The organism is Enterovirga rhinocerotis (assembly GCF_004363955.1).
Classification (GTDB): Bacteria; Pseudomonadota; Alphaproteobacteria; order Rhizobiales; family Beijerinckiaceae; genus Enterovirga; species Enterovirga rhinocerotis.
The window spans coordinates 115,344-229,188 of record NZ_SNZR01000018.1; the positions used below are offsets into that span (position 1 = coordinate 115,344).

The following is a 113,845-nucleotide window of genomic DNA, read 5'->3' on the forward strand; positions in this document are numbered from 1 at the left end:
TGCCAGTCCGGCCCGCGCGAGCCCCGCGGCGAGGCGTTCGGCCCGCTCGGCCATGTCGCGATGCGCGATGCGTCGCCCCTCGAAGATCAGGGCGGTGTCGTCCGGCCTCTCCTGCGCGTTCCGGCGGAGGACGTCGAACCAGGTCAGATCCCGCAAGCCCATCGCGCGCGTCCCTCCCACGAGCACAACGGCCGGCCGCCCGGCGCAGTCGCTCGTCCTGTCAAAGACATGAACGCCCGGATGGTCCCGTGCAAGAAGCCCGCGCAACAACCGGATGACCGGCGGCCGCGTTTCCGCTATCGATCCGAACCCGCCCCGTCGGCGCGGGCCTGTAGCTCAATGGTTAGAGCCGGCCGCTCATAACGGTCTGGTTGCAGGTTCGAGTCCTGCCGGGCCCACCACGCGATCTCTCGATGTTACGCCGTCTGCCAGCGCGCCCAGGCATGCGGACTTCGCCAGTGCGTGCCCGTGATGGCGAGGCGACTTCCGAGAGGCCGCGATAAGTCTCGCCGCTCCAGGCGAGCCGTCTTCACTGCCATCACGTGCCGATGAGCAGGACCGCGCACGGGCACGTGATGCGATCGAAGCCGTATCCGACCTGATCGATCGAGGTGTCTAGCTCCGGTATTCGGGCTCCTCGCGATCGAGCGTGCGGCGCAGGCTCGCGAGATGGAGGCGAGCCGATTCCGCGTCGCCCTCCCGCATCTGCCGGGCCGTCGCCTCGGCGATCTCCTGCGAGACCGGGATGATCGGGCGCCCCGTCGCGAGGGCGAGGCACTGCACCTCGCAGGCGCGCTCCAGGTAATAGAGATCGTCCCAGGCCTCGGCGATCGTGCCGCCGAGCACCATGACGCCGTGGTGCTTCATGAAGACGATGTCAGCATCGCCGACCGAGGCCGCGATGCGGTCGCCTTCGCGCTCGTCGAGGGCGAGACCGTTATAGTCGCGGTCGACGACGGTCCGGCCGTAGAACTTCAGCGCCGTCTGGCCGGCATAGACGAGCGGCTCGCCCTCCACCATCGTCAGCGCCGTCGCGTAGGGCATGTGCGTGTGGAACGCGACGCGCGCACGCGGCACGTTCCTGTGCACGCGCGCATGGATGTAGAAGGCCGTCGCCTCGGGTTCGCCCTCGCCGTCGACGACGTTGCCGTGGAAATCGCAGACGAGGAGCGACGACGCCGTGACCTCCCGGAAGGCGTAGCCATAGGGGTTCACGAGGAAGAGCTCGTCATGGCCGGGCACCATGGCCGAGAAATGGTTGCAGATGCCCTCGTGCATGCCGAGCCGATCGGCGAAGCGGAAGCAGGCGGCGAGGTCGGCCCGCGCCTGCATCACCTCCTCGCTGTCGAGCGCCGGTCGGTTGGGCCGCTCGGTCGCGGCCGGAGGCTGGGGATCGCGGTTCAGGGAATGGGCCATGACGCTCAGGGGGCTGGAGGGGGAGACGGCGCGATGACGCCCATGGGCGAGCCGTTGGTGAGGTACGAGAGCACCATATCGACGATATGCGCCCGGCGCCGCGCCAGGTTCTCCGGCGCCTTGAGGTCGCGCTCGAACAGCATCGACAGCGTGAAGCGGTTCGACAGGTAGAAATAGCCGAGGCCCGACATCGAGATGTAGAGTTCCGCGGGATCGATCCCCGACCGGAAGACGCCCGTCTTCTCGCCTTCGTCGAGGATCGTCCGGAGCGTGTCCGAGAGCCGGTTGTAGAGGGCGCGGATGATCGGCGACTTCGCCAGATGCCGGCCGCGATGCAGGTTCTCGGTGTTCAGCATCACGATGACGTCGGGCTCGTCGATGAAGACCTGGAAGGTGCTCTCGCAGAGCCGCCGCATCGCCTCGACGGGATCGAGCCCGGCCAGGGGCACGTCGCCCTGACGCCGGCGCAAGGTCTCGTATGTGCGCTCGAGGACCCGGATGTAGAGGTCCTCCTTCGAGCCGAAGTGATGGTAGAGCAGGTTCTTGCTGACCTTGGCCCGGGCCGTGATGGCATCGACCCGCGCACCGTCGTAGCCGCGGCGGGCGAACTCGGCCTGGGCGGCGGCGAGGATGCGGTCCTGGGTGCCGATCGAATCGCGCTTGCGCGGCGTTGTGGCCACGAGATCCTTCTGAGTGTCGACGACGGCGTGCACCGCCAGCCTCAGGCCGCTTTAGCGCGAGCACGGGCTCCGACGAAAGGCGCGCAGCGCTCCACTGCGATCCGCGTCGTCTCGTGCCCGTCGCGCAACCACCAATCGAGCTTCGAGAAGATCTCGATCTCGAAGGGCCCATCGTAGCCGATCCGGTCCAGAACCGCCCGATACCCGGCGATGTCGATGATGCCGTCCCCCACCATGCCGCGGTCCTGATAGAGGTCGCGTGTCGGGACCAGCCAGTCGCAGAGATGGAAGGTCAGGATGCGGTCCGGACCGGCGCGTTCGAGGCCGCTCACGAAGTCGGGATCCCACCAGGAATGGTAGACATCCGCGACGATGCCGGTGCCCTCGCCGAGCGTCTCGCAGAGCGAGAGGCAATGCGCGAAGGTCGAGAGGCAGGAGCGGTCGGCCGCGTACATCGGGTGGAGCGGCTCGAGGCCGAGGGCGATTCCGGCGGAACGAGCATGAGGCAGAAGCTCGCCGAGCGCGTCCGCCACGCGTGCGCGTGCCGATGCGAGGTCGCGCTCGCCGGCCGCGAGGCCGCCCGGCACGACGACGAGCGTCCGAGCGCCGAGTTCCGCCGCCATGTCGAGGCGACGCCGGTTCTCGTCCAGAGCCGCACGGTAGACGACCGGGTCGGTCAGGTTCACCCACGCCGTGGTGCACAGGCAGGGCACGAACAGGCCGGCATCGCGGATCATCCGCGAGGCCGCGGCGATCCCGGCATCGTCGACATACTGCACCCACGCGCCGATGCCGGCGACGCCTGCGCGCGCATAGCCGTCGACGGCCTGGGCCAGGGTCCAGTCGCGCGTCGTGATCTGGTTGACCGCGAAGCGCGAGAGATCCGGCGCCGCGGCGCTCATGCCGCGCCCCTCGCCTCGCCCCGCAGGCCGGCCGTCGCGGAGGCATCGACCGCCCCGTCCCGGATGACGACCCCGAAGCACTCGCGGGCGAATTCGACCGATACCTTGCCGTCGAGCACGTCCTCGAACACGCGGGCGGGATCGCGCTCGAAGGGCTGACCGTAGCCGCCGCTGCCGGCCTGCTCGTGGCGGATCACGTCGCCCTTGCGGACCGTCCGCGTGACCTTGCTCGCCAGCACCTCGTCGGCACCCGTCGCCGCCGTGGTCAGGACGTTGCGCGAGGGCAGTCCGGCCTCGCCGCCGAAGAGGCCGTAGGGCCTCGTCGCGTATCGGTCCGTGCGCAGTTGCATGACCGCCTCGTCGGCGAGCAGCCGATATTGGCGCACGACCCCGATCCCGCCCCGGTTGCGGCCCGCGCCGCCGGAATCCGGCCGCAGCGCGTATTCGTCGATCATGAGGGGATAGGTCGCCTCCATGATCTCGACCGGCATGTTCGACATGTTCTGCGACGGGTTGGTGATCGCGTCGATGCCGTCCTTCGTCGCCCGGGCGCCGAGGGCGCCGTTGATCATGTCCACGACGATGAAGGGCTCGCGCGTTTCCTTGTCGTAGCCGCCGAGGCAGACGACGGAGTTCCCGCCCTCCCCTGCCGCCGAGACGCGCTCGGGCACGATCTGCGCGAGGGCTCCGAGCACGGTGTCCACGATGCGGTAGCCGGTCAGCGCGCGGGCCGCGACGGGCGCGGGGAAGTTCGGATTGAGGAGGGTGCCCTTCGGCGCCTCGATCGCGATGCAGCGATAGAGGCCGGCATTGTTCGGCACGTCCGCGTCGAGCGTGCAGCGCACGGCGAGGTAGGTCGCCGATTTCACGAAGGAGAGCGTCGAGTTGATGGCGCCCCGCACCTGCGGCGAGGACCCGGCGAAATCGACGATCAGGCCGTCGCCCTTCACCGTCACCGCGACCTGGATGGGGATGGGGGCCTCGTCGAACCCGTCGCCGTCGATATAGTCCGTGAAGTGCCAGGTGCCGTCCGGCCACGCGGCGAAGGCCTTGCGGCTCAGGCGCTCGCCGTAATCGAGGAACTCTTCGAGGAAGGCTTCCAACTGCTCGATGCCGTATTTCTCGACGAGGCGAAGCAATTCGCGCTCCCCCAGCGCGCAGGTCGCGAGCTGGGCGTCGAGATCGCCGACGACGAGGTCGGGCAGGCGCACGTTCTTCGTGATGATGTCGAAGAGCGTCTTGTTGCGCACGCCCTTGTCGAAGAGCTTCAGCGGCGGGATGCGCAGGCCTTCCTGGAAGATCTCCGTCGAGTCGCTCGCATTCGAGCCCGGCACACGCCCACCGACGTCGCAATGGTGGCAGATCACCACCGAGAAGCCGACATGCCGGCTTCCGGCGAAGATCGGCTTGAACATGAAGATGTCCGGCAGATGCATGCCGCCGTCATAGGGGTCGTTGAAGATGATGACGTCGTCGGGATGGAGATCGTCGCCGTAATGGCGCAGGAGCGATTCCATCGCATCCGGCACGGCACCGAGATGCAGGGCCACGGTCTTGGCCTGAGCCAGGATGCGGCCCTTCGCGTCGCACATGGTCGTCGAGTAATCGAGCACGTCGCGCACGATCGGCGAGCGCGCCGTCCGCATGACCGTGTAGGCCATGTCGTCGACGATGGATTCGAGGGCGCTCTTCAGCACCGCGAAGGTGATCGGATCGATCGGCTTCGTCATCACAGGCTCCCCTCGGCCAGCGTGATCAGGAGATTGCCGCGCGGGTCGGTCGTCGCGGCCGCATCGGGCGGAACGAGGACCGTCGAGTCCGCGCCCTGGAGAATGGCGGGACCCTCGATCCGGCCGCGCACGGACGCGCGATCGAGGATCGGCGTCTCGATCCAGCCGCGCTCCGTCCCGAAATAGACCGCCCGGCGCTCGGCCGCGGCAGCCGTCGGGGCCGTCTCGTCCTGCTCGTGCCGGAAATCGAGCTTGCCCGGCCTGAGGCCCCGCCCCACGAGCCGCAGGCTGACGGTCTCGATGACGTCGTCGGAGGCGTAGGAGTAGATGGCGCCGTAGGCGGCAAGGAAGGCCGCGCGCAGGCTGGCCGCGTCGTCCGCGTCGCCGAAGGGCACCGCGAGCGACATTTCCTGACCGCGGAAGCGCATGTCGAGTTCGGGCTGGAGGCTGATCGCCTCGGGCGCGACGCCCTCCCCGAGCAACCGCTCGCGCGCTTCGGCCGCGAGCTCTGCGACGATCGCCTTCGCCGCAGCGAGGTCGATCCCGTCGAGCCGGCCGGCGAGCGGGCGGATGAGGTAGTGCTCGACATCGCCGGCGAGCATTCCCATCGCGGTGAAGACGCCGGGCGAGGCCGGCACCAGCACCCGTGGCATCGACAGGAGCCGCGCGATGTCGACGGCATGGACGGGCCCCGACCCTCCGATCGCGACCAGCGTGAAGTCGCGCGGATCGACCCCCCGCTCGACGGTCACGGCCCGGATGGCGCGGGCCATGTTGGAATTGACCACCTCGCGCACGCCGTAGGCCGCCGTCGCGACATCGAGGCCGAAGGGCTCGGCGAGGTCGCGCGCGATGACCGCCTCCGCCTTCTCGCGAGACAGCGTCCGCGAGCCGCCTGCCAGCGTGTCGGGCAGGTAGCCGAGAAAGAGATTGGCGTCGGTCACGGTCGGCCGGTCGCCGCCGATGCCGTAGCAGGCGGGGCCGGGATCGGCGCCGGCCGAGACCGGGCCGACCTTCATCAGGCCGCCCTCGTCGACATGGGCGATCGAGCCCGCGCCGCTGCCGACCTCGGCGACGTCGACGGTCGGCACGCTCATCATGTAGCCGCCCGCCTTGATGAAGCGACTCGGCGTCGAGATGCCCGCGCGGAATTCGTATTCCGAGACGCGCATCAGGTTGCCGCCCTGGATCAGGGAGGCGGAGGCGGTGGTGCCGCCCATGTCGAAGACGACGAGATCGCCCTCCCCCAGCGCCTCGCCGAGGCGCCCTCCCCCGACGACGCCGGCGGCGCGGCCCGAGGAGATGAAGAAGACCGGCTTCGCGCGGGCGGTCTCGGACGATGCCAGAGCGCCGTTGGAATTGCAGACGAGGAGCGGCGCCGAGATCCCGATCGAGGCGAGCCCTTCCTCGAGCCGCGTGAGATAGGCCTCCAGCACCGGCCGCACATAGGCATTCACGACGGTCGTCGAGCTGCGCTCGTATTCCTTCGCCTCCGGCAGGACCGACACCGACGTCGTGACCTGAAGCTCGGGCACATGCCGGGCCAGAAGTTCCTCGGCACGCAGTTCGTGCACCGGATTGCGATAGGAGTTGAGGAAGCAGATCGCGACCGACCGGATGCCGGCCGCCGACAGCGTGCGCCCCGCCTCGACGACCTCGGCCTCGTCGAGCGGCGCATGGATGTCGCCGGCCGCGGTGACGCGCTCCGTGACCTCCAGACGGTGACGGCGCGGCACGAGCGGAAGCGGCTTCTCCCATTGCAGATCGAACATGCCGGGAGTCCTCAGGCGCCCGATCTCGAGGACGTCGCGGAAGCCGCGCGTCGTGATCAGGCCCGTGGGGGCGCCGACCTTCTGCAGCAGGGTGTTCGATCCGACGGTCGTGCCGTGGACCACTTCCGCAACCTCGCGAGCCGCAATCCCGGCCTCGGCCAGGATCTCCCGGACCCCCGTCAGCACGGCCTCCTCGGGAGCCGCAGGCGTCGACGACACCTTCCGCTGGAAGGTCCGAGCCGCGGCATCCGTGAGCACGAGATCGGTGAACGTCCCTCCGATATCGACGCCGATCCGGACCGCACCCCTCGCTCCGACCATGAAGCCATCTCCTGCTTATTGAACTGATTGGTTAGTTATAGCCGGAAGCCCCGTCAAGCCGGAGACGCGACGCCATCGTAGGCAGATGCCGACAAAAGATTGGGCTTGCGCGATCAATTGGACCAGTTAGTCTACAGCGAAGAAAAAGGAGGGGATCATGCAGCCAACCCGTCACTGGATTCGAGCCCTGCGCGCGGCAGGCGTCGGGCTCGCCGTCGCCGCCCTATCCGCCATCCCGGCCACCGCTCAGGAGAAGCTGACGGTCAGGCTCGATTTCTCGCCCTGGGGCGTCCATGCGGGAATGCACCTCGCCAAGGAGAAGGGGTGGTTCAAGGAGGCCGGCCTCGACGTCGAGGTGCAGGACGGGCGCGGCTCCGGCAACACCCTCCAGTTGGTCAATGCGGGCCAGGCCGATGTCGGCCAGATCCAGCTCGGCCTCCTGCCGCAGGCCCGCGCGAACGGCGCGCAGTTGAAGGGCTTCGCGGGTTTCGGCCGCCGCACCGATCTCGCCGTGCTGGTGGACAAGGATTCGCCGATCCAGAAGGTCTCGGACTTCGCCGGGAAGACGCTGGTCGTCTTCGCCGCGAGCCCCTGGGCGCCCTATATCGATCACTGGCTCAAGCAGGGCGGCCTCGACCGCACCAAGACGACGATCACGTTCGTCGATCCCGCCGCTCTCTGGGGCACGTACACCGCCAAGCGCGCCGACGGCCTGATGTCGACCGAGCCCTCCGCCGTGCCGGTCGCCGCGGCGACGCGTCCCTCGAAGGCGATCCTCGCCGAGGATGCCGGCATCGCCTATCCGAGCTACGGCCTCGTCGCGACCGAGAAGACGATCGCAGCGAAGAAGGAAGCTCTGTCGAAGCTGGTCGAGATCCAGCAGAAGGCCTGGGCGTATATGCGCGACGGCAAGATCGAGGAGGGGGTGGACGCCATCGTCAAGCAGCGCCCCGACGCCAAGCTGGACCGCAAAGCCCTCGCCGAGCAGATCCGGCTCACGATCGCCTTCTTCGACACGCCCGCGACGAAGGGCAAGCCGATCGGGTGGCAGGCTGAATCCGACTGGGAGGTCGCGCTCAAGGGCCTCGAGGCGGCCGGCGCCGTGAAGCCGGGCTGGAAGGTCTCGGACTACTACACCAACGACCTCGTCAAGTAAGAACGAGCAGGAAGAGCCCCGCATGAGGACGGCCCTCGCCCCGAATCCCGCCATCTCGCCCGCAACCGATCCCGCGATGACGACGACCGAACCGGCAGCCGCCTCTCAGATGCCGGGCCGCGCCACGGCCCCAGCCTATGTCTCCATCGAGGGGGTCGGGAAATCCTATGGTTCGCGCCACGGCGCGGTCCATGCTTTGGCCGGGATCGATCTCGAGGTCCGGGAGGGCGAGTTCCTCTCGATCCTCGGGCCGAGCGGCTGCGGAAAGTCGACGCTGCTCAAGTGCATCGGCGGGCTGGAGCGCGTCACGAAGGGGTCCCTCGCCGTGCGGGGGCAGCCGCTGAGCGGCCCGCCTGCAAAGGCCGGCATGGTCTTCCAGCGCGACGTCCTGCTCGATTGGCGCACCATTCTCGACAACGTGCTGATCACGGCCGAATTCCTCGGCCAGAGCCGGGAGGCCCTGAAGCCGCGCGCGCTACAACTGCTGCAACGCTTCGGTCTGTCCGGCTTCGAGAACCGCCACCCTTGGGAATTGTCGGGCGGCATGCGCCAGCGCGCCTCCATCTGCCGCGCGCTCCTCTGCGATCCGGAATTGCTGCTGATGGACGAGCCCTTCGGGGCGCTCGACGCGATGACGCGCGACGACCTCAATCTCGAACTCGCGCGCATCTGGCAGGATACGCGCAAGACGGTCGTCTTCGTCACCCACGGCATCGCCGAGGCGATCTTCCTCTCCGACCGCGTCGTGATGATGGACCGCAATCCGGGCCGCATCGTCGAGGTGATGGAGATCGACCTGCCGCGTCCGCGCACGCTCGCCATGCGGGAGACGCCTGAATTCGGGCGCTACGTCGCCCATATCCGCCACCTGTTCGCCGGGCTCGGCATCCTGAAGGAAGGCTGAGCGATGCGCTCGACCCTGCACGAGATCGCCTCCGTCCTCGGCGTCATCGCGGCCGCGATGGTGCTGTGGGAGATCGGCGTCTGGATCCTGAAGCCGCCGCCGATCATCCTGCCGGCCCCGAGCGTCATCTTCGCCGAGTTCCTTCAGGCGCCGTCCTATTTCCTGCGCCAGACCGCCTACACGATCTACACGACGCTCGCCGGCTTCGGGCTCGCGGCGGTCCTCGGCCTCGTCCTCGCCATCGGCATCGTGCATTCGCGCCTGCTGGAGAAGACGGTCTATACGCTCCTCGTCGCGCTGAATTCCGTGCCGAAGGTCGCGCTCGCGCCGCTCTTTGTCATCTGGATGGGAACCGGCATCGAGCCGAAGATCGCCATCGCGCTGATGCTCGCCCTCTTCTCTGTGGTCATCGACGCCGTCCTCGGACTGCGCTCCGTCGATCCCGACATGCTGAACCTCGCCCGCATCAGCCGCGCCAGCCAGTTCGCGATCCTGCGCAAGATCAGGCTTCCGAACGCCCTCCCCAGCATCTTCGCGGGGCTCAAGGTCGCGATCTCCTTCGCCCTCGTCGGCGCCATCGTCGGCGAGTTCGTCGCCGGCTCCGAGGGGCTCGGCTTCGCGATCCTGACCGCGCAGGGCCAGTTCGACACCCCGCGCGTCTTCGTCTGCCTGCTGCTGCTCGGCCTTCTCGGCACGGTGCTCTTCTACCTCGTCGAAGGCGCCGAGCGCATCTCGCTTCCCTGGCACGTCTCCCAGCGCGGCCACGCGTCCGGCCACTGAGAACAAGAGGCCCCGGCCGCGAAACAACGCGGCGTCGTGCATGCAGCTGGAGCCTCCGTCTCTGGAGGAGACCGACCGCGCCTTCAGCCAGGATCGATGCCTGAGGTGCTACAGCCGCACGGATATGGCTCGCCTGGAGATCGTTCTATTCCGAATGGGTCGCGTCGACGCGACCCACCAGCGCAACTGAATTCCTCAAAGATGCAGAACGCGATCGTGCAGAGAGGATAGGCGAGCAGACGTCATCAGAGATATGATGCTGCATTCATTGAGCCCGTTGGCCATGGCGCCATACATCTGGCCCTCGGCAAGCTCATCCAGTCCGGTCGTCGCCTCGTCGAGGATCAAAAGATCCGGCTGCACGATGAGCGCTCGCGCGAAGGCCAGGCGTTGGCGTTCGCCGGTCGACAACGTATCCCGCCATTCCAGGCTATCGAGAGCGCTCCGCAAGCGTTCGAGCCCGACCGCTTCAAGCGCCTTGTCCAGAGCACTCTCGGGAACAGCGGCGGTGGCACCTGGATAAGAGAGCACCGATCGGAGGCTGCCGAGAGGCAGGTAAGGCCGCTCCGACAAGATCAGCATGTTCGAGGCGGACGAGCGTATTTCGCCTCGCCAGCGCGGAGCAATGCCGGCCCAGGCTCGAACGAGGCTCGTCTTGCCGCTGCCCGACGGGCCGACGATCAGGATGCGCTCCCCTGGCCCTACCGACACGGATTCGAGACGAGCCAGAACCTGTCCGCGCTCGTCGAAGACCTCGAGATCCTTCGATTGAAGACGCGCATGTCCTTCGGCTCGCCTCGGCAAAGCCGCGGTCCGCATCCCGACGCTCGCGCGTTCGAAGCCCCCAAGCCGCTCCGTCGCCGCGGCAAGCTCCGCAATCCTCGGATACACGGTCACGAAATAGGACAGCGCGTTGCGCACCTCGTTGAAGGCCGAGCCGGCCTGCATGAGCGCTCCGAACGCCATGCCCCCCGCAAAATAGAGCGGGCTCATCACGAGATAGGGAAAGAACAGCGCGTAGTGGCGATACGTGCCGGTGAAAATGCCGAGCAGGGCGCTGCGCGCGATGAGCCGGTACCAGTTGCGCACGAGCTCGGCGAAACGCTCCGACAGGATCCGACGCTCCGCCGCCTCGCCCCGCGCGAGCGCGATGGGTTCTCGGTGGTCGCGCGCATGCACGAGCGCATAGCGAAAGTCCGCCTCTCGCCGCTCCTGCCAGAAATTCAGGGGGATCAGATGGCGGCCAATGGCGTGGGTCAGCCATGTCCCCACGGCTGCATAGAGAATGGCGGCCCAGAGAAGATAGCCAGGCACCTCATAACGGGCACCGAATGCGATGAGCGGCACGCTGGCCGAGAGGCCCCAAAGGATGACGGCGAACGAGGCCAGGGAGGCCAGGCTGCCGACCAGTCCGGTCGTGAGACCGATCACGTGCGTCGCGAAGAGCCTCGTATCCTCCGCGACGCGCTGATCAGGGTTGTCGGTCGCGCCGTCCATTCCGGAGCGAGGGCGGGCGCCCTCGCGAAGCCAGTTGCCGAGCAGCCGTTCGGTGAGAAAGGAACGCCATCGAATGAGCAGCCACTGCGTCAGGTATTGCTGTGCGACGGTCAGCCCGATCAGGGCGACGCCGATGGCGCTGTAGACCCAGAACTGGAGAACGAAGCGGTCCCAGTCGCGATCCTGAAGCGCCTGGAAGAAGTCGTTGCGCCACAGGTTGGTGCGGACCGCGACGGCGACCAGGCCGAGTTGGCAGCCGATCACGGCCGCGGCGAGTGGCACGGCGACCCATGCGGAGGCTCCGCGAAAGAACGGCACCGCAAGCGCGAAGGCATCGGAAAGGTCGCGCCGCAGGGAACTCCTCGATACGGAACTCACTGCGCGGCCCTTCGGGCCATGACCTCGGCGGCGCGCCGCGGCGGCAACGGACAGGCCGCGCATAACCGTCCCTCGGGCACCAGGAAGCGCATGCAGCACACCCGCCGGACACGGCGCCCGTCGATCATCCGGATCGGCTCGAAGAGAGGATTCCGATCCTGGGCGATCGTTCGGCTGGCTAGAAGCAGCCTTGCATCATGGTAGGCGAGACGGGTTTCAGCCCAGGGTGCGCACTTCCTCAGGAAAGCATCGAAGGTGTTGCCGGCGTTGCTCCATACGACCCGGCGCGAGACGCCGCCGCGTCGCGCGACGAGTTCGACGAATGGTGCGATATGATCGCGGATCAGCGGCTCGAAGCGTGCCGGGCCGCGCTCGACCGACAGGTCGCGAAGCCCCCCCTGAACCCTGACGGCTTCCACCCGGTGATCGTCGGCGACGATGAAGCGGAGCGCGTCGAGCCGCAGATCGGGCTCTGCGTCCGCGAAGAGATTGAGGCCGAGGATCCCCGGAAGGACGGCAGTGAAGTACCACGCCGACCAGATTGCGACGACCGCCCGCGGATCGGTCTCGCCATAGCGCTCGTCGAAGCGCTCGGTCATCGCCTTCTTGTGCGCGTCCGAGAGGAGGTCGGACTCCGCCCGATCGGCGCGCGGGTCGTCTGGATCGCAGACCCCGCCCGCGAAAGGCAGGAGCTCGGGCGGCATTGCCGCCCGAGCCAGCTCTGCGGGGGAGCAAGCGTGAGACGCCATGGGCGACCTACCAGCGGACCCGCAACGTGCCCAGAACCGTCCTGCTCTCGCCGTACAGGCAAGTCGAGGAGGAATCGCAATACGAAACGTAGCGCTCATCGGCGATGTTGCGCGCCGTGACCGAGACGTCCCAGCCGCTCAGGGCCGCGTAGGCCTTGGACAGGTCGTAGCGGATCGCGGCATCGTAGAGCGTATAGCTCGGCACCTTGAAGCTGTTGGTCACGTCACCGAACGTGCTGCCGACATGGCGGATGCCGCCGCCGATCGAGAGGCCCGCGAGCGGTCCCGCCGGGATGCGATAGTTGATCCAACCGGAGAACATCTCCTTTGGCACGCCGGGCGGCGCCTTGCGGAGATTGTTGGTCGTCGACTTCGTGTTGATGATGTCGAGATTGGTGTAGGCGAGCGTGAGATCGAAGTCGCGCGCGAAGGTCGCCTTCGCCTCGAGTTCGTAGCCCTGGGATCGGGCTTCGCCCGTCTGGATCGCATAGCCGCGATTGACGGGATCGGACGTCCTGACGTTCTGCTGGGTGATGTCGAAGACCGCTGCCGTCAGCAGGATCCTGTAGCCGGGTGGAGCATACTTGATGCCCCCCTCGAGCTGCTGCGCCGTGATCGGCTTGAAGACATTGCCGTGAAAGTCCGTTCCTGTCAGCGGAAAGAAAGATTCCGAATAGCTGACGTACGGAGCGAAGCCGCTCTCGAAGTTATAAATCGCGCCTATGGAGGGCGATAAGGCGTCGTTGCGCTGACGGGTCTTCAGCCCGGCGAACTGATCGGTCTGGCCCATCCGGGCGCGGTTGTGGTTGATGAGGCTCAACCAGTCCTGACGCGCTCCCACCACGACGGAGAGATTGCCGATCTTCATCTGATCCTGAACGTAGATGCCCGTCTGGATCTGGTCCTGATTGCGCTTCTGCGCGAGCCTCGGCACGCCGGTCGCCGGTGCGCCATAGGACGGCGCGAAAACGTCGAGACTGGTCGCCGGCATGGTCCCGGCGCCCTGGTAATTCGGGATGTAGGCATAATCGAGCCCGACCAGAACCTTGTGGCTGATCGGACCCGTATCGAACTTGACCTCCAGCGAGCTGTCCGACTGGAGCATGTTGATGGAATAGTCGGCGAGGAAGGCTTGGCGCTGCAGATTGCGCCCGCCCACGAGAGGGCGACCGGTCGCCTGAATGTCCTGCGCATGAATGTCGTAGTAGCTGTAGCGCAGATTGTGCCGCAGCTTGATGCTGTCGTTGAAGGCGTGTTCGAACTCGTAACCGATCCGGACCGTGGTCTTGGAGGAGTTCTGGAAGGCGGGATCGCCGAGGAACATATCGCGGCGGATGCGCCCCAGAGCCGTCGGGTTGATGGTGCCATCGGCCGGCAAGGTCTGCGCGAGTGAGAGATTGGGATCGTATTGATAGCTCGCGAGGACCGTGAAGCTCGTCGCTCCGTCCGGCTTCCACGTGAAGGCGGGCGCGATATAGGCGCGCTGATCCTTCGTGAACTCGACCTGCCCATCCGCGAGCCGGCCGAGACCGGTGAGGCGATAGAAGAACGTGCCGTCGTTGCCGGCCGGGCCTCCGAAATCGAAACCGGCCTGGATGCGGTTGCGGTTGCCGGTCTGGATGAAGACCTCGTTGAAGGGCGTCTCCGTCGGGCGCTTGCTGATGTAGTTGAACAGACCGCCGGGGCTTCCCTGGCCGAAGAGCAACGAGGACGGTCCTTTGATCACCTCGATCCGCTCGAGTCCATAAACCTCCGTCCCCCAGTTGCTGTCATGCAGCTTGAGGCCGTCGAGATACTGATACGCCAGGAAACCACGGATGTGAGGATATTGGCGCGTCAGGCTCGAGCGCTCCTGGAACGTGCTGCTGACGCCGGCCGTGTAGCCGACCGCTTCCTGGGTCGTCTGGTCGCCGCGAGCCTCAATCTCGTCGGCCGTGATCACCGACACCGAGCGAGGCGTCTCCAGGATCGGCGTATCGGTCTTGGTCGCGCCGATCGCCGTCCGGGCCACGAAACCGTCGACACGGGAGGTTGCCGTTTCGGGGCGTGTCCCTTCCCCGCCCGGTCTGGCGGGCGGCTGAATGCCGATGTCGGCGCGGCCGGAACGGCTCTGTTGAACGGGGCCTGAGCGCTGAGCACCTCGTGCCGGGCGCAGCGCCGGGGCGCTTGCGGTCGGCACCGCCGTGCGACGAGGAGCCTGGGCCGGCGGCGATTGGACGACGATCGGTGGCAAGGAGCCATCGGGCACGGTCGCCGGCTGTGCGTTGCCGGCGGAGGTGCTGGCGAACAGGGCGATGACGGACAAGGACCCAAGGGCCGACAGACGGCCATCATGACGGGACAAAGGAGACCTCGGAGACGCGAGTGGCACGTCACCGCGAACGCAGCCTCCCCGTCGCCTGATCGGCGTGCAGGTCGCCTACCATCGGAATCCCCCGTCCGACGTTATCGCGCGTGACCACGGCCGACGGCAGGTCTCCTGGCTTGCGGGTCGCTATATCTCGTCGCCTTCCCAGGTCGAGGACCCAGTGGCATTTTGACGAGAGACTCGCCGCTTACAGTTGCGGGGGCAGCCGCGGAATCGGGCGAGCCCTCACCGCATTCCCTTTTGATTCCCTCTCAGGAACCGTCCGCCGCTAAAGCTCCGGGATTCCCGGCACGGTCAATCACGAAATTGCCAGACGATTGCCACAATCAATGGCCGTTGCATTCGGGACACGCGCAGGTCTCCGGATGACGAGGCGACCTCACCCTGTGCCTTCGACCTGCTGCTGGGTCAGCCCATCCGGTGATGGATCGGTCACTCTGACGTCGTGTGTTCCAACCCGTCAGTGGCGTGATGGAACAATGCTTCCAGACCGCGGTCCCAGTATGGGTCCGGTCCTATTCGCTCGACCATCCAGTCGATGAACGCCCGCACCTTCGGCGCGAGCTCTCGCGAACTGGGGTAGAGCGCCCATAGTGTTTGCGTGGAGACGAGCGGAAATTCGGGAAGCGCCGGCACAAGCGCGCCGCTTCGAAGCTCGTCGGCTGCGCACCAGGTCGCCATCCACGCGATGCCGAGCCCGGCGCAGGCCGCATCCCGCACCGCCGCTCCGTCATTGATGCGCAACGCGGGCACGATTTTCCGGACGATCGGCTTCCGCTCCGCGTCCAGAAACGTCCAGAGGTCGAGAGTCCCGACGACCAGACAGGTGTGCCGGGTCAGATCGTCGGGCGTCTTCGGCCGTCCGTGCTGCCTGAGGTATTCGGGCGACGCGACCAGAACGCGCCGATCCGGGGCGAGGCGCCGCGCGATGAAGGAGGAGTCGCCGAGTTCGGTGTAGCGGACGGCCACGTCGAACGCGCCCTCGACGAGGTCGACCACGCTGTCGGAGATGCGAAAATCGAGCGCGAGGTCAGGGTAGCGACCGCAGAAATCCGGCAGGCCCGGCACGATGTGCATGCGCGCGAACGAGGCCGGGGCGGCCACCCGGAGCGTGCCGCGCGGCGCAGCCCGCTCGTGCCCCAGCGCCGCCTGGGCCGCATCGGCCGCGGCGAGGACGTTCTCCGCATGCGGAAAGAAGGCGAGGCCATCGACCGTCAACGTCGCCTGGCGCGTCGTTCGATGGAGAAGCCGGGCGCCCAACCGGCTCTCGAACGCCGCGAGCCGCGCACTCGCGCCAGCCGGGGTCAAGTTCAGATCACGGGCCGCCGCACTGATGCTTCCCAGCTGAGCGATCCGTGTGAACAGCTTCAGGTCGTTGATGTCCACGGATCGTCTTCAATATTTCATTGAAGCTGATCCTAATTTCTAGCTGCTACCGGGTGCAATCCCGAAATGTCAGATGGACGACATCACGGCGGTGCCGCGAGGTTGCCGATCCGAGCAGGAGATGCTCATGCGCGCTCAGATCATCGAGGCCTTCGGCGAGACCGACGTTTTCCGGCTCACGTCGCGACCGGAGCCCCTCCCCGGGCCCGGCGAGGTCGTCGTGGCGCTCGCCGCCACGAGCATCAACCCAGTCGATTACAAGCTCCGCCGCTACGGCCCGTCGATCGCACCGGCGCTGCCTGCCATCCTCGGCTGCGACGTGGCCGGAACCGTGGTCGCCGTCGGTGCCGGCGTCGCTGACTTCAAAGCCGGCGACGAGGTCTATGGCTGCGCAGGGGGCGTTGCCGGCGTGAGCGGTGGGTCATATGCCGAGTTCATCGCGGCCGACGCACGCCTGCTGGCGCACAAGCCCTCAAGCCTCACGATGCGCGAGGCCGCTGCGCTGCCGCTCGTCACGATCACGGCCTGGGAGGCCCTCGACCGAGCCGGTGTCGGCGCGGGTACGAGCGTCGTCATCCATGGCGGTGCTGGAGGCGTCGGACATATCGCCATCCAACTCGCCAAGGCGCGGGGCGCCACGGTCTTCGCGACCGTCTCCTCCGACGAAAAGGCTGCGATCGCCGAGCGCCTCGGCGCCGATCACGTGATCAACTACCGGGTGGAGGGTGTCGCAGACTACGTCGCGCGCCTCACCGGCGGCCGAGGCTTCGACGTCGTGTTCGACGCGACGGGCGGCGACGACATCGCGACGTCCTTCGCCGCGGCCCGGCTGAACGGCCACGTGGTGACGATCGTCTCGCAATACGACGCGGATCTCTCGCCCATGCACACCAAGGGCCTGAGCCTCCACGTGGTGTTCATGCTGATCCCGATGCTCCACGACATCGGCCGCGAGGCGCATGGCCGCCTGCTGCGCAGGGCGGCAGCGCTCGCGGAGACGGGCAAGCTCCGGCCGCTCATCGACCCCGAGACCTTCGCGCTCGAAGACCTGCCCCGTGCACACCAGAAGGCCGAGGCCGGGCGGGCACTGGGCAAGATCGTCGTCACCATCGCGACCGGCTGATCCTCTCGGAGATGCCGCGCGTGCCCCCCGCGGGCAAGCTGCCGCCGCACCTATCCCGGCGAAGCCCAGACCTGCCGCCCGGTCGGCACGCTTCGCCCGCTTTCGGAGACCGCCGAGCCGAACGGCTCGCCTGCCTACAGAAGGAGAAACAGATGCCCGGGACCATGAAGGCCATCGTCATCCCCCGCTTCGGGGGACCCGACGTGTTCGAACTGCGCGAGGTGCCGGTCGAGGCCGTTGGCCCTCGCCAGGTGCGGGTGCGGGTGCACGCCACGGCGGTCAACCCGCTCGATTACCAGATCCGCCGCGGTGACTATGTCGACTATGTCCCGCTCCCCGCCATCATCGGTCACGATATCTCGGGCGTCGTCGAGGAGATCGGTTCGGACGTTGACGAATTCGCGGTCGGCGACGAGGTCTATTATACGCCAAAGATCTTCGGCGGCCCGGGCTCCTATGCCGAGCAGCATGTCGCCGACGTCGAGTATGTCGGGCGCAAGCCGCAGAACATCAGCCATCTCGAAGCGGCGAGCCTGACGCTCGTCGGCGGTACGGTTTGGGAAGCGTTCGTCGAGCGCGCCCAGCTGAAGGTTGGCGAGACCATCCTCATTCACGGCGGGGCGGGCGGTGTCGGCACGATCGCCATGCAGATCGCCAAGGCGATCGGCGCGCGGGTGATCACCACGGCACGCGCCCGCGACCACGAATTCGTGCGTTCGCTTGGCGCCGACGAGGCGATCGACTTCACCACTGAAGACTACGTCGAGGCGGTCGCCCGCCTGACCGACGGAGAGGGCGTGAATGTCGTCTTCGACACGATCGGCGGCGACGCACTTACACGAAGCCCGCTGGCGCTGGCCGCCTTCGGGCGGGTCGTCAGTCTCGTCGACCTCGCGCAGCCGCAGAACCTCATCGAGGCGTGGGGCAAGAACGCCGCCTACCACTTCGTGTTCACCCGTCAGAACCGGGGCAAGCTGGACTCGCTCACGCGCCTCGTCGAGCGCGGCCTGGTCAAGCCCGTCATCGGCGCGACGCTGCCGCTTGCCCGCATGGCCGAGGCACATGAATTGCTTGAGAACGGCACCGCGCGGGGATTGCGCGGCAAGGTCGTGATCGACGTTCGGGGCGAGACGGTGGACTTGCCGACCACGCGGTGAGACAGTTGACACCCCTGCGCCTTTGCTTGGCCTCCCCTCCCCCTCGCGGGGGCGGGATGGCTCGCGGCGCGGGTCCAGTGCTTCAAGCCAGTTCCTCAGTTCATTCGCGCCACGGCGCGCTCGCATCGTGAGAGAGGAAACATCATGTCGAAGCTCGCAGTTGTGGTGGCGCTCGCGACCGGTCTTCTCTCCGGCGCGGCAATGGCGCAGGCAGCCAAGCCCACGATCGTCCTCGTCCATGGCGCCTTCGCCGACTCGTCGAGCTGGAACGGCGTCATCGCCAACCTCCAGCGGGACGGATACAGAACGGTCGCGATCGCCAATCCGCTGCGGAGCGTGTCGGCTGACGCGCAGCTCGTGTCCGACGTCGTCGGCAGCATCGCGGGGCCGGTGGTTCTCGTCGGCCATTCCTATGGCGGTCAGGTCATCTCGAATGCCGTGAAGGGGCGAGACAACGTCAAGTCTCTCGTTTATGTCGCGGCCTTCGCGCCCGATACCGGCGAGGCCGCTGCCGATCTCGCCGGCAAGTTCCCCGGCGGAACGCTCGGCCAGGCACTGGCGCCGCCGGTCAAGCTGACCGGAGGCGGCGTCGACCTCTACATCGACCAGGCGAAGTTCCGTGAGCAGTTCGCTCACGATGTTCCGGCCGAAGCGGCCGCGCTGATGGCGGTTGGACAGCGCCCCATCACCGAGGCGGCTTTGACCGAAAAGTCCGGCGAGCCGGCCTGGAAGTCGCGGCCCTCCTATTTCGTGTATGGCGAGAGCGACAGGAACATCCCGGCGCAGGCGCTCGGCTTCATGGCCGAGCGCGCCGGCTCCCGGCGGACGGTTGTCGTCAAGGGCGGGTCGCATGTCGTCATGGTCTCGCAACCGAAGACCGTCGCCGATGTGATCGAGGAAGCCGCGCGCTAGGCTTCACCCGATCATCCCGGAACGCGGCCGAAGGAAAGGCGCCAGCCTTCGGCCCCGATGACGGGGACCGCCGCAACGTGCCTGACTGGCAGTTGCCGGACCGCTCGGAAGAGAACGGTGATCGCCATGCAGCAGAACCCCGACCTGCCCGAGAACGTGGTGAGCGTGTCCGCCCTCGAGGGCGAATACAACGGCGTTCGCATCGACGTGACGGGCTTCCACTGCATCGGGCAGGTCTCGCACCAGTTCAAGCACACGGAAGAGACCCGACTGAGCGTCGTGCTCGAGGAGATCGGCGGCCGTTGCGAGCCGCGACTTCGCCCGAACCGGCCCAATCCCATCGATCACATGCCCCGCCACATGCATTTCGCACCGGCCGGGCTGGAGATGTGGGGCCATACCGACGAAGTCAGGTTCGTCAGGGATGCCACGCTCAGTTTCGATGTCGAGAGGCTCAGCGCGACCCTGGCGACGGTCTTCTCCCAGGACCTGATCAGCGCCCCGAGACTGCGATTTGCGGACGAGCGGCTCTGGACGCTCGTCCGGCTCCTGTCCGAGGCCGTAGGCAATACGGATCCTTCGACGCAGCTCTATTGCGACGGTCTCACGACCGCGATCGCGGCCAGGCTCTTCTCGCTATCGCCGCCATTGCGGGAGCCGGACAGCACAGGTCTGGCGCCCTGGCGGCTGCGCCGGGTCATCGATTACCTCGACGCCCGCCTGCCGGAGCGGGTGGAACTCGGCCAGCTCGCCGAGCTCGTGGGTCTGTCGCCCTCGCATTTCAGTCGAGCCTTCAAGGCGTCCACCGGCATGGCGCCGTATCAGTGGCAGCTGGATGCACGGATCCGGCGAGCACAGGCTCAGTTGCTGGATACAGACGCGTCGCTCGACGCGGTCGCGCAGGCGGCCGGCTTCGCGGACGCCGTTCATTTCGGACGGGCATTCCGGAAACTGACCGGCGCCACCCCCGCGGCCTGGCGGCTAGACCGAAAAAGCTGACGCGGCCATCCGCAGCATGATCGAACTGCCGATCGCAGGATCGGACAGGGCCATCCGTACAGCACCACGATAACTAACCGGCGCCCGGAACAGCATGTCTCGTGCGGAACCGGCTTTCACGGTGGGCTATGACTTCTCATACGGGTGATGACGACCGCATCCTGCAAGCCAATCTCAAGCGTGTCTTCGGCGAGCGCGACGCGAGCCTGCGGGCCGCGGCGATCCGTGACCTCTATTCCCCGGACGCGGTTCTCTACGAGCCCGACAGCATCAAGACCGGCCACGACGCGATCGGGCAGGCGGTCGAGGACCTGCTGGCGAGCCTGCCGACCGCTTTCGTCTTCTCGCCCATAGGCCCGGCCGTCGGCCACCACGGGCTCGCCCGCCTGCGCTGGCGGGCGGGGCCTCCGGACGGACCGGCCGCCGTCACCGGAACGGATGTCGCCCGCATCGAGGCCGGACGCATCGCGACCCTCCACGTCTTCATCGATCCGCCCGGCGCCTGAGGCGCCACATCATCGAAAGGATACAACATGGCCGCCAAGACCGGACTCGACGCTCTTTTGCGTCCCGAGGATAGCTTCCTGGTCCTGATCGACCATCAGCCCTACCAGGTCGCGAACCTGAACAGCCACGAGCCGATGATGATCGTGAACAACGTCGTCGGCCTCGCCAAGGCGGCGAAGGTGTTCGACGTGCCCACGATCCTGACAACTGTCATCGAGGAGCGCGGCGGCTACCTGATCAAGGGGCTGCAGGACGTCTTTCCGGACCAGAAGCCGATCAACCGCACCTTCATCAATACCTGGGAAGACCCCGCTGTCACGGAGATCGTGAAGAAGAGCGGCCGCAAGCAGCTCGTCTTCGCCGCTCTCTGGACGGAGGTCTGCCTGGCGATGCCGACCATCCAGGCCCTGGGTGAAGGCTACGACGTCTTCATCGTCACGGACGCGTCCGGCGGCGTATCGGCGGAGGCCCATGACATGGCCGTGCGCCGCATGGTGGCCGCGGGCGCCGTGCCGATCACCTGGATGGCCGTGGCGTCCGAATGGCAGCGCGACTGGGCGCGCGAGAAGACGGCGACCAGCCTGTCCAGCGTCGTTCTCGAGCATGGCGGGGCCAGCGGCGTCGCCCTCGCCTGGGAGCTCCAGCTCCTCGCGACCACCCCGCCCGCGCGAGGCTGAGGCAGGTCATGGCCGATGCGGCGCGGTCCGCATCGGCTCTTGCCTGTCGCTGTCGGGCGTGCTCGCTGGAAGCGTCGGCGGCCGCCGCCGAGTTCCGAACGAGCCATTCGAGGAGGAGGCACTTGGTCTTGTGGGGAGCGCATGACGATCGATGAGGCGGCCCTCGCGACGGCGCGCGCGTGGATCGTGCGCGTCGGACTGACGAGCGACGATCCCGCGTCGCTTCTCACCGGAGCTTCCGAGCGCCTCCTGGAAGCCGGCATCCCTCTCGTGAGGACCCACATCTCGTTCGCGACGCTGGATCCGTGCAAACGCGCCGAGAATATCGTCTGGAGCCGCGGGCATGCCACGAGACGCGAGTTCCACGATCATGAACAATTCGAGCAGTTCTTCCCGCAATCTCCATTTCCGGAGATGCTGAAAACGGGACAGTTGCAGCGGCGCTGGCAGCTCGAGACGCCGGATGACGGGCAAGGTTTCCCGGTCATCCAGGCGATACGTGACGAGGGGGCGACCGATCTTGTCGTGCAGATCGTGCCGTTCCGCGGAACGTCCGAAATCTTCGAAGGGTTCGCGTTCTCGGCCGCAACCGACAGGCCGGGCGGCTTCGCCGATCCCGAAGTGGCGCTCCTGAACGAGCTGGCTCCGACGATGGCGTTGTCCTCCTACCGGATCGCGACATCGGACGCGCTCGGCTCGGTGCTGCGCGCCTATCTCGGAGCGGGGCCCGGTGATCAGATCCTGCGCGGACGGATCAGACCCGGCGAGGGCCATCGCATCATGGCGGCGATCCTTCTTGCCGACCTGCGCGGTTTCACGAGCGCCACCGAGCGGGAAGGCCCCGGCGTGATCGGACGGCTCGGCCAGCATCTCGGCGCGATCGCAGAGCCTGTCGAAGCGGCCGGTGGAGAGGTGTTCAAATTCATCGGGGACGGGCTTTTGGCCGCCTTCCCCGTTTCGGGCGAAACCGCCGCAGCCGCTTGCGACGCAGCGATCGCGGCGGCGCGCGAGGCCATGGCGCGGAACGACGCCGTCAACACCGCGCATCCGGGTACGCCGCGGCTCGACCTCGACATCGCTCTCCACCTCGGGGAGGTCTTCTACGGCAATATCGGAGCGGCCTCCCGGCTCGAATTCACGGCGATCGGCCCGGCGGTCAACGAGGCGGCGCGCCTCGAAGGACTATGCGGCCAACTCGACCGCGCGATCCTCATGTCGGAGAGCTTCGCTCGCGCATGCTCGGCGCCCGCGACAAGCGTCGGCCGCTTCGAGCTGCGAGGCGTTTCGGGGATTCGCGAGGTCTTCGCGCCGGAAGCGTCGGAGCCGGCATAGCCGGCGTGATGCCGAGCACGACGCCTTCGACGTCTCGCGATGCCCGGCGACGCAGGGCCGAACCTCTGCTTGTTCTGAAGCCGCCCGCCGGACTTGTATTCCGCTCCCTGTCTCAGAACCGGAGTTGCATATCGGTGCCGACGAAATGGACGGTCTTCGACGGGCCGGTTTCGACGATGAAGCGGCCGGGTTCGAGCACGGCGTAGGCGGCGCTGACCGAGAGGTTCCTGGTCGGCTGCCAGCCCAGGACAGCCTCGGCCTGCGTGCCGATGTAGCGGGCACGGCTCGTCCCAGCGGAGCGCAGGAGGTTGCCTGGATTGCCGTAGATGCCGTCACCGAGCGACTCGCGCCAGTAGAACACGGCGGCGGCGGACAGCGACCAGCCCGATCCCAGATCGATCCCGATGGCCGGGTGCAGGTTCAGGAGGTTGGATGGGCCGATGAGGCCGATCTCGCCGAAGTACTTTCCGCGCGGGAACATGGCGTTGAAGGTACCGAGCCGGCGGTCGTCCGGGTTGCGATCGCCGCTGATCGCGTTCGCCTTGAGTTCGAGGAACGGCGCGAGCGGCAGGTCGGCGAAGGTGTAGCGGGTGGAGGTCGCGACCGACCAGGCCAGGATCTCCGAGCGCCCGAACGTGCCGAACTGGAGGAAGGCCTCGTGATCCCACGACCAGCCGCCGGAGCGACCAAAGAACCGCGTCCCGAGCGTGTGCCGATCCTCGGTGCCGGCCCCCTGATCGAAGCGGGCGAGCGCCCGGTGATAGCCGATGTAATACAGGTCGAGGCCGGAGCGCGGCCCGATCGTCGGCAGCGCCAGCGTGGCATAGAGACCGGCCGCCCTGCGGCCGCCGTCGGTGCGGTCGTCGAAGCCGTGCAGGTTGTTCTCGACCGGGCGGAGGAAGAAGCCGTCGACGCGCCAGTCTCCGGCCTCGAGGCGCGCGATTCCGCCGTCGAAGGCTTGGGGCACGTTCGGCCCGAAGCGCAGGCCGATCAGCCGCTCCGACCCATAGGCGACGAGCTGACGCCCGCCCTGGAGGGTCCAGGTCGCGCCGTCGCCGGGCAGGCGCAGTTGCGCGAAGCCCTGCAGCAGATCGACGCCCGTCTCGTCGACCGGCCCATTGGTGAGGCGGCTCCGGTCGGCGAAGGCGCCGATCAATTGCCCGAACAGCCGGACGTTCGGCCCAAGATGCAGGTCGGCATAGGGCATGATGCGGGACCAGACGTAGCGATCGTCCGGCTTCGGCCCCCTCCCCCAGGAATTGTCGCGGTAGCCCTCGTAGCGGAGGCGGAGATCGGCGCCGAAGCTCGCGTAGATCGTCCCCGTGCCGTCGAGCGGCACGAACTTCAAAGCCTCCCAGGGATCGCCGGTGCGATGGGCCGGATCGCGCAGGTAGCCGTAATCCTCGCCGTAGCGCCAGTTGGTGAAGGCCGGCGGGCGAGCAGGCGCCGCCGGTTCGGCGCGGGCGTGCCACGCTGCCGGGATGACAAGCATGGCCGTCACGAGGATGCGCGCCGCGACCTGCTTCATGGCGGCATCGGCGGTCGGCGCGGATCGATGCCGATCAGGTGCGTCACCGCGGGCGGGGCCTCGCCGACGTGGAAGCGCCGCAGTTCCGCCTGCACGTCCGCATCTGTTTTCGAGACGCGGCGATGCTGCCGCAGATGCTCCGCCCAGGACTCGACGAAGAACCATTCGACGAGGAGAGCGGGATCCGCCGCATCCTCCGCGACGCCCCAGGCATAGGCCCCGTCGCGACGGCGCGCGTCCGAGAGCCGGTGGAGGGCCGTGAGGAAAGCGGGGCGATCCGGCTCCCCGACCCGGTAGGCGATGGTGATGATCACCGGGCCACGGTCCCCGCCGGGCGCCGTCGCCACGTCCGGCTCCGCCCAGTGCAAGGCGGGGTCAAGATCGTCCTCGCCCTCCGGCAGCCTGATGCGCAGGACGGCCTTGATCACAGCCATCAGTGCGAGACCCGCGGCGGAGACGAGAAGGGCGGCGGAGGTGCCGATCCCATCGGCCACCAAACCCCAGCCGAGGCTCCCGGCCGCCAGCCCCCCGCCCTGGACGGTGAGGTAGATCGACAGCCCCCGGCCCCGGACCCAGTTCGGCAGGATGGCCTGCACGATCCCGTTCAGGGTCGCGAGGACCGCGATCCAGGCGATCCCGAGCAGGCCGGCCGCCGCGACGGCGACCCAGACCTGGCCGGCGACCGCGACGGCGGCGATCGTACCGGCCGCGAGCAGCATCGCGGCGACGATCAGGCCGTCCTGCCCCAGGCGGGCCTTGAGCCTCGGCAGGACGATTGCGCCCGCGATGGCGCCCGCTCCGACGCAGCCGAGGAGAAGACCGTAGAGCCCCGGCCCGCCCCCAAGCTCGCGTCGCGCCACGATCGGGAGCAGCGCCCAGACCGCGCTCGCCAGCGCGAAGAACAGGAAGGCCTGGAGCAGGACCTGATGCAGCGGCCGGCTCGCGCGGGCGTAGCGAAGGCCCGCCCGGAGCGCGCCGCCGAAATGCTCGCGCAAGACGTCGTCCGAAGCGGCCTTGCGCTTCCACCAGAGCAGGGCCGCGACGACCACGAGGTCGCTGACCACGTCGAAGAGGTATGTCGTGGCAGCACCGACCACCGCGACGAGGAGACCGCCGATGGCCGGCCCGATGGCCCGGGCGATGTTGAAGCCGAGCGAGTTCAGCGCCACCGCGGCCTTCAGGTCCCCGCGCGACACCAATTCCGGCACGATCGCCTGCCAGCTCGGCGCCGCGAGCGCCGCACCGATCCCGCCCGCGAAGGTCAGGGCGACGAGGCTCACGACCGACACATGGCCGGACGCCGCGAGGATCGACAGGCTGCCACTGACCGCCGCGAGAGCGAGGAGGATGCCGATCAGGAGATGGCGCCGGTCGAGGATGTCCGACAGGACGCCCGCCGGAATCGCGAGGAGGAGAACGGGCAGCGTGCCGGCCGCCTGGATCGCCGAGACCGCGAGCGGCGACGACGACAGGTCGGTGACGAGCCAGGCGCTGGCGACGTCGCGCATGAAGCTGCCGACATTGCCGAGCACGGTCGCAATCCAGAGGATCGCGAACAGCTTCTGCCGCAGCGGCGCGAAGGCGCTGGGCGGGCTCGCGGGTGGCGGCAGAGCGCCGCTCTCGGCCGCGCTCATCGGACGGGTCTCCCGTGAACCAGGAGGGCGGCCGCGACGAAGCCTCCGACGATGGCCATGTGCTCGAGGAAGGTCGCCGTCTGACGGACCCGGTCGAGACCCGCGAACTGCCAGAACGGATGCGCGATCAGCGTCGCGACGATCGTGAACCCGGCAAGCAGGCCCGCCCCGAGCCAGCACCAGCGCCGGGTCAGGAACAGCGCCGAGCCGCCGAGCTGGACCAGGATCACGCAAGCGGCGACGAGCATCGCCGGCCGGAGGCCGAGACCCGCCGCCTCGGCCGTCGCGCCAGGAAAGTCGAGGAGCTTGCCGAAGCCGCTGCCGAGGAACGGCGAGGCGAGCAGCAAGCGGGCGAGACGGCCGAGGCCGGGAAGGCCCAGGAGGCCCTCGATCAGACGCGGAGCGGGCGTGGTGGCGGAAGCGTCCATCGTCAGACCGCCCAGCAGGAGCAGCCGAACGCCCCCCAGAACGAGCGGTCGTCCGCCGCCGGAGCCCTCCCGGCGAGCGCGCGGGCGTGATCGTGGCCATGGACGCCGCAGGCGCTCGCGCAACCGCAGGCGGAGGCGAGCTTCATGCCGTTGCCGGCATCCGCGCGCCGCTGGTAGCCGCCGAAGGTCCGCACCGGCGACCAGTCGGGCATCGGCGGCGGCAGGGTCGGCGCGAGCGGCGCGTAGTCGCCCGATCCGTGCACGACCTTGCCGCCGAGCAGCGTCAGGACGCTCACCGTGTCCTGGATCTCGTCCTCCGGCACATTCATGACATCCCGGTCGAGGACCGCGAGGTCGGCGAGCTGGCCGACCTTGATCTGGCCCTTCTTGCCCTCCTCGGTCGAGAACCAGGTGTTGCTCACCGTCCAGAGCCGCAGCGCCTCCTCGCGCGAGAGGCGGTTGCGGGCCGGGTACATCTGGAGCCCGCCCAGGGTCCTGCCGGTCACGAGCCAGGCGAAGGAGACCCAGGGATTGTAGGAGGCGACCCGGGTCGCGTCCGTGCCGGCGCCGACCGGAACGCCGGCCTCCAGCATGCGCCGGACCGGAGGGGTCCGCTCCAGCGCGGCCTGCCCGTAGCGGGCCGCGAAGTCCTCGCCCTGGAAGACCATGCGGTGCTGCACGGCGATGCCGCCGCCGAGCGCGGCGACGCGGTCGATGTTGCGCTCGCTGATGGTCTCGCAATGGTCGAGCATCCAGTGCAGCCCGTCGATCGGCATCTCGCGATTCACCTGCTCGAAGGCGTCGAGAGCCTTGGTGATCGTCTCGTCGTAGGTCGCATGCATCCGCCAGGGCCAGCGGTTGCGGACCAGGACCCGGACCACATCGGCGAGTTCGGTGGTCATCTCGCCGCCCATTTCAGGGCGCGGCTCGCGGAAATCCTCGAAATCGGCCGCGGAGAAGACCAGCATCTCGCCGGCGCCGTTATGGCGGAGCGTGTCGTCGCCCTGTCCCGGCCGGACCATCTTTCCCCAGCGGGTGAAGTCGGCGAGTTCCTCGCCTTTCTTCTGCGTGAAGAGGTTGTAGGCGATGCGCACCGTCAGCTCGCCGTCGGCGTGCAGCTTCCGGATGATTTCGTAATCCTCGGGGTAGTTCTGGAACCCGCCCCCGGCATCGATCGCCCCCGTGATGCCGAGCCGGTTCAGTTCGCGCATGAAGTGGCGCGTGGAGTTGAGCTGGTATTCGGGCGGCAGCGACGGCCCCTTGGCCAGCGTCGCGTAGAGGATCTGCGCATTCGGCTTCGCCAGGAGCAGGCCCGTCGGCTCGCCCGAGGCGTCGCGCTGGATCTCGCCGCCGGGCGGGTTCGGGGTGGTCTTCGTATAGCCGACCACCCGCAACGCGGCGCGGTTCAGCAGGGCCCGGTCGTAGAGGTGGAGGATGAAGACGGGCGTGTCGGGCGCCACGGCATTGAGTTCGTCCAGGGTCGGCAGCCGCTTCTCGGCGAATTGGTGCTCCGAGAACCCGCCGACGACCCGCACCCATTGCGGCGGCGGCGTCACGGCGACCTGGCGCCGGAGCATGCTCATGGCGTCCGAGAGCGAGCGCACGCCGTCCCAGCGCAGCTCCATATTGTAGTTCAGCCCTCCCCGGATCAGGTGGAGGTGGCTGTCGATGAGACCCGGAACCGCGCGCCCGCCGGCCAGGTCCAGAACCCTGGTCGACGCCCCCGCGGTCGGCATGATCTCGCGCGACGCACCGACGGCCGAGAAGCGCCCATCCTTGATCGCCACGGCCTCCGGGTTCGGGGTGGCCTGATCCATCGTGCTGAACCGCCCGTTGACCAGGATGACGTCGGGGGCGGCGGATTGGCTCATCGCAGGGCGTCCATAGGTCGTCGAGAGGCCAAAGGCGGCAGCGCCCGCGCTGAAGGTGCGACGAGAGAATCGAGTCATGTCATGCCATCCGGTGTCTGATCGGCGGCGGACGAGGGCGGTCCTCGTCCGGCACCAGTCCGTCACGCCAAGGCGCGCCGCTCAGCCTGCGGCGACCGCAGCCGGCCGCTGGCCCGGCGGGACAGGCTCGGCAGGCACCGCCTCGAGCCTCGGCCCGTGCTGCGTCCGCTCGGCCGCGCCGTGGACCATCGTGTAGGCGTAGTCGGCGCCCATGCCGTAGGCGCCCGAATGCTCGCGCACGATCGCCATGACCGCGTCGTAGGTCGCCTTGTGCGACCAGTCGCGCTGCCATTCGAGCATGACCTGCTGCCAGGTGACGGGCACGACCCCGACCTGGATCATGCGCTGCATGGAGTAGTCGTGGGCGGCCTTGCTGGTCCCACCGGAGGCGTCCTCGACCATGTAGATCTCGTAGCCGCCCTCCAGCATCGCCGAGAGCGCGAAGGAGTTGTTGCAGACCTCGGTCCAGAGCCCGGACACGACCACCTTCTTCCGGCCCGCCTTCGCGAGGGCGTCGCGGACCTTCTGGTCGTCCCATGAATTCATCGACGTCCGCTCGAGTAGCGGGTGCTCGGGGAAGACCGCGAGCAGTTCGGGATAGGTGTGTCCCGAGAAGCTGAGCGTCTCGACCGTCGTGATCGTGGTCGGGATGTCGAATGCCTTCGCGGCCTTGGCGAGCGCGACGACGTTGTTCTTCAACACCTGACGGTCGATCGACTGCACGCCGAAGGCCATCTGCGGCTGCTGATCGATGAAGATGACCTGGCAATTGGCCGGCGTCAGCAGATCGAGCTTGGGATTGGACATCGGAGACCTCTGCGGTTGGTGGGGATGCGCCCGCGCCGGACTGCGCCGAGGCTCGGGAATGCGTCCGGCCGGAAGCCGGACGCCGGGACGGCTCGGCTCAGGAGCGGATGAAGGCGAGCAGATCGGGATTGATCACCTCGGCATGCGTGGTGAGCATCCCGTGGGGATAGCCTTCATAGATCTTGAGCGTGCCGTTCCGCAGCAGCTTCACCGACTTCAGCGCGGAATCGGCGATAGGCACGATCTGATCGTCGTCGCCGTGCATCACCAGCGTCGGCACCGTGATCGCCCGAAGATCCTCTGTCTGGTCGGTCTCGGAGAAAGCCTTGATGCCGTCGTAATGGGCCTTGGCGCCTCCCGTCATGCCCTGGCGCCACCAATTCTGGACGACGCCCTGATCGACTTTCGCGCCGGCCCGGTTGAAGCCGTAGAACGGGCCGGCCGGCACATCGAGGAACATCTGGGCCCGGTTGCCGGCCACGCCCTCGCGAAAGCCGTCGAACACCTCGATGGGCAGGCCTTCGGGGTTGTTCGCGGTCTTCAGCATCAGCGGCGGGACCGCGCTGACCAGCACCGCCTTGGCGACGCGGCCGCTCGGCTCGCCGTGCCTCGCGACATAGCGGGCGACCTCGCCGCCTCCGGTCGAATGGCCGATATGGACGGCGTTCCGCAGGTCGAGGTGCTCGACGACCGCGAAGGCGTCGGCGGCGTAATGATCCATGTCGTGGCCGTCCGCGACCTGGGCGGAGCGGCCATGGCCGCGACGATCGTGGGCGACGACGCGAAACCCCTTCTCAAGGAAGAAGAGCATCTGCGTGTCCCAGTCGTCGGAGGAGAGGGGCCAGCCATGGTGGAACATGATCGGCTGGGCATCCTTCGGACCCCAATCCTTGAAGTAGATCTCGACGCCGTCGCTTTTGATGAAGGGCAAGGCCGTGGTCTCCTGCGCAAAAGACGAAGCCGGGAGATCGACGGGACGCGGAACACCTCGTGCCGGCTGTCGCCGGCCCCACCGCCAGTCCCTCCCCGCTCTAGACCGAACAGGTATCGGGCTCGCGGGGGTCGGCGCAGCTATACTGTTGGGTTGCCGTCCTGAACTGGCGGATGCTCGCCCTACTCCGGGCCGCCGGTCCGGTTTCGGCTCACCGAACCGAGGCAAGCGAGAAGCAAGTCCGGATCGAGCGGCTTCTGGAGATAGCAGCGCACGCCTGCCCGCAGGGCCCGGTGGCGCGTGAGTTCCTCCGGATGGGCCGTCACGAGAATGGTGGGGATCGCCGGAGCGCATTCTGCCAGATGCGCGCACAGGGCGAGGCCGCTCATTCCGGGCAGCCGGAAATCGGCGATGACGCACGATGTCCGCCGCAGATCGGCCGAGGCGAGAAGCGCCGCGGCATCGCGAAAGCCGGCCGATGCGAAGCCGAGCGCCCCCAGGAGACCCATGATGGACTCGCGAGCCGCTTCATCGTCGTCGACGACGGAAATGACGCCGTCCGCGACCATGCTCCTCTCCCAGCTCCCGCGACGCGGATGTCCAGGCGCCCCAATGGGTTCCGGAAAGCCGCGACGTCCCAGGATCGGGACCGCTGGCGGCGGAAAGCAACTATGCCTTGGTGTCGGCCGCCTTGTGCCGACGTGTAGCCCCGGCCAGCCGATCTGCGATCCGCACAAGATCGGCCAGCGAATTCGCCTGCAGCTTCTGCATGACCTGGGCGCGGTGGACCTTCACCGTCACCTCGCTCAGCTTCAGGTCTCCGGCGATCTGCTTGTTCATCCGGCCGTCCGTGACGAGCGCCAGGATCTCCCGCTCGCGCGGGGTCAGCATCGCGAAGCGATCCCGCAGGCCGGCGGTGACGGCCGCCTCCGCGCGCGCGTCGCGATCGAGCCTGACGGCTCTCTGGACGGCGTCGAGGAGATCCTGGTCGCGGAATGGCTTGGTCAGGAACTCGACGGCTCCCGCCTTCATCGCCGCAACCGACATGGGCACGTCGCCATGGGCCGTGATGAAGACGATCGGGGGCGCCAGCTCCGAGGAGGCGAGCTGGCGCTGGAACTCCAATCCGCTCGATCCCGGCAGCCTCACGTCGAGGATCAGGCAGCTCGGGACGTCTGCCCGCTCCGCATCGAGGAAGGCCTGACCCGTTTCGAACACAAGCACCGCCAGGCCGACCGAGCGAAGCAGGCTGTCGAGCGATTCTCGCACCGACGGATCGTCGTCGACGATGTAGACGAGGGGCGTCTCGGAACCCATCAACCCTCCTCTCCGGCTTCGGGCAATGAGAAGGTCAACACTGCCCCGTGCGGGATATTGGCCGAAGCCCATAGACGACCGCCATGGGCCTCGACGACTGAGCGGCAGAACATCAGGCCCATCCCCATTCCATCGGGCTTCGTGGTGAAGAAGGGCTCGAAGATGTCCTCTCCGTGCGCCGGGTCGAGTCCCGTCCCCGTATCCTCGATCGAGACCACCACCTCGCCATCGCTCCGCCGCCGCGAGGTCGCGCGAAGCAGCCGTCGACGGCCGGCGACCGGCCTCATGGCCTCGACCGCGTTGTCGATCAGGTTGCAGGCGACCTGGTGCAGTTGCGCAGGATTGCCGAGGACGAGCGGCAACATCGGCTCGAGATCCGTCTCGACCGAAATGCCCGAGAGCCTGAACTCGCTCTCATAGGCCTCGACGACCTCCTCGATGCGGGCATTCAGGTCCACCGCAACGCGCTCCTGCGAGCCTTTGGTGTACATGGCCCGGACGCTTTCGATCACCCGGCTCGCTCGGTGGCCGTCTCGCACGATGCGTCCGAGGGCCGCCTTCGCCTCGTCGGACCGGGGAGGCTCTTTGGCCAGCCAGCGAAGTCCCGCATCGGCGTTCGTGACCATGCTGGCGAGCGGCTGCTTCACCTCGTGCGCGATCGAGGCCGACAGGACTTCCATGGTGGTGATGCGGTTGTTGCGCCCCCTCCGTTCGGCCGCGACGGAACGGGCGAGCCTGGCGTAGAGTGACGTCGTCTCGAGCAGGAGCACGAGAAGCATGATCGTGGCCGAGAGGAGCCCGCACGCTCGTCCGACCCACCAGCCGACGCCGAGGCGCAGCCCGGCGCTGACATAGGACAGAAGAACCAGCTCGATCAGCAGCGTGCACAGGACGACGACCAGCCACAGATCGAGGACCGAGAGAGGCCGCCGGAGCAGAAGGCCCAGCCCGCACGCGTAGAGGACGATCGTCGCAGGCGGGACGACGAACCAGACGGCAGCGACGTTGCGCTTGTCCGTCATGAACCTCGGCAGCACGTCGTCCCCGACGATGATGAGCCCCGTCGCTCCGAGAGCCACGCCGGTGACGCCGGCGATCACGCCCGCGATGGGCCAGCTCGCACTGCCGTGCACGGGCGGGCGGTCCCTCAGCAGGGCGTAGGCGAGCACGAAGAGCGGGAAGCCGAGGCGGCGGAACGCCGCGATGCTGGCGGTGGTCTGGAGCCCGTCTCCGACGGCCCAGCCGGGAAACACGTCCGGAAACGTGAAAGCCCAGGGGATCACCGTGAGTCCCGAGAAGAGGTATCCGCCTGCGAGGGCGAGCAGGGCCCACGACCGCTGCACGCCGAAAAGCGCCAGAAGAAGCGCGACGGTGACCATCTCGCTGACGAAGATCGCTGCCGCGTAGGCCGGCAGGAGCGGCTCGGTTCCCGAGAGCGGCTGGCGCGCGATCGGCGCGACCATCAGGAGCACGACGAGCAGGCCCGCCAGCAGAAGGACGGCGCGCCGAACCTGGCTCCGATCCGCAGTCTCCGTGGAGACGCGCTCCGCGCGATCGACCTTGACGGTATGCCCTAGCCACATGGAGTTGGTTCTTAAGCCGATCTTCTACACCACGCGCTCGATCACCTGCACGGTTGACTTGCTGTTGTGCTGGACAGGAGACGCCTTGGCGAGTCCCCGATGGTGTCTCGGGCGTCGGTCACTCTATCGTGGGACTGTGCCATGCGCCTGGCTGACGGAGCGCTTCGCGCGTCCTCACGGTGCCGATCCGGTTCATTCGGTATCGCCCGGCGCCCAAGCCGCCGCGGGCGCTGCAGCCCGTTCCGGTCGCCGCAGGCAGGGCTCCTCGGACCACAATCACATGATTGCGACGGGTGTTGTCCCGCAGCAACAACAGGCCCGGCACCCGGAGCGAACCGATAGGTCGTTGATTTCGTTCGTCGTCGGCCGCGACGATCAAATCGTTCCAGACTTCAATTTGGAATGTCTTTAACCTATTGATCTTGCACGTACAATCTTGCGCATTGTAACCCAGGCCCATCCTTGGACCTGAGTTCGACCGTTGTGTCCCATTCGATCAGCCTTGACGACGACGATCTGCTGAACCGAGCGATCGAGGCGCATTATGCGGACATCAAGACCGCGGTGCGAAGCCGCGGCCATTCCCACAATGCCGCGGCGGATATCGTTCACGACCTTTACCTCAAGCTCGCGGAACAGCCCGAGGTCCTGAGGGGCAAGCGCTCGCTGCGGGGCTTCCTCTGCCGGGCGGCGATCAATCTCGGCATCGACCGCCTGCGCCGGACCCGCTTCGAGGAGCGGCTGTTCTCGGGCACCGAGGCCGAAGCCCTCGCGGTGCCGGCGGAGACGGCCGCTCCCGACCACCGGCTCGCGGTGGAGGCTCGGCTCGTCGTTCTGCGCAAAGCGATCGGGGACCTGCCCGTCCGTCGGCGCGCGGTCTTCATCCTGCATCGGCTCCACGGGCTCGGGCCGGACGAGATCGCCGCCCGGCTGAGGATCTCGCGGAACATGGTGGACCGCCATCTGCGCCGCGCCCTGGCGCATTGCCTCGATCGTCTGCACCAGATGGACTGAGTGCGCGCGCCTCTCCCGTAAATCTCGCCCCCCGGATCGAGCGCATTATCGGCACGAGCCGTGTTCGCGTCCCTCGACAATACAGCGACGATCCCGGAATGAAGGGCTCATTCGTCTTCTCAGCAGAGACACGGGACGGTCGGGAGCCCGCAATGACGGCCAAGCAGTCAGCGCGGATCAGGCGGCGGCGTCATGAGGAAGCCGCCGACTGGCTGTTCCGCAACAGGGACGCCCGCCACACGGCGCGGGACGCGGACGGGTTCCGAGAGTGGCTGAACCTCCATCCGGACAACCTCTCGGCCTATCAGGCGGCCGAGCGGCTGATGGGCGAGGCCCGCGGCGTCATCATGAAGGATCCGGCACTCCGCGACCTCAAGGTCGCGCCGCGCCCGTCCGCGGCCAAATCGGTCGTCTCCTCCCTCGCGGCCCTTTGCGTCGCGGGAGGCCTGTTCCTGGCGCTGGACGGCCCCATGCGGCTCCAGGCGGACGTCATCACGGGAGCGGGCGAGATGCCTGTCGTCACGCTCGCGGACGGCTCGACGATGCAACTGAACGCCTCCTCGGCCGTGGCCTACGACTTCACGCCCGCGCGGCGCACCGTCCGGCTGCTGCGCGGCCAGGCCTTCTTCCAGGTGGCGAGGGACCCGCGGCGCCCGTTCACGGTCGAAGGACGCGGCGGAAGCACCACGGCCCTCGGCACGGCCTTCGACATCCGCCTGGGCGACGGGCAGACGGATGTCACCGTGACCGAGCACGCGGTGTCGGTGGCACCGACCGGCTCGTCACGGCCGCCGATCCGGGTCGAGCAGGGACAGCAGGCCGCCTACGGTCAGGATGGCTCGGTGACGGAGATCCGGCCTGCCGACCCTCTGACGGCGCTCGCCTGGCGCCGGGGTCTTCTCGTCGTCGACGGCGCCAGCCTCGCCGAGGTGGTGGCCGAGATCGGCCGTCACTTCGCGGGCCGGATCGTGATCGCCGGGGGCGCGCTCGCCGAGCGCCGCGTCAGCGGTACGGTCTCGATCGTCGATACCGATGCGGCGCTCGCGTTCCTCGAACAGAGCCTCGGCGTGACCGCGACGCGCTTCGGCCCCCTCATCGTCATCCGAGGGTGACGATCCCGCCCCCGGCGCCGCCCGGATTTTTCTGACGCCCCGAGTCCCAACGCGCGGAGCCCGTTCGTCTTCTGGGTGAGCGGCCAATCAACGCCGCCGCGCGACGACGGACGCGACGCCTTGATCGTCGCGCATCGGGGGCTTTTTCCATGACGACGAACGGGCGACACGGCCGCAACCGGGCGGAGAGCAGCAAGCGGCTTCGCGTCGCCCTTCTCACGGGGACCATGCTCGCCGTCGGCGGGATGGGGCCGGCCACGGCCCAGAACGCCCCGGCAGCTCAAGCGGCGGCGCGCGCCATCTCCGTGCCGGCTGGCGCGCTGACGCCGGCCCTCAACCGCCTCGCCGCTCAATCGGGGCTGCAGCTTCTGTTCGACGCCAGCCTCGCTAGCGGCAAGACGACACGCGGCGCGTCGGGCAACCTGACGTCGCAGCAGGCCCTCTCCTCCCTGCTGAGCGGCACCGGCCTCTCGGCGCGGTTCACCGGACCGAACTCCGCGACCATCGTCGCGCCGTCGCCGGGCGCAGGATCCGTCGGGGCGGCGCCGGAAGGCGCGATCGCGCTCGACACGATCAATGTCAGCGGGACCAGCGGATCGGGCCTGTTCGGGGGCGGCACGCCCGAGACGCCCTATTCGACGCCCGCGCCGACGGCCTTCATCTCGCAGGAGAGCATCGAGCGCTTCCGCGGCTCGAGCCCGGCCGACATCTTCCGCGGCACGCCCGGCGTGATGTCGGGCGAGGCGCGCAACGGCGCCGGCGGCATCGATCCGAACATCCGCGGCATGCAGGGCATGGGCCGCGTCGCGGTCACGATCGACGGCGCCGAGAACGGGCTGACGCTCCATCAGGGCTACCAGGGCATCTCGAACCGCACCTTCATCGATCCCGACCTGATCGGCGGCGTCGACATCCTCAAGGGGTCGAGTTCCTCGACGCGCGGCATTGCGGGAACGGTCGCGATCCGAACCCTGAACGCCGACGACGTCGTCAAGCCGGGCGAGCGCTTCGGCATCCTCGTCAAGAGCGGGTTCGGGACCAATACCGGGACCCCGCGAGAGGGCCTGCTCGGCGGCTATCGCTGGGACCAGGCGACGGTCCGGGCGCCGAATGCCTCGCCCTACGCGCTGCTCGACGGCATGAGCCGGCCAGGATTGCTCGATCCGACCAGCGGCTCCGGCAGCGTCGTCGCGGCCTGGAAGGACGACAACTACGACCTTCTCGCCGGCTATGCACGCCGCAAGCAGGGGAACTACTTCGCCGGATCGAACGGGGGCGCCGCGCAACCGATCGGCACCGGCCCCCGGCCGACTTGCAACCAGTGGAGCGGCTGCCAGCCCTGGTGGACCAATTACTACATCAACGGAGACCTCACCACGTATCGGAAGGGCGAGGAGGTGCTGAACACGCATCTCGACACGGAATCGTACCTCGCGAAGGGAACCTTCCGGTTCGGCGACGGCCATACGATCCAGTTCGGCTATAATGGGTTCCGCAGCGAAGCCGGCGACATGTTCGCTGCGCGCTTCAGCTCACCGACGGGTCAGGCCGTCGAGGCGCGGCAGAAGGGGCGAACGGAGGTCGACAGCTGGACCTCCCGCTATCGCTGGAAGCCCGAGGATAACGATCTCATCGACGTGAAGGCGAATCTGTGGCTCACGGATCTCAGGATCCGCGGCCCGATCCGCTCGGGAGGCGGATCATGGCCGGAGGATTTCGGTCTGCCGGTCGAGCATCGGACGGGTGCCGACACCCGCATGTGGGGTGGGGATGTCAGCAACACGTCACGCTGGTCGTGGGGCCGCATCGGCTCCTTCGAGCTCGATTACGGCGCCTCGTATCTGTGGGAATCCACGCATCCCACCCGCTTCACGGACAACATTCACAACATCCCCTCACGCCACGGCAAGAGAGACGAATCAGCGGTCTTCGCCAAGCTGTCCTACAAGCCGGTCGATTGGCTGACCCTCCATGGCGGAATGAGATACTCGTATTATCTCAGTCACGATCTCAATCAGAACGCCGCATTGAACCGCCCCGATGCCAACAACGCGTTCCCGAAAAGGGACGGTGAAGGCTCGAGCCCATCCGTCGGCGTCCTGATCGAGCCGTGGCAGGGGGCGCAAGTCTATGCCAATTACTCGAGCACGCTTCGCATGCCGAGCCTGTTCGAAACCGTATCCGCCTTCTACTCGGGAGCCGCCGCCAGCACCGTCAAGCCCGAGCGCGCGAACAACTGGGAAATCGGCACCAACCTGACCAGAGACAGCCTCTTCGCCGAAGGCGACAAGGCCATGATCAAGTTCGGATACTTCAACTGGAATATCAGCAATTACGTCTCGAGATACTCAGTCAACTATAACCTCTATGTAGAAAACATTCCTAACGCGAAGTTCGAAGGCGTCGAGCTGTCCGGACGCTACGAGAACAAGGGGTTCACGGCGGATCTATCCGCGAACTACTATACGAAGGTCGAGTTCTGCCAGACGGCCGGAAACTGCCAGGCCCGGACGATCTCGGCCGATTACGCGACAAACCAGATCCCGCCTCAATATCAGATCAGTCTCACCGCGTCGCAAAAGCTGCTGGACGACAAGCTGACCATCGGCGGTCGCGTGAGCCATGTCGGCCCGCGCCACATCAAGCACGGCGAGCCTATCGCCGGCCTCGCGACCATCGTCGCGCTCGTCAAGTGGAACCCGTATTACACGGTCGACGCCTTCGCCGAGTACAAGCTGAGCAAGGACCTGACCGGCTGGGTGAACGTCGAGAATCTCACCGACACGTATTACGTCGATCCGCTCAGCCTCGTGCCGAACCCCGCGCCTGGGCGGATCGTCAGGATCGGCCTGACGGGCAAGTTCGGCGGGAACGAGCCGCTGTCAGGCATCTCCCTGGCCAACCTCTTCTCGACGAATGCCGGCAAGACCGACTGGACCGGGTTCTATCTCGGCGGTCATGGGGGCTTCGGTCAGAGCCGGCTCGACGGAACCATGACGGCCGCTGACGGCTCGGTCGCCGGCTATCCGATCGCCGAGACGCCGAAGCTGAAGGGGAGCGGCTTCGTCTTCGGGCTGAATGCCGGCTACAATCATCAGTTCGGGAACGGCCTCGTCGTGGGCATCGAGGGCGATATCGTGAAGCCCCAGACCGGGCATTCGGAATACGCCTACGCGACCGAAAGCGAGCGATCGGGCGGCTTCACCGATCTCCTCCGCCTGCGCAACATCGAGGCTACGAGGTCCAGCGACATCGAGTGGCTGACCACGATCCGCGGCCGGCTCGGCTATGCCCTTACCGACAACCTCATGGTCTACGGCACGGGCGGCGTCGCCTTCGCGAGGCAGCACGATCGGCGGACGCAGTTCGTGACGATGGTCAACGGCACCAGCACCCTGCCGGTGGCGCAGTTCGTGACCGTGCCGAGCTTCACCGAAGGTGCCTCGCTGTCGCGTATCGGCTTCGCGATCGGCGGCGGCGCGGAATACGCGATCGGCGAGGGCTGGTCGGTGAAGGGCGAATACTTGCTGGCCTCGTTCCAGGACAAGAAGACCATGTCGTTTCCCGGGGCGCGGCTCGGCGTCGTCGCCGACAATTACCACGGCATCCCGGTCACGGCCGACACGGTCACGGGGCGCAAGCTGACGACGAAGCTCGACGTCCCGATGGTGAAGTTCGGCGTGAACTACCGCTTCTGAGCGCGTCGGATCGGGGCCGCGCGATGCCATCCCCGATCCGGACGCGGACGCGTGGACCGGCGCGGCTTCTCGGCGCGCGGGGCGATCACGGTCGCGGTCGCGGTCACGAGCACGAGGCGGGCGCCCTTGTGGTCGCTCATCTTCCCTGGGCGCGTCCGTCCACCGGAGCCCATGCCTGATCGCGTAGACGATCCCGCTCACCACCCGCCGGTCGTCGACCCCGCAGAACCCCGTGCGCCGGCGACTGGCCAACCGATCCTTCTGTCGAACACGACCGAATGGCGCGCGTCTCGCCATGGCCTCTCTTTGTCGTGGCAATCAAGCGGAAGGCCGATTGCGACGCCGACGCATCCAAGGACCAGATTATTCTCCTGCGAATGGGCTTAAATCATAAAACGTTTTGTTCTGGGCGCAATCTTTAGAACACGTCGTTATTGACCGTAATCGTATTTATAAAGAACATTGTTCCGTATTATTTGAACTGACTTCTCTTTCGTCTTTGCGGCGAGAGATTGGAATCAGTTCCGGTGCGAACCTGAAGAATGGCCGGTTCGATACGGAGGCATGTCGTGGCTGATGTCGTCGTCCAATCGTCACCTCTGGAGGTGGCGGCCCAGCCGCTGCTGGAGGCGCTCGTCCTCGAATACGATGGTCGCTACGGCGCTCTGAGCCGGCCCGGCGGCGCTCGCTCGGAGATCCTGCGTTACCCGGCCGAGGCCTATCGGCCGCCGCTCGGCGATTTTCTGCTTCTGCTGCGCGACGGAGAGACCGTCGGGGGCGGCGCGTTCATGAGCCATGACGACGACACCGTGGAGCTCAAGCGCATCTGGACCCGAGCCGACCTGCGCCGCCAGGGGCTGGCCCGGCGCATCGTCCAGGCGCTCGAGGACAGCGCGGCCCGGCTCGGCTACACGCGCGCCTATCTGACGACAGGCTTTCGGCAACCGGAAGCAACGGCGCTCTATGTCTCGCTGGGCTATCGGCGTCTCTTCGACGCGTCGGTCGACCCCGCGCTCTACCGCTCCCTGCCGTTCGAAAAGCTCATCGGAACGCGCGAAGGGGAGGAAGGGGACTCGCACGTCCATGCGCCCGCCGCCTCGTTCGAGGAGGCCACCGCCCGCGTGACGGCTCTCAAGGCGGAGCAGGAGCGCCGCGTGATTGCGCGTCTCTCGGGCCACAGCGCGACGGCGGCCTGAGCCGCATGACCTTTGCCCTGAGCTTCCTCGACAAGAGCCCGCTCGACGGAGCGGAGATCGCCGAAGCCGCGCTCCGGCGCACGCTCGACCTCGCGAGGAAGGCGGAGGAACTCGGCTTCGTTCGGTTCTGGGTCGCCGAGCATCACAATGCGGCGAGGCTGGCCGGCTCCTCGCCGGAGGTGCTGATCGCCTTTCTGCTGGCGCGCACCCGGCGCATCCGGATCGGCTCCGGCGGAGTGATGCTGCAGCATTACAGCGCCTACAAGGTCGCGGAGAATTTCAATCTGCTCGCCAGCCTTGCCCCCGGGCGGGTCGATCTCGGCGTCGGCAAGGCCCCAGGCGGCCTGCCGTTCTCGACACGGGCCTTGCAGAGCTTCCACGACCCGGACCGAAAGCCGAGTTTTGAGGCTCAGCTCGCCGAACTGGATGGATACCTGCAGCCCCACGGCGACGACGGTGCTCCCGAGCGGGAACTCGCCGCGTTCCCCTCGCCCCCCGAGCCCGCCGACCGGTTTCTCCTGGGGGCGAGCGTCGAGAGTGCACGGCTCGCGGCTCGTCTCGGCTGGTACTACGTCCATGCGGCGCATATCAACGGCGACGAGACCGCCATCGCGCAGGCGCTGTCGACTTACCGGGCCTATGGAGGCGTGCGGCCGCTCCTCGCCGTGAACGTCGTCGTCGCGGAGACCGACCAGCTCGCCGAAGACCTCGCCGCCGATCCCCGACGCTTCCGCGTCGAACTCGAGAACGGCGAGGGCGTCAACGTGACGACGCGCCAGCAGGCGCTCGAATACGTCCGCCAGATCGGCACGGACCGCTACCGGATCGAGGAACGCGGCGCGCTGTTCGTCCGCGGCTCTCCCGCACGGGTCCATGCGGAACTCTCGCGGCTGCACCGGATCTTCGGCGTCGACGAATTCGTCGTGGAATGCCCCGTCACCGAAGCCGCGCCGCGCCTCGACACGATCGAACTGCTGGCGGCGGCCGCCGGCCTCCGGCTCGCAGCCTGAACCCCACAGGAGAGGACGACGCATGTCCCGGACCCGTCTGACGTTCGGCCTGATGCTGCAGGGCGCCGGCAGCCACATGAATGCGTGGCGTCATCCGAGCAATCCGCCCGATGCGAGCGTCAATCTCGACTTCTTCATCCGCAACGCCCGCAAGGCCGAGGAGAACGGGATCGCCTTCGCGTTCGTCGCGGACGGGCTCTACATCAACGAGAAGTCGATCCCGCACTTCCTCAATCGCTTCGAGCCCCTGACGATCCTCTCGGCCCTGGCGGCGAGCACGACGAGGCTCGGCCTCGTGGGGACGGTCTCGACCTCCTACAGCGACCCGTTCACCATCGCCCGGCAATTCGCCTCTCTCGACCTGATCAGCAGCGGCCGGGCGGGCTGGAATGCCGTCACGTCGCCGTTGGAGGGATCGGGACGGAACTACAGCCGCCCCCACCCCGAGCATGCCCGTCGCTACGAGATCGCGCAGGAATATCTCGACGTCGTGAAGGGCCTCTGGGATTCCTGGGACGACGATGCCTTCGTCCGGGATCGCGAGACCGGGCAGTTCTTCGCGCGGGACAAGCTGCATGCGCTGAACCACCGGGGCCGCTTCTTCCAGGTCGACGGCCCGCTCAACATCCAGCGCTCGCCGCAGGGACAGCCCGTGATCTTCCAGGCCGGGGCGTCCGAAGCCGGGATCGGCCTCGCGGGCCGGCATGCGGACGCGGTCTTCGCCACGCATGTCCCGATCGAAGACGCGCAGGCCCTCTACCGCAACATCAAGACGAGTGCCGTCGCCCATGGCCGGCGGGCCGACGACGTGAAGCTTTTCCCCGGCGCCGGCCCGATCGTCGGGCGCACGAGCGCCGAGGCCGAGGACAAGTATCGGGCGATCCAGGCGCTCGTCTCGATCGACGACGCCATCGCCTATCTCGGACGCTACTTCGATCACCACGATTTCTCGGTCTATCCGCTCGACGCGCCCTTTCCCGATCTCGGAGAGATCGGGCAGAACAGCTTCCGGTCGACGACCGATCGCATCAAGCGCAACGCTGCGCTGAAGCGCCAGACGCTGCGCGAGGCGGCGCTGGAGGCCGTCACTCCGCGCACCGACCTCGTCGGAACGGCGGAGGAGGTTGCCGGCATCCTGATCGAAAGGGTCGAGAAACAGGCGGCCGACGGCTTCGTGCTCGGCTTTCCGGTGATCGGCGAGGGCCTCGACGACTTCGTCGACCTCGTCGTTCCCGTCCTCGAGGCGCGCGGCGTGTACGATCGCGCGCTGCCCGGCCAGACCCTGAGGGACCATCTCGGGCTGCCGCGCCGGGAAAGCCGCTACGCCCCGCGGGACGAAGCCGAACCGTCGCGCAGGGCCGGCTGACATGAATGTGGAGACGATTGTCCCCGATCAGGGCACCGATCCGGGGATCGCCGCGTCGCTCGACGACTTCGTCGCCCTTCGGCGGGATTTCCACATGCATCCGGAGCTCGCCTTTCGCGAGGCCCGCACGAGCGCGATCGTGGCCGAACGGCTCCGGAGCTACGGCTACGAGGTGACGACAGGGCTCGCGGGCACGGGGATCATCGGCGAACTGAGCAGGGGGGCGGGCCGGCGCCGGCTCGGCCTGCGGGCCGACATGGACGCCCTGCCGATCCGGGAGCAGACGGGCCTGCCCTATGCCAGCACCATCGAAGGCGTGATGCATGCCTGCGGGCATGACGGGCATACGGCGATCCTCCTTGCGGCCGCCAGGCGTCTTGAGCCTCGAACCATCGCATCAGCGCGGCTGCGCTCGCCTCGTGGCGCGCGAGTCGCGCCTCCAGCGTGTCGAGGCGATGGAACAGCCGCGTGCAGGTCTGCGGTGACACTGCGCCGTTGCCACTGATCCTCAGCTGGCGCCGCAAGGCGGCCAGATCGGGCTCCGTCCGGGCCAGAACCACGCCGCCCGGCGTGTCTCCGTAGCCGCCCTCGTATTTGGTCGTGGCCTGGATGGCGATGTCGATGCCGTTCTCGATCGGCTTGAAGCGCGCGTGGCTCGCCCAGGTATTGTCCATGGCGGTTCTCACGCCGGAACGCCGAGCCAGCGCGACGATCCCGCCGAGATCGGGAATCTCGAATGTTCCGCTTCCGGGAGCCTCGACATAGAGCAGCACGTGCTGCGTGCCGTGCCGTTCGGCCGTGGCCTCGAGAAGCGCGCCGATATCCGCCACCGAGGCGCCGGCCGCATAGGTGACGAGGTCGGCCCGGCTGCGCTCCCGCATATAGCGGTAGGCCGGATAATAGACATTCTCGGGAAGGAGGATCGCCGTCGGTGCGAACGCATCGATGGTCGTCGAGACGGCGGACAGGCCCGACGGGCAGATGATTGCGCCCGGCGCACCGTGCAAGGCCGCGAGCTTCCGACACACCGCGTCCGCCTCCGGAGACTGGACGATGCCGTATTCGGCGCCCCCGTAGGGTGCTTCGCCGCTCTCGTCCGCCGCGGCATAGGCGGACAGCGACTCGAAACTCACGCTGCTCTGCCCGAACGACCCCGCCTTGGAGGCAAGGCGTGCCTGGCCCAGTCCCGCCGGATTGAGGTGGCCTTTCACCCGGGCCGGATCGACGATCGGCTGGTGGATGCGACGGGTCGCGGGCTTGCAGGTCGCCAGGAATGCGCCGCGCAAGAGGGTCTTGCGGGCGGGTGGGGACGGTTCGGTTTCCGCATTCGCGGGGCGGTGCTGCCCTATCGGCATGATCAGCGTGGTCCTGGCGGTTCGGAAGAGCCATCGAGCCGCGGGCGGAGGCGGAGAACCACTCCGCTTCGTCGACAATCCGATGCGAGCCTCGCCACGCGATACCACGCCCGAGGCCCGCAGGCTTCGATCCCGGCCGTCGCTACGCGGCCGGGCCCGCGAAAGGCGGAGACAGATAGCGCTCTCCGCTGTCGGCGATGATCGCGACGATCAGCTTGCCGGCGTTCTCGGGACGGCTCGCGAGGACCGAGGCGGCGAAGAGCACCGCACCCGACGAGGTGCCGGCCAGGATGCCCTGATCGCGCGCGAGCGCTTGGGCATAGTCGCGCGCCTGGGCGGTGTCGGTGACGATGACCTCGTCCACGACCTCGGGATCGAAATTCTCCGGAAGGAGCTCGCGGTCGATGTCGGTCACCTTGTGGACGCCTTCGATGGCGTCGGCATACGGGTCGTTCGCGGACGGCACGGAACGCGGCGCCGGTTCGACGACCACGACCTTCACGCCGGGTTTGCGCGATTTCAGGTACCGCCCGGTTCCGGAGATCGTCCCGCCCGTGCCCACCGCAGCGACGAAGATGTCCACTTCGCCCTTCGTATCCCGCCAGATTTCGGGGCCTGTCGTTTCGAAATGAACCTGGGGATTGGCCGGATTGCCGCGCTGGTTCGTATAGAACGCGCCGGGGTTCTCCTCCTTCAGGCGGTTGATGATCGTCTTGATGGCGTCGGGTTCGAGGAATTCCTTGTTGTCGATGAGGACGACCTCGGCTCCGTACTGCCGAAGAAGGTTCACCTTGTCCTGGCTGATCGTGTTGCGGAGGTAGAATTTCGAGCGGTACCCGCGGGCGGCTGCAAGCGCGGCGAGGCCGATCCCGGTATTGCCGCTGGTGAGGTCGACGATGAGCTGGCCCGGCTTCAGCTGGCCGCTCGCCTCGGCGTCCCGGATGAGGCCCAAGGCGGTGCGGTCCTTGATGCTACCGGCGGGGTTCAGATACTCGATCTTCCCGACGATGCGCGCGCCGAGATGGCGCGCCGCACCGAAGCGATCGAGCTCGAGCAGCGGTGTATTGCCCACCAGAGCATCGAACGTGTCGCGTTTGCTCGCCATTCACTCGTTCCTCGGTTTCCCGTCCATGCGGCCGCCCGGCAGCTGCGCGGCAGGTTTTGGCGACGCGGGACATGCGCCGCCTGATGCGTCATCGGATCGGACACGGCTGCGGTCGCCGCTTGCAGGTCAGACGAGGTAGGCACGCGCCAGGCGCAGCCAGAAGGTCGCCGCCGGCCCGATCAGCGCGTCGTCGAAGTCGTAGCGGTCGCTGTGCAGGGCTGCGCTGTCGCCGTTGCCGACAAAGAAGAAGCTGCCGGGCGCTGCCTGCAGGAGATAGCCGAAATCCTCGCTCGGCATGCGCGGCTTGAAGCCGTTCTCGACGCGGTCAGGACCGAAGGTGGCGAGGGCGACCTCGCGTGCGAACAGCGTCTCCGGCTCGTGGTTGAGCAGCGCCGGCAGGCCGCGACGATATCGAACATCGGCGCGCGCGCCATACGTCTCGGCCTGGGTCCGAGCGATGGCGGTGATGCGTTCCTCCAGCCGGTCGCGGACATCGGCGTCGAAACTGCGGATCGTGAGCTTGAGGTCGACCGCTTCGGGGATGACGTTGGACGCCTCCCCGCCATGGATCGAGGCGACCGTGACGACGGCGGCGTCGCGCGGATCGACGTTGCGCGACACGACGCTTTGCAGCGCCAGCACGATGGCGGAGGCAGCGAGGACGGGATCGACCGTTTCGTGCGGAGTGGCGCCGTGTCCGCCTTTGCCCGTCACCCGGATCTCGGCCTTGTCGACGGCGGCCATCGCCGGCCCCGGCACGAAGCCGAATTGTCCGCGTCCGACACCGGGCCAGTTGTGCAGGCCGAACACCGCGTCGACGGGAAACCGCTCCAGCAATCCGTCGGACAGGAGGCGCTGCGCGCCCGCACCGATTTCCTCTGCCGGCTGAAAGACGAGGGTCAGGATGCCGGAGAAGTCCTCGTCGGCAATCCTTCGTGGCGGATATTCTCAGCCCCGCGCGGGCGGCGAGCCCTTACCACGACCGCTTCCTGCGCTATTTCGGGAAGGGAAACAGTCTTTTCTCCGTGCTGTTCGACGAGGCGGTCCCGCCCGATCGGCTCGATGCGTTCGTCGACAGCCTCCTCCTGTTCCGGATCGCGGAGAGCTGGGGCGGCCATGTCTCGCTCGTGCTTCCCGTGCATCCACCGCACCGCAAGCCCGAGTCGCTGCCCAAGGGCCGGCTGCTTCGATTCCATGCCGGACTGGAAGAGGTCGGAGACCTCATCGAGGATCTCCGGCAGGCCTCGCGCGGGGCCGCGCTGGTCGACCCGTAGCGGCATCGCTCCGCCGGCATGCCGGCGATCTTCGCCGGCTCATCGCTGCGGGTCGAGGATATCGTTCAAGCCGTCGCCGAGGAGGTTGAGGCCGAGGACGGCGGCGACGATCGCGAGACCCGGCAAGGTCGCGACGTACCAGTCCGTGCGCAGCACCTCGCGGCCGGCTCCCACCATTCCGCCCCAACTCGCGACGTTGGGATCACCGAGCCCCAGAAAGGCGAGGCTGGATTCGGTCAGGATCGCGCTCGCCACCAGAATCGAAGCGGAGACGATCACCGGTGCGAGCGTGTTCGGCAGGATGTCGAGTACGATGATGCGCCAGTGCGGCACGCCGAGCGAGATCGAGGCCTGGACGAAATCGCGATGGCGGATCTTCAGGACCTCCGCGCGGACGAGACGGGCAAGGCTCGGCCAAGCCGTCAGGCCGATCGCGACCACGATGCTCGGGATGGAGGGCTGCAGGATCGCGACGATGGCAAGGGCGAACAGGAAGGGCGGAATGGTCTGAACGAGTTCGGTGATCCGCATCAGAACGGCGTCGACCCTGCCGCCGTAGAAGCCGGACAGCGCCCCGAGCGTCACGCCGATCACGATGGAGACGAGCGTCGCCACCAGGCCGATGACCAGCGACACCCGGGCACCGTGCAGGATCCCGGCCGCGATGTCGCGGCCCAGCATGTCCGTTCCGAGCACGTGAGCCCGATCCGTTCCGGGCCAGATGAAGGGTGCGGCGACCATGTCGAGCGGATCGCCGGGATAGAGAACCGGCGCCGCCAGCGCTCCCGCCAGGACGAGAAGCAGGATTACGCCACCCGTGATCGCCGAGGTGTTGGCCCGGATCCGCTGCGCAAGCCGGGCACGCCGCCGGCCTCCCTCTTGTCGTGCGATTGCGATCGTCGCCATCTCAGCCGATCTCCACGCGCGGATCGAGCAGCCGATAGGCGAGATCGACCGCGATGTTCACGAGAACGACCAGGACCGAACTGGACAGCAGGATGCCGAGGAGGAGGTTGAGGTCGCGCTGGAAAAGCGACTCGAAGGCCAGCCGCCCGAGGCCGGGCCAGGAAAACACGGTTTCGACGAGGATCGCTCCGCCGAGGATGGAGCCGATCTGCATCCCGAGCATCGTGACGACCGGAAGGAGGGCGTTCCGCAGCACATGACGGGCCGCGACGTTGCGGGGCGATACCCCCTTCGCGACGGCCGTGCGGATGAAATCCTCTCCGTAGACCTGGAGCATCGAGGCCCGCATCAGCCGCGTATAGATCGCGAGGTAGAACAACCCGAGCGTCAGCGCCGGAAGAACGAGGTGTCGAGCAACGTCGACCGCATAGGCGATTCCCGTATATCCCGCCTCGATCGTCGCCATGCCGCCGACCGGCAGCCAGTCCAGCCAGACGGAGAAGACGACGATCAGCACGACACCGATCCAGAAGACGGGCGTTGCGTAGAACAGCAATGCCACCACCGAGACGACCGTGTCCGTGAGCCGGCCCGCGTGGCGCGCCGCGAGGAAGCCGAGCGCCGACCCCAGGATGGACGCGAAGCCGATGCTCGCTCCCATCAGCAGCATCGTCGCCGGAAGCCGGTCGAGGATCAGCCACGAAACGGGCATGCCCTGACGGAACGAATAGCCGAGATTGAGGGTCAGGATGTTGCCGATATACTTGGCAAACTGGACGTGAACGGGCTGATCCAGGCCGAATTGCTGGCGCAAGGCCGCCATGAATTCGGGAGTGGCCGCCCCCGCCTCCCCCGCCAGGACCTCCGCCGCGTCTCCGGGTGCGAGGCGCAGCAGGAAGAAATTGACGACGGCGATCCCGAGCACGACGAACACGATCTGGCCGAAACGGCGCGCCGCATGCAGCGCGCCGTCCCGAAGGACATCGCGAGTCAATTCTTCTTCTCCGGCTCGTCCAGCCAGGCTTCCGTCAGGGCGCCGAAGATCTGATCGCCCCGCGTGACCGCGTTCCGGAGACGCGACGAATAGACGTTGAAGAATCTGAGCTCGACAAGCGGCAGCGTCGGCAGCTCGGTCTGGGCGAGAACCTGGAAGCGCTTCCAGGCCTGGATGCGCTTCGTCGGATCGGGCTCGCTCTCGACGGCCTTGAAGATGGAATCGGCTTCGGCGCTCCGAAAGCCGGATCCGTTTGACCAGGGGATGTTCTTGCCCGCGAAGGCCGAGGAATAGAGCCGCGCCACGCCCAGCTGCGGGTCGGGGAAGGAGCCCGACCACGAGCTCGACAAATCGAAGTCCCGGTCGCCGTAGACGCGGCGGGTGAACGCAGCCGTATCCTGCCCCCGCAGCGTCACCTCGATGCCGACGCGCTTGAGCGACTGCTTCACGAACTCGCCCGTCCGCCGGTAATCCTCTCCGTAGGGCAGGAAGTCGTGCGTGATGGTGAGGCGCGTTCCATCCGGCCCGCGCTTCAGCCCCGCCTCGTCGAGCAACGCCTCCGCCTTCTTCGGATCGAACGGATATTTCGGCACTTCGAGGTCGTGGAAGGCGGCAAGCGTCGAGGGGACCGGCGAGATCGCGGCCTTTCCGAAGCCGAACCAGACGAGCTTGATCAGGGCCTCGCGATCGATCGCATGGGCCACGGCGCGCCGGACGCGCGCGTCCTTGAAGTGCCGCGAGTCGACGTTGAAATCGAGGTAAAGCCAGGGTGAGAGCCAGTCGTAGCCCTGCGTGCCGACCTTGACGGTCGGAAGCTTCGCCAGCCTCTCCGCGTCTCGGAGGGGGATCGGGCTGAGCGGCGCGTAATGGATGTCGCCCTTCTCGAGCCCGGCCGCGCGGGCGGCACCGTCCGGCACGACCCGGAACACGATCCGGTCGAGATAGGGCTTGCCGGCATCCCAGTAGTTCGGATTGCGCTCAAGCAGGATGTGGCTTCCCTTGACCCATTCCTTGAACACGAAGGGCCCCGTGCCGACCGGCTTCGCGTTATGCGGGTTCGTCAGGACGTTCGTGCCTTCGTACAGGTGCTTCGGCAGGATCTGCGCACCGTTGCCGTTCAGCATGCTGAACAGCGCGACCGAGGGTTCGGCGAGCTTGAACACGACCGTATGCGGATCTGGCGTCTCGGCGCTCGTGATGTTGCGGAACAGCGCCGGGTTGCGGGGGTTCAGCGGCTTCCAGACATGTTCGAGGGACCATTGAACGTCGGCGGAGGTGAAGGGCTTGCCGTCGTGCCAGGTCACGCCGCGCCGCAGATGGAAGGTGATGGTCCGGCCGTCGGGGCTGGTCTCCCACCGCTCGGCGAGTTCAGGCTGCGGCTTCAGGGCGAGGTCGTATTTCACCAGTCCGTCGAAAATGTTCCCGCCGACGATGCCGGTCGGGGCAGCGGCCAGGACCGCCGCCGTCAGCGAGACGGGCTCGGGCTGGATGATCGCATTCAGCGTGCCGCCGCGGCGCGGTTCCCCGGCGGCGTGGGCGGACGGCGCGAGAGAGAACGCGGGCAGAAGCGCGAGGAGCGCGACCCCTTGAGCGAAGGCGCGGCGGGACATCATGGCAGGGCTCCGGAAGTTCGGGATCAGTTCGAGCGGGGACGCGCGTCGATGGTGAAGTCGCGGAAGGAGCCGTAGACCTGATCGCCCGTGATGGGGTGCCGGAGGTTCGCCGCTTCGACGGTGAAGAACTTGAGCTCGAGCAGCGGCAGCGTCGGAAGATCCCCGAGCACGATCCGCTGAAACTGCTTGAACAGCGCGATGCGCTTCGCGGGGTCGGGCTCGCCCTGCACGTCGGCGATGATCTTGTCGACGGTCGGATTGCGGTAGCCGGAGGCGTTGGTCCAGGGGACATTCTTGCCGATCGAATCCGACCAGTAGGCGCGGGTGACGCCGACCTGCGGGTCGGAGAAGGCGGCGAACCAGGTGATGGCGATGTCGAAGTCGCGGTCGCCGTAGACCCTCCGCGTATAGGCGGCGGTATCCTGGCCGCGCACGTTGACGTCGATGCCGACCCTCTTCAGCGACGCCTTGATGAACTCGCCCGTGCGCTTGTAGTCGTCGCCGTAGGGAATGTAGTCGAGACTGAGCGCGAACCGGGTGCCGTCGGCCTTTCGCTTGAGGCCGGCCTCGTCGAGCAGGGCTTCCGCGCGCTTGAGGTCGAGCGGGTATTTCGGCGCCTCGCGATCATGGAAATCGGGCAGCGTCGAGGGGACGGGGCTCGTCGCTGGGACGGCGAAGCCGTACCAGACGACCTTGGCGAGAGCCGACAGGTCGATCGCATGCGCCAGTGCGCGCCGCACCCGGACGTCCTTGAGAAAAGGCCGGTCGACGTTGAAATCGGCGAAGAGCCAAGGCGACAGCCACTCGTATCCGCGCGTTTCCACCCGCAGGTTCGGGGATTTCGACAGCCGCTCCGCGTCGCGCAGGGGCACGGGGCTGAAGACCGCGTATTGCACCTCGCCTTTCTCGAGCGCCGCCGAGCGGGCGGCCGCGTCCGGAATCACCTTGAAGATCACGCGGTCGAGATAGGGCTTCGTCTTGTCCCAATAGTTCGGGTTCCTCTCCAGGACGATATGGCTGCCGCGGCTCCATTCCTTGAACACGAAAGGCCCGGTTCCGATCGGCTTGTTGTTGTGCGGATTGTTGAGGATGTCCGTTCCCTCGTAGAGATGCTTGGGAAGGACCTGGGCGCCGTTACTGTTCACGGAGCTGAGGATCGCCACCGATGGCTGGCTGAGCCGCAGGATCGCCGTCCAGTCGTCGGGCGTATCCACGCGCGTGACCTTGGCGAAGGTCACTTGGTTGCGGGGATGGATCTTCTGCCAGACGTTCTCGAGCGTCCACTTCACGTCGGCCGAGGTGAAGGGCTTGCCGTCATGCCAGGTCACGCCGCGACGCAGGTGGAAGGTGATGGAGAGGCCGTCCGGCGCAACCTCCCAGCGCTCGGCGAGAGCCGGGATGGGTTTCAGATCGGTGCCGTAATCGACGAGCCCGTCGAAGATCGAGCCGCTGACGACCCCGGTCGGCGCCGCCGTAGTCAGCGCCGCGGTCAGGCTGACCGGCTCCGGCTGGACGATCGCCGTGAGCGATTTCGATGCCTCGACCTGAGCAAACGCCGCACCGGTTGTGCACACGGCCGCTGCGAGCGCCCCGAACCTCAGCCAGATAGCCTTCATAGAAACCCTAGCCCCGCTTTGCCCGAGAAACATGATCATTTGATTGTTGTATCGTGAAGGTATCTTCGACGAAATAATTTGGTCAACCGCAAATTATGGATGCACCTTTGCTTAATCAATAATTGGTTCATTTGACTTTGATTGCCGACTACATGGGCGGTTTCATTTCATGAACATGGGCGCCGTGGAGGAGTTTTTTCTCTGACCCCAACGAACCGTCCCGGGTCAACGGGCGCTGGCTGGCTCGGAGGCCCCGACGGCCAGCGCGTTCTGATGCTTCAGCGCGCGGTTCGCCGACCGCGCCGCGCCGACACGGAGGCTCGAAAGCGAAGACCGAATGAAGGTTGTCTTGAACCTTTCTGCCTTTTCCTTCTCCGAAGCACCAAAAGGAAAATATCTCCTCAGCCATCACACAAAAATAGATTTATAATATATAGACACGTTCCTTCTGGTGAGAGACTGTATTCTCTCAGTCGCGCACCTGAGAGGGTTGCTAGGCACCCTCGCCTTTATGAGGCTTGGAACGACAACCAGCCTGTAGCGCGGCGATCACGCCTCCAGCGCTGACCGTGGTCACGCCGCAGCGGCCGGAGACCGCGCGGCCTTGAAAGGAAAACGATGAGCGCGGTGGCGAGTGCCCGGAGTTTGGACCCGCTCGATCCCGATTGGACCATCGACGTCCCGAGGACGCATGACGAGGCGATCGTCGTCGCCCGGGCTCTGGCCGCCGATTTCGCACCCGGCGCATCCGACCGAGATCGCGATCGCGTCCTTCCCTGGGCGGAGGTCGAACGGTTCTCGCGGAGCGGGCTCTGGGCGATCCAGGTGCCATCGGCCTATGGAGGGCCGGACCTTCCCACCGCGACCCTGACGAGCATCATCCGGATCATCGCCGAGGCGGATCCGTCCATCGCCCAGATCCCGCAAAATCATTACTGCTTCGTCGAGCATATCGCTCGGATCGGCTCGCCCGAGCAGAAGGATTACTACCTCGATCGGGTCCTGAAGGGCGACCGTTTCGGCAACGGCTTCTCTGAAAAGACCGGCAAGACGATCAGGGATATCCAGACCCGCTTCGAGGATCGCGGCGACCACTACATTCTCAACGGAGAAAAATTCTATTCCACTGGCGCGCTCTTCGCCCATTGGGTTCCGGTCGTCGGGCTCGACCCGGACGGCAAGCCCCTGGTCGCGATCCTTCCCCATGATGCGAGCGGGCTCGATATCGTGGACGACTGGTCGGGCTTCGGCCAGCGCACGACGGCCAGCGGCACACTGCGCGCCCGGGACGTGCGCGTCGAGCCGGCGCAGCTTCTCTATACGCGGCGAGCATACGAGGTCCCGACGGCCGCCGGCCCCTATGCACAGATCAACCACGCCGCGATCGATACCGGCATCGCCTCGGCGGCGCTGGCGGACCTCGTGCGCTTCGTGCGGGAGCGGTCGCGCCCCTGGATCGATTCCGGTCTCGACCGGGCGTCCGACGATCCGCACGTCATCCGGGATGTCGGGCGACTGACGACGGCGCTCCACGCCTCGGAGGCGTTGCTGGAGCGCGCCTCCCATCTCTTGGATGCCGCACGCGCCGCCCCGAGCGAGGACACGGTCGCGTCCGCCTCGCTCGCGACGGCCGAAGCGCGCATCGCGAGCACCGAGATCGCCATCGAGGCGACCACAAAGCTGTTCGAACTCGCCGGCACGCGCTCCGCGCTCGAGGCCGACAATCTCGATCGACACTGGCGCAACGCCCGCGTGCACACGCTGCACGATCCGGTGCGCTGGAAGCATCACGCGGTCGGCGACTTCGTCCTCAACGGGCGCAAGCCGCCCCGGCACGCCTGGCTCTAGCCCCTCCCCTCGCTCAACCGACAAGGAATACGACTGTGCCGACTGCTTTATCGAGGCGCCTGCTGATCGGGGCCGCCGCGTTCATCCTGGCTGCGACACAGGCTGCGGCCGCGGAGCCGTTGAAAATCGGCGTCAGCGCCGGTCCGCTTGCCGACGTGCTCAAGCTCACCAACGAGATCGCGAAGAAAAAGGGCATCGAAGTCAGGCTCGTCGAGTTCACCGACTGGATCACGCCGAACGAGGCCGTGAACAGCGGCGATCTCGACGCCAACTTCTTCCAGCACGCCGCCTTCCTCGCGACCCAGAGCGCCCATCGCGGATTCAGGCTCGTCCAGGTCGACAAGGCCGGCGTGATCGTGCCGGTCGGCCTGTTCTCGCGGAAGATCAAGTCCCTCGACGAGATCAAGGAGGGCGATCGCGTCGCGATCTCGAACGACACGATCAATGGCGGCCGGGCCCTTCTGCTCCTGGAAAGAGCCGGGCTGATCAAGCTGAAACCCGGCATCGGGCTGCGGGCCACGCCGCTCGACGTCGTCGACAATCCGAAACGGCTGCGGTTCGTCGAACTCGACGCCGCCCAGATTTACCGCTCCCTGGACGATGTGACGGTCGGGATGGTCAACCTGACCTTCCTCATCCCGGCCGGCGGAGACCCGCGCTCCGCCCTGATCGTGGACCGGACAGTGGAGGACCAACTCGTCCTGCGCTTCGTCAGCCGGCCGGAGAACAAGGACGATCCTCGCCTGCGCTCCTATGTCGACGTGTTCAAGTCGCCCGAGGTGAAGAGCTACATCGAAGCGAAACTGCCCGCCTTCATCGCGGCCTTCTGAGGCGACCATGACCAAGCACAACGACTGGACGGCGACCCCGTCCTCGAAGCGGCTCTCGGCGCTCGGTCCCGAGCCGTTCCAGCGCTTCGTGGATTTCGAGCGGGCGGCCTTCAAAGCCGGCGCCCTTGATCGGAAGACCAAGGAATTGATCGCGATCGCCGTGACGCTGACGACGCAATGCGACAGCTGCATCACCCACCACACCCATGCGGCCAAGGCCGAAGGTGCCACGGACGAAGAGATCGCGGAGGCCGTCTTCGTCGCGATGGAGCTCCGGGCCGGCGCGGCACTCAGCCATTTCCGCTCCGTCCACGCAGCTCTCACGGAGATCGCTGCCGCCGAGCGGCGGGAGGCGGCAGAGTGAGCCGGGCGACGACAACGATGAGCCTCGAACCCCGCCTCTCTGTCGAAGGCATCTTCGATCACGCGCCGGGCGCGCTGGACGCGCTCAGGTCCATCCGGAAAGCTGTCGAGGAGACCGGCCTCGCCCCCAGGCTTCTGGAACTGGCCTTCCTGCGCGCCTCGCAGATCAACGGCTGCGCGTTCTGCGTCGGCCACCATCTGAAGGATGCGCGCCGGCTCGGGGTCCCGGACCGGCTGCTCCATCTCCTGCCGGTCTGGCGGGAGGCTCCCGACTTCAGCTCCGAGGAGCGGGTCGTTCTGGGCTGGACCGAGACCGTGACGCTCCTGCCGACCGGGCACGGCATCGACGATGCCGCATACCGGGAGGCGGCGGAGGCTCTCGGCGAAGCCGGAGTGGCCCGGCTCACGATCGCGCTCGGCTACATCAATGCCTGGAACCGCATCGGGGCCGTCTTCCGCCTGCCCATCCCGTCCTTCTGATCCCTACGCCGTTCAAGGTTTCCCGATGGCTTCGCTCATTAGTCTTCGCTCCATCCGCACCGAGCCTTACAGCGTCGATGAGGTCGAGGAGATCTTCCGACCGGTCTTCGTGCGGATTGCGGGAGGCGCGCTCGCGCGCGAGCAAGCCCGGACGCTGCCGTTCGACGAGGTCGGCTGGCTCAAGGAGCGGCGCTTCGGAGCGTTGCGGGTCCCGGTCGCGCATGGCGGCTATGGGCTCGACCATGCCGGAACGTTTCGACTTCTCATCGAACTCGCGGCCGCGGACCCCAACGTCTGCCACCTCTTCCGCGGCCATTTCGCCGTCGTCGAGGAGACGCTCGGCGACCCCGACCCCTCCATCCGGGCGGCCTGGCTCGACCGGTTCGGGCGGGGCGATATCGTCGGCAATGCCTCGACCGAGCCCGGCGAGGCCTCCGTCAAGCAGAAGTCGACCCGTCTCTCCCGGCGCGAGGGCCGGTGGCTGCTGAACGGCACGAAATTCTACACGACGGGCAGCATCTTCGCCGATTGGATCGACATCTCAGCGTCGCGGGAGGTCGACGACGCCTATGTCGCGGCTCTGGCCCCGAGGAATCATCCGGGCGTCGTGATCCACGACGACTGGGACGGTTTCGGGCAGAAGCTGACAGGGACCGGCACCGGCACCTTCACCGACGTGCCGGTCGAACCGAACAGCATCAGGGAGAGAGATGGGCGCCTGCCGTATCTCGCCGCGGCGCTCCAATCGGTCCTGCTCGCAACGCTCGCGGGCATCGCGCGATCGATCCTCGCCGATGGCACGGAGCAACTGCGCAGGCGGACGCGGGTCTTCAGCCACGGGAACAGCGACCTCGCCCGGAACGACCCGCAGCTGCAGCAAGTCATCGGCGAACTGGCAGCCGCCGCCTTTGCCGCGGAGGCACTCGTCTTCGCGACTGCCGATGCGTTCGGGGCCGCGGCGCGCGCGGCTCAGGATCCCGACCGCGCGGTCGCGATCGCCGCAGCGAGCCGGGTGGAGATCGCGGTCAACAAGGCCCAGGTCGCGATCGCCGACATCGTCCCGCGCGCCGCGACGCGCCTGTTCGATGCGCTCGGCGCCTCCGCTGTCCGATCCGATGCCGCGCTCGACCGCCACTGGCGGAACGCGCGCGTGGTCCTCTCCCACAACCCGGTCCTCTACCGGGCGAGGACGATCGGCGATCATCTTGTGAATGACGGGGCGCCGGATCTCGCCTGGAGCGTCGGCGTGAGCACGCAGGCGGGCTGACGACGCTGCGAGGACCCACGCTCGGCGGGCATCATTCGCAATGGCCGCCCCTCGGCGTTCAGATCACGCGAGGCAAGGCCGCCGGCTCGCCAACGAAGCGTCAGATGACATAGCCCGATGCCGTATAGGCGGCTTCGTTCAGTTGCTGGTCCATGACGCGTGAGGGCTCCGAACTGCCGCCGGAGCCGACCACGCGGGCCGGAACGCCGGCGACGGTGGCGCAGGGCGGCACGTCGTGCACGACGAGAGAGCCCGCCGCCACCCTCGAACAGGCTCCAACCTCGATCGCCCCGAAGATCTGGGCGCCGGCGCCGAGCATGGAGCCGTGTCGAATCTTCGGATGGCGATCGCCGCGGCCTGTTCCCGTTCCCCCCAGCACGACGCCGTGGAGGATCGATACATCGTCCTCGATCACCACCGTCTCGCCGGCGATGAACCCGGTCGCGTGATCGAGCATGACCCCGCTGCCGATACGGGCGCCCGGATGGATGTCCACCTGGAACACCTCCGAGGCCCGGCTCTGGAGCGAGAGCGCGAAGTCACGCCGCCCGACGGACCAGAGCCAATGGGCCAACCGATGGGCCTGCAAGGCATGGAACCCCTTGAAATAGAGGACAGGGTCCAGAAGCCGCTCGACAGCCGGATCGCGCTCGATGACGGCATTCGCATCCCGGCGCAGCCCCGCGCCGATCGCCGGATCGGCCGCGAGGGCCTCCGCGAAACCGTCCCGGATCGTATCCCCGGACAGGAACGGGCAGTCGAGCCGACTCGACACACGATAGGCGACCGCGTCCTCGAACCCCGTCCGCGCCAGGACGACCGGCCAGATCAGCGCCGTCAATTCCGGTTCGGCGCGCAGAGCCGCGCCGGCCTCCCGGCGCAGGGCGGCCCAGAGTCGATCGGCGGGAGCGTGATCGGAGCCGCCGGCCGGCCGGCGCGACGAGGCGTCAAAGGTGGCTGCCATGGTCTGCTCCCGATCGCGCCTCAGCTCTCCCCGAGGCCGAGAAGGGTCAGCACCTCGCGGCGAAGCTCGACGATGCGCGGGTGGTCGCGGTGGCGCGGATAGGGAAGGTCGTTGCGGATCTCGGCCTGGATCCGAGCGGGCCGGTCGCTGAAGACGATCACCCGCTGCGCCAGGATCAGGGCCTCTTCGACGTCATGGGTCACGAGGAGGGCGGTGAAGCCGGATTCCTGCCACAGCTTCACGAGTTCCGCCTGCATCGCGATCCGGGTCAGGGAATCGAGCTTGCCCAGCGGCTCGTCGAGGAGGAGCAGGTCCGGATCGTTGACGAGCGCCCGAGCGAGGGAGACGCGCTGCGCCATTCCGCCCGACAGCTGGTGCGGGTAGGCGCCCGCGAACTCTCCCAGCCCGACGAGAGCGAGCGCCTCGTCCACCTGCCCGCGATCCCGGCGCAGCCGACCCTGGGCCTCGAGGCCCAGCGCGACATTGTCGAAGACGGTCCGCCACGGGAACAGGGTCGGATCCTGGAAGACGAGAATGCGCGACGGATCGGGACCTGTCACAGCCTTGCCGCGGACGAGCACGTCGCCCGCGACGGGAAGGTCGAGACCGGCGACCAGCCGGAGAAGCGTGGACTTCCCGCAGCCGCTCGGTCCGAGCAGCGCCACGAACTCTCCGGGCGCAGCCGACAGGCTGACATCCTCCAGGACCGGAAGCGGGCGACCATCGAGCGCGAAGGCCTGACTGACGCCGCTGAGGTCGAGCGCCGGTGAAGCCGCTCCGCCGAGGGGCGGTGCCTCGGCGCGCGAAGCGGACCCATGCGTTGCCACGACGCTCACCATTGGACCAATCCCTTCTGCCAGGAGAGCAGCCAGTCGCGGATCCGGAACAGGAGCGTGATCAGGCCCGAGCAGGCGATCGCCATGACCAGCAGCGCCGCATACATGTTGGCATAGGCCGCCCAGCCCTGAGCCCATTGCAGGTACCAGCCGAGCCCGGACTTCACCCCGAGCATCTCGGCCACCACCAGCACGGCGAACGAGCCGCCGAGCCCCATGAACAAGCCGACGAAGACATGCGGCAGCGCCGCGGGAATGGCGACCTTGAGGATCAGGAAGCGGTTGCTGGCGCCGAGGGTGCGGGCGACATCGTAATAGGCCTTGTTCACCCCCGCGATCCCCGACCAGGTCAGCACCGTCACCGGAAAGCCCGTCGCCAGCGCGACCAGGAAGGTCGAGGCGGACCAGCTCGTCGGGAAGATGAAGAAGGCGAGCGGCAGCCACGCCGTCGCGGGAAGCGGCCCGATGAAGCGCAGGATCGGATGCGCCCAGTATCCGACCGCCTTCGACCAGCCGATGGCGACCCCGGACACGAACCCGACGGCCGCCCCGATCAGATAGCCGCCGGCCAGCAGGAAGGCCGAATGCCAGACGGAATCGAACAGACGCGCGTAATCGTCGACGAAGACCTCGGCGATCGCCTGAGGGGGCGGAAAGAACGGCATCGGCAGCCACAGGCGCTTGGCCGTGGCGAGCTCCCAGACGAAGAGGAAGCTGCCGAGCAGGATCAGCCACGGCGACCACGATCGGAGGCGGGCCGCGAGAGGCCCCGTCCGATCGCCCCCGATCGAGCCGATCGCCAGAGCGACGCCGATCAGCCCGGCGACGATGGCGAACTCGTTCGTGTAGCCGAACTCGGCCGCATCCGGCAGCCGGGCGGCAAGGGCGGACAGGGCCAGCCAGATGCCCCCCGCGAGAAGGGCAGCGTAGATCGGCCTCCACCGGATCCGATCCTCGGCCGGCGCGGTCGTCTCGTTTTGCAGCGCGATCGTGCTCATGGCGACCTCAGCTCAGGACGTCGGCATAGACCCGGTCCGCGAACTTCGCCGGATCGGTGCTCTTGCGGATGACGTTCACGACCTTGAGTTCGTCGATGTAGAGCGCGATTTCCTTCTTGAGGTCAGGCCCGACCGGATGGTGATGATGGGTCTGGCTCCCCAGCATGGCGGCGAGATCCTCGATCGAGCCCTTGCCTCCGTAGCCGGAAAAGATCTGAGCGGCCGTCCTCGGCTCGGTCGCCACGATGTGCCCGCCTTCCAGCACGGCCTTCGTCAAGGCCGCCGCGACCGCCCTGTCGTCCCGCACGAGAGCGCCGCGAAGAGCGAGCACGCAGCACGAGCGGTTGGCGAATTCACCGGTGAGATTGGTCGCGATCTCGACGAGCTTGGGGTCCTTGAGAAAGATGTAGGTCCGCGGATCGGCATCGGCGAGCGCCTGTGCCTCGCCCTTCTCGACCGCGAGCGGCAGGAGATCGGCCGGGTAGTTCCGCCAGGTGACGTCCCGCTCGGGATCGATGCCCTGCTTGGCGAGCAGCAGCCCGAAGAAGTTCTTCGCGGGCGAGGCCTGGTCGCTGATCGCGATGGTCTTTCCCTTGAGCGACGCGAGCGTCGTCGTTCCGATCGCCTTCGAGCCGACCAGCCTGAGGCAGCCGCCATGGACGCCGGTGGTGATCTTGACGTCGAAGCCCTGTTCGAGCGGCTTCAGCCAGCGCAGCGCCATGCCGATGCCGCCATCGGCCTTGCCCGTCGCGATGGCCTCCAGGAGTTGCTCCGTCGAGCCGCCGAAATTCACGAACTCGACGTCCAGTCCGTACTTGGCGAAGATGCCCTTCTCCTTCGCGACCGGCGCCGCGGCCGTGCAGATCGCCGTCGCGTTCCAGGCGAGCGAGATCTTTCGGAGCTGGCCCGCCGGCGTCCCGTCTGCCGCAACCCGGCAGATCGGCGGGAAGAGGAGCTCCGGCGGAAGCGGCGCGATGCCGGCCGAGGTCGGCGAGGCGAAGACGCCGAGCGGAGCCGCCATCCCGAACAGGCCCGCACGGCGCAGGAAGGCGCGGCGGGAGCTCGACGGAAACGGGTCAGAGGTGGTCATGATCGCTGTCCTGGTCGGAGGAAAAGAGGGCGACGGCGAGTTGTCGTAAGATCAGGGATCGGGCTTCGGTCACGTCGCGATGCGGCCGGGCGCGTATGCCAGGGAAGGAGCGAAAGACACCCGAGGCCGTCTGATGAATGTCTTCGATCGATCCGGACATCTGCAATCCGATAGTCGGCCGACTACTCCTATCGAGCGCATCGACGACTATGATCCTAGGCCCAGAACTCCGAGATAAAATCGCTTATTTGGCGACGGAATGGGAAGGCCGTTCCCGATGATGCCGCCCTGCGAGACGGCTTCACCCCGCCGGCACAAACCGCACCCCACCGTCGGCGCCGATGGAATCTTCTCGCACCGGCGAATCCGTGCGGTCGCGCGCAGCCTGTCCCGCATCCGTGATTCCGGCCGTGCACATGGCCGTGACGGGGTGCAGATGGCAGCGTCGTCACCCGCTCGGAACGAACCGCTCCCGACGACGCGACAAGGCGATGGATCTTCTCGCACCCATCGTTCTTTAAAACGAACAAACTCTTGACCTCCGCAAGGTCTCGCGGCGATCATCGAGCCGACTTCACACAGGCCTCGAAGTCTCCGGCGAAAGATTTGGCTGAGACGATCGAGCGTTTTCAGGCATCCGCCACCATCAAAGATGCCGGCCGGAAAATCTTGCGAGGAACAATATCGATATGGGGACCTTCGTCGACATCACGGCTAAGGACGGCAGGTCGTTCAAGGCCTTTCTGGCTGAGCCCGAGACGCCCAACGGGGCCGGGCTGATCGTCCTGCCGGAAGTCTACAATGTGAACGAGTGGGTGAAGAGCGTCGCGGAGCGCTATGCCTCGCGGGGCTTCACCGTGCTTGCCCCCGATCTGTTCTGGCGCCAGGAGCCGGGCGTTCATCTCGGCTACGACCAGCCGGAGCGGGCGCGGGCGCAGGGCGAGGAGGTCGATGTCGATGGCGTCGTCAGCGATCTCGGCCCTCTGGCGGCCGAACTGCGACGGCGCCTCGGCAGCGCAGCGAAGGTGGGCGTCATCGGCTTCTGCCTCGGCGGGCGGATCGCGCTCCTCGGCGGCATCCGCGAACCGGTGGACGCGGTCGTCGCCTATTACGGCGTCAAGCTCGACCGTCATCTCGACGAGTTGCCGAAGCTCTCGGTTCCCGCGCTGATCTATTTCGGCGCCGACGATCCCTGGATCCCGGGGGAGACCGTCGACGCGGTGCAGGCGATCTATTCCGACCACCCGAACGTCGAATTCTTCCGATACCCCGAGACCGGGCACGCCTTTGCTCGCGAAGGCTACGAGCCCTACCGGCCGGACGCCGCAAAACTGGCCGAGCAGCGAGCGCTCGAACTGTTCGGCAAAGCGATCGTCGGCGGCGCCTGACGGCAGCCATCCTTCGCGCGGATCCGGCCGCGGGCCCTCGCGCAGACATCAGCAACTGGAGACCTCCATGACCACCCGGACCGCGCGAGGCAGCGCCTTTCATCCGCCGGCGCCTTTGACGCGACGTGCCATCCTGGCCGGCACGGCAGCCGCCGCCGTGGCCGGCCACGCGGGCAGCGCCCTGGCGCAGGAGACGCTCAAGATCGGCGTCCTGGGGACCATCACCGGGCCCGGCGCGACCTGGGGTCTCGGCATCGACGGCGGGGCGCGGATCGCGGCCGACGAGGTCAATGCCCGCGGCGGCCTCAAGGTCGGCGGCAAGGCCTACAAGGTCGAGATCGTCTCGTATGACGACCAGTATCGCGCCGCCGCCGCCGTGACCGCGATCAACCGTCTGATCGGCCCGGACGGCGTGCGCTTCGTGCTCGGGCCCATCGGCTCGGCCTCTCTGCTCGCGATCAAGCCCATCACCGAGCGCGAGAAGGTCCTGCTGTTCACCGCGAGCTGGTCGGCGGAGGTGCTGAAGGACAGCCGCTACATCTTCCGCGTCGGTCCGACGACGCAGGAATTCGCGCCCGCGACGGTCGCCTGGCTGAAGCAGAACCGGCCGCAGGTCAAACGGGTCGCCACGCTGTCTGCCAATGACGAGACGGGCTGGAACAGCCAGCGGATCCAGAAGGCGGCCTATGCGGCGGGTGGCCTCGAGATCGTCGCGGCCGAGCATTTCGAACGCCAGCAGAACGATTTCCGGGCCCTGCTGACGAAGCTGCTCGCCGCCCGCCCCGACAGCATCGAACTCGACACGACACCGCCCCCGACCGCCGGTCTCGTCGTCCGTCAGGCCCGCGAGCAGGGCTTCAAGGGTGGGTTCACCAAGTTCGGCGGGTTCGACGTGGCCGAACTCGTGCGCACCGCGGGCGCCGACAACGCCGAGGGCGTCATCGGCATCCTGCTCGGCGATCCGGCGAGCGCCGAATGGGCGAAGCTGCAGCAAGCCTATGCGCGCCACCACAGCAACGCGATGGGCGACTTCGTCGTCCCCTTCTACGATTCCGCGCGTCTCCTCTTCCACGCCATCGAGGCATCCGGCACGGTGACCGATTCCGACAAGGTCGTCGCGGCGCTGGAGAAAAGCGCACCGTTCCGGGGCGCGGTCGGCGAGCTGACCTGGGGCGGCAAGGCGGCCTATGGCGTCGACCACCAGATCTACGGGCCGGTCTTCCTCACCGAGATCGTCAAGGGCAAGGGCAACGTGATCGGCAAGGTCGCCCTCGTCTGAGCCGGCGCCGCGTCTAGAGCGCGCTTCTGTTTCAGGGAAACAGAAGCGTGCTCTCAGTTTCTGTTGTTGCACGCTGCTTTCTGGAAGCCGGATTCCCCTTCCACGCAGCATGCTCAAGGCAGGGGCAGCGAGGAGCCGCCCCGTTTCGGGTCCCTGAATGTTTCAGCAATTCCTCGTCGTCCTCGGCCTGACCGCGGCGATCTATATGCTGCTGGCGCTCGGCTTCACGCTGATCTTCGGCATCATGCGCGTGGTGAACTTCGCCCACGGCGAGTTCGTCATGCTCGGCGCCTACGCCGTCTATGTCCTCCAGGACGTCGTCGGCCTCGACTACTTCGTGGCGCTGCCGCTGGCCGCTCTCCTGGTGGGACTCGCCGGGGTGCTGGCCGAGATCCTGATCTTCCGCCGTTTCACCGGCGACGAGCTCGGCAGCATGATCGTGGCGCTGGCGCTGGCCGTCAGCCTCAAGGGCGCCGTCACCGTCATCTTCGGCGTCGAGGGACCGCCGATCAGCCGTGCCATCACCGGCGCGGTCGAGATCGGCGGCACGCTGCTGCCGAAGGACCAGCTCTTCGCCGCCGCCGTGGCGGTTCTGGCCGTGGCCGCGACGCATCTCCTCATGACGCGCTCGCGGCTCGGGCTCGCCATGCGGGCGGTCGCCCAAGCGCCGGACGTGGCGCGGCTCCAGGGCATCTCTCCGTGGCGGACTTATCCGGCCGCCTTCGCCATCGGCTGCTTCCTGGCCGGCCTTGCGGGGGCTCTCACCGCGCCGCTCTACAGCATCGAGCCGCATATGGGCGATGCCGCGCTGATGCGCGCCTTCGTCGTTGTCGTCCTCGGCGGGCTCGGCAGTATTCCCGGCGCCCTGATCGCAGCCTTCGTGCTCGGCGCGGTCGATGCAGGCATGTCGATCCTGTTCAACCCGACCATCGCCGCGCTCACGTCCTTCGGCATCGTCATCGCCGTGCTCATCGCCCGCCCGGCCGGCATCCTCGGGAGGGCATGACGATGCTGCAGGTTCTCATCGGCGCCGCCGCGGCCGCGCTCGCCGCGCTTCCCTTCCTCGCGTCCGACGCCTTCCTCTACCATGTCGCGATCCTCATCGGCATCGAGGCGCTGCTGGCGCTCAGCCTTCATCTGACGCTGCGCATCGGCCAGCTCTCGCTGGCGCAGGCTGCCTTCATGGGCATGGGCGCCTATGCCTCGGCGCTCCTGACGCGCGACCTCTCGCTGCCCTTCCCCGCGGCCTTCCTGGCCGCGGTGCTGATCCCGGCGGCCATCGCCGCAGTGCTCGGCACCGTGATCCTGAAGGTGCGAGGCGTCCATTTCGCGCTGCTCACCTTCGTGCTCGGACAGGCCGTGGTGCTGATCTTCGTGGAGTTCGTCGTCCCGTTCGGCGGCAATAACGGGCTGATGCGCATTCCGGGGGCTGAGATCGCCGGCCTGCCGCTCCAGTCGCGCCCGGCCTTCTATGCCCTGACGCTCGTCGTGCTGGGCGCCGCCTTCGCCGTCGTCGCACGCCTGGTCCGCGGCGAAACGGGCCGGATCCTCGACGGCCTCGCCGCGAACGAGGCGCTGACACAGTCCCTCGGCATCGATGCCCTGGCCTGGCGCAGGCTCGTCTTCGCCGTGTCCGGCGGCGTCGCCGGAGCCGCCGGCAGTCTCTACGCTCATTACCTCGGCTACATCTCGCCGGAGGCCTTCGGCATCACGGCTACGATCAACGCACTGATCATGAACGTCGTCGGTGGGGTGGCACTGCTGGCGGGACCGCTGATCGGCGCCGTCATCCTCGTGCCGCTTCCCGAGCTGTTCCGGTCCGCGTTGCTCTACCAGCAGCTCTTCTACGGCCTCTCGCTGCTGGCGCTGATGCTGTTCATGCCGCGCGGCCTCGGCGGCCTCGTCGTCGCAAGACGGCATGCCCGATGAGCGCGCTCCTGAGCGTCAACGAGCTGTCGCGCAGCTTCGGCGGCATCAAGGCCGTCGCGGGTGTCGGCCTTTCGGTCGACCAGGGTGAGATCGTCGGCCTTGTCGGCCCGAACGGTGCCGGCAAGACGACTCTGTTCAACCTGATCACCGGCACGCTGAAACCGGATGCGGGACAGGTGGTCTTCGGTGGCCGCCGGCTCGTCGCCGGCGAGCCGGGCGCCAATGCCCGCCTCGGACTCGCCCGCAGCTTCCAGCAGGCGACCACCATCGCGGACCTTTCCGTCCGCGCGCATCTGGAGCGCGCAGCCGTGTTCCCCGCGCTCGGGCGGCCTTCCTTCCTGCTCCGCCGCTCGGCCGTCATGGCCGTCCGCGAACGCGCCGCGGCGACCGTGCAGGAGATCCTGGTCTTCGCGGGCCTCGATCGCGTCGCGGAGGAATCCGCGGACGCCCTCCCCTACGGCCTGCAGAAGATCCTCGGGGTCGCCATGGCGCTGGCGACCGGCCCGAAAATGCTTCTCGCCGACGAGCCGGCGGCGGGCCTCAACGGCGCCGAGACGCTCGTCATGGAGGCGCTTCTGAGGCGGATCCGCGACACTCGCGGCATCGCCTTGATGGTGATCGAACACGATGTACCGCTGGTGATGCGCCTCAGCGACCGGATCGTGGCGCTCGCTCACGGTACCGTCATTGCGGAAGGCAAGCCGGCCGAGGTCCGGGCGGACCGTGCCTTCATCGAGGCTTATCTCGGCGGCGAGGCCGATTTCGGCGCCGCCTCGGGGCCGGAAGGGGAGGCCCATGCGGCTTGAGCTTCAGGACGTCTCGGCGCGCTACGGCGCGGTTGTGGCTCTCGACCGGATCAGCGTCGTGGTGCCTTCGGGCACGACGGCGGCGATCATCGGCGCCAACGGTGCCGGCAAGTCGACGCTGCTCGGAACGATCACGGGGCTCGTCCCTCTCGCGGGCGGACGCATCCTCGTCGACGGAGCCGATCTCGCCGGCCTGCCGACCGAGCAGCGGGTGCGCGGCGGCATCGCGCTCTCGCCCGAGGGCCGACGCCTCTTTCCCGAGATGACGGTCGGCGAGAACCTCCTGTCCGGAGCCTATGCACGGCGCGACCGGCGCGCCGTCGCGGCCGATCTCGAGCGGGTCTTCGCGCTGTTTCCGAGGCTCCTCGAGCGGCGCGGCAATCTCGGCCGCAACCTGTCGGGCGGCGAGCAGCAGATGTGCGCCATCGGCCGCGCGCTCATGGCCGCGCCCCGGCTTCTCCTGCTCGACGAGCCCTCCCTCGGGCTCGCTCCCGCCGTCGTCGTCGACATGGCGCGAGCCATCCGGGCGATCGCCGCGACAGGCGTGACGGTGGTGCTGGTCGAGCAGAACGCTCGGCTCGCGCTCGCGCTGGCCGAGACGGGCCACGTCCTCGAGGCCGGCCGCCTCGTGCGCTCGGCGCCTGCGCGCGACCTCGCCGACGACCCGGAGGTCCAGCGCGCCTATCTGGGCGAATTGCTGCCCGCAGACCGTAGGGCCAGCACGAACGGCGCGGCGATCTGCGCCCCGGTCGTTCGATGAAAACGTGTGCCCGGTTCGAAGGGTCTTGCCTGGCCTTCGCCGCTCGCAGTTCCACCGAATTGCACCAACCCGCTACGAATCCCATGCGCGGCGCCCAGAAAAGCGCAAAACATTCTGCTTCCGGCGACGTATTTGGAACATATCTCTAGTTGACGTATAATATTCGCACCGTCAAACATGCTTTGAAATAACATTCATGCCACGCCGACGCGGTCGGCGGCGTCGACACATTCATGGAGCCGCGAAGGTCAGCGGATGACGATCTCGTCTTTCCACAATCGGTCTCCGATCTCCTTGCCTGAACGAGGCGTGCCGCGCTCGACGCCGGACCTGTTCCGTCAGGCGATGCGGCAACTTGCGGGGGGCATCAGCGTCATCACGGTCGGCGAGGCGGATGACCGGACCGGCCTCACCGCCACCTCGGTCAGCTCCCTTTCGGTCGACCCTCCGACGCTCATCGTCTGCGTCAACCTCTCCTCGTCGAGCTGGCCCCTGATCGAGCGATACGGGCGCTTCGGCGTCAATCTCCTCGGCGAGGGTCACCGCGCGATCGCGGACAGGTTCGCGGGCCGCGGGGGCGAGACGGGAGCCCGCCGCTACGACGGAGCGTTCTGGGAGACCTTCGTCACGGGCGCCCCGATCCTCAAGGGCGCGCTCGCGGCGCTCGACTGCGAGGTGGACGAGGTGATCGTCAGGCATTCCCACGCCATCGTGATCGGCGGCGTCGCCGCCGCCCGGATCGGCGAAGCCTCCGCGCCGCTCGTCTACTGGCAGGGCCGTTACGTCGAGTTCACGCACGACTGAGGTCAGCCCTCCTCCACCTCCTTGCGCAGGCGCGGCGGTCCCGCGGAACCGAACCTCGGCAGCCGGCGCGAAACGCATGACGAAGCACGGGATCGATCGTGACCAAGAAGCAGATCAGGATGAACGCGTTCGACATGAACTGTGTCGGACACATCTCCCACGGCATGTGGACGCATCCGCGCGATCGCTCCGCCCATTACACCGACATCGCGTACTGGCAGAATCTGGCCGTCACGCTCGAGAAGGGGCTGTTCGACGGCCTCTTCATCGCGGACATCATCGGTCTCTACGACGTCTATAAGGGCGGGCCGGAGACGGCCCTGCTCGCCGGCGCGCAGACGCCGCTCAACGATCCGATCGTGCTGGCGCCCATCATGGCCGCCGTCACGAAGCACCTCGCCTTCGGCATCACCGTCAACCTGACCTACGAGCAGCCCTACCTCCTGGCGCGCCGGTTCTCGACGCTCGACCACCTCACCCGGGGCCGCATCGGCTGGAACATCGTCACGGGCTATCTCGACAGCGCCGCGCGGGGGCTCGGAGGCGACAAGCTCCCGAACCACGACGCGCGCTACGACGTCGCCGACGACTTCATGGAGGTGGTCTACAAGCTCTGGGAGGGCAGCTGGGACGACGATGCGGTCCTGCGCGATCGCGAGCGCGGCGTCTTCGCCGACCCCGCCAAGGTGCGGCGCGTGACCCATCGCGGCCCGCATTACGCGGTGGATGCCATCCATCTGAGCGAGCCCTCGCCGCAGCGCACCCCGCTTCTCTATCAGGCAGGTTCGTCGGATCGCGGCCGGCGCTTCGCCGCCGACCATGCCGAGTGCATCTTCGTGAACGGGTGGAACCCGAAGGCGATGGGGGTCATCGTCCGCGACGTCCGCCGGCGGGCCATGGAATCCGGGCGCCGGCACGACGACATCAAGGCCTTCGCCGGCATCTCGGTCGTCACCGCGCCGACTGAAGCCGAGGCGCGGGACAAACATGCCGAGTACCGCCGCCACGCCAGCGTCGAGGGCGCGCTCGCGCATTTCTCGGCCTCGATCGGGCTCGACCTCTCGCGCTACGGCTTGGATGAGCCGATCGGCTTCGTGAAGAACGATGCCAACAACTCCGCTCTCGAAGCGATCACGAAGCGCAGCCCGGACAAGGTCTGGACGGTCAGGGGACTGCGCGAGCAGATGGCGGCCGGCCTCGGCAGCCGCCATCCGCCCATCGTCGGCAGTCCATCTCAGGTCGCGGATCAACTCGTCGACTGGATCGAGGAGGCCGATGTCGACGGCTTCAACCTCATCCGCACGGTGACGCCGGAGAGCGTCGAGGATTTCGTCGCGCTCGTCGTGCCCGAGTTGCAGAACCGGGGACTTTACAAGACGGCCTACGAGGACGGGCCGATCCGGCAGAAGCTGTTCGGCACGCCGCGCCTGCCGGCACGTCATCGCGGCGCGAGCTTCCGGCCCGGCGCGGGGCATCGGGCCGCCGAATAGCGGCGCGCGCCTGGCCGGCATGGTCTCGACCGAGCGCCCCCTCCCCTCTGTCGCCTTCCCCTCGGTCCGCCCGCCATGGCCGACGCCATGCGGAACAGTCATCTCCATCCCAATCCGACGATAGAACGAAGACGATCTTATAAGCCAGAATTTATAATTTCATCTTCTGGACAAGACATTTATCAGATGCAATCCTGCGTATATTCTTACATATAGTGACAGTTTACGACGCCAATCCGGCCCAACCCGCGCAATTTTCTCTTATTCGCAGGAGATATGTCATGACGATCATCCTTCAGGTCAACTACCGTCCCAGCTCGGCGCAGGCGGCGGCGCCGGAACCGAAAAGGATCGAGTCGGCCCGGCGCATCGCCGACACCGTCGGCGGGCTGCATTGGAAGGTCTGGATCGGCAGCCAGGAGGATGGGCTGCGCGGCGGCATCTACCTCTTCTCCGACAGGGCCAGCGCGGAGGCCTGGGCCGAACAGGATCTGCGCCCGCGGCTGACCGAAGGCGGCGGCTCGGACATCCTCATCCGGTATTTCGAGGTCGACGAGGCCCTGAGCCGGATCACCCGGGCGCCGATCGAGCCCGCCCGCGTCGCAGCCTGAGATCCCTCGGATGCCGGGTCAGCCGCCCCAGGAGGCGATCGACGAACTCGCCCGCTTTCCCCTGCTCGATGCCCTGTTCGGCCGCCGGTCACGGCGGTTCGGCCTCGGCATGAGCATTCCGGACGGGCCGCTCGCCTATGCGTCGCGCCACGCGCCCCAGCCCCTGAGCGAGGCCGAGCGCCTCGTTCTCATCGCAGCCAGCGTCGGACTCAGCGGCTGGAACCTCGGCATCCCACATACGGAATCGGGCGACCCGGAGGCGGGGAACAATTATCCGGTCCGGCCCATCGGCCGGACCTATCCGAGCGGCGGCGGCGCGCAGGGCTCCGAAATCCTCATCAACGACGATTCCGGGGCCTACATCACCCGCTTCCGAGACCTCGATGCGGACGCGATCCGAGAATATGCCGGTGCCGGAAGCCTCGAGCGGCTGCTCGACATCGTCCGCAGCAACGTCGTGCGGCTCGGCGAGCGCGTCGAACTGCCCGCCGAGCATCCCTTCATCGCCGCCCATAACCGCTGGGTCGCGAACAGGCCCGGCACGACGCTCTTCGTCCCGATCGCCGACCAGGTCGATTCCACGCTGAACCACCTCTGGATCAGGACCGGCGAAGGCGCGCCGATCACCGATCACCGGACAGGACGCGTGCTGGGCGATCCCTCGGAACTCATTGCGGACGGGTTCCTGAAGCCGGAGCGGGCGACGCCCCTCGCGGTGCTCGAGGCCAATTCGCGCATGAGCACGACGTCGGAGCTGGCTATCGCGGCCTACAACGTCCAGCTCGTCATGCAGGCCATCGGCCTCGGCGGCTGGCTCTTCTCCGGCATCAACATCCAGGCGCTGCTCGGTGGCTTTGCCGGCAAGGGCCTCCCGGGGTTCGGCTTCGACTTCGCTCATCGGGAGGGCTGGCTTCAGCCGGTCCCGCTCGGCCGGCGCGGCGTCTTCGAGCCGCTCGTGCCACCCTTCGTGGCGGACATGCACGAGGCCGTACGCCGCTTCGCCGACCGCAAGTTCGGACCCGGCGGCGTCTACGATCCGGCGCGTCCCGGCCCCTACCGCGACAACGGCGGCATCAAGGCCCGCACGGACCGGTATTCCGAGAGCTTCGTCCGCTATCTCGGGACGCTCGCCCAGGACATCTATGACACCTCCGGCCGCTTTCCGGCGACGCAGCCGAGCGTCAGCGTCGGCCCCTACACGCAGGCCCAGCACATCGATCTCGACTTCTACGACCGCTTCTACAAGGACGGAGCCTATCTCGACAGCCATCGCCGCCACCAGGCGCTGTGGCACGGCGAACGAACCGGGCCGATCCCGAGCGCGGACGCGCACCCGTAGCCGGCGGGGAGGTGAACGAAAACGTCTCACTTCCCTCGGGCGCCGAATGACGTCGAAGACCGCCCCTGATCTGCCTGCGGTATTTTCCCCCCGTGATGTGCTGACTGGGCAGTCGACCCATTTCTCCGACTCAACGAGATCGGAACGTGAAATCCGCATGTCCGGCCCGCGGCGCAGGAGATAGATCGATGCTGGGCGAGGCTGTCGGGTGCGGTCGCCCGCTTCACCCTCTATGCTGATGTGCGCAGCATTGCGTCTCGCTCTGACGAGCCGGGCTGGGTCCTTCCGATCATCAGCATTGAGAGGTTCGCCATGCCGGGTCGGCAAGCGAAGGTGATCGATCGCGCCCAGTTGCGGCGCATGCTGCTCCACGCGCGGCGCGGCAGGTTTCCCGAACGGAATGTCGCGCTCGTGTGTCTTTCGGTTCGAGCGGGGCTCCGGGCCTGCGAGATCGCGGGCCTGCGCTGGTCCATGGTGCTCGATGCCGGCGGCCGGATCGGCACCGAACTCGTGATCGACAGGAGGGTCTCGTCCTCACCCACGGCATCCGCGCCTTCAGCGACGCGCAGATCAGAGAGCTTGATGCCGCTCTCGTCGCCTTCGACGAAGGCAACGATCCCTACCAGGAGCACGATTTTGGTTCGATCGCGATCGGAGAGAAGACGGTCTTCTTCAAGATGGACGATTGCGATCTCGACCTGCAGGCCCATTCCCCCGATCCCGCCGATCCCAGCGTGACCCGCCGCGTGATGACCCTCATGCTGGCGGAGGAATACTGATGAGGCCGCGCCGACGGCCGAGGCTCGCGACCCGGCGCGGCACGGACGCCTACCGGCAGGGCGATCTGTGCGGGGTCTATGCGGTGGTCAATGTCGTCGGCGCGCTCTGTCCCGAACTCGACGAGGACAATGCGCGCTCGCTGTTTCGCAAGCTCGTCAGAGCACTCGCCAGCAATGTCGACAAGCCGATGGGAGCGGCCTGCTTCGGCGTGGACGGGCAGCCTCGCCCTTCGTCGGCACGATGAAGAACTCGGCGATCGGCGCCCTGAGGGCGCTACTCAGCTTATCGAGCACGTCATTGAGCATAATACAAGCATTCGACGAATCATTCAACAACGCATCGACATAACGTTATTAATATCTCAAATCACAAAACACACACTTATGTATAGCTGTATCAATACTGATGATAATTTACAACAATTACCAATCGCTTGATCCGGACCGAGACGCGGCTTGCAGCAGCATGGCGACGAAGGCCGTCACTTTTGCGGGTCGGAAGCGGGCGGTCGGATAGACGGCGTAGACACCGCCGGAAGGCAGGGTCCAGTCGGGCAGGACATGGACCAGGCCGCCCGACGCGATCGGTTCGGCGGCCACGAAATCTGGAAGCACCGACAGCCCCCCGCCGGCGAGCGTCGCCGCGAGCACGGCGGGCGTCGCGTTGATCGTCATCGCCGGCTGCATGCGAACCGTCCTCCGATCGAAATCGCCCTTTGTAAACTGCCAGACGAGCGCCTCCTGCAATGCGGCATTGGCGATGAAGGGCACGCTGCCGAGATCGGCCGGGTCCTGCGCTTCCAGCCCGTCGTGCAATTGCGGCGAGGCGACCAGGATCTGGCGAAAGGTGCCGATCCGCCTCGCATGCAGGCTGGAATCGTCGAGCCAGCCGACCCGGATCGACAGGTCGATCTGGTTCGCCAGAAGATCGGTGCGCGCATCCGACAGGACGAGATCGACCTGACAAGCGGGATAGCGGCGCGTGAAGGCCGCAACGATCGGGGAAACGGTCGAAGCGCCGTAGTCGTTGGGCGCGGCGATCCGCAGCATTCCACGAGGCTCGACGTTGGATTGCGCGATTTCGGCGATGGCGTCCTCTGCATCCCGCAGGATCATCACGCTGCGGGCATGGAGCAGGCGCCCCGCTTCGGTCGGCTCGACCCTGCGCGTCGTGCGCATGAGCAGCGTCGTCTGCAATTCCCGCTCGAGACGCGCGACCTGCTGGCTGACGACCGTCTTGGTGATTCCGAGGCGTTCGGCCGCTCGCGTGAACGATCCGGTATCGACCACTGCCGTGAGGTAGGCGAGACGATTGAGGTTGATCGCTTCCAAGCGGCAGGCCTTATTGTGCGTTGATGACACACAGAATGTCATCCGTGATCTTATTTATCAAGCAATCGATGCGGTCTAGCTTTCCTCCCGGACGGCAAGGAAGCGTCACTCATGCGGATCACATACCTGTTCGACCCCCTGTGCGGCTGGTGCTACGGGGCCGGGCCCGCGCTCGAGCGACTGGCTCTGCTCGACGACGTTACGGTGGAGCTGATGCCGACGGGCCTGTTCGCCGGCGAGGGCGCTCGACCGATGGATACGCGGTTCGCGGCTTACGCTTGGCAAAACGACCAGCGTATCGCCAGGCTGACCGGTCAACAGTTCTCGGACGCCTATCGCGACGATATCCTGGGCGCCGACGGCGCGATGTTCGACTCCGCTCCCGCAACGCTCGGACTGGTGGCCGCCGGCCTCACCGAACCGGCGCGTGAGATGGAAACCATGAAACTGCTGCAGCGAGCCCGCTATGTCGACGGCCGCGACAATTCCGACCGAGCCGTCGTCGCCGATATTCTGGAAGAGGGCGGCCTCGCCGGAGCGGCGCGGCGCGTTCGTTCTCCCGATGCCGATCTGCTCGCCGCCTATCGCGCTCGCGTCGCGGCCGGCCGTGCGGAGATGGCGCGTTTCGGCGCCGAGGGCGTTCCCGCGCTCGTCGTCGGCGATGAGAGCGGACGTCAGCTGCTGCACAGCAGCGTCCTGTTCGGCGACCTCGACACCCTCACGGCCCGGTTGAGGGCGGCCTGACCCGCAAGCCGAAACACGCAGGCCTGTTGCAGTTCCTGAACCGAAATTCGGAGATTTCCCATGTTCACCAAGAGAGACGCCATCAAGACGACATTCGCACTCGGTGCGACAGCTCTGTTCGCGACCGCCGGTCTCGGCCAGGGGGCCGGCTCGAAGCTGGACTGGAAGCACTTCCCCGCCGGCCGGAACGGCTTCTTCCGGGCGCCCGTGCTCTTGACGGGGCCGAGCGAGGCCCTGCTGATCGACGGCGGCTTCACCTATCCGGACGGCCGCGCTTTGGCCGAGGCGATCAAGGCCACCGGCAAGACACTGACCACGATCTACATCAGCCAATCCGATCCGGATTATTATTTCAGCCTGAAGCCGGTGCGCGAGGCCTTCCCGCACGCCAAGGTTCTGGCCGCCTCCGAGACGCTCGCCGCCATCAAGGCCAACGTCGAGAAAAAGCTCGCCACCTGGGGCCCGCAGCTCAAGGAGAACGGCCCGCAGACGCTCGCCGACATCGTGCTGCCGGAGGCCTTCGACGGCCCGTCGCTGAGCGTCGACGGCGAGAGCGTCGAGATCGTCAAGGCCGAGGGCCTCGCCAACCGCCGCTACCTGTGGGTGCCGTCGCTAAAGGCGGTGTTCGGCGGTGTCCTGGTCTTCAACGGGGTCCATGTCTGGACCGCAGACACCCCCTCCAAGGAGGAGCGTGCCGCTTGGGTCAGGACGCTCGACGTCATCGCCGCCCGCAAGCCGGCCGTCGTCGTAGCGGGGCATCTGACGCCAGAGGCGAAGTCCGACTTGTCCGGCGTCGCGCACACCAAGGCCTATCTGCTCGCCTTCGAGGAGGAGCTCGCGAAGACAAAGGACGCCGCCGCGCTCAAAGCCGCCCTGGAAGCCCGCTTCCCCGGTCTCGGCATGGGCGTCGCCCTCGACATCGGCTCCAAGGTCGCCAAGGGTGAGATGAAGTGGGGTTGAGATGACGGCCAATCTGGAGCTGATCCGGCGAACCTATGAAGGTTCGTCGGCCGAAAACGGGGCGAACCTGCTGGCGGTTCTCTCCCCCGATGTCGAGTGGACGGAAGCCGAGGGCTTCCCCTATGCGGGATCTTATGTCGGCGTGGACGCCTTGATGAAGGGGGTGTTCCAGCGGCTGGCCACGGAGTGGGAGGGCTACAAGGCCGAGCTGAGGGAACGGTGAAGCCGGCAATTGTAGGATTGAATGCGAATCGACCGGCGCGCACGGCGGCAGACCGATAGAATGACCTCGCCATCTGATCTGGCAAATGCCAATGACGTCGGTGTCAGTTCGACACTTGCTGCTACATCGCAAGAGAGTGCTGATTGCGGGACGGGTGTCTGTTACTGGGTAGACAAGTCCGACGACAGGTGCATGCAAGGACGGTGAGGCGCATCCTTTATTCGACCGGAGCCCTGGGCCTTATCTCGTCGGCCGGCGCAGCCGCAGGGGACGCACAGGCGTTCGTCGAACGTGCCATCCGCCGCCTCGGTGTCCAGGCGGACATGCCGGGACCGCTCGCGAGCGAGCCGGTCTGGCTCGACTGGCTCAGTCTCGGCCTGACGTCCGATACCCTCAAGCTCCTACTGTGGGGCACTGTCCTTCTCGGCGTTTTCGTGACGGCCTGGTCGCTTCGCGATAGCCTGCCTGCCTTCAGCCGATCTCGTCGGATCGTGGCGCCAGACGGCTTCGTTCATGGCTCCGACCCTTCGGCCCGGATGGACGAAGCTCGCCTGGAAGCCGACGACCTCGCCGAGCAGGGACAATATGGCGAGGCGATGCACGTTCTCCTGCTCAACAGCCTCGCGGAAATCCGGCTGCGTCTCGGCACCAGCTTCGCTGCCTCCCTCACGAGCCGCGAAATCTTGCGTCGCGTTTCCTTGCCTCAGACGGGCAGCAGGGCGTTCGGCGCCATCGTCCAATCGGTGGAGCGAACCTATTTTGGCGGCAAGCCGGCAAGCCGGGACGAGTATCTCGGATGCCGGCAGGAATTCGACATGCTGAAGCGCTCCCTTGCGGTTGGGCCGGCCTGATGGGGCCTGTGACCTTTCAGCCTCGCGTCCTGGCCGCCCTCTCCGCCGCGATCTGCGCGCTTTTCGCCGCTTCGCTGCTGCTGACCGGCGCCGGAGGCCGAGGCGAAACGGGGCTTGCATTCGGCGCCAACAGCTATTCCCGATCCGCCGTCGGGCATCTCGTTTTCCACGACCTCCTCCAGGAACTCGGCCACAGGACGGTGCGAAGCGAAGGCCAGCCGCTCGCCATGCTCGGACGGAACGGGGTGCTCATTCTGGCCGAGCCCTCGGGGAGCCTCGCCGACGAGGAGAGTCGCAACAAGCTGATGACCGCCGGCACCATCCTCCTCGTTCTGCCGAAATGGAATGTGAGACCGAGCAGGCGGCAGGGCGACTGGATCGAAGCAGCCGAACTCGTTCCGACCTTGCGGGCGCAGGCCGTTTTCGACGCAGCAGTCGGCGGCGGCACCATCGTGCGAGCCGCGCCGCCCGCTTCCTATCGGAAAGCGGCCGCGATCGCCGACCCGAGCTTCCGGGGCGAGGTTCAACTCATCAAGGGCTCGAAACTCACGCCGCTGATCGCAGCGCCCGACGGCATCCTCCTCGGAGAATGGCGGCAGGGCGATCGGCGCATCTGGGTGCTGGCCGACCCAGACCCTATCGAAAACCACGCGATCGCAAAGGGGGGCAACGCGGCCTTCGCCCGGGACATGATCGCAGCCTTGCAGGCAGGCCGTGGCGGCGCGCTCGTCTTCGACGAGACGATCCACGGATTCAGGCGGCCGCCGCCGAACCTCCTGAAGTTCCTGTTCGAGTTTCCGCTCAACCTGGTGCTCGTCCAGATGATGGCTGCGGTGGCCCTCCTCCTCTGGAGCGCCATGGGTCGCTTCGGCGCGCCGCAAGCCTTGCCGCGCCCGCTGGAGAGCGGCCGTTACGCCTTGATCGCCAATGCCGGATCCCTCCTCGATCACGCCGGACACCACGCTGCGATCTTGCGCCGCTACGTCGCGATGATGCTCCACGATGCCGGACAGGCGCTGCGAGCTCCGCCCGGACTGGCCGGCGCCGCGCTGACCGCATGGATCAGCCGCGCCGCCGACGCGCGCGGCATCGACACGAAACCGCTCGAGGGGCTGGAGCCGGGAGGCGCCGGATCTCGAAACCTGACGTCGCTGCTCGCTACGGCGCAGGCCCTCTACCGCTGGCGCAAGGATCTGCCGAATGGAACTTCGCGACGTCTCGACCATCACTGAAGGCATCCGGGGCGAGATCGGCAAAGCCGTCATCGGCCAGGACGAGGTCGTCGAGCTGATGCTCGTCAGCCTCCTCTGTGGCGGGCATGTCTTGCTCGAAGGTGTTCCCGGCACGGCAAAGACGCTGCTGGCGCAATCCTTCGCCGCGAGCCTGTCGCTCCGGTTCGGACGGATCCAATTCACGCCGGACATGATGCCCGGCGACCTCCTCGGCACCAATCTCTTCGATTTCCGCACGAGCAGCTTCAATCTCACACAAGGGCCGATCTTCACCGATCTCCTGCTCGCCGACGAGATCAACCGCACGCCGCCCAAGACGCAGGCCGCCCTCCTCCAGGCCATGAACGAGCGCAACGTCACGATCGACGGCGTCACCCACCCGCTGGGCGAGGCTTTCATGGTGGTCGCGACGCAGAATCCCATCGAGCAGCAGGGTACTTATCCCTTGCCCGAAGCGCAGCTCGACCGCTTCCTGTTCAAGGTCAATCTGTCCTATCCGAGCCGGGAGGAGGAATACGATATCGTCGCGCGGCATGGACACCGCGCCGCGATGCCGAAGTTGGCGGAGTTCGGCCTCTCCCCGATTGTTTCGGAAGAGCGCCTGCTCGCCATCCGTGGCCTCGTCGGCAGGATCAATCTCGGTGCTCCTCTCGTCGGCTACATCGTCGATCTCGTCCGCTCGACCCGCAGCCACCCGGCCATCGAGACCGGCGCATCGCCGCGTGCCGCGACGATGCTGGCCTCCGCAAGCCGTGCCCGCGCGGCCGTGCAGGGGCGCGATTTCGTGATCCCCGACGACGTCAAGGATATCGCCCTCCCCCTCTTGCGGCATCGGATCGTCCTGGCTCCGAATGCCGAGATTGACGGACTGGACAGCGACAAGGTCGTCGCCGAACTGATCGAGCAGGTCGCCGTCCCGCGATGATCAGGCCGACGCTGCGCGCGGTCCTCGCCTTCACGGCGACCCTGCCTCTCGCCGTCGCGCTGCTCGTGCACGACGCGACGCTCTGGCCGACCGCACTCGTTTTCGGCCTGTTCGTGCTGGCGCTGATCGCCGTGGACGCTGCGCTGTGTCTCCGCCCGTCGCGGCTGACGATATCGGTCGATGCGCCGCCGCGGATCTCCGTCGGCAGAGAGGGGCGCCTCACCATCGCTGCGACCATCGATGGAGCGCCTCACGCCACGACGATCGAGATCCTGCCGGAGCAGAGCGGAGACGCGGACCGGACCGAGCCTGCCGGGTTGAGCATATCCGCAGGGACGACCGCCTCGACGACACTGCCGATCCGGCCGCTGCGGCGCGGCCGGCTCACGATCGACGCCGTCTGGCTGCGCTGGCGAGGACCGCTCGGTCTCGCCGGCCGGACCCAGCGCAGACCCCTCGGCATGACGATCGACGTCGTGCCCGACATCCACGGGATCTCCTCGTCAGCCATCCAGTTCTTCAGCCGCGACGCGGTGGAAGGCATCAAGGTCCAGCGCCAGAAGGGCGAAGGCACGGAATTCGAGGCGCTCCGCGACCATGTACAGGGCCTCGACAACCGCTTCATCGACTGGAAGCATTCGGCCAAGCACCTGAAGCTGCTGTCGAAGGAGTTTCGGGTCGAACGCAACCACCAGATCGTCCTGGCCTTCGATACCGGCTACCTCATGGCCGAGCCGATCGGCGGGCTGCCCCGTCTCGACCATGCGATCCATGCCGGATTGCTGCTCGGCTGGGTCGCGCTGCGCAGCGGAGACCACGTCGGCAGCTTTGCGTTCGACGCGCACATCCGGCAGTTCCTGCAGCCCTCACGCGGAAGGAACGCCTTCGCCCGCCTCCACAACGGCTCGGCCGCGCTCGCCTACCGGGCTGACGAGACCAATTTCACGCTCGGCCTTGCGGAGCTCAATGCCCGGCTGAAGCGTCGGGCGCTCGTCATCCTGTTCACCGAATTCATCGATACCACGACGGCCGAACTGCTGCTGGAAGGGCTCCAGCGCATGACCAACCGTCACGCCGTGATCTTCGTCACGCTGCAGGATCCTTTGCTGACAACGATCATCGACGCCGATCCGGCCAGTTTTCGCCCCGTCGCCGAAGCGGTCGTGGCCCGCGACCTCCAGCGCGACCGCGCCATCGTGCTGGAGCGGCTGGCGCGCATGGGCGTCCACTGCCTGGAGATTCCGCCCAGGGCGCTCGCCGTCAACCTCGTCAACCGCTACCTCACCATCAAACAGAGGGGGCTGCTATAGAACCGCTTGGCTCCTTGCCTACCGCGCGCCCGGTCGCGACCGTCACCCTACGCAGCGCAGAGTTCCGCAGGACCCGCGAGGCCGCGTGGCGGACGCTCGACGAGTTGATCTCGCGGGTCGAAAGAAAAGGCCTGTCCCATCTCTCCGCCGATGAACTGCAGGAGCTGCCCCTGCTCTACCGGACGGCGGCATCGTCGCTGTCCGTCGCGCGCTCGATCGCGCTCGACCGCAACCTGATCCTCTACCTGGAAGGGCTGGTCCTGCGCGCCTTCTTCGTAGTCTACGGGCCGCGAACCGGGATCATGGAGGCCCTCGCCGGCTTCCTGAAGCATGGCTTTCCGGCGGCCGTCCGCAAGGCAGGCTGGCACATCCTCCTGGCGACACTCGCCCTGGCGTCGGGCGTTGCAATCGGCTTCATGCTCGTCCTGCCCAACGAGGGGTGGTTCGGCGTGCTCGTGCCCGAGACCCTCGCCGGGGGGCGCGGTCCCGCGAGCACAGCGCAGCAATTGCTCGATACCGAGATCTTCGCGCCATGGCCGGGAATCGTCGATTCTTTCGTCGTCTTCGCGAACTTCCTGTTCCGGCACAACGCGACGATCGGGATCATGACCTTCGGTCTCGGCTTCCTCGCCGGCGTGCCGACGCTGCTGCTGCTCGGCTACCAGGGCATCGTGCTCGGTGCCTTCTTTGCGCTGCACCACAACCGCGGCCTGCTCTACGACTTCGTCGGATGGGTCTCGATCCATGGCGTCACCGAGATCGGTGCCCTGATCCTGTGCGGAGCCGGCGGCCTCGTCATCGCCGAGAACATCCTCTTCCCCCGGCGCCACGGTCGCCTCGACAGCCTGGCTTTGGCCGGGAAGGCCGCAGCGGGACTGGCGGGCGGCGCTGTGTTGATGCTCTTCGTCGCCGGGCTGATCGAGGGCGGATTGCGGCAACTCATCGCCTCGACGCCGTGGCGCCTCGTGATCGGTGCCGCGACGGGGATCTTGTGGACGGCCTATTTTCTCTTACTCGGCAGGCGCGAAGGCCATGGCCCGGCAGCTTGATCGGATCAACCGCCTGCTCGACGAGAGCACGCGCAACCGGCGCGAGATCACCACACCGGAAGGCGTGGTGCTGGAGGTCGACATCGCCAATCGCGGCGAGCGGCTAGTCGCCTTCCTCATGGACTTCCTGTTCTGGATGCTCGCGACGGCCCTGCTCTTCCTGATTCTCTCTCTCACGCTGGTCCACGGCGTCAGCGGATCGGTGACGGTGACGATCGTCCTGTTTCTCTCGTTTCTGCTGCGAAACCTCTACTTCATCCATTTCGAGCTCCACAGCCAGGGAGCGACGCCAGGCAAGCGCATCGTCAACCTGAAGGTCGTCGACCGGCATGGCGGCCCGCTGCTGCCGGGTGCCATCGTCGCTCGCAACCTGACACGAGAGGTCGAGATATTCTTGCCGCTGGGGCTCTTCTTCGCTTTGCCCAAGCTCGACGGGAGCGGGGACTTCTGGGCGGCTGCGAGCTATCTCGGCTGGGCGGCGGCTCTCTCCGCGTTGCCGTTTTTCAACCGCGATCACCTGCGCGCGGGCGATTTGATCGCGGGCACGATGGTGATCTCCGTGCCGCGCCGCGCCCTGCTGACCGATCTCGCTGAGGGCGGCAGCCGCTATGTCTTCAGCCGGCGGCAGCTCGAGGCCTACGGTGCCTTCGAATTGCAGGTCCTGGAGGAACTCCTGCGTCGGCCGCGATCGAAAGAGACGCAGGCGATGCAACAGCAGGTCTGCGACAAGATTTGCCGCAAAATCGCTTGGGCCCAGAAGGTCGAGCCGGCCGAGGTGCCAACCTTCCTAAAGGCGTTCTACACGGCCGAGCGCGCCCATCTCGAGGGCGAGCAGCAGTTCGGTCGCTATCGCGCGGACAAGAACGCTACGGCCGCCACCCACACGTGACGCTCCGCAGAAGGCGGACCATTCACGCTTCAATCGAAGACATTTGCCAGCGTGTCGAGATGGATGCCTTCCTTGGCCACTCGCAGATCGTAATAGATGACTGCGGACAGCACGGCCCCAAAAGCCGTCGAGACGACCTGCCAGAGAAATCCAAGAACCTGCCCAAACACGCCGTGGCCCGCAGCTTTCTGCAGAACAAAACCGCCTGCCATCGTGATCACGACGACGAGCAAGAACAGACCGAAGATCTGCCAGCGATGTCCCTTCGTTAGGGCAACGCTGCGGCGAAGGCTCGCCATCACGCCTTTCTTCTCGATCACGCAGGCGGGAATGGCGACGTATAGCATGCAGCCGATGATGATGCCCGGCACGATGAAGAGGAGGAAGCCAAGACCGACAGCGAGGCCGATCAAGAGGCCGACACCGATGACGGGGGCAACGCGCGCCAGCCCTAGCCGAAGAGACTGGCCGATCGTGAACGGCTGGCCCCGCATCTCCTGAAATGCGCCATAGAGTGTCGTTGCTTGCGCCGCGGTTTGCAGGACGACGGTGGCGATCATCGTCAGCACGCTGAATACGATCAAACCCCGACCGAACGCCTCGCCCGAGACCACTCCAAGGATTAGGAGCAGCAGCGGCGCCATCGGGAGAAGCGACAGCAGGACGAACTTGCCAAAGCGGCGGCCGAGAACCGCAAACGCCTTGCTGATCACCGGCCCGACCTGAAACTGTCCCGGCGCCGCAGCGCCATCGCCCAACGAATAGTCGCCCATCAGTTCCCCCGTCGATGGAACACTCGCACGGCGCGCGACGCCGAACAACCGCCTTCCGCCGCCAACGGAACCTTACGCCGACCAGACGCTGCGTAGTCAGCGGTTTGGGGGATGGGACCTGAAGCCTGAACTTTAAGCGGCGCTTCTACGCTCGTACCGACGCGCTCGACCCCGAGCAGACGCTGATCGCTCTCGAACTCCAAATCGTGCCAAAATGCACCAATGTGACGGCAGGTCGATCCATATTCTTCAATGTATCTCTGCTTGACAGTTATGCCCAGCAAGGCGTTGTGCTCCGATTCGACTTCGTTGACCGCACGCATCCCACGCTTTTGTCTCGTATCTCGCGCCTTAAACTGCGCGCGAAGCGTGCTTCGGAGTACGAAATCCCTTAATCAGCTCGGGAAGCAGCTCGTCGACGACGCTGCCGAAGGTCGTTGCGGCCTTGATCGTCGCGATTCGCGGCTGCCGGCGATCAGCGATTGGGTTGCCACCCTCCGCAAGGATCTTTCGGGCCTCATCCCGCCGGCGACGCGCATCGGCCAGGGATACGGAGCCACGGCCGCCGAGGCCCATCTCCCGCTGCTTCCCTCCATGCCGGAAGATGAACATCCAGCGGCGAGCCCCGCTCGGGTCGATCAACAGGATAGAAGCCGCCGCCGTCAGAGAACCGTCCTGGTCCCTTCAGCGTTTCGACCGCGCGAGCGCTCAGCTTGTCGATGGACCGGTCCATGTCTCCGACCAACCCCAAGCATTTACCCCAGCAGGTAGCCTGGATTGTAACGGACGCAGTCGGACGTCAGCAACCGAGGAATGGCGCTAAAGCGCTGAGAAAGCGGGCTTTATGGACGTCACTAGAGTTCGGTGGACTGGATTTTGGCGGTGGAGCCAGTCCCGCCGAACCGGTCTCGGGCGGGCGTTTTCCCATTTCTTATGGGTATCTGATGGGAAAACGGCCGACTGAGCGCTCAAATCCAAAGCAGGAAGACGTTTTTTTCTCATCATAACAATAACTTATCTGAGACGTGGCCGAAAAGTTAACTGGGAAAGAACTGCTGCTTTGATGGGAACGATCTCCTTCCTATGCTGGGCAATGAAGCCGGAGACATTTTGCCGACCTGCAATTGACTCGATACGCCGCTGCGTATCGAGTTGCGCGAGAGCACGTTTGCAGGGAGCTTGATCAGCGAACCGATAGGTCCGCTAGCTGGGTCGCCAGGAGTTAAATCGGGCATTCGTGGTTCGCGCTGCATCGCGCTTCGTCTGCTTCAACGACGCGGACGCAAGGTGAGCAAATACGGCTCCAGGGTTCGCGTCTTTGATCCCGTGGGATCGCGCAACTTTACGTTTGACGCGGCCGCGATACCCGGGATATGTCTCCCGTCATAAGGAGCCCGCCCTCAGCTGCCCTCGCAAGTGCGAGGGTTCAGATTCGGGTTTCCTATGTCTAGCAAAAAGAAATTCGACGACCGGTCTCGGAACGAAACCGCAGAGGCGGAGCGTCGGGGTCCACCGCAAGCGCCCCTGTTCCCCATCGATTTTTTGGGTGGAAAGCGCGCCGCTGCCGAAGACGGCCATGCCGATCGGCCGGGCAACGAGGGGCCCCGCTCTGCCCTTTACGACGACGGTCCGGCCGGACGGGTCGGTCTCTTTCCCGAATTGCGGGAGCCTGCCGGCGATATGCCCGAGTTGCGCGCGCCTGGGCCGAACTCCGACGCAACTGGTCCGAGCGAGGCCGTTCCTCCTCTCCCTGCCGAATACAAGGTTGGCAAGAACCGGCCTCCGCTTCACACGCGATTCAAGAAGGGACAAGTTGCCAACCCGCGCGGTCGCGCCGCAGGCTCGAGAAACATTGCCGCGGCGCTGAAGAAAGAACTCAAACAAAGGGTCAAGGTCGTCGAGGGCGGCCGCCGAAAGACCTTGGCGAAGGAGGAGTTGATCGTCAAAAAGCTCGTCAATAGAGCTATGGAAGGCGATCGCAAGTCAATTGAGATAGTTCTGACGCTTAGCCGCCAGGTTGACGATACCGGAGCTAAAGCAGATGAATTAAGTTTGTCACAAGATGATGCTCTTGCTCTCGAATCCTACCTTAAATCCATGCCTGCTCGGGAGGTCGACGATGAGGGCTGACGCGAGGGTTTTCAGGGCGCTGCTACGGTCCGATTTCCCCTTTTTCCTTCATCGCGCCTTCAAGCAGTTGGACGGCGGCGCCGAATTGCATTTCGGGTGGCATCTGCGGGTGCTTTGCCACGTTCTGGAGGAGGTAAGACTTGGCCGGATTACTCGACTCATTATCAATCTGCCGCCGCGCCACCTGAAATCAATCTCTGCCTCGGTCGCGTTCCCGGCGTTCTGCCTAGGTCTCGATCCGTCCATGCGGTTCATTTGTGTGAGCTATGGCCAGGAGTTGGCGAACAAGCATTCTCGTGACTTCCAGCGAGTTGTACTGTCGGATTGGTATCGGTCCGCCTTTGGCAAGATCCTGGGCGGCAAGCAATCCGTGGAGGAATTCGAGACGATCGGCGGAGGGTCGAGGCTCGCCACCTCGGTGGGTGGCGTCCTCACGGGCCGTGGTGCCGATATCATTATTATCGACGATCCACAGAAGCCCAATGATACTCTCTCTGACGCACAGCGATACGTGACGAATAACTGGTTTGACAACACTCTTTTCAGTCGTTTGAATGACAAGAAAAATGGCGCAATCATTATCGTCATGCAGCGCCTCCACGAGGACGATCTCACGGGTCGAGTCCTAGAACGCGAAGGCTGGACCTGTCTGCGCTTCCCGGCCATCGCCGAAGCCGATGAGATGTTCGAGGTCGCCACCCTTCGCGGTCCCCAAACTTTCCGGCGGCGGGTCGGCGAAGCATTGGACCCCGTTCGCGAGCCGCTCTCGGTGCTTGAGACCATCCGGCAGACGATCGGGGACTACAACTTCGCGGGCCAATATCAGCAGTCTCCGGTCCCTGCCTCGGGCGGGATGGTCAAGAGGGCATGGTTCCGCACCTACCGGCCGGCCGAGCTGCCGCAGTATCTCGAGATCGTCCAGAGCTGGGATACGGCGAGCAAGGTGGGCGAGCTCAACGATTACAGTGTCTGCACGACCTGGGGCATCGCGGGGAACAAGGCCTACCTGATCCATGTGCATCGGGCCCGGCATGAGTACCCCTCCTTGAAGCGGGCCGTCCGCGAGCAGCAGCAAATCCACCGCGCGAGCGTCGTCCTGATCGAGGACAAGTCCTCGGGCATCCAGCTCGCCCAGGAACTCATCCACGAGGGCCTCTATGCCGTGCAGCGATACCGCTCGCAGCTCGGCAAGACGGAACGGATGCATGCTCAGACGGCGATGATCGAGAACGGCCTCGTTCTGGTGCCGGAATCGGAGCCCTGGCTCGACGCCTACCTCGACGAGCTGACCCTATTCCCACACGGAAAGCATGACGATCAGGTCGATTCGACCTCGCAGTTCCTCGAATGGCTGAAGCAGCGATCCATGACGCCGAGGGCGATGTTCGGATCCTACGGCTCCCCCTTCTGATCTGTGGCGAAGTTCAAAGGAGGCTTCGATGCACAACAGCGATCATTGCCAGAATGCCTTCCGAGGGGCTCTGCGGGCCAAGAGCCGAGGCCGTCGTGATGCGCTCGCCCGGTCGGCCTCGGCCGAGCGCACGGTGCGGCGGCGCAATGACCTTCTTCCAAAGCTTGACCTCGTCGAGCGTGAGATCGGCACTTTGCGGCCTCCGGCACGCAACGTGCGCAAGGTCGATCCCGGCCATGTGCGCGAGGTCGCGAACTCGATCGAGACGCTGGGCTTCTGTGCGCCGATCCTGATCGATGCGGACGGTATCGTGATCGACGGCCTCGTCCGGCTCGAAGGCGCGAAGCTCGCCGGTCTCACCCGCGTCCCCTGCGTGCTCGTCGGGCACCTCACGAAGAGCGAACTCCGGACGCTCCGCCTCGCCTTGAACCGCCTGCAGGAGAAGGGCGCCTGGGATCTCGGCGAGCTGAAGATCGAACTCGAGGAACTGATCCTCGACGATGCGCCGATCGAGATCGCGGGCTTCAGCGCGATCGAGATCGACCAGATCAGGCTCGACGAGGTCGAGGAGAGCGTCGAGCAGGGACCGGTCGAGCCGGACGCCGCGGCCGAGCCGATCGCAAGGACGGGCGATGTGTTCGATCTCGGCCCGCATCGGATCGCTTGCGGCGACGCGCGGGACGGGGACCTTTTGGCCCGTCTCCTCGGCGGCGAAGAGGCCCGACTCGTCCTGACGGACGTTCCCTACAACGTGCCGATCAAGGGGCATGTGACGGGAGGCGATCACCGCGAGTTCCCGATGGCACGCGGTGAGATGACGCCGGACGTCTTCGAGGCCTTCAACGCAGACTGGATGCGGGCCGCCAGGGCGCATCTCGCCGAGGGCGGGGTGCTCGGCACCTTCATCGACTGGCGCGGCTATCCGACGGTCGATCGCGCGGCAACGAGCTGCGGTCTCGCTCCCCTCAACCTGGTCGTCTGGTCGAAGACCAATGCCGGCATGGGAAGTCTCTACCGGAGCGGGCATGAACTCCTCCCGCTCTACAAGAAGGGCACGGCATCGCATGTGAACAATGTCGAGCTCGGCCGGCATGGACGCTGGCGTTCGAACGTCTGGACCTATCCGGGCGCCTCCTCGATCGGCTCGGATGCCCGCAAGGGCCTGACCTCGCATCCGACCGTCAAGCCGACGGCGATGCTGGAGGATGCGCTTCTCGATCTCACCCACCGCGGCGAGATCGTGCTCGATCCCTTCCTCGGCTCGGGCTCGACGTTGATCGCGGCTGAGAAGGCCGGCCGGATCTGCCGCGGCATCGAGCTCGATCCGCTCTATGTCGATGTCGTCATCCGCCGCTACGAAGCGATGACGGGGACGCAGGCGGTCCGGATCGAGGCGCCGCCCGAAGCCTGAGGCGGTCTCGTCAGGCGTCGGTACTCGTGACGGCCTGAGCGCTGCCGGTCCCGCTGTCAGGCCTTGCCATGAGGAGGATGCGGTTCGCATCGACGATGCGGGCCTCGACGCTCTCGCCCTTGTGGAAATGGGCCTGGAACCAGTGCGCGATGGCGCTGTTGCGGCCGACGACCCTGACGGCCCCGGTCGGGTCCTCTGGGCCATGCTGGCGATCAATGTCTCGCTCATCGTTGGGTTCGGCATCAGCCGACTGATCGCGCTCAGCGGCCTGACCGTTCCGACCTTCGTGAGCTGCCTGATCGCCGGCATTCTGATCCGGAACCTGATGCCGTACACGGTCGGCGCCACCGTCCGGCGGATCTGGCCGCGCGTCGAGGACGGTCTCGCGCTGGTCATGGACCTCGCGCTCGGAATCTCCTCACCATGGCGCTGATGGGCCTGCAGCTCTGGCAACTGCACGGCGCGTTCGTCTTCATCGCCGTCGTCCTGACCGTCCAGATCGTGCTGACGATCGCCTATACGGTCGTGCTCGTCTTCCGCCTGATGGGGCGTGACTACGAAGCCGCCGTCATCTGCGCCGGCTTCGGCGGCATCACGCTCGGCTCGACAGCGACCGCCATCGCCAACATGACGGCGGTCGCGCAGCAGCACGGCTGGGCGCACCGGGCCTTCATCATCGTCCCGCTCGTCCGCGGTTTCTTCATCGACATCGTCAACGCGCTCATCATCTCGGCCTTCGTCGGCTGACCAACCCGCCGGAGGACGACGGTCGGCGCTCCGGTTTGCTCCGAGGTCGGGATCGCACCGAGACGGCGGTGCGATCTCTTACGACCAAACTTGCCGGCGCGCGACCGCCGATAGGGGAGGCCCTCGCCTCCCGAGCCTCCGCCGGGATCGCCTCTTCTTCTCGAATGACCACGCCCTGCACGTGCTCGCCACACGACAGGCCCTTTTTGCTGCGGTCGTGGGCTTCACGATCCGGGGGGCGTCTCGGGTGGAGCGTCAAATTCGAGAGCATCGAGGGCCCGTCTGAGGCGTTTGCGAGCTTCTTGCACGTCGACGAATGCGAGTCGGTCCGACCGCCCAGCCGACGCGAGGAAGGCGTCCAGCATCCCGGGGCAATGACGCACTAGCGCGCTGAAATGCTGCCCCCGCGGCGCGCAAGAACCGGCGAACCAGTTTTTGACCGTCCGCTCGCCTGCACCTGTCCAGCTCGCGACCTGCTTGATCGAGGCCGCGCGATAGCCGAGCGCGTCCTTCAGCGCCCGTGACACCATCATGGCGAAGTGCTCGCCGTCGTCGTGCAACAACCTGCCCGTCTTGTGAAAGGACATTCCGTTCTCCGTGCGCTTAGCTGGTGCGGGCGCGGTCCCTGGCCGACGCCCCGGAAGCTATGGTTGCGACGGAGCGGGAGGCGTGGGGAGGGTCGGAAGCCGGGAGACCAGGGAAGAAGGGACGGTCCGCGCCGCCGCCTACGTGCGCATGTCGACTGACCTCCAGAAGTATTCCACCGAGAACCAGATGGATCGGATCGCCGCCTTCGCCGAACGGCGCGGCTTCGAGATCGTAAGCTCCTACGAGGACGCCGGCCGCAGCGGGCTGACCATCGACGGACGCGAGGCCCTTCAGCGCCTGATGGCGGACGTGACCTCCGGCAGGGCCGACTTCGAGGCAATCCTCGTCTACGACGTCAGCCGTTGGGGCCGGTTCCAGGACGCGGACGAGGGCGCCTATCACGAACACCTCTGCCGGCGGGCCGGCATCACCGTCCACTACTGCGCCGAGCAGTTCGACAACGACGGCAGCATCGGTTCGACTCTCCTCAAGGCCGTCAAGCGCGTCATGGCCGGCGAGTACAGCCGCGAGCTCTCGGTCAAGGTGTTCGCCGGCCAGTGCCGCCTGATCGAGCGGGGCTACCGCCAGGGCGGGATGGCCGGCTTCGGGCTGCGCCGTCTCCTCGTCGACGAGCACGGCGCCGTGAAGGGCGAGCTCGGGATCGGCGAACGCAAGAGCCTCCAGACCGACCGCGTCGTGCTCGTTCCCGGGCCCGAGGAAGAGGTCGCGGCCGTGCGCCGCATGTACCGGATGTTCGGCGCGGGGACGAGTGAGCATGACATCGCCGAGGCCCTGAATCGCGAGGGCCTGCGCACTGACCTCGGACGTCCCTGGACGCGGGGGACGGTCCACCAGATCCTGACCAATCCGAAATACGTCGGCGACAACGTCTACAACCGGGTTTCGAACAAGCTGAAGCAGAAGCGCGTCGTGAACGCCCCGGAACTATGGGTGGTGGCCAAGGCGGCCTTCCCGGCGGTCGTGGACGGCGACCTGTTCGAGCGCGCCCGCGCCATCGTCGAGGAGCGTAGCAGGCGCTTTGACGACGACGTGCTCCTCGCGCTGCTGTCGGACCTCCTCCGCGCGACCGGGGCGCTGTCGAGCCTCGTCATCGACGAGTGCGAGGACATGCCGTCGAGCAGCGTCTATCGCAACCGTTTCGGTAGCCTGCTGCGGGCCTATCGGCTGGTGGGCTACGCGCCCGACCGCGACTACCGCTACTTGGAGACCAACCGGCACCTCCGCATGCTGCATCCGGAAACGGTCGCGGCGGTGGTGGCCGGGCTGGAACGCGCCGGCGGCACGGTCACGCGCGACCCGGCGACCGACCTCCTCACCGTGAACGACGAATTCACCGCATCGGTCGTGATAGCGCGGCATCGGTCAACCCAGGCGGGATACTCCCGCTGGCACGTGAGGCTCGACGCCGGCCTCGTTCCCGACATCACGGTTGCCGTGAGGATGGACGAAGGGAACGTCGCTGCTCGAGACTACTATGTTCTGCCCCGCATCGACATGGCCGAGCCCCTCCTGCGGCTCGCCGAGGGCAATGGGCTGGCGCTCGACGCCTACCGGTTCGACGACCTCGATTTCTTCTTCTCGCTGGCCGCCCGGGCCGGCTTCGCGGAGGCCGCATGACCAAGACGATAGGCAGGCGGATCGCCATGATCCCGCTGGACCGGATCACGGTCCTCAATCCCAGGTCCCGCGACAAGCGTCGCTTCCGCGAGATCGTCGCGAACATCGGCAAGGTCGGCCTGAAGCGCCCGATCACCGTGACGCCGATCCAGTCGGAGGACGGGCAGCCGGCCTACGGGGTGGTCTGCGGGGAGGGACGCCTGAAGGCATGCGTCGAACTCGGCCAGACCGAGGTCGCCGCCATCGTCATCGAAGCGAGCGAGCACGACTGTCTCGTCATGAGCTTGGTCGAGAACTGCGCCCGGCGTCAGCATCGGCCCGCGGACTTGCTTCGCGACGTCGCCACGCTTCGGAAACGCGGCTACGACGACCGCCAGATCGCCGCCAAGATCGGTTGTACCTATGAGTGGGTCAACATGATCGGAAGCCTGCTCGAACGGGGCGAGGAGCGCCTGCTCGCAGCGGTGGAGAGCGGAGTCCTGCCGCTGAGCGTCGCGGTGGAGATCGCCCGCGTCGACGAGGCGGGCGTCCAGCGTCTCCTCGCGCAGGCCTACGCCGAGAAGAAGCTTTCCGGCGGGAAGCTGACGAAGGTCAGACGTCTCCTCGATGCCCGGCGGCGTCGCGGACGCATCGGCGACGACAACGCGTTCGGCCGGAAGGACCCGCCCCGCCGGCCAACTTCGACCGACGCCCTGATGCGCGTCTACCAACGGGAGGCAGACCGACAGAAGGTTTTCGTGAAGAAGTCAGAGTTCGCCCAACAACGCCTACTGTTCGTCGTCGAGGCGCTGAGGCGGCTGCGGGCCGACGAGGACTTCGCGACCCTGCTTAGGGCCGAGCGTCTCGATGCCATGCCTGCGGACATCGACCGTCGCATCTCAGGAGGCGCCCAATGAGCGACGGCGCTCGCAAGGCGTTCATGCTCGGCTTCGAGCCGCAGATGATGGTCGTGGAGATCTCAGCTCTGCTGCCCGTGAAGACGCTTCGTCCGACCGTCAAGGCCAGCCGAAAGTACCGGCAGATCGCGGATTCTATCAGGGAGATCGGCCTGGTCGAGCCGCCCGTCGTCGCCCGCGACGAGGCCGCGCCGGGGCGCTACCTCCTCCTCGACGGGCACATCCGCATCGAGGTCCTCCGGGACATGGGGCAGACCCAGGTCGAATGTCTCGTCTCAACCGACGACGAGGCATTCACCTACAACCGAGCCATCAATCGGCTATCGGCCGTCCAGGAACGAGCCATGATCGTCAGGGCGCTGGAGCGCGGCGTCCAGGAGGATCGGATCGCGGCGGCGATATCCATGGACGTCGTGAGCGTCAAGCGTCGGGTCAAGATGCTGGACGGCATCTGCGAGGAAGCGGTGGCCTTGCTCGCGGACAAGCATTGCCCGCTCGCGGTGTTCGACATCCTGCGGAAGATGAAGCCGATACGGCAGATGGAGGCCGCGGAGTTCCTCGTCGGGAACAACAACTACAGCGTCGCCTACGCGTCCGCGATCCTGACGGGCACGCCAGAAAGCCAGCTCGTCGTCGGCGCCAAGGCAAAGCCGAAGGGTGTGTCGCCGGCCGCCATGGCACGCATGGAACGCGAATTGGCCAACCTGCAGGAAGCCGTGGGTCTGGCACAGGAGACCTACAGCCAGGACAACCTGCACCTCACCGTCGCGAGGGGCTACTTAGCCAAGCTGCTGTCCAACGTCCACGTCGCCCGGTTCCTTGCAAGCCGGTATCCCGAGTACCTGGAGCCGCTGCAGGCCATCGCTGACGTATCTTCGAACCTGCCCGATGAAGAGGCGGCCTGAGCCCTGAGGTCGCTACCCGTGTCTCGGCGGCGGTAGTTGCCGCCGGTCTCCCGCTCAAAATACTTTTGGTGGGTGACACGGACGTCCATCTTCTTGCGGAGCGTTTCGTTGCTCCACTCCGCGCGATGGCCAAGCGCCTCCCGAACGAGGTCGCGTCCGAGTATCGGCTCGATGTCGGCGCAGACGCGGCCACTCAGGCCGAGTGGCTCAAGGCCTTCGACCGCCTCCGAGGACGGGAGATCTTCCCGGCGGATCGCAACAGCCTCATCCACGCACCGCTCGAGCTTATTGGTGTCGCCTACAGCCGGATCTGCCGCGGCATCGAGCTCGATCCGCTCTATGTCGATGTCGTCATCCGCCGCTACGAAGCAATGACGGGGACGCGGGCGGTCCGGATCGAGGCGCCGCCCGAGCCCTGAGGTTCGGTCTCATCCGTCGGTGGTGGTGACGGCCTGAGCGCTGCCTGTCGCGCGGTCCGGCCTTGCCATGAGGAGGATGCGGTTCGCATCGACGATGCGGGCCTCGACGCTCTCGCCTTTGCGGAAGTGCGCCTGGAACCAGTGCGCGATGGTGCTGTTGCGGCCGACGACCCTGACGGCCCCGGTCCGGTTCGCCGTCCGGTCGATCCGCGAGACGACCGGCGCGGTCCCGTCCGAGAAGGCGATCTCGATCGGCTCGCCGTCCTGACCCAAGAGCCGGCTCGCTTCGACCCCGGGATTGATCAGGCCCTGGCGATAATAGGCCTCTCCGAGGAGGATCGAGAAGCTCGGCGCATTCGCCGTCTGGGCATCGCGGATCTGATGATGGCTCATCGGATTGCCCTGGGCATCGTAGAACTCGACGTCGCCATCGCTCCAGGCAAAGCGGTTCGGGGGGCCGAGCGCTTCTTCCGCCTCCTCGCGTTCGACCTCCTCCGAGACCGGCTGACCCTTCTCGCGCCCGTTCCAGGCGGGATCGAAGGCGGCGATGAGCGCATCCTCGAGCCCGGCTGCGATGTTGAGGTCGAACAGGCCGTAGCGCAGATGCGAGATCGGATTGAAGACGAAGATCCGGATCTCCTGCCTCGCCGCGAGCGCAGCCTTGATCTTGCCATTGCAGCGCCAGTTCGTGCGCTGTTGGCGGCCGGGATGGCAATAACCGGTGAAGCGCTGGCGGATCGTGCGGGCAGTCTTGCCGATATAGAGCACCTCCTCGTCCCGCACGAAGGCGTAGAGGGCATTCCTCTCGTCGAGACGCAGGTCGTTCGTCTCGGCATGGGCGCCGTCGAGGCTGTAGCTGAGGCTGTTCGTCTCAGAAGCCCAGCCTGCCACATCGACGAATCCGAGGGCGAGAAGGGTCTCGGCGGTCGGTCGATCCGCCTTGGTGTCGGTCATGGTCGTGAGTTCTCCGTGTTCGGGAGGGGCACACAGCCATGGTTCGCGGCATTAATCCAGTATCAGGATATCAGTCTGTCGACGATCGATCCCACCGCTTCACATCCCGTTATGGGATTATCCGAAAAGCGGCTCATGTCCCGCAGCGCTCCGGTCAGGGCGCATGCGCAAGACACTCCGTACCCAAGGTCATTCGAGGCTGATCGCGCTCCTGAAGGAGCAGCGCCTGCGCATGAGGCTGACCCAGCAGCAGGTCGCCGACCAACTCGGGGTGCCGCAATCCTTCGTGGCCAAGTACGAGGGCGGCGAGCGCCGGCTCGACGTGCTCGAGTTCATCGAGGCGGCCGAAGCCCTCGGCGCTGATCCGCACGATCTGTTTGCCGCCGTCGTCGCGCAGGTGAAGATCGAAGGCACAGGGTAAGGTCGCCTCGCTATCCCGGAACTGGATGCTTGTCCGAAGCGGAGCTATGTCGGGGGTATGAGTTCGACCCAGCCGCCCGACCACCGCGACCATGCCCTCGGCGCTCTTCTCGGTCTTGCCGTGGGCGATGCCCTTGGCACGACGCTCGAGTTCTCCGGACGCGATACGAAGCCTCCTGTCACGGATATGGTGGGGGGCGGCGTCTTCGGGCTCGCACCGGGGCAATGGACCGACGATACCAGCATGGCGCTGTGCCTCGCCGAAGCGCTGATCGCGGGAGGAGGCAAGCTCGACGAGGCCGACCTGATGCGACGCTTCGCGCGCTGGTACCGGGCGGGCGAGAACAGCGTCACCGGCCGCTGCTTCGATATCGGCAACACGGTGCGGGCGGCGATCGAGCGCTTCGAGCGCACGGGGCAAGCCATCCAAGAGAAGCCCGATCCGTCCCAGGCCGGGAATGGCAGCCTGATGCGGCTGGCGCCGGTCGCGATCCTGGCCTCTCCCGATATCGCCCGCGCGGAGGATCTCGCTCATGCTCAAAGCCGCACCACCCACGCCGCCCCGGTCGCCCACGAGGCCTGCCGCCTCTTTGCGACGCTTCTGGTCGAGGCGATCTCGGGACTGAGCCGCGATCAGGTTCTTCGGCCACGCCCCTTCTGCGCAGAGCTCGCCGCCATCGCGGCCGGATCCTGGCGCTCCAAGGGGCGTGCGGCCATCTCGTCCTCAGGCTACGTCGTCGCGACGCTGGAAGCGAGCCTGTGGTGCGTCGGCCATAGCCGAAGCTTCCCCGAAGCCGTCCTGCTCGCCGCCAATCTTGGCGACGATGCCGATACCGTCGCCGCGGTCACCGGCCAACTCGCCGGCGCCATCTACGGAGCATCAGCCATCCCAGCGAAGTGGCGAGAAACAATCGCGTGGCGGGACCGCATCGAGGATGTCGCGGAAGAACTGCTCGACCTCAGATGCAGACGGTAACCTTGGATATTGGATGGCGCTCACCCAAGGCATTTAGAATGATCGTGGCGCGAGGGTGATCGCGGCGAGGAAGTTGACGGAGAGGCCGTCGTATGGAGTTGCAAGGTGTCGCCGGTCTTAGCTGTTAAAACACGCGCGAGGAGGATTTATCGTCGACTGGCACCGCGGCTGAGAGAATAGACGACATCACGGAGTTCCGTCCCGATGACAACCTCGATGCGCTAGAGCCTGATCCGAGCGATTTGAATCGGGTTTGGATTCCCAAATCGTCTCGATGATGATTCAGACTGTCTGCCGGCGGAGGCCGGCAGGCATGTCGACACCTCTCTCGCTCGATCTTCGGACCCGTGTTCTGGCGGCTGTTGCGGCAGGTTCGAGCCATCGCGAGGCCGGTGAGCGCTTCGGGGTCAGCGCGGCGAGCGTTAGCCGATGGCGGGCTCTGGAGCGCGCGCACGGCAAGCCGGCCCCGAGGCCGATGGGCGGAGACCAGCGCTCGCGCCACATCGAGGCGCATGGTGCGCTGATCCTCCAGCTCTATGAAGCGGAACCGGACATCACCCTGCAGGAGTTGCGGGTGGCGCTGGCCGGGCGCGGTGTGGCGGTCGGCTACGGCGGGCTGTGGCGCTTCTTCGAGCGGCACGCGATCACCGTGAAAAAAAGACGGCGCATGCGTCCGAACAGGAGCGACCGGACGTCCTGAAGCGCCGCGAGTCCTGGTTCGAGAGCCAGCTCGATCTGGATCCTGCCCAACTGGTCTTCATCGACGAGACGTTGGCGTCCACCAACATGGCGCGCACGCGAGGTCGCGCGCCGCGCGGACAGCGCCTGCGGGCCGCCGTGCCCCATGGCCATTGGAAGACGACGACCTTCGTGGCCGGCCTGAGACAGGACGGAATCGTAGCTCCCTTCGTCCTCGACGGCCCCATCAATCGCGATGCGTTCGAGACCTATGTGGCCCGCGTGCTCGTCCCGGACCTGCGGCCCGGCGACATCGTCATCATGGACAACCTGTCCAGCCACAAGGGGCCGCGAGTGCGTGAGAGGATCGAAGCCGCGGGCGCGAGCTTACGCTACCTCCCGCCCTACTCGCCCGACTTCAATCCCATCGAGAACGCCTTCGCCAAGCTCAAGGCACTCCTGCGAAAGGCCGCAGAGCGGACCGTCGGCGCCCTCTGGGACAAGATCGGTCTGTTGATCGATGCCTTCACACCAGCCGAATGTGCCAACTACTTCACAGCCGCTGGATACGATGCAACGTGAACGGATTCCGCTCTAGACCGCGAGCCAGCCGCGTAGACGATCGGATCCGAAGGCATTGTGGGCGATCGGCTCCCGTCGACTCCAGAACGCGCTCCATCATGGTGATGCTAGCGATGCTTATCGGCGTCAGGGAGACGGCGGTTCGGCGGCACGCCGGCCAGCGTAGCGCCCTCATCACTCTGCGTCATGAGGGCTATCGTCGCGCAAGCACATCAAGACGGTAAGCATCGGTGCGCGCCGCCGTGATCGGGGCCATGAAGCACGCCGTTTCGGAAATGAAAAGGTCGGCAGCTTGGTCTCCGGTGAGCGGGTAGTGGGTGTCGCCGGTCCAGTGCACCAGCACAACGTATCCATCCGGGCGCAGGGTCGTTTGCACGAGCCGGGCGAGCCGGCCGACATCAGACGCCTCGAGGTAGTAGATCACCTCTGAGAGGAGGATCAGATCGAACGGGCCGTCTGGCCATTCGCCCGGAACCTGACCGCGGATGAACACGACGTGATCCTGCGCATGGCACCGTTCGCGGGCGCGATCGAGCGCGATTTCGGCGACGTCGAGCGCGACGAGGCGGTCGCATCGCTCCGCGATCTGCCGGGTCAGGACCCCGATGGAGCAACCCACCTCCAGTGCGGAGGCGAAGTGGGGATGCGGAAGAGCCGCGAGAGTCGCGTCGTATTTCGCGCGCTCGTAATCGCTGGTCTCGAAGCGCCATGGATCCGGATCGGCCGCGTAGCGCGCCTCAAAATACTCCGGGGGAAGCGTGCGCGCGTAGCGGGTCATTCCTCTACCTCCAGATAGATCTCGAAGGTTCGCGAGAACTGTGCGAGCATGGCCTCGTCGAGGCGGAAGCCGGCCGGATCGTCGGCGATCAGACCGGACGTCTGGGAACGATGGGCGGCCACCGCCGACCGCTTCGCCTCGGCATGGCGGCTGATGTCGAGGCGGAGGCCGCGGGGTGCTCTCCCGACCTCCGTTGCCGGCGGCAACGCCCATCCCCAGACGGGATAGGCCAGCAACCGGATCGTCGGGAGACGACGGCAGACGAGCCGCGCAATGGCGGCAGTGGCAGCGTGGTCGCAATGAGGATCATGGCGCCACGTCGCGAGGATTGTGCCTGCTTCGCATTCGCGGGCCATGTCCGCGATCCTATCGGCGGCGATGGCGGCCTCCGTGCCGTCGCTCGGGACGAAGCGATCGGCCAGCCGCAGGAAGCGGACGTGCTCAGCTTCGAGCCCGAGAGCACGCGCTGCTTCCACGGTCTCGCGCTCTCGCACCGTCCTGAGACAGTCCGGAGGATGGCTGGGCGAGTTAGGATGCGACCCCGTTCCGTCGCTCAGGACCACGACCCGCACGCTTGCCCCTCGCGCACAGGCCTCTGCAATGAGGCCGCCGCAGCCGAGGCTCTCGTCGTCGGGATGCGGCGCGAGCACCACCAAGCCGCGGCCGCGGGCGATGGCATCGAACTCGCCGAAGGGCAGCGCCTCGGCCGCCGCCAGAAACGCATCGGCTCTCATGGCCGCCAGAGCTCCCCTGCCTCTTCGGGTCCATCAAGAATCTCCGCGGCGGCGAGGTGGAGGGCGCGATCGGGTGCCGGCTGCCGCAGATAGACGGCGAGATCCCGCGAGAGACGCTCGAGGGGATGGCCGGCGAGGAACCCCTCCAACCCCACCGACCGTTGCGACAGCTGCAGGACGTCGAGACCGGCCCGCTCGACCGCGACGCGGGCAAGATTCACGAAGGCGACGATGCGGTCAGGTGGCAGCGAGTCGTCGGCCACGATGCCGGCGGCCCGTTCAACCCAGTGCCGCCCGCTCTCGATCGCGATGGCGCCTTCGCCGAGCCGTGCCAGCTGATGCGGATCGCCGCCCCGGCCGCCGATCCGGATGTGCCGCCGCCACACATCGAAGACGGCCTCGATACCGCCGAGCTGCACGGCGGCGAAGCGCCACGCGCCCCCGGAGAAGAACGGCTGGCAGTGATAGTCGTCGGGGCCTCCGATGACGGCGCCGGCTTCCACCTCGAGGCCCGTGAAGTCGACGGTGCCCGTCGCGGAGGCACGCATTCCCAGGGCTCGCCACGATGACAGATCCGCCCGGGTCCCGGCGTCCAGCGGCACCACCAGCATCATCGGCGCTCCCCCGGCACTCGGCCTGGCCGTGACGAGAGCCCGGGTCACGAAGCCGGCGCCGGACGCGAACGCCTTCCGGCCCGTCAGCGACAGGCCCTCGCCCGACTGGGAGAACGTAAGCCCGTCCGGTTTGGGCTCCGTGTTCCAGACCCCGAACAGATGACCATCGGTCGCGTCCCCGAACAGAGACCGCTGCTGGTCCGGCGTCCCGTAGCGGGCGATGATCTGAAGCGCGTTGACGTGCCCTTCATATAGCCGGCCGAGGGCGAGGTTGCCGTAACCGACGCGTCGGAGCACGTCGGCCAGCTTGCGGAAGCGCGGCTCCTCCCCGAGGCCCGCACCGCCTGCGCTGGAGGGAACGAGCGCGGCAAGCAGCCCCGACCCGGCCAGAGCGCGAACGTCTTCGAGCGGAAAGGAGCCGTCGCAATCGAGCGCCGCGGCACGGGCGGCCGCCTGCGCGGCGATCCGGCGTGCGGCCGCCGGCGCGTCAAAGGAGATGGTCGGCGGTGTTCTCTGGTCCATCCCCGTTCCTCAGCTTTGCGTCGGTTCCGCAGGCGCGGGCAGATGTCTCCGCCCCTCGGCGGGAGCGATGGACGGAAGAACGAATGGGCGCTGGCTGGCGCCCCGGATCCGAGCGATCGCGGCCCGCGCCAACCGAATGTTCACCGGCAGCTCGGCCGGCCGCAGAGGACGATAGCTCAGCAGAAGGCTGGCTTCCTCGACCGCCGCCAGCACTGCTCCGAAGGTCGGCAGGGCCGCGATCCGGGCGGCGCTCTCCCGGCCGAGGCCGAGCCACGGGCCCCAGGAGAGATACCGGTTCAGGCGGCGCTCCGCATGGAGCCGCCGGAGCCGGCGCCGCCACACGAAGCGGAACAGGGCGCGCGGCAGTGCTTCGAGCCGGGGATCGCACGGGCTGTCGCGCACCTCGCAGCGCAGCCGTATGGTGTCCGCCGCCCCGCCCGGCGCGCGGCCCTGAAGCCGACCGGAGGTCGTCACCTTCACAGCGGGGTCGTGCCGAACAACCGCACCGTTCGAGACCAGCAACGCGATGAACGCACGGTCCTCGCCGAGAGCCAGCGCGGGCATGCCGCCGACGCGCCGATACGCGCCGAGACGAACCGCGAGCGTCGCCCCGGACGTCGTCCAATGCCGCGGCCAGGGATCGTGAGCGAGCGGATCGATCCGGGCCTCCAATGCGATCAGCAACGCTTCGTAGAGACTTTCCAAATGCCCGCGTGCATGAAGCGCGGCTGGAAGAACCGCGGCGTCCTGGTCGTCCAGCTCGATCTGCCCAGCCACGGCATCGGCGCCGCACGCAATCGCGGCGAGATTTCGGGCTACCCAGTCCGGCGCCACCCGGCTGTCGGCGTCAGTGGTCAGGAGGATGCCGGCATCCGCTCCTCGCTCGTCGAGCAGAGCTGCAGCGGCCTCCATGGCTTCACGCCGAGCCCAGCCGGCATTGGCGGCCTCGGAGTTCCGCTCGATCACGACGATCTGAAGATCGATCACCGGCAAGAGCGAAGCCACGATCCGTGCCGTGTCATCGGTACAATTGTTCAGGAACAAGACGATCGCGAGACTATGGGCTTCGATGCCGATCTGTGAGGCCAGGGCCATCAGGCAATCCTGGATCCGTTCGGCCTCGTTGCAGACGGGGATCGCGACAACCGCCGTAGGCCGTGAGATGGCATTGCCCGCGCTCATCGTGTCCCGTCCATCAGCGCTCATCGCCTCGGCAGGCGGTCATTTGCCAGCGGCACTCAACGTTCGAGCACACTGGGGGTTCGGACCTGAAGCAGCGGTCTCGAACGACGTCGGGATAGCGGCGGCAAGGAAGCACAAGATCGTCAGCCAGGAAAACGAACCTTCTTAACGACGGACCGCCCGACGGCTCGCGCTCGCGCCGCGCGTGCGGTTTCCAATCAAAAGATGCGGCGCCAGCCGCTGGCTTCCGACATCCGGCGCCTCGTCGATCTCTTCGACCGCCGAATGCCAAAGCTACTTCGCGTCTGCCGGATACGATGCAGCCTGATCGGACGCGCGCTCTCACGCCCCGTCGGCCTCATCCTCTGTCGGCAGCTCGCAACGGTTATGGATGCTGGTCGCGGCGATTGCGGCCTGTCCCATTGCGACCACGACCTGGTCCAACCCGCGGACCACCCCGCCGGCCGCATAAAGGCCCGGCACGGTAGTCTGGCCGTGCTCGTCCGTGACCAGAGCTCCCGAGCCGTCGTGCTCGGCTCCGAGGGCGAGTGCGAGGTCGGAGCGACGGGTCAATCCGAGTGCGGAATAGAGCACCTCGAAACGCTGCTCCTCTCCACCGAGAAGCAGCGTCGCGATCCGTCCGCCTTCGACCTCGAGCGCGGTGACGGGGTCGCGGACCACCGCAATGCCGTGCTCGTCCAGTCGGCTTTGCTGCTCGGAATTGGGCATCAGGGGTTGGTCGAGGGTGAGCAGTGTGACGTCGCGCGAGTAGGTCCGGGCGACGAAGATGGCCTCGCCCATCCCCCGGTCGCCGTGGCCGATCACGGCGATGCGCCGGCCGGCCGCCTCATTGCCGTCGCAAATCGGGCAGTAGCGCACGAGGCCGCGCCGGACCGCGTCCGGCAGGTTGGGGAAGTCTGGCTCCGTATCGAGCGATCCGCTGGCGAGGAGCACGCGCCGGGCCTCGACGCGGCACACGGTCCCGTCGGCAAGCCGTATCTCGGCAACGAAGTCACGAGACCGCTTCTCAATCGACGTGACGGTCCCGACAAGCGGCGCGACGCCGTATGGGGCGAGCTGGGCGCGCTGCCTGTCGAGGATTTCCCTGCCGCCGATCCCATGGGCGAACATCGGGATGTTGTGGCTGGTCGGGATCCACTCGGCTCGGCTCCGCCCTGAATCGACCAGGAGGAAACGGCGGCGAAAGCGCGCGAGATACAAGGCTGCCGTCAGCCCGGCCGGACCGCCGCCGATGATGAAGCAGTCGAGCCGATCCCTGTCCTTCACGTCCTCTCGAGGGCCCGAGGTGACCAATCGGTCCGGCGCCGTCACGCGCGCCTGCGGGCCGTGCATCGCCTCCTTGTCGGTGACGAAGCCGTCCGCGACCAAGCCGTCTGGGGCATCCGGCGGCTCGTTATCAACGACGGGAACACGGAGGGCGGAGGAGGACATGAGCTTCCGGCTGACGGCGGGGGCGCCAAAGGGAGAGGGCTGCCTTTTGGCAGCCCCCGTTTGCGTGACGTGGATACGAACGCGTCAGGCAGCTTTGCGGGCTGACTTGGCTTGCACCGGAGCTTCGGCCTCGTCTTGTTTACCGGCTCCCTCCGCATTCGCCTGCTCCGCGATCTGAGTCAGGAGTTCGTCCGCCCGCTTCTCCTCTTGCAGCGTCTCATCGAGGAGGCCGACGGCATCGTCTATGCCGAGCTGGCCGGCCCAGGTCTTCAGCATGCCGTAGCGGGCGATCTCGTAATGCTCGATTGCCTGGGCGCAGCCGATCAGGACTGCATCCGCGGCGGGACCGCTGCCGAAATCCTCGAGGTCCTCCTCCATCTCGGCCGTTAGCCCCTGCATGGCCTCGCAGGTCTTGCTCCGGGCCGGCTTGCCGATGATCTCGAAGACCCGCTGCAGCCGCTCGACCTGGTGCGCGCTCTCCTCGGCATGCGTCTCGAACGCCTTCCTCAGTTCCGCAGATTCTGCCGCCTTGGCCGACTTCTTGAGCGCCTTAACCGATTGCTTCTCGGCGTAATAGACGTCCTTCAGAGTCTCATAGAAGGCATCAGAGAGAGTTTTCTGATTTGTAGCCATGTTATCCTGCTTTCAGTTACGTTATCGAAAGTATTATTGTAGATAAAAGGAAGAACGTTCAGCCGGAAATAAAGGTCCGCCATGCAGGCCATTTAGTCCGGCATGCTCGGCCGCGCCTGCTGCCAGCCGGATTGACGCCCCGGCCGGCCGAAAAGCGGACCTTGGGTCAGCGGGCAGCGCGGCCGCCCAATCGTGCCATCGTGACCGTCGGATCCACGGCGCCGAAGCGCCCGCCGAACCACGCCGCGAGCGCGCCGAGAAGGAGCGCGAGGCTGGCCAGAAGCGCGCCTCGCGAGACTGTCTTCGCCGCCGTATCGGCCACCTGGGCAGCCTGACGCTTGGTCGCCTCGAGGGTGTCGCGGTACTGCTTCTCGTAGCCGGCGATGCGATTGCGGGCCTCCTCCACCGGGATGCTCTGCGACCGAGCCAGTGCCAGTGCGGCACGCTCGCGGGCGTCGTTCGCTCTCGCCGCGTCCCCCGTGAGGAGGTCGCGAAGGGCCGAGACCGCTTCGTCACGGAGCGCCGCGGGATCGGTTCCGGTCGAGCCACGCACCGTGCTCTCGATGGCCGAGAACGGGTCGGTTGAGCCTGCCATCGCGGGAGCGGCCGCTTGAATCGCGGTGCCGGCTGTCCGACCCAAGCCGCCGACCGCTCCGCTGACCGTGTTGAACGCGCCGCCGACGAGGCTGCCCACGGCCGTGCTGAGGAGATAGAACACGAGGAGGGTCGTTGCCGCCCATGACGTCAGCCCGTGCCAGCCGCCGGCGGACTCGCTGGGCCTTCCCGACAGGCGGCTTGCGACGTAGCCGCCGAAGAACGCCGCCACGATGCCGGACAGGGCCCACCAGATGCCGGCGCCGATCGAGAACGTGCTGACGGCGGGATTGTCGGACGTCATCGGATCGAGCGTCGACGCGCCGATTCCGATGCCGATCATGTTCAGGATCAACTGCGCGACGAGCGCGGTCGCCACGCCGGCCAGGATGGCGCCCCAGGAGACCCTGTTGATCAGGATCGTCCGCGCATCCTCCCCGGTCGGGGCCGCAGAGGATGGGAGGGCTTCGCGTGTGCGGTTTACTGCTGGCTGGTCACTGACTGATGAGGACATCGGGACTCCATTCGGTGACATCTGCCACGTCGTGAGAAAAATGCTACGCTATCCATCACATAAACGCGGCCCGAAATCCCTAATTCAAGTGAAGTTTCTTACCGATATATGTCCACGCAGATCGCTCTGACTTTCGGCGCTCAGCTGGTCAGCGTCCTTAGCCTTGTCACAGGGGTCGCCGGCTCCTGCCCGAGGCAGCCGCAGGCCTGCTCGCCCAACCTGAACCCTTCGAGCCGCTCTTCCAAGGTGAAGGGAGGCCGGAAGCGCTGGACGCTATATGGGGGCCCGTACGTCCGACGCGACACGGTCATGATGGATGGGAAAGCCGCCGCGCATTCGCTTGAACCGTCCGGCGATAGTCATCGACGACGGAATCCGTCGTCGCGCCGCCCGCCAGCCGCCCCGCCGCGGCGTGCCCTGCCTCGAGTTTCTCGAGGACCATCAACTGAGCCTCGCGCCACGCAGTTGTGCCGCCGCCCGCCAGCCTTGCAAGCCGGAGCGCCACAACCTGCTGCGACTCGAGCGCAAGCAGGGACATGTTGAGCCAGGGCCCGATCATCTTCGCCTCCTTGCAGGGGGCGACCGATCCCCTTGTCTCGGGGATCGAAAAGCGATCCCTTCACGGCGCCGCCGGACGCGGGGGCGAATGAGGCCCCTGATCCGCCGCCACCCCCGTCTGGGCATGCGGCATCGTGACGGCCGCCACTCCCGCGGCCGTCAGAACCTGGACGTCCGAGATGCCCGTTCGGAAGCGGGCGAGGATCGCGAGGCTCACCCGCGTCTTCACGTCGCCGGACGGCCAGCCCTGCGGCACGCGGTCCCCGCCCACGATCTCGATTAGGGCGAGATCATAGGCACGCGTGATGATCCCGATTTCCTCGGGCCCCAGCACGTCGGACGTCGTTCGTTGTCGCTGAACCATGATCACCTCGTGCCATCAGTCGCGGCGGATGCGCCGGCCCGGAGCGGAAGGGATGCTCCGGAGCCATTAGAGAGCATTCGGGAAGCGGCACGTGCCACCCAGGTTAGGATTTTGAAATCTCTTCCTGAATCGCGAGGAACCGAGAAGAACGACCTGTCCGGCGATGAAATATTGCTCACGATGGACTTCCCAGGAGGGCGTCCGGGCTCGCGACGAAGCGGTGCCGCCGATGGAGGGCAGGTGCGCGCTCTCAAGCTTCCGCTCTCGTCGCGGCCATCTTGAGGAGCGGCTTCGAGCGCTTGCGTCGCCGCCCGGACTAAGTCGCAGGTCGGCGCCTATTCCGAGGCCGGAAGGACGTCCCGGAAGGTGAGGACGAGGTCGAGATTTCCAGCTTCGTCACAGATTTCGAAGCGTTGATGATCGACGCCTCGCCCGGCCCTCAGGTTCTCGGCCATGATGTCGCGCGCTCCCTGGATGGCCGCCGCCCTGGCCGCGTCGAGATCGCGCAGCTCAATCCCGACCTCGTCGGGCATGAACATGTCGGGGCTGCGGATATGAAAGAAGTATCGGGGCACATGGCCTCCTGCCGTTGGGGAAGCGCTGGCGCCCCTCGCCGACGGAGTCCGAAACTACTCGCCGCCAGTGCAACGGATATGATATCGGCCTAGTCCAACCGCAAATAGCGCAGGTTAAGGAACGTCTATTTATCCGAAAGGATGTCGGATTGTGTGAGGACGTCGCCAACAATAAACTCTCCCGCTCGAGGGGGCAGTGGAATCGAGGCATGGCCGCATGGACAACGTTCTGGCGCGCAAGCTCGAGGCCTTCGGGCCGCTGCCGGATGACGACCGCTGTCTCCTCGATGCCGCGGTGAGTTCTCCGCGACTGATCGGTGCCGACGAGGACATCGTCCGAGAGGGCGACCCGACGGGCGACGTCCACCTGGTCGTCGAGGGGTTCGCCTGCCGCTACAAGCTTTTGAAGAACGGCGACCGCCAGATCGTCGCATTCCTTGTCCCGGGCGACATCTGCGACATGCACGTTTTCATCCTTCGGGCCATGGACCACAGCATAGCCACCCTCTCGCCCGCCAGGGTGGTCGACATCCCTCGTGCCCGCATCCTGGAGATGACGGAGCGACCGGCGCTTGCACGCGCCTTCTGGTGGGCCACGCTGGTCGACGAGGCGATCCTACGGGAATGGCTGCTGAACATCGGCCAGCGGGAAGCAGAGGGGCGCATCGCGCACCTCATTTGCGAACTCCACGCGCGGTTGAAGCTCGTCGGCTTGGCCGATGGCGACCGGTTCGCGCTTCCGATCACGCAGGCCGAGATCGGAGACGCCCTCGGCCTCTCCGCCATCCACGTCAACCGGTCCCTTCAGAGCCTGCGAGCTCAGAACCTCCTGACCCTTCGCTACCGGGAACTCGTCATCCTCGATCCCGATCGTCTGCGGACCCTCGGCGAGTTTACCCCGAACTACCTACATCTGGCCGGCGGCAAGCGGGACCGGCCTTCGGAGCCGGCCCCGGGATGACGGATTAGTCGGTGGTGAATCGACGGGTTCCCGGGGCGCCTGGGGCCGTTGGACAATCTCGCTCTGCCGATCCTCTGTGCAGGCGTAGCCCGTTTTGGCGGTCGCTCAAAAATCTCGGCCACGAGCCGGCTTCGCTACTCGACAATAATTTCCCGGCGGACGCGCAGACTAAAGGAACTTACTGTCGGCCATCGACTTATCTGGCGCCCGAGTTTTCCAGCCCGGCCTAGAAAGATAACATATGATAAGCGGATGTTCGGAGAAAACACACGGATCCGTAGGAAGATCGCACTGGAGCTTTCTCGAGCGATCCCAGCGAGATGCTTTGGTCTGTTTTTCCCATCTGCGCTGGGATTTCGTGTGGCAGCGGCCGCAGCATCTCCTTACCAGAGCGGCTGCGTCATTCAATGTTTTATTCGTAGAAGAGCCCATTTTTAAAGCAGATGCGTTGCCCCGACTCGATCTTCGAAAGGCGGGGCCGGTCACGGTCGCGGTGCCCGTCCTTCCGTCCGGGTTGTCGGAAAGGGAGACGGCAGACCGGCAGCGGAAGCTGCTCGACGGCCTGCTGCAGTCTGGAGGGGGCGATCCTGCCGTGCTCTGGTACTACACTCCGATGGCCATGCCGTTCTCCGACCACCTTTCGGCGGAGGTGGTCGTGTACGACAACATGGACGAGCTCTCGGCCTTCCGCGGAGCGTCTCCGGCTATGCTGGCCAAAGAGAACGAGCTTCTCGCTCGGGCCGATCTGATCTTCACCGGAGGGATCAGTCTGTACGAGGCGAAACGCCACCGGCATCCCGATATTCGGCCGTTTCCCTCGAGCGTGGATGAGGCCCATTTTGCAGCCGCTCGGCCCCGTCGGGGCCCGCAGCCAGCTGATCAGGAGAGTATTCCTGCTCCACGTCTCGGGTTCTACGGCGTCATCGACGAGCGTTTCGACATGCCCCTCCTGGAGGGCTTGGCCGCGTTGCGCCCGGACTGGCATTTCATCATGGTCGGGCCTGTCCTGAAGATCGACCCGGCCACGTTGCCCCGGCGCCCCAATATCCATTGGCTGGGACAGAAGGCATATGAGGATCTCCCTGCCTACCTCTCGGGTTGGGACGTCGGCCTCATGCCGTTCGCCCTCAACGAGGCGACCAGATTCATCAGTCCGACGAAGACCCTGGAGTTCCTTGCTGCGGGTCTTCCGGTCATCTCCACGCCGATCAGGGACGTGGTGCGTCCCTATGGTGAGAAGCGGCTCGTCCAGATCGCCCGGACCCCCAGGGAGTTTGTGGCCGCCGCCGAGAAGGTGATGGGCCGCGCGGATCCCGCCTGGATCGCTGAGGTCGACCGACACCTGGCCAGCACCTCGTGGGATTTGACCTGGGCGGCGATGGGGCGACTCATCGCCGACGAACTCGGCAGACCGGCGCCTCGGCTGACACCGGCCCCGCCCGCCGTCGCCGCTGCGAGGTAGGCATGTACGACTGGCTCATCGTCGGGGCAGGATTTGCCGGCAGCGTCCTCGCCGAGCGCCTCGCGAGCGAGCGCGGCGACCGCGTGCTGCTAATTGATCGCCGTGCCCATATCGGCGGCAATGCCTATGACCGCTACGACGATGCGGGCCTCCTGGTCCACCGGTACGGACCGCACATTTTCCACACCAACTCTGATATGGTTTTCAACTACCTCTCGCAGTTCACCGCGTGGCGGCCCTACGAGCATCGCGTCCTCGCGGATGTCGACGGCCAGCTCGTTCCCATCCCGATCAATCTCGACACGGTCAACCGGCTGTACGGTCTCGATCTCGGGCAGGACGACCTCGAGGGCTGGTTCGCGGATCGCGCGGAGAAGATTCCAGAGATCCGGACCTCCGAGGATGTCGTCGTGTCCAAGGTCGGGCGCGAGCTCTACGAGAAGTTCTTCCGTGGCTATACGAAGAAGCAATGGGGGCTCGATCCGTCCGAACTTGACAAGACCGTCACCGCCAGGGTTCCGACGCGCACTGATCGGGACGATCGCTATTTCACCGATACTTTCCAGGCGATGCCGAAGCACGGCTACACGCGGATGTTCGAAGCCATGCTCTCGAACCCGAGCATCCATCTCATGCTGCAGACCGAGTACCGGGCCATCCGGGATGTCATCCCCCATCGGCGGACGGTCTTTACCGGGCCCATCGACGAGTTCTTCGACTACCGTTTCGGACGGCTGCCGTACCGGTCGCTCCGGTTCAAGCATGTCACCGTCGACAAGGAGCAACACCAGCCAGTCGCGGTCGTCAACTATCCCCAGACCGAGGACTACACGCGGGTCACCGAATACAAGTACCTGACCGGGCAGATCCATCCGCGAACGAGCATGTCCTACGAGTACCCTGCGGCTGACGGGGACCCCTATTATCCCATTCCTCGGCCTGAAAACGGTGCCTTGTTCAAGCAATATGAGCGGCTCGCCCTCTCTACGCCGGATATCTGGTTCGTCGGACGGCTGGCCACGTACCGCTATTACAACATGGATCAGGTCGTCGGGCAGGCGCTCTCCACGTTTCGGCGCATCTCGGAGGAAGTGCCGAAGGCAGGGGAGCCGCAGCGGCGATCGGGTCGGGCCGAGCGCCGCGGCCGCGGCCGCCGGCCCGGATAGCAGATGAGCGGAGTGCAGCTTTGGGGCGGTCTCGAATGCACGATCACGAGGATCGGCGATGACTATCGCGACCAGTTCGCCGAAACGGGACATCACGGTCGGATCGGCGACCTCGACCTCGTGGCGGGTCTCGGAATAAAGACGCTCCGCTATCCGGTGCTTTGGGAAGCGACGTCGCCCGATATCGCGGCGGGACGGGACTGGGCGTGGCACGACGACCGCCTCGCCCGCCTGCGAGAACTCGGGATCGATCCCATCGTGGGCCTGCTCCATCATGGGAGCGGATTGAGGGATACCGACCTTCTTGACCCCCGTTTCCCAAAGCGATTTGCCGAGCACGCTCGGAAGGTCGCGCGTCGGTACCCATGGGTCAATCGATTCACGCCGGTGAACGAGCCGCTGACGACCGCGCGCTTCAGCGCGCTTTATGGGCATTGGTATCCTCACCGACGCAGCTATCCGGATTTTCTGCGGGCGCTGGTGAATCAGTGCTCCGCGACCGTCCTGGCCATGAAGGCGATCCGCCAGACGAACCCTCGCGCCGAGCTGATCCAGACGGAAGATATCGGGCGGGTCTTCTCGACTGGCGAGCTGGCCTATCAGGCGTCCCACGAGAACGAGCGACGGTGGCTTTCTCTTGATCTCCTCTGCGGCCGCGTCGACCCGGTTCATCCCTTCTGGCCCATCCTGCGGGATCACGGAATCAGCGAAGATGAACTTCGGACCTTCCTGACGGTTCGCTCGCCCGACATGATCGGGATCAACCACTATCTGACGAGCGAGCGATACCTGGACGGAGACGTCGGCCGCTACCCACCGGCGTTTCACGGCGGGAATGGACGCGAGCTTTACGCGGATGTCGAGGCTGTCCGCATCGGACATCTCGACTCGGAGGTCGGCCCGCTTGCCCGCATCCGGGAAGTTGCCGCTCGTTACGGCGGTCCGCTCGCTCTGACCGAGGTGCATCATGGCTGTAGCCGAGACGAGCAGCTCCGCTGGCTGCACATGGCGTGGTCGGCGGGGCTCGCGGCGCGGGAAGAGGGCTTCGACTTCCGCGCCGTGACCCTCTGGTCGATGTTCGGCGCCTACGATTGGAACTCGCTTCTGACCCGGAAGGAACACCTCTATGAGGCGGGCGCCTTCGACGTCAGGGGGAAGAAGCCTCGCCCCACCGCTCTGGCTCACGCCGCCCGCTTCCTGGCCGAGACGGGCAGGTTCGATCATCCCGTGCTCGCCACGCCCGGCTGGTGGCGTCGCGACGGTCGGTTCTACGAACCGGAAGCGTCAGCGCCCGAGATCACGCGTGGATCTGAAGCGACCATTCTGCTGGTCGGCTCCGACGATCGGTTTGCAGCGGAGTGCCTGCGCATCGCCCGGCATCGGGGGCTCGAGATCCAGCGTGTACCCGGACGCCATGACGGTGCGATCGTTCGTTTTGCAGAGCACGCCCCATGGGCCGTTCTGGATGCCAGCGACTTTGCTTGCCCAGGTCCCACGGTTAGCGAGGACCTGACGTCCTGGCCGGCCTTCGCCGCTCGCAACGGCTTGCCCTTCTGCCTCCTCTCACGATCGGACGTCTTCGATGCCCGACCCGGACGAGCGGCTTCGGAAGACGGCCTTCCGTCGCCGGGAAGCGTGTGGGGGCACCGGCAGGCGGCCCGGGAAGAGGCAGTGACGGCCCAGCACGCCGGCGCTTTGGTGGTGCGAGCCGGCATGTTGTTCGGCCCCGGATCCGACTATCCGATGAGGGGGAATATCGTTGAGCCGGCGTCCCGACCGATCGAGTCTCAATCGATCGATGGCCGGTTCAGCTATGTTCCCGATCTCATTCATGTGGTCTTCGATCTCCTGCTCGATGAGGAACGGGGAGTCTGGCATCTCGTAAACGGGGATCCCCACGGCACAGGGAACCCAAGCCGAGCGACGCCCTTCCTCGCGGCAAATCGCGGCGTCATCATGCCGTCGCTAGAAAGCGCCCTGGCCCGCGAGGCAGGAAGGCTGGAAGCCGCGCGCAGCGTGGCCTTGGAAGCCGCAGAGTGAACGAGCGGCGGCTGCGTTGTTCTCGTCGCGCTTCGGCCGCTGACCGTGGCCCCTCGCTCCCGCCGAAGCGGGAACGTCACGTGTAGACGTCGCGCCGTCAATTCCATCCTTGCGGGCGGATCTCCCAAGACATCGACGCGATGAACGGGCCCCGCGTTTCCAGAGGCGGCTTCGGAACGCCGCCCGCATCTGCTCGTTGAGCCTGAGCGACAGGAGGGCGACTTGGGCACACAGCGACGACGATGTCGACAAACCCCTCGCGAGGGATGACGGCCGTCAATCCGAGGCCCAGCGGCTCATCATTGGCGGGGGCGGCGAGAGTGGGAGACCCGAGCCGAAGACGCGGAAGGAGCGGGAGGACCGTGGCTCAGTCGCAATCCCGGGCGTCGGCCGGTCGATACCGGGCGGCCGCAGCCAAGCCACTGGAGACCGCCGGCGATCAGTCGAAGGCGGTCGCGCAGCGTCAGGACGAGATATCGGCCGCACTCAACCCGAGCCGGAAAAGGATAGGCCTCCCCAGTTTCGCCTTCAGCGAGGCATCGATTTGGTGCGTGGACGGAGGTGAGCCGCCCGTTCACAGCCAGGGGCTCACCGAAAAGCCGCGATCCGTTTGGAGGCCCCGCAAGGCGGGCCGAATCACCGCATTTGAGGAATGACATTGGCCCCGCAAACGATCCTCGTGTTCGGTGGTGGCAACGCCCTCGCGGCGTACCATGCCGGTGCGTATGAGGAGATGGTTCACCGGGATATCCGTCCTGACTGGATCATCGGTGCGTCCGCCGGCGCCGTCACGGGCGCCATCATCGTCGGCAATTCGCGCGAGCGCCGGATCGAGCGGCTGCGGGAATTCTGGGCTGAGGCCACCACGGCGACCCCTCTCGGGCCGTCCGATCCGAAGCTGCGTCAGTATTACAACGGCTGGCACGTGGCATGGGCCGCGCTGTTCGGGCGGCCCAGCATCTTCAGACATCGGTGGCCAGGTTTCTGGGGAGTTTTTCCTGGACCGCAGAACGATATCGCGCTCTACGATCATAGACCTCTCGCAGCGACCCTCGAGCGCCTCGTCGACTTCGACCTCCTGAACCGTGCGGAAATCCGCTTCTCGGTTGCGGCCGTGGACATCGAAACGGGGGGAGAGGTCGTGTTCGACAACCGGAAGGACCGCATCGGGCCCCATCACATCCTGGCGAGTTCTGCCATCACGCCCGGCTTCGCGCCGGTCGAGATCGATGGCCGGATGTTGTGCGACCCAGGTTACGTGAACAACACTCCCGTCGATATCGCCTTCGCGAATCCCCCCGAACGCGAGACAACCGTCATTCTGCTGGAGCTGTTCAGCCTCGGAAGTCCTCGGCCCGCGTCCATCGATGCAGTTCTAGAGCGCACGCAGGATATCCTGTTTGCCAGTCCGACGCGGAAATCCATCGAGGCGCTCCAGCGAGAATACGGGCTTCGCACGGAAATCGTGCCTGACTCGCCGTCAGTCCGGCTTCTGCATCTCGCCTATCAGGCTCCAGCGCATGAACTTTCGATGAAGGCTATCGACTTCTCGCCCTCATCCATCAGAGACCGCTGGGCGGCGGGCGCCATGGATCTTCGCACCGGCTTCGACCGCCTGAACGCGGCCGGTCCGAGGCCCGGGCTGGATTATGTCACGCTCTCGGCCTCCCAGCCGGACGCTTCCGCGGCCGAGGCGTCGCGATATTCAGATCGCCCGTAGCAGCACGGGCTCACCGCCCGTCGTAGAGGCCGAGGGCCCGCAAGGTGTCGAGCTGGCCGCTGATCAGCTTGTCTCCGATGTCGCGCCGGTATCGAACATCCGGAATGACGATGCGATCCGCGAGCGAGACGGCAGCCTTCTGAGCCTCCGTTACTGTGTCGCCGAGGCCCGTGACTACCATCGTCCAGCCGTGAAAGCCCGCTGTCACGGGCTGTCCGGACGGATCGAGTGCCATCTCGCCCCAGTGCAGGTTGGCAATGTCGGCTTCCGTGGGCGCGCCGTCGAAGAGGACCGGCAGACCGAGCTCTTCCGGGACCCATGCCCTGGTGAAAGGAAAAGGCCTCGTCGTCATCACGATACCTACGCTGTAACCGTCGTGCGTCTCGAAGCGCGTCGACGAACGCGTGACCATGGATCGGAAGAGCTGCGCCCATCCTGTTCGCTGGAGGGGCGCAAGAACCGCGAAGCCCGGATAACCGAACCGACAGGTGAATTCGAGCGGCCAGATTCCCTCAGCGTTCACGATGGTGTTGATGTTGATGTAGCCGAGATAGCCGTGCTCGCGCAGCAGCGGGGCGACCCTCGCCAACGTCGCTTCGAAGAAGGATTTCGTTCCGCAGTAGGTGGCGACGGTCCCCATTTCCCCGGTCAGCTCGCCAAGGTCCCCGGGAAAAAACCTCTTGTGCTCCCAGTCGAGACAGGCCGGCTCCAGGAAATCGTGCCCGTTGAAATAGGCGCCGACCCCCATCTCGACGCCCTCAACGTGGTCCATCAGGATGAACCTCGTCGGTTTCCCGTCACGCTGGCGCATCCTCGCCTGCACCATCGCCGCGACGTCGCGTCCGTCGACCATGCGGCCGACATAGTTGTCGCCCGCGGCGAAATCCTCGACCCCTGAGAACTTCAGGACGTAACGGCCGGGATTGGCCTCGATGTGGCTCACCGCGGCCGCGGCGTCGTCGAAACCCCAGCTTCGCGCCGTCCGCATGCCGAACCCGGCCATTATTTCCTGGCCGAAGGTGCGGTCGTTCTCCAGCCTGTCGCCGAAGGCGGATCCTCCGATGACATTCAGCCCATCGGCGCGCAGTCTGTCCTGTAAAGCGCCGCTCTGGCCCGCCACGCTCTCGAACAGGATGATCCCGTCGGGGCCGGCCTCGCGCACCCAGTCCAGGTGCTCCTGCCAGGAGTCGACGCGCCGGACGATGCCGGCCATCACCCCGTGGCACATCTGCTCGCCGATATGCACCCGGACCTCATGCCCGGCTTCGATCAGACTTTTGTACAGCGAATTGAGGTCGCAGCTCTCGCCAATCCCGAGAAAGCGCATCTCCGTCTCCCGGTACCCCTTCCGAACTTCGGAAGGACGATTATGCTGACGGTATGCTCCTCGTCCGGACCTATGTCGCCCCGAGTTTGATCGAAGGGCTGGGCCTGTTCGCGAGCGAACGCATCTCTGCAGGCACCGCGGTCTGGAGGTTCGTCAAAGGGCTCGATCTTCTTATCGAGCCGGCCGACGCAGACCGTTACGGCTCCGTCTTTCGCGACTTCCTCGACCGGTACGCCTACGTCTCCCATGACTTTCCCGCCTACCTCGTCGTCTCCTGCGACCACGCGAAGTTCATGAACCATGACGTGAGGCCCAACGTCGTGAGCCGAGGGACCACCTCATACGCCATTCGCGACATCGTGGAGGGCGAAGAGCTGACGTGCGACTATCGTTCGATCTCGGTCGGGTTCGACGGCTTCCGATAGCGTCGGCCCGCTGTGTCGGAACGAAGGGCCACGAGGGAGATTGTCCGGCGCGAGCGCGGACTGATGATGCCAGAACCGAACCCCTTGGTGGTCGCCACCGCTGAACCTGCCATCCTCGAAGCTCGGTCGTGGTTGGACCGGTACGACGGCGCGCTCGGCCTTCCGATGGACCTCAGCCAGGCGGGGCCACCATTTCCCCCGGACAGCGAACTCCTGGCGCGCATCGCGGCCGCGGCTGCGGACCCGGACACCGCGCGGTACGGACCGGTCCGCGGCGAATCGAGCCTCAGGATCGCCTACCGGGACCACCTCCAGACATTATACGGCGGCGATTTCGATCCCGAAGGCGTCACGATCACGGCCGGTTGCAATCAGGCGTTCTTCATCGTCGCCTTGGCGCTGCTGCAGCGAGGCGACGCGGTTCTTCTTCCAAGTCCTTGGTATTTCAATCACAAGATGACGTTCGATATGCTCGGCATCAATGTGAGGCCGCTCCCATGTCGACCGGAAGCCGGCTACCTGCCGGATGTCGAGGAAGCCGCGGCCGCCATGGACCAGGGGGTACGGGCGGTCGTTCTCGTCACACCCAACAATCCGACGGGGGCCGAATATCCGACGGAGCTGATCGCGCAGTTTCATGACCTATGCCGGCGCAGGGGAGCCTGGCTGATCGTCGACGACACCTATCGCGATTTCCGTCGTACTCCGCACGCTCCGCACTCTCTCGCAACCCGAGCTTGGCCGGAGGATGTCATCGGCCTCTACAGCTTCTCGAAAGGCTACGCGGTTCCTGGTCACCGGCTCGGCGCGATCATGGCTTCGGCCTCGCTCGCACCCCAGATCCTCAAGGTCCAGGACTGCGTTCAGATCTGTGCCGGGCGGCCCATCCAGATCGCGATGACGTGGGGGGTTCAGAAACTCGATGGCTGGCGGGACGCGCGGCGCGATCAGGTCTTTGCTGCCTCGACCCGCCTGACCGACGCGCTTCGAGGCAGCGGATGGACGGTCGACGGGATCGGCGCCTACTTCGCCTATCTGCGCCACCCTTATCCGGGTACGTCTGCGTCCGCCATTTCGGCAGGGCTCGCGACGCAGGTCGGCGTCCTCACCATACCCGGCGGCAGCTTCGGGCCTCATC

At 66.6% G+C, this 113,845-nt stretch carries 106 protein-coding genes, 1 tRNA gene, 4 pseudogenes and 1 riboswitch (2 of these 112 only partly in view); of the genes and pseudogenes, 64 read left to right on the forward strand and 47 right to left on the reverse strand.

Annotated features, from left to right (window positions below; genetic code table 11):
• On the reverse strand, positions 1–162 hold the 5' end (the start) of the coding sequence (locus EV668_RS23560; RefSeq protein ID WP_133774847.1) for an AMP-binding protein. 1,359 nt of this gene lie to the left of the window's left edge; the window shows 162 of its 1,521 coding nt (coding positions 1–162); its start codon is at positions 160–162; its stop codon lies off the left edge, out of view.
• A gap of 163 nt (positions 163–325) precedes the next feature.
• Between EV668_RS23560 and EV668_RS23565 the strand changes: the two genes are divergently transcribed.
• A tRNA-Ile gene (locus EV668_RS23565) sits at positions 326–401 on the forward strand.
• Between the two features lie 214 nt (positions 402–615).
• On the opposite strand, the gene EV668_RS23570 is transcribed toward EV668_RS23565, so the two are convergent.
• The 5 genes from EV668_RS23570 to EV668_RS23590 are packed head-to-tail and all read right to left on the reverse strand — an operon-like array spanning position 616 to position 6,821.
• Positions 616–1,416, reverse strand: a complete 801-nt coding sequence (locus tag EV668_RS23570) for an aldolase (RefSeq protein WP_133774849.1) — start codon at positions 1,414–1,416, stop codon at positions 616–618.
• Positions 1,417–1,421: 5 nt separating this feature from the next.
• Positions 1,422–2,096 carry a TetR/AcrR family transcriptional regulator gene (locus EV668_RS23575; protein ID WP_245513399.1) on the reverse strand — a complete coding sequence of 225 codons (675 nt, stop codon included), beginning with the start codon at positions 2,094–2,096 and terminating at the stop codon, positions 1,422–1,424.
• 41 nt (positions 2,097–2,137) lie between these two features.
• A complete protein-coding gene (locus EV668_RS23580; RefSeq protein ID WP_133774854.1) occupies positions 2,138–2,998 on the reverse strand; it encodes a sugar phosphate isomerase/epimerase family protein in 861 nt (286 codons plus the stop codon).
• Complete coding sequence (locus EV668_RS23585) at positions 2,995–4,728, reverse strand: hydantoinase B/oxoprolinase family protein (protein WP_133774856.1); 1,734 nt, start codon at positions 4,726–4,728, stop codon at positions 2,995–2,997. The genes EV668_RS23580 and EV668_RS23585 overlap by 4 nt, the downstream gene beginning before the upstream one ends.
• The gene (locus EV668_RS23590) at positions 4,728–6,821 is read right to left on the reverse strand and encodes a hydantoinase/oxoprolinase family protein (protein WP_133774858.1); all 2,094 of its coding nucleotides are present in this window, start codon (positions 6,819–6,821) and stop codon (positions 4,728–4,730) included. Before EV668_RS23590 ends, EV668_RS23585 begins: the two co-directional genes overlap by 1 nt.
• Before the next feature lie 157 nt (positions 6,822–6,978).
• Here EV668_RS23590 and EV668_RS23595 point away from each other — a divergent pair, with 157 nt between their 5' ends.
• From EV668_RS23595 to EV668_RS23605, 3 genes are read left to right on the forward strand one after another with little or no spacing between them, the layout of a single operon-like run.
• Positions 6,979–7,977 carry an ABC transporter substrate-binding protein gene (locus EV668_RS23595; protein WP_133774860.1) on the forward strand — a complete coding sequence of 333 codons (999 nt, stop codon included), beginning with the start codon at positions 6,979–6,981 and terminating at the stop codon, positions 7,975–7,977.
• Positions 7,978–7,999: 22 nt separating this feature from the next.
• The gene (locus EV668_RS23600; RefSeq protein WP_425359652.1) at positions 8,000–8,881 is read left to right on the forward strand and encodes an ABC transporter ATP-binding protein; all 882 of its coding nucleotides are present in this window, start codon (positions 8,000–8,002) and stop codon (positions 8,879–8,881) included.
• Between the two features lie 3 nt (positions 8,882–8,884).
• Entirely contained in the window at positions 8,885–9,661 is a 777-nt protein-coding gene (locus EV668_RS23605) for an ABC transporter permease (RefSeq protein WP_133774862.1), read from the forward strand.
• 195 nt (positions 9,662–9,856) lie between these two features.
• Here EV668_RS23605 and EV668_RS23610 read toward each other — a convergent pair whose 3' ends face one another.
• The 4 genes from EV668_RS23610 to EV668_RS23625 form a co-directional block, all read right to left on the reverse strand.
• Positions 9,857–11,599, reverse strand: coding sequence for an ABC transporter ATP-binding protein/permease (locus EV668_RS23610; RefSeq protein ID WP_133774863.1), 1,743 nt, complete (start codon positions 11,597–11,599; stop codon positions 9,857–9,859).
• Complete coding sequence (gene fhuF, locus EV668_RS23615; RefSeq protein WP_166652612.1) at positions 11,533–12,240, reverse strand: siderophore-iron reductase FhuF; 708 nt, start codon at positions 12,238–12,240, stop codon at positions 11,533–11,535. The genes EV668_RS23610 and fhuF overlap by 67 nt, the downstream gene beginning before the upstream one ends.
• Before the next feature lie 52 nt (positions 12,241–12,292).
• The gene (locus EV668_RS23620; RefSeq protein ID WP_166652613.1) at positions 12,293–14,296 is read right to left on the reverse strand and encodes a TonB-dependent siderophore receptor; all 2,004 of its coding nucleotides are present in this window, start codon (positions 14,294–14,296) and stop codon (positions 12,293–12,295) included.
• A 441-nt stretch (positions 14,297–14,737) separates the two neighbouring features.
• Positions 14,738–14,931: riboswitch (cobalamin riboswitch) on the reverse strand.
• Between the two features lie 154 nt (positions 14,932–15,085).
• Positions 15,086–16,039: a LysR family transcriptional regulator gene (locus tag EV668_RS23625; RefSeq protein WP_133774870.1), complete on the reverse strand. Its 954-nt coding sequence runs from the start codon at positions 16,037–16,039 to the stop codon at positions 15,086–15,088.
• A gap of 127 nt (positions 16,040–16,166) precedes the next feature.
• Here EV668_RS23625 and EV668_RS23630 point away from each other — a divergent pair, with 127 nt between their 5' ends.
• The 7 genes from EV668_RS23630 (at position 16,167) to EV668_RS23660 (ending at position 22,746) form a co-directional block, all read left to right on the forward strand.
• A complete protein-coding gene (locus tag EV668_RS23630; RefSeq protein WP_133774872.1) occupies positions 16,167–17,162 on the forward strand; it encodes a zinc-dependent alcohol dehydrogenase family protein in 996 nt (331 codons plus the stop codon).
• A 164-nt stretch (positions 17,163–17,326) separates the two neighbouring features.
• A complete protein-coding gene (locus tag EV668_RS23635) occupies positions 17,327–18,319 on the forward strand; it encodes a zinc-dependent alcohol dehydrogenase family protein (protein WP_245513401.1) in 993 nt (330 codons plus the stop codon).
• Between the two features lie 144 nt (positions 18,320–18,463).
• Positions 18,464–19,231, forward strand: coding sequence for an alpha/beta fold hydrolase (locus EV668_RS23640; protein WP_133774874.1), 768 nt, complete (start codon positions 18,464–18,466; stop codon positions 19,229–19,231).
• A 126-nt stretch (positions 19,232–19,357) separates the two neighbouring features.
• Positions 19,358–20,230 carry an AraC family transcriptional regulator gene (locus EV668_RS23645; RefSeq protein WP_133775062.1) on the forward strand — a complete coding sequence of 291 codons (873 nt, stop codon included), beginning with the start codon at positions 19,358–19,360 and terminating at the stop codon, positions 20,228–20,230.
• Positions 20,231–20,358: 128 nt separating this feature from the next.
• Complete coding sequence (locus EV668_RS23650; protein ID WP_133774876.1) at positions 20,359–20,736, forward strand: nuclear transport factor 2 family protein; 378 nt, start codon at positions 20,359–20,361, stop codon at positions 20,734–20,736.
• Positions 20,737–20,763: 27 nt separating this feature from the next.
• On the forward strand, positions 20,764–21,414 hold the full coding sequence (locus tag EV668_RS23655) for a hydrolase (RefSeq protein ID WP_133774878.1): 651 nt from the start codon (positions 20,764–20,766) through the stop codon (positions 21,412–21,414).
• Positions 21,415–21,555: 141 nt separating this feature from the next.
• Positions 21,556–22,746, forward strand: coding sequence for an adenylate/guanylate cyclase domain-containing protein (locus EV668_RS23660; protein ID WP_166652614.1), 1,191 nt, complete (start codon positions 21,556–21,558; stop codon positions 22,744–22,746).
• A gap of 112 nt (positions 22,747–22,858) precedes the next feature.
• Here the strand turns inward: EV668_RS23660 and EV668_RS23665 are convergent, their stop codons facing one another.
• The 9 genes from EV668_RS23665 to EV668_RS23705 all read right to left on the reverse strand — a co-directional run bounded on the left by EV668_RS23665 (position 22,859) and on the right by EV668_RS23705 (position 32,923).
• Positions 22,859–24,274 (reverse strand): alginate export family protein, encoded by a 1,416-nt coding sequence (locus EV668_RS23665; protein ID WP_133774882.1) that lies wholly within the window; start codon positions 24,272–24,274, stop codon positions 22,859–22,861.
• Entirely contained in the window at positions 24,271–25,908 is a 1,638-nt protein-coding gene (locus EV668_RS23670; RefSeq protein WP_133774884.1) for an MFS transporter, read from the reverse strand. The genes EV668_RS23665 and EV668_RS23670 overlap by 4 nt, the downstream gene beginning before the upstream one ends.
• Positions 25,905–26,336 carry a DoxX family protein gene (locus EV668_RS23675; RefSeq protein WP_133774886.1) on the reverse strand — a complete coding sequence of 144 codons (432 nt, stop codon included), beginning with the start codon at positions 26,334–26,336 and terminating at the stop codon, positions 25,905–25,907. Before EV668_RS23675 ends, EV668_RS23670 begins: the two co-directional genes overlap by 4 nt.
• Positions 26,337–26,338: 2 nt before the next feature.
• A complete protein-coding gene (locus EV668_RS23680; RefSeq protein WP_425359653.1) occupies positions 26,339–28,207 on the reverse strand; it encodes an amidohydrolase in 1,869 nt (622 codons plus the stop codon).
• Between the two features lie 159 nt (positions 28,208–28,366).
• Complete coding sequence (locus EV668_RS23685) at positions 28,367–29,092, reverse strand: hydrolase (protein ID WP_133774890.1); 726 nt, start codon at positions 29,090–29,092, stop codon at positions 28,367–28,369.
• A 97-nt stretch (positions 29,093–29,189) separates the two neighbouring features.
• Positions 29,190–30,023 carry an alpha/beta fold hydrolase gene (locus tag EV668_RS23690; protein WP_166652615.1) on the reverse strand — a complete coding sequence of 278 codons (834 nt, stop codon included), beginning with the start codon at positions 30,021–30,023 and terminating at the stop codon, positions 29,190–29,192.
• Positions 30,024–30,205: 182 nt separating this feature from the next.
• Complete coding sequence (locus EV668_RS23695; protein ID WP_133774892.1) at positions 30,206–30,592, reverse strand: response regulator transcription factor; 387 nt, start codon at positions 30,590–30,592, stop codon at positions 30,206–30,208.
• A 100-nt stretch (positions 30,593–30,692) separates the two neighbouring features.
• Positions 30,693–31,340 carry a response regulator transcription factor gene (locus EV668_RS23700; protein WP_133774894.1) on the reverse strand — a complete coding sequence of 216 codons (648 nt, stop codon included), beginning with the start codon at positions 31,338–31,340 and terminating at the stop codon, positions 30,693–30,695.
• A complete protein-coding gene (locus EV668_RS23705) occupies positions 31,340–32,923 on the reverse strand; it encodes an ATP-binding protein (protein WP_133774896.1) in 1,584 nt (527 codons plus the stop codon). The genes EV668_RS23700 and EV668_RS23705 overlap by 1 nt, the downstream gene beginning before the upstream one ends.
• A gap of 483 nt (positions 32,924–33,406) precedes the next feature.
• On the opposite strand from EV668_RS23705, the gene EV668_RS23710 reads away from it, so the two are divergent.
• The 3 genes from EV668_RS23710 (at position 33,407) to EV668_RS23720 (ending at position 38,747) form a co-directional block, all read left to right on the forward strand.
• Positions 33,407–33,937, forward strand: coding sequence for an RNA polymerase sigma factor (locus EV668_RS23710; RefSeq protein WP_166652616.1), 531 nt, complete (start codon positions 33,407–33,409; stop codon positions 33,935–33,937).
• A gap of 152 nt (positions 33,938–34,089) precedes the next feature.
• Positions 34,090–35,049 carry a FecR family protein gene (locus EV668_RS23715; protein WP_133774898.1) on the forward strand — a complete coding sequence of 320 codons (960 nt, stop codon included), beginning with the start codon at positions 34,090–34,092 and terminating at the stop codon, positions 35,047–35,049.
• Positions 35,050–35,198: 149 nt separating this feature from the next.
• Positions 35,199–38,747 (forward strand): TonB-dependent receptor domain-containing protein, encoded by a 3,549-nt coding sequence (locus EV668_RS23720; RefSeq protein WP_133774900.1) that lies wholly within the window; start codon positions 35,199–35,201, stop codon positions 38,745–38,747.
• A gap of 126 nt (positions 38,748–38,873) precedes the next feature.
• Here the strand turns inward: EV668_RS23720 and EV668_RS25780 are convergent.
• Positions 38,874–38,966: pseudogene (locus tag EV668_RS25780) on the reverse strand (IS5/IS1182 family transposase); the annotation flags it as partial.
• Positions 38,967–39,316: 350 nt separating this feature from the next.
• Here EV668_RS25780 and EV668_RS23725 point away from each other — a divergent pair.
• From EV668_RS23725 to EV668_RS23740, 4 genes and pseudogenes are all read left to right on the forward strand, one after another.
• On the forward strand, positions 39,317–39,943 hold the full coding sequence (locus tag EV668_RS23725; protein ID WP_133774902.1) for a GNAT family N-acetyltransferase: 627 nt from the start codon (positions 39,317–39,319) through the stop codon (positions 39,941–39,943).
• A gap of 5 nt (positions 39,944–39,948) precedes the next feature.
• Positions 39,949–40,953 (forward strand): MsnO8 family LLM class oxidoreductase, encoded by a 1,005-nt coding sequence (locus tag EV668_RS23730; protein ID WP_133774904.1) that lies wholly within the window; start codon positions 39,949–39,951, stop codon positions 40,951–40,953.
• A 22-nt stretch (positions 40,954–40,975) separates the two neighbouring features.
• On the forward strand, positions 40,976–42,319 hold the full coding sequence (locus tag EV668_RS23735) for an LLM class flavin-dependent oxidoreductase (protein WP_133774907.1): 1,344 nt from the start codon (positions 40,976–40,978) through the stop codon (positions 42,317–42,319).
• A 1-nt stretch (position 42,320) separates the two neighbouring features.
• Positions 42,321–42,731 (forward strand): annotated as a pseudogene (locus EV668_RS23740) (M20/M25/M40 family metallo-hydrolase); the annotation flags it as partial.
• A 22-nt stretch (positions 42,732–42,753) separates the two neighbouring features.
• On the opposite strand, the pseudogene EV668_RS25480 reads toward EV668_RS23740, so the two are convergent.
• The 3 genes and pseudogenes from EV668_RS25480 to EV668_RS23755 form a co-directional block, all read right to left on the reverse strand.
• Positions 42,754–43,674 (reverse strand): annotated as a pseudogene (locus tag EV668_RS25480) (PLP-dependent transferase); the annotation flags it as partial.
• A gap of 142 nt (positions 43,675–43,816) precedes the next feature.
• The gene (locus tag EV668_RS23750; protein ID WP_133774913.1) at positions 43,817–44,779 is read right to left on the reverse strand and encodes a PLP-dependent cysteine synthase family protein; all 963 of its coding nucleotides are present in this window, start codon (positions 44,777–44,779) and stop codon (positions 43,817–43,819) included.
• A gap of 126 nt (positions 44,780–44,905) precedes the next feature.
• A pseudogene (locus EV668_RS23755) lies at positions 44,906–45,697 on the reverse strand (amidohydrolase); the annotation flags it as partial.
• A gap of 17 nt (positions 45,698–45,714) precedes the next feature.
• Here EV668_RS23755 and EV668_RS23760 point away from each other — a divergent pair.
• Entirely contained in the window at positions 45,715–46,053 is a 339-nt protein-coding gene (locus tag EV668_RS23760) for a PLP-dependent transferase (protein ID WP_166652617.1), read from the forward strand.
• A gap of 39 nt (positions 46,054–46,092) precedes the next feature.
• Here the strand turns inward: EV668_RS23760 and EV668_RS23765 are convergent, their stop codons facing one another.
• The 4 genes from EV668_RS23765 to EV668_RS23780 are packed head-to-tail and all read right to left on the reverse strand — an operon-like array spanning position 46,093 to position 51,182.
• Positions 46,093–46,959, reverse strand: a complete 867-nt coding sequence (locus EV668_RS23765; RefSeq protein WP_133774920.1) for an ABC transporter permease — start codon at positions 46,957–46,959, stop codon at positions 46,093–46,095.
• Position 46,960: 1 nt separating this feature from the next.
• A complete protein-coding gene (locus EV668_RS23770; RefSeq protein WP_133775068.1) occupies positions 46,961–47,923 on the reverse strand; it encodes an ABC transporter permease in 963 nt (320 codons plus the stop codon).
• A gap of 26 nt (positions 47,924–47,949) precedes the next feature.
• Positions 47,950–49,566, reverse strand: coding sequence for an ABC transporter substrate-binding protein (locus EV668_RS23775; RefSeq protein ID WP_208111619.1), 1,617 nt, complete (start codon positions 49,564–49,566; stop codon positions 47,950–47,952).
• A gap of 23 nt (positions 49,567–49,589) precedes the next feature.
• Positions 49,590–51,182: an ABC transporter substrate-binding protein gene (locus tag EV668_RS23780; protein ID WP_133774922.1), complete on the reverse strand. Its 1,593-nt coding sequence runs from the start codon at positions 51,180–51,182 to the stop codon at positions 49,590–49,592.
• Positions 51,183–51,800: 618 nt separating this feature from the next.
• Here EV668_RS23780 and EV668_RS23785 point away from each other — a divergent pair.
• From EV668_RS23785 to EV668_RS23805, 5 genes are all read left to right on the forward strand, one after another.
• Positions 51,801–53,030, forward strand: coding sequence for an SfnB family sulfur acquisition oxidoreductase (locus EV668_RS23785; protein ID WP_133774924.1), 1,230 nt, complete (start codon positions 51,801–51,803; stop codon positions 53,028–53,030).
• A 119-nt stretch (positions 53,031–53,149) separates the two neighbouring features.
• Entirely contained in the window at positions 53,150–53,860 is a 711-nt protein-coding gene (locus EV668_RS23790; RefSeq protein WP_245513405.1) for a MetQ/NlpA family ABC transporter substrate-binding protein, read from the forward strand.
• Between the two features lie 7 nt (positions 53,861–53,867).
• Positions 53,868–54,224: a carboxymuconolactone decarboxylase family protein gene (locus tag EV668_RS23795; RefSeq protein WP_133774928.1), complete on the forward strand. Its 357-nt coding sequence runs from the start codon at positions 53,868–53,870 to the stop codon at positions 54,222–54,224.
• A gap of 17 nt (positions 54,225–54,241) precedes the next feature.
• Positions 54,242–54,703 (forward strand): carboxymuconolactone decarboxylase family protein, encoded by a 462-nt coding sequence (locus tag EV668_RS23800; RefSeq protein WP_133774930.1) that lies wholly within the window; start codon positions 54,242–54,244, stop codon positions 54,701–54,703.
• Between the two features lie 25 nt (positions 54,704–54,728).
• Positions 54,729–55,970 (forward strand): acyl-CoA dehydrogenase family protein, encoded by a 1,242-nt coding sequence (locus EV668_RS23805; RefSeq protein WP_166652618.1) that lies wholly within the window; start codon positions 54,729–54,731, stop codon positions 55,968–55,970.
• Positions 55,971–56,070: 100 nt separating this feature from the next.
• On the opposite strand, the gene EV668_RS23810 is transcribed toward EV668_RS23805, so the two are convergent.
• Genes EV668_RS23810 through EV668_RS23825 form a run of 4 tightly spaced genes read right to left on the reverse strand, consistent with a single transcriptional unit; the run spans position 56,071 to position 59,858 of the window.
• Positions 56,071–56,934, reverse strand: coding sequence for a serine acetyltransferase domain-containing protein (locus EV668_RS23810; RefSeq protein WP_133774933.1), 864 nt, complete (start codon positions 56,932–56,934; stop codon positions 56,071–56,073).
• Positions 56,935–56,954: 20 nt separating this feature from the next.
• Positions 56,955–57,773, reverse strand: a complete 819-nt coding sequence (locus EV668_RS23815) for an ABC transporter ATP-binding protein (protein WP_133774935.1) — start codon at positions 57,771–57,773, stop codon at positions 56,955–56,957.
• Positions 57,767–58,768, reverse strand: a complete 1,002-nt coding sequence (locus tag EV668_RS23820; RefSeq protein WP_133774937.1) for an ABC transporter permease — start codon at positions 58,766–58,768, stop codon at positions 57,767–57,769. Before EV668_RS23820 ends, EV668_RS23815 begins: the two co-directional genes overlap by 7 nt.
• 7 nt (positions 58,769–58,775) lie before the next feature.
• A complete protein-coding gene (locus EV668_RS23825) occupies positions 58,776–59,858 on the reverse strand; it encodes an ABC transporter substrate-binding protein (RefSeq protein WP_133774939.1) in 1,083 nt (360 codons plus the stop codon).
• Between the two features lie 689 nt (positions 59,859–60,547).
• Between EV668_RS23825 and EV668_RS23830 the strand changes: the two genes are divergently transcribed.
• The 12 genes from EV668_RS23830 (at position 60,548) to EV668_RS23885 (ending at position 71,288) form a co-directional block, all read left to right on the forward strand.
• Positions 60,548–61,246, forward strand: a complete 699-nt coding sequence (locus tag EV668_RS23830; RefSeq protein ID WP_133774941.1) for a dienelactone hydrolase family protein — start codon at positions 60,548–60,550, stop codon at positions 61,244–61,246.
• Between the two features lie 67 nt (positions 61,247–61,313).
• Entirely contained in the window at positions 61,314–62,525 is a 1,212-nt protein-coding gene (locus EV668_RS23835) for an ABC transporter substrate-binding protein (protein WP_133774943.1), read from the forward strand.
• A 157-nt stretch (positions 62,526–62,682) separates the two neighbouring features.
• On the forward strand, positions 62,683–63,531 hold the full coding sequence (locus tag EV668_RS23840; protein WP_133774945.1) for a branched-chain amino acid ABC transporter permease: 849 nt from the start codon (positions 62,683–62,685) through the stop codon (positions 63,529–63,531).
• Positions 63,532–63,533: 2 nt separating this feature from the next.
• A complete protein-coding gene (locus EV668_RS23845; RefSeq protein ID WP_166652619.1) occupies positions 63,534–64,454 on the forward strand; it encodes a branched-chain amino acid ABC transporter permease in 921 nt (306 codons plus the stop codon).
• Positions 64,451–65,260, forward strand: coding sequence for an ABC transporter ATP-binding protein (locus EV668_RS23850; protein ID WP_133774949.1), 810 nt, complete (start codon positions 64,451–64,453; stop codon positions 65,258–65,260). Before EV668_RS23845 ends, EV668_RS23850 begins: the two co-directional genes overlap by 4 nt.
• A complete protein-coding gene (locus EV668_RS23855) occupies positions 65,250–66,020 on the forward strand; it encodes an ABC transporter ATP-binding protein (protein WP_133774951.1) in 771 nt (256 codons plus the stop codon). Before EV668_RS23850 ends, EV668_RS23855 begins: the two co-directional genes overlap by 11 nt.
• A 255-nt stretch (positions 66,021–66,275) precedes the next feature.
• Complete coding sequence (locus EV668_RS23860) at positions 66,276–66,824, forward strand: flavin reductase family protein (protein WP_245513407.1); 549 nt, start codon at positions 66,276–66,278, stop codon at positions 66,822–66,824.
• Between the two features lie 119 nt (positions 66,825–66,943).
• On the forward strand, positions 66,944–68,314 hold the full coding sequence (locus EV668_RS23865; protein ID WP_133775074.1) for an LLM class flavin-dependent oxidoreductase: 1,371 nt from the start codon (positions 66,944–66,946) through the stop codon (positions 68,312–68,314).
• Positions 68,315–68,595: 281 nt separating this feature from the next.
• Complete coding sequence (locus tag EV668_RS23870; RefSeq protein ID WP_133774953.1) at positions 68,596–68,925, forward strand: YdhR family protein; 330 nt, start codon at positions 68,596–68,598, stop codon at positions 68,923–68,925.
• A 10-nt stretch (positions 68,926–68,935) separates the two neighbouring features.
• Positions 68,936–70,264 (forward strand): hypothetical protein, encoded by a 1,329-nt coding sequence (locus EV668_RS23875; protein ID WP_133774955.1) that lies wholly within the window; start codon positions 68,936–68,938, stop codon positions 70,262–70,264.
• A 413-nt stretch (positions 70,265–70,677) separates the two neighbouring features.
• Positions 70,678–71,043 carry a DUF3768 domain-containing protein gene (locus EV668_RS25785; RefSeq protein WP_208111620.1) on the forward strand — a complete coding sequence of 122 codons (366 nt, stop codon included), beginning with the start codon at positions 70,678–70,680 and terminating at the stop codon, positions 71,041–71,043.
• The gene (locus tag EV668_RS23885; RefSeq protein ID WP_133774957.1) at positions 71,043–71,288 is read left to right on the forward strand and encodes a hypothetical protein; all 246 of its coding nucleotides are present in this window, start codon (positions 71,043–71,045) and stop codon (positions 71,286–71,288) included. The genes EV668_RS25785 and EV668_RS23885 overlap by 1 nt, the downstream gene beginning before the upstream one ends.
• Positions 71,289–71,466: 178 nt before the next feature.
• Here EV668_RS23885 and EV668_RS23890 read toward each other — a convergent pair whose 3' ends face one another.
• Positions 71,467–72,375, reverse strand: a complete 909-nt coding sequence (locus tag EV668_RS23890; RefSeq protein ID WP_133774959.1) for a LysR family transcriptional regulator — start codon at positions 72,373–72,375, stop codon at positions 71,467–71,469.
• 111 nt (positions 72,376–72,486) lie between these two features.
• Between EV668_RS23890 and EV668_RS23895 the strand changes: the two genes are divergently transcribed.
• The 9 genes from EV668_RS23895 to EV668_RS23935 all read left to right on the forward strand — a co-directional run bounded on the left by EV668_RS23895 (position 72,487) and on the right by EV668_RS23935 (position 80,558).
• Complete coding sequence (locus EV668_RS23895) at positions 72,487–73,119, forward strand: DsbA family protein (RefSeq protein ID WP_133774961.1); 633 nt, start codon at positions 72,487–72,489, stop codon at positions 73,117–73,119.
• A gap of 60 nt (positions 73,120–73,179) precedes the next feature.
• Positions 73,180–74,079 carry an MBL fold metallo-hydrolase gene (locus tag EV668_RS23900; protein WP_166652620.1) on the forward strand — a complete coding sequence of 300 codons (900 nt, stop codon included), beginning with the start codon at positions 73,180–73,182 and terminating at the stop codon, positions 74,077–74,079.
• Position 74,080: 1 nt separating this feature from the next.
• Positions 74,081–74,302: a nuclear transport factor 2 family protein gene (locus tag EV668_RS23905; protein WP_245513411.1), complete on the forward strand. Its 222-nt coding sequence runs from the start codon at positions 74,081–74,083 to the stop codon at positions 74,300–74,302.
• 143 nt (positions 74,303–74,445) lie between these two features.
• Complete coding sequence (locus EV668_RS23910) at positions 74,446–75,153, forward strand: DUF4129 domain-containing protein (RefSeq protein WP_245513413.1); 708 nt, start codon at positions 74,446–74,448, stop codon at positions 75,151–75,153.
• The gene (locus EV668_RS23915; protein ID WP_342636849.1) at positions 75,153–76,385 is read left to right on the forward strand and encodes a DUF4350 domain-containing protein; all 1,233 of its coding nucleotides are present in this window, start codon (positions 75,153–75,155) and stop codon (positions 76,383–76,385) included. The genes EV668_RS23910 and EV668_RS23915 overlap by 1 nt, the downstream gene beginning before the upstream one ends.
• Complete coding sequence (locus tag EV668_RS23920; protein ID WP_133774965.1) at positions 76,354–77,310, forward strand: AAA family ATPase; 957 nt, start codon at positions 76,354–76,356, stop codon at positions 77,308–77,310. The genes EV668_RS23915 and EV668_RS23920 overlap by 32 nt, the downstream gene beginning before the upstream one ends.
• Complete coding sequence (locus tag EV668_RS23925) at positions 77,307–78,620, forward strand: DUF58 domain-containing protein (RefSeq protein ID WP_133774967.1); 1,314 nt, start codon at positions 77,307–77,309, stop codon at positions 78,618–78,620. The genes EV668_RS23920 and EV668_RS23925 overlap by 4 nt, the downstream gene beginning before the upstream one ends.
• 14 nt (positions 78,621–78,634) lie before the next feature.
• Positions 78,635–79,669: a stage II sporulation protein M gene (locus EV668_RS23930; protein WP_245513415.1), complete on the forward strand. Its 1,035-nt coding sequence runs from the start codon at positions 78,635–78,637 to the stop codon at positions 79,667–79,669.
• Positions 79,653–80,558 carry an RDD family protein gene (locus EV668_RS23935; protein ID WP_133774971.1) on the forward strand — a complete coding sequence of 302 codons (906 nt, stop codon included), beginning with the start codon at positions 79,653–79,655 and terminating at the stop codon, positions 80,556–80,558. Before EV668_RS23930 ends, EV668_RS23935 begins: the two co-directional genes overlap by 17 nt.
• A gap of 29 nt (positions 80,559–80,587) precedes the next feature.
• Here EV668_RS23935 and EV668_RS23940 read toward each other — a convergent pair whose 3' ends face one another.
• Positions 80,588–81,331: a DUF7847 domain-containing protein gene (locus tag EV668_RS23940; protein ID WP_133774973.1), complete on the reverse strand. Its 744-nt coding sequence runs from the start codon at positions 81,329–81,331 to the stop codon at positions 80,588–80,590.
• Between the two features lie 351 nt (positions 81,332–81,682).
• Complete coding sequence (locus tag EV668_RS23945; RefSeq protein WP_133774975.1) at positions 81,683–81,973, reverse strand: Arm DNA-binding domain-containing protein; 291 nt, start codon at positions 81,971–81,973, stop codon at positions 81,683–81,685.
• A gap of 801 nt (positions 81,974–82,774) precedes the next feature.
• On the opposite strand from EV668_RS23945, the gene EV668_RS23950 reads away from it, so the two are divergent.
• The 5 genes from EV668_RS23950 to EV668_RS25640 all read left to right on the forward strand — a co-directional run bounded on the left by EV668_RS23950 (position 82,775) and on the right by EV668_RS25640 (position 87,030).
• Positions 82,775–83,461 (forward strand): DUF5681 domain-containing protein, encoded by a 687-nt coding sequence (locus EV668_RS23950; protein ID WP_133774977.1) that lies wholly within the window; start codon positions 82,775–82,777, stop codon positions 83,459–83,461.
• Entirely contained in the window at positions 83,451–84,872 is a 1,422-nt protein-coding gene (gene terL, locus EV668_RS23955; protein WP_166652621.1) for a phage terminase large subunit, read from the forward strand. Before EV668_RS23950 ends, terL begins: the two co-directional genes overlap by 11 nt.
• A gap of 28 nt (positions 84,873–84,900) precedes the next feature.
• The gene (locus EV668_RS23960; protein WP_133774981.1) at positions 84,901–86,283 is read left to right on the forward strand and encodes a site-specific DNA-methyltransferase; all 1,383 of its coding nucleotides are present in this window, start codon (positions 84,901–84,903) and stop codon (positions 86,281–86,283) included.
• Positions 86,284–86,485: 202 nt separating this feature from the next.
• A complete protein-coding gene (locus tag EV668_RS25635) occupies positions 86,486–86,716 on the forward strand; it encodes a sodium/glutamate symporter (RefSeq protein WP_280960135.1) in 231 nt (76 codons plus the stop codon).
• Complete coding sequence (locus tag EV668_RS25640) at positions 86,707–87,030, forward strand: sodium/glutamate symporter (protein ID WP_280960136.1); 324 nt, start codon at positions 86,707–86,709, stop codon at positions 87,028–87,030. Before EV668_RS25635 ends, EV668_RS25640 begins: the two co-directional genes overlap by 10 nt.
• A gap of 224 nt (positions 87,031–87,254) precedes the next feature.
• Here the strand turns inward: EV668_RS25640 and EV668_RS23970 are convergent, their stop codons facing one another.
• Positions 87,255–87,617, reverse strand: coding sequence for a hypothetical protein (locus EV668_RS23970; RefSeq protein WP_133774983.1), 363 nt, complete (start codon positions 87,615–87,617; stop codon positions 87,255–87,257).
• Between the two features lie 82 nt (positions 87,618–87,699).
• Here EV668_RS23970 and EV668_RS23975 point away from each other — a divergent pair, with 82 nt between their 5' ends.
• The 4 genes from EV668_RS23975 (at position 87,700) to EV668_RS23990 (ending at position 91,476) form a co-directional block, all read left to right on the forward strand.
• Positions 87,700–89,256, forward strand: coding sequence for a recombinase family protein (locus EV668_RS23975; protein ID WP_425359654.1), 1,557 nt, complete (start codon positions 87,700–87,702; stop codon positions 89,254–89,256).
• Positions 89,253–90,152: a plasmid partitioning protein RepB C-terminal domain-containing protein gene (locus tag EV668_RS23980; RefSeq protein WP_133774985.1), complete on the forward strand. Its 900-nt coding sequence runs from the start codon at positions 89,253–89,255 to the stop codon at positions 90,150–90,152. Before EV668_RS23975 ends, EV668_RS23980 begins: the two co-directional genes overlap by 4 nt.
• Positions 90,149–91,057, forward strand: coding sequence for a plasmid partitioning protein RepB C-terminal domain-containing protein (locus EV668_RS23985; protein ID WP_133774986.1), 909 nt, complete (start codon positions 90,149–90,151; stop codon positions 91,055–91,057). Before EV668_RS23980 ends, EV668_RS23985 begins: the two co-directional genes overlap by 4 nt.
• 68 nt (positions 91,058–91,125) lie before the next feature.
• The gene (locus EV668_RS23990) at positions 91,126–91,476 is read left to right on the forward strand and encodes a hypothetical protein (RefSeq protein ID WP_133774988.1); all 351 of its coding nucleotides are present in this window, start codon (positions 91,126–91,128) and stop codon (positions 91,474–91,476) included.
• Positions 91,477–91,485: 9 nt separating this feature from the next.
• Here the strand turns inward: EV668_RS23990 and EV668_RS23995 are convergent, their stop codons facing one another.
• Positions 91,486–92,430 carry a GIY-YIG nuclease family protein gene (locus EV668_RS23995; protein WP_133774990.1) on the reverse strand — a complete coding sequence of 315 codons (945 nt, stop codon included), beginning with the start codon at positions 92,428–92,430 and terminating at the stop codon, positions 91,486–91,488.
• A 163-nt stretch (positions 92,431–92,593) separates the two neighbouring features.
• Here EV668_RS23995 and EV668_RS24000 point away from each other — a divergent pair, with 163 nt between their 5' ends.
• From EV668_RS24000 to EV668_RS24010, 3 genes are all read left to right on the forward strand, one after another.
• Positions 92,594–92,851 carry a helix-turn-helix domain-containing protein gene (locus EV668_RS24000; protein WP_133774992.1) on the forward strand — a complete coding sequence of 86 codons (258 nt, stop codon included), beginning with the start codon at positions 92,594–92,596 and terminating at the stop codon, positions 92,849–92,851.
• A gap of 57 nt (positions 92,852–92,908) precedes the next feature.
• Entirely contained in the window at positions 92,909–93,826 is a 918-nt protein-coding gene (locus tag EV668_RS24005) for an ADP-ribosylglycohydrolase family protein (RefSeq protein ID WP_133774994.1), read from the forward strand.
• A gap of 313 nt (positions 93,827–94,139) precedes the next feature.
• A protein-coding gene (locus EV668_RS24010) for an IS630 family transposase (RefSeq protein ID WP_133774996.1) occupies positions 94,140–95,086 on the forward strand; the annotation gives its coding sequence in 2 pieces (ribosomal slippage) (positions 94,140–94,478 and positions 94,481–95,086; 945 coding nt in all).
• A 193-nt stretch (positions 95,087–95,279) separates the two neighbouring features.
• Here the strand turns inward: EV668_RS24010 and EV668_RS24015 are convergent.
• From EV668_RS24015 to EV668_RS24060, 10 genes are all read right to left on the reverse strand, one after another.
• Positions 95,280–95,864: a class I SAM-dependent DNA methyltransferase gene (locus tag EV668_RS24015; RefSeq protein WP_133774998.1), complete on the reverse strand. Its 585-nt coding sequence runs from the start codon at positions 95,862–95,864 to the stop codon at positions 95,280–95,282.
• Positions 95,861–96,598 carry a PIG-L deacetylase family protein gene (locus EV668_RS24020; RefSeq protein ID WP_133775000.1) on the reverse strand — a complete coding sequence of 246 codons (738 nt, stop codon included), beginning with the start codon at positions 96,596–96,598 and terminating at the stop codon, positions 95,861–95,863. Before EV668_RS24020 ends, EV668_RS24015 begins: the two co-directional genes overlap by 4 nt.
• On the reverse strand, positions 96,595–97,734 hold the full coding sequence (locus tag EV668_RS24025) for an acyl-CoA dehydrogenase family protein (RefSeq protein ID WP_133775002.1): 1,140 nt from the start codon (positions 97,732–97,734) through the stop codon (positions 96,595–96,597). The genes EV668_RS24020 and EV668_RS24025 overlap by 4 nt, the downstream gene beginning before the upstream one ends.
• A 9-nt stretch (positions 97,735–97,743) precedes the next feature.
• Entirely contained in the window at positions 97,744–98,916 is a 1,173-nt protein-coding gene (locus EV668_RS24030) for a glycosyltransferase family 2 protein (RefSeq protein ID WP_133775004.1), read from the reverse strand.
• A gap of 342 nt (positions 98,917–99,258) precedes the next feature.
• Positions 99,259–100,305, reverse strand: a complete 1,047-nt coding sequence (locus tag EV668_RS24035) for an NAD(P)/FAD-dependent oxidoreductase (RefSeq protein ID WP_245513417.1) — start codon at positions 100,303–100,305, stop codon at positions 99,259–99,261.
• Positions 100,306–100,452: 147 nt separating this feature from the next.
• Positions 100,453–101,001, reverse strand: a complete 549-nt coding sequence (locus EV668_RS24040) for a YciE/YciF ferroxidase family protein (protein ID WP_133775006.1) — start codon at positions 100,999–101,001, stop codon at positions 100,453–100,455.
• Positions 101,002–101,167: 166 nt separating this feature from the next.
• Positions 101,168–102,109, reverse strand: coding sequence for a PhnA-like protein (locus EV668_RS24045; RefSeq protein WP_245513419.1), 942 nt, complete (start codon positions 102,107–102,109; stop codon positions 101,168–101,170).
• Positions 102,110–102,416: 307 nt separating this feature from the next.
• Positions 102,417–102,668 carry a hypothetical protein gene (locus EV668_RS24050; RefSeq protein ID WP_133775008.1) on the reverse strand — a complete coding sequence of 84 codons (252 nt, stop codon included), beginning with the start codon at positions 102,666–102,668 and terminating at the stop codon, positions 102,417–102,419.
• A gap of 60 nt (positions 102,669–102,728) precedes the next feature.
• On the reverse strand, positions 102,729–103,031 hold the full coding sequence (locus EV668_RS24055; RefSeq protein ID WP_133775010.1) for a hypothetical protein: 303 nt from the start codon (positions 103,029–103,031) through the stop codon (positions 102,729–102,731).
• Between the two features lie 335 nt (positions 103,032–103,366).
• Entirely contained in the window at positions 103,367–103,606 is a 240-nt protein-coding gene (locus EV668_RS24060) for a DUF6894 family protein (protein ID WP_133775012.1), read from the reverse strand.
• Positions 103,607–103,823: 217 nt separating this feature from the next.
• On the opposite strand from EV668_RS24060, the gene EV668_RS24065 reads away from it, so the two are divergent.
• The 5 genes from EV668_RS24065 to EV668_RS24085 all read left to right on the forward strand — a co-directional run bounded on the left by EV668_RS24065 (position 103,824) and on the right by EV668_RS24085 (position 110,955).
• A complete protein-coding gene (locus EV668_RS24065; RefSeq protein ID WP_133775014.1) occupies positions 103,824–104,567 on the forward strand; it encodes a Crp/Fnr family transcriptional regulator in 744 nt (247 codons plus the stop codon).
• Between the two features lie 325 nt (positions 104,568–104,892).
• Positions 104,893–106,029: a glycosyltransferase family 1 protein gene (locus EV668_RS24070; RefSeq protein ID WP_245513421.1), complete on the forward strand. Its 1,137-nt coding sequence runs from the start codon at positions 104,893–104,895 to the stop codon at positions 106,027–106,029.
• Between the two features lie 2 nt (positions 106,030–106,031).
• Positions 106,032–107,195, forward strand: coding sequence for a UDP-galactopyranose mutase (glf, locus tag EV668_RS24075; protein WP_133775018.1), 1,164 nt, complete (start codon positions 106,032–106,034; stop codon positions 107,193–107,195).
• Between the two features lie 3 nt (positions 107,196–107,198).
• Positions 107,199–109,235 carry a sugar nucleotide-binding protein gene (locus EV668_RS24080; RefSeq protein ID WP_133775020.1) on the forward strand — a complete coding sequence of 679 codons (2,037 nt, stop codon included), beginning with the start codon at positions 107,199–107,201 and terminating at the stop codon, positions 109,233–109,235.
• Between the two features lie 658 nt (positions 109,236–109,893).
• Positions 109,894–110,955 carry a patatin-like phospholipase family protein gene (locus EV668_RS24085; RefSeq protein ID WP_245513423.1) on the forward strand — a complete coding sequence of 354 codons (1,062 nt, stop codon included), beginning with the start codon at positions 109,894–109,896 and terminating at the stop codon, positions 110,953–110,955.
• A 10-nt stretch (positions 110,956–110,965) separates the two neighbouring features.
• Here the strand turns inward: EV668_RS24085 and EV668_RS24090 are convergent, their stop codons facing one another.
• On the reverse strand, positions 110,966–112,282 hold the full coding sequence (locus EV668_RS24090) for a phosphoribosylamine--glycine ligase (RefSeq protein WP_133775024.1): 1,317 nt from the start codon (positions 112,280–112,282) through the stop codon (positions 110,966–110,968).
• A 53-nt stretch (positions 112,283–112,335) separates the two neighbouring features.
• Here EV668_RS24090 and EV668_RS24095 point away from each other — a divergent pair, with 53 nt between their 5' ends.
• Positions 112,336–112,707: an SET domain-containing protein gene (locus EV668_RS24095; protein WP_133775026.1), complete on the forward strand. Its 372-nt coding sequence runs from the start codon at positions 112,336–112,338 to the stop codon at positions 112,705–112,707.
• Between the two features lie 63 nt (positions 112,708–112,770).
• Positions 112,771–113,845: the 5' portion of an aminotransferase gene (locus EV668_RS24100; protein WP_133775028.1), read on the forward strand. Its footprint extends 110 nt past the window's final position; 1,075 of the gene's 1,185 nt are visible here — the first part of the coding sequence; its start codon is at positions 112,771–112,773; its stop codon lies off the right edge, out of view.

Bases quoted from the DNA above. Each gene is read 5' to 3' on its own strand.
- EV668_RS23570 (WP_133774849.1), bottom strand. From the start codon at position 1,416: ATGGCCCATTCCCTGAACCGCGATCCCCAGCCTCCGGCCGCGACCGAG.
- EV668_RS23580 (WP_133774854.1), bottom strand. From the start codon at position 2,998: ATGAGCGCCGCGGCGCCGGATCTCTCGCGCTTCGCGGTCAACCAGATC.
- EV668_RS23585 (WP_133774856.1), bottom strand. From the start codon at position 4,728: ATGACGAAGCCGATCGATCCGATCACCTTCGCGGTGCTGAAGAGCGCC.
- EV668_RS23590 (WP_133774858.1), bottom strand. From the start codon at position 6,821: ATGGTCGGAGCGAGGGGTGCGGTCCGGATCGGCGTCGATATCGGAGGG.
- EV668_RS23595 (WP_133774860.1), top strand. From the start codon at position 6,979: ATGCAGCCAACCCGTCACTGGATTCGAGCCCTGCGCGCGGCAGGCGTC.
- EV668_RS23600 (WP_425359652.1), top strand. From the start codon at position 8,000: ATGAGGACGGCCCTCGCCCCGAATCCCGCCATCTCGCCCGCAACCGAT.
- EV668_RS23605 (WP_133774862.1), top strand. From the start codon at position 8,885: ATGCGCTCGACCCTGCACGAGATCGCCTCCGTCCTCGGCGTCATCGCG.
- EV668_RS23610 (WP_133774863.1), bottom strand. From the start codon at position 11,599: ATGCGCGGCCTGTCCGTTGCCGCCGCGGCGCGCCGCCGAGGTCATGGC.
- fhuF (WP_166652612.1), bottom strand. From the start codon at position 12,240: ATGCCGCCCGAGCTCCTGCCTTTCGCGGGCGGGGTCTGCGATCCAGAC.
- EV668_RS23630 (WP_133774872.1), top strand. From the start codon at position 16,167: ATGCGCGCTCAGATCATCGAGGCCTTCGGCGAGACCGACGTTTTCCGG.
- EV668_RS23635 (WP_245513401.1), top strand. From the start codon at position 17,327: ATGAAGGCCATCGTCATCCCCCGCTTCGGGGGACCCGACGTGTTCGAA.
- EV668_RS23640 (WP_133774874.1), top strand. From the start codon at position 18,464: ATGTCGAAGCTCGCAGTTGTGGTGGCGCTCGCGACCGGTCTTCTCTCC.
- EV668_RS23645 (WP_133775062.1), top strand. From the start codon at position 19,358: ATGCAGCAGAACCCCGACCTGCCCGAGAACGTGGTGAGCGTGTCCGCC.
- EV668_RS23650 (WP_133774876.1), top strand. From the start codon at position 20,359: ATGACTTCTCATACGGGTGATGACGACCGCATCCTGCAAGCCAATCTC.
- EV668_RS23655 (WP_133774878.1), top strand. From the start codon at position 20,764: ATGGCCGCCAAGACCGGACTCGACGCTCTTTTGCGTCCCGAGGATAGC.
- EV668_RS23660 (WP_166652614.1), top strand. From the start codon at position 21,556: ATGACGATCGATGAGGCGGCCCTCGCGACGGCGCGCGCGTGGATCGTG.
- EV668_RS23665 (WP_133774882.1), bottom strand. From the start codon at position 24,274: ATGAAGCAGGTCGCGGCGCGCATCCTCGTGACGGCCATGCTTGTCATC.
- EV668_RS23670 (WP_133774884.1), bottom strand. From the start codon at position 25,908: ATGAGCGCGGCCGAGAGCGGCGCTCTGCCGCCACCCGCGAGCCCGCCC.
- EV668_RS23675 (WP_133774886.1), bottom strand. From the start codon at position 26,336: ATGGACGCTTCCGCCACCACGCCCGCTCCGCGTCTGATCGAGGGCCTC.
- EV668_RS23680 (WP_425359653.1), bottom strand. From the start codon at position 28,207: ATGAGCCAATCCGCCGCCCCCGACGTCATCCTGGTCAACGGGCGGTTC.
- EV668_RS23685 (WP_133774890.1), bottom strand. From the start codon at position 29,092: ATGTCCAATCCCAAGCTCGATCTGCTGACGCCGGCCAATTGCCAGGTC.
- EV668_RS23695 (WP_133774892.1), bottom strand. From the start codon at position 30,592: ATGGTCGCGGACGGCGTCATTTCCGTCGTCGACGACGATGAAGCGGCT.
- EV668_RS23700 (WP_133774894.1), bottom strand. From the start codon at position 31,340: ATGGGTTCCGAGACGCCCCTCGTCTACATCGTCGACGACGATCCGTCG.
- EV668_RS23705 (WP_133774896.1), bottom strand. From the start codon at position 32,923: ATGTGGCTAGGGCATACCGTCAAGGTCGATCGCGCGGAGCGCGTCTCC.
- EV668_RS23715 (WP_133774898.1), top strand. From the start codon at position 34,090: ATGACGGCCAAGCAGTCAGCGCGGATCAGGCGGCGGCGTCATGAGGAA.
- EV668_RS23720 (WP_133774900.1), top strand. From the start codon at position 35,199: ATGACGACGAACGGGCGACACGGCCGCAACCGGGCGGAGAGCAGCAAG.
- EV668_RS23730 (WP_133774904.1), top strand. From the start codon at position 39,949: ATGACCTTTGCCCTGAGCTTCCTCGACAAGAGCCCGCTCGACGGAGCG.
- EV668_RS23735 (WP_133774907.1), top strand. From the start codon at position 40,976: ATGTCCCGGACCCGTCTGACGTTCGGCCTGATGCTGCAGGGCGCCGGC.
- EV668_RS23750 (WP_133774913.1), bottom strand. From the start codon at position 44,779: ATGGCGAGCAAACGCGACACGTTCGATGCTCTGGTGGGCAATACACCG.
- EV668_RS23765 (WP_133774920.1), bottom strand. From the start codon at position 46,959: ATGGCGACGATCGCAATCGCACGACAAGAGGGAGGCCGGCGGCGTGCC.
- EV668_RS23775 (WP_208111619.1), bottom strand. From the start codon at position 49,566: ATGATGTCCCGCCGCGCCTTCGCTCAAGGGGTCGCGCTCCTCGCGCTT.
- EV668_RS23780 (WP_133774922.1), bottom strand. From the start codon at position 51,182: ATGAAGGCTATCTGGCTGAGGTTCGGGGCGCTCGCAGCGGCCGTGTGC.
- EV668_RS23785 (WP_133774924.1), top strand. From the start codon at position 51,801: ATGAGCGCGGTGGCGAGTGCCCGGAGTTTGGACCCGCTCGATCCCGAT.
- EV668_RS23795 (WP_133774928.1), top strand. From the start codon at position 53,868: ATGACCAAGCACAACGACTGGACGGCGACCCCGTCCTCGAAGCGGCTC.
- EV668_RS23800 (WP_133774930.1), top strand. From the start codon at position 54,242: ATGAGCCTCGAACCCCGCCTCTCTGTCGAAGGCATCTTCGATCACGCG.
- EV668_RS23805 (WP_166652618.1), top strand. From the start codon at position 54,729: ATGGCTTCGCTCATTAGTCTTCGCTCCATCCGCACCGAGCCTTACAGC.
- EV668_RS23810 (WP_133774933.1), bottom strand. From the start codon at position 56,934: ATGGCAGCCACCTTTGACGCCTCGTCGCGCCGGCCGGCCGGCGGCTCC.
- EV668_RS23815 (WP_133774935.1), bottom strand. From the start codon at position 57,773: ATGGTGAGCGTCGTGGCAACGCATGGGTCCGCTTCGCGCGCCGAGGCA.
- EV668_RS23820 (WP_133774937.1), bottom strand. From the start codon at position 58,768: ATGAGCACGATCGCGCTGCAAAACGAGACGACCGCGCCGGCCGAGGAT.
- EV668_RS23825 (WP_133774939.1), bottom strand. From the start codon at position 59,858: ATGACCACCTCTGACCCGTTTCCGTCGAGCTCCCGCCGCGCCTTCCTG.
- EV668_RS23830 (WP_133774941.1), top strand. From the start codon at position 60,548: ATGGGGACCTTCGTCGACATCACGGCTAAGGACGGCAGGTCGTTCAAG.
- EV668_RS23835 (WP_133774943.1), top strand. From the start codon at position 61,314: ATGACCACCCGGACCGCGCGAGGCAGCGCCTTTCATCCGCCGGCGCCT.
- EV668_RS23840 (WP_133774945.1), top strand. From the start codon at position 62,683: ATGTTTCAGCAATTCCTCGTCGTCCTCGGCCTGACCGCGGCGATCTAT.
- EV668_RS23845 (WP_166652619.1), top strand. From the start codon at position 63,534: ATGCTGCAGGTTCTCATCGGCGCCGCCGCGGCCGCGCTCGCCGCGCTT.
- EV668_RS23850 (WP_133774949.1), top strand. From the start codon at position 64,451: ATGAGCGCGCTCCTGAGCGTCAACGAGCTGTCGCGCAGCTTCGGCGGC.
- EV668_RS23855 (WP_133774951.1), top strand. From the start codon at position 65,250: ATGCGGCTTGAGCTTCAGGACGTCTCGGCGCGCTACGGCGCGGTTGTG.
- EV668_RS23860 (WP_245513407.1), top strand. From the start codon at position 66,276: ATGACGATCTCGTCTTTCCACAATCGGTCTCCGATCTCCTTGCCTGAA.
- EV668_RS23865 (WP_133775074.1), top strand. From the start codon at position 66,944: ATGAACGCGTTCGACATGAACTGTGTCGGACACATCTCCCACGGCATG.
- EV668_RS23870 (WP_133774953.1), top strand. From the start codon at position 68,596: ATGACGATCATCCTTCAGGTCAACTACCGTCCCAGCTCGGCGCAGGCG.
- EV668_RS23875 (WP_133774955.1), top strand. From the start codon at position 68,936: ATGCCGGGTCAGCCGCCCCAGGAGGCGATCGACGAACTCGCCCGCTTT.
- EV668_RS23885 (WP_133774957.1), top strand. From the start codon at position 71,043: ATGAGGCCGCGCCGACGGCCGAGGCTCGCGACCCGGCGCGGCACGGAC.
- EV668_RS23895 (WP_133774961.1), top strand. From the start codon at position 72,487: ATGCGGATCACATACCTGTTCGACCCCCTGTGCGGCTGGTGCTACGGG.
- EV668_RS23900 (WP_166652620.1), top strand. From the start codon at position 73,180: ATGTTCACCAAGAGAGACGCCATCAAGACGACATTCGCACTCGGTGCG.
- EV668_RS23905 (WP_245513411.1), top strand. From the start codon at position 74,081: ATGACGGCCAATCTGGAGCTGATCCGGCGAACCTATGAAGGTTCGTCG.
- EV668_RS23915 (WP_342636849.1), top strand. From the start codon at position 75,153: ATGGGGCCTGTGACCTTTCAGCCTCGCGTCCTGGCCGCCCTCTCCGCC.
- EV668_RS23920 (WP_133774965.1), top strand. From the start codon at position 76,354: ATGGAACTTCGCGACGTCTCGACCATCACTGAAGGCATCCGGGGCGAG.
- EV668_RS23925 (WP_133774967.1), top strand. From the start codon at position 77,307: ATGATCAGGCCGACGCTGCGCGCGGTCCTCGCCTTCACGGCGACCCTG.
- EV668_RS23935 (WP_133774971.1), top strand. From the start codon at position 79,653: ATGGCCCGGCAGCTTGATCGGATCAACCGCCTGCTCGACGAGAGCACG.
- EV668_RS23940 (WP_133774973.1), bottom strand. From the start codon at position 81,331: ATGGGCGACTATTCGTTGGGCGATGGCGCTGCGGCGCCGGGACAGTTT.
- EV668_RS23950 (WP_133774977.1), top strand. From the start codon at position 82,775: ATGTCTAGCAAAAAGAAATTCGACGACCGGTCTCGGAACGAAACCGCA.
- terL (WP_166652621.1), top strand. From the start codon at position 83,451: ATGAGGGCTGACGCGAGGGTTTTCAGGGCGCTGCTACGGTCCGATTTC.
- EV668_RS23960 (WP_133774981.1), top strand. From the start codon at position 84,901: ATGCACAACAGCGATCATTGCCAGAATGCCTTCCGAGGGGCTCTGCGG.
- EV668_RS25635 (WP_280960135.1), top strand. From the start codon at position 86,486: ATGCTGGCGATCAATGTCTCGCTCATCGTTGGGTTCGGCATCAGCCGA.
- EV668_RS25640 (WP_280960136.1), top strand. From the start codon at position 86,707: ATGGCGCTGATGGGCCTGCAGCTCTGGCAACTGCACGGCGCGTTCGTC.
- EV668_RS23970 (WP_133774983.1), bottom strand. From the start codon at position 87,617: ATGTCCTTTCACAAGACGGGCAGGTTGTTGCACGACGACGGCGAGCAC.
- EV668_RS23980 (WP_133774985.1), top strand. From the start codon at position 89,253: ATGACCAAGACGATAGGCAGGCGGATCGCCATGATCCCGCTGGACCGG.
- EV668_RS23985 (WP_133774986.1), top strand. From the start codon at position 90,149: ATGAGCGACGGCGCTCGCAAGGCGTTCATGCTCGGCTTCGAGCCGCAG.
- EV668_RS23995 (WP_133774990.1), bottom strand. From the start codon at position 92,430: ATGACCGACACCAAGGCGGATCGACCGACCGCCGAGACCCTTCTCGCC.
- EV668_RS24000 (WP_133774992.1), top strand. From the start codon at position 92,594: ATGCGCAAGACACTCCGTACCCAAGGTCATTCGAGGCTGATCGCGCTC.
- EV668_RS24005 (WP_133774994.1), top strand. From the start codon at position 92,909: ATGAGTTCGACCCAGCCGCCCGACCACCGCGACCATGCCCTCGGCGCT.
- EV668_RS24015 (WP_133774998.1), bottom strand. From the start codon at position 95,864: ATGACCCGCTACGCGCGCACGCTTCCCCCGGAGTATTTTGAGGCGCGC.
- EV668_RS24020 (WP_133775000.1), bottom strand. From the start codon at position 96,598: ATGAGAGCCGATGCGTTTCTGGCGGCGGCCGAGGCGCTGCCCTTCGGC.
- EV668_RS24025 (WP_133775002.1), bottom strand. From the start codon at position 97,734: ATGGACCAGAGAACACCGCCGACCATCTCCTTTGACGCGCCGGCGGCC.
- EV668_RS24030 (WP_133775004.1), bottom strand. From the start codon at position 98,916: ATGAGCGCGGGCAATGCCATCTCACGGCCTACGGCGGTTGTCGCGATC.
- EV668_RS24040 (WP_133775006.1), bottom strand. From the start codon at position 101,001: ATGGCTACAAATCAGAAAACTCTCTCTGATGCCTTCTATGAGACTCTG.
- EV668_RS24045 (WP_245513419.1), bottom strand. From the start codon at position 102,109: ATGTCCTCATCAGTCAGTGACCAGCCAGCAGTAAACCGCACACGCGAA.
- EV668_RS24050 (WP_133775008.1), bottom strand. From the start codon at position 102,668: ATGATCGGGCCCTGGCTCAACATGTCCCTGCTTGCGCTCGAGTCGCAG.
- EV668_RS24055 (WP_133775010.1), bottom strand. From the start codon at position 103,031: ATGGTTCAGCGACAACGAACGACGTCCGACGTGCTGGGGCCCGAGGAA.
- EV668_RS24065 (WP_133775014.1), top strand. From the start codon at position 103,824: ATGGACAACGTTCTGGCGCGCAAGCTCGAGGCCTTCGGGCCGCTGCCG.
- glf (WP_133775018.1), top strand. From the start codon at position 106,032: ATGTACGACTGGCTCATCGTCGGGGCAGGATTTGCCGGCAGCGTCCTC.
- EV668_RS24080 (WP_133775020.1), top strand. From the start codon at position 107,199: ATGAGCGGAGTGCAGCTTTGGGGCGGTCTCGAATGCACGATCACGAGG.
- EV668_RS24090 (WP_133775024.1), bottom strand. From the start codon at position 112,282: ATGCGCTTTCTCGGGATTGGCGAGAGCTGCGACCTCAATTCGCTGTAC.
- EV668_RS24095 (WP_133775026.1), top strand. From the start codon at position 112,336: ATGCTCCTCGTCCGGACCTATGTCGCCCCGAGTTTGATCGAAGGGCTG.